The sequence below is a fragment of the Rhodococcus sp. 15-725-2-2b genome, assembly GCF_002259075.1.
Taxonomy (GTDB): domain Bacteria; phylum Actinomycetota; class Actinomycetes; order Mycobacteriales; family Mycobacteriaceae; genus Rhodococcoides.
Map to the genome: position 1 here is coordinate 114,778 of NZ_NPFL01000011.1, position 115,343 is coordinate 230,120.

General features: G+C 65.2%; 106 protein-coding genes (2 of these 106 only partly in view). 62 read left to right on the top strand and 44 right to left on the bottom strand.

The features are described 5' to 3' along the window. Together CH306_RS14430 and CH306_RS14435 are read left to right on the top strand one after the other, a co-directional pair. Nucleotides 1–15 carry the final stretch of a class F sortase gene (locus CH306_RS14430; RefSeq protein WP_256981166.1) on the top strand. It extends 663 nt beyond the left edge of the window, so only the last 15 of its 678 coding nucleotides appear in the window; the start codon falls outside the window, past its left edge; its stop codon occupies nt 13–15. Nucleotides 16–117: 102 nt separating this feature from the next. Continuing rightward, nucleotides 118–2,289, top strand: a complete 2,172-nt coding sequence (locus CH306_RS14435; protein WP_179281800.1) for an ArnT family glycosyltransferase — start codon at nt 118–120, stop codon at nt 2,287–2,289. Nucleotides 2,290–2,372: 83 nt separating this feature from the next. On the opposite strand, the gene CH306_RS14440 is transcribed toward CH306_RS14435, so the two are convergent. The 3 genes from CH306_RS14440 to CH306_RS14450 form a co-directional block, all read right to left on the bottom strand. Then, nucleotides 2,373–4,253: an HNH endonuclease signature motif containing protein gene (locus CH306_RS14440; protein ID WP_094647042.1), complete on the bottom strand. Its 1,881-nt coding sequence runs from the start codon at nt 4,251–4,253 to the stop codon at nt 2,373–2,375. Between the two features lie 180 nt (nt 4,254–4,433). Next, entirely contained in the window at nt 4,434–4,832 is a 399-nt protein-coding gene (locus CH306_RS14445; protein WP_094646942.1) for an ASCH domain-containing protein, read from the bottom strand. A gap of 7 nt (nt 4,833–4,839) precedes the next feature. Continuing rightward, entirely contained in the window at nt 4,840–5,892 is a 1,053-nt protein-coding gene (locus CH306_RS14450; protein ID WP_256981174.1) for an endonuclease/exonuclease/phosphatase family protein, read from the bottom strand. 100 nt (nt 5,893–5,992) lie between these two features. On the opposite strand from CH306_RS14450, the gene CH306_RS14455 reads away from it, so the two are divergent. The 16 genes from CH306_RS14455 to tuf all read left to right on the top strand — a co-directional run bounded on the left by CH306_RS14455 (nt 5,993) and on the right by tuf (nt 23,517). Next, nucleotides 5,993–6,805 carry a TIGR03084 family metal-binding protein gene (locus tag CH306_RS14455; RefSeq protein ID WP_094646943.1) on the top strand — a complete coding sequence of 271 codons (813 nt, stop codon included), beginning with the start codon at nt 5,993–5,995 and terminating at the stop codon, nt 6,803–6,805. Then, nucleotides 6,802–8,496 carry an acyclic terpene utilization AtuA family protein gene (locus tag CH306_RS14460; protein WP_094646944.1) on the top strand — a complete coding sequence of 565 codons (1,695 nt, stop codon included), beginning with the start codon at nt 6,802–6,804 and terminating at the stop codon, nt 8,494–8,496. Before CH306_RS14455 ends, CH306_RS14460 begins: the two co-directional genes overlap by 4 nt. Further along, nucleotides 8,493–9,641, top strand: coding sequence for an acyl-CoA dehydrogenase family protein (locus tag CH306_RS14465; RefSeq protein WP_094646945.1), 1,149 nt, complete (start codon nt 8,493–8,495; stop codon nt 9,639–9,641). The genes CH306_RS14460 and CH306_RS14465 overlap by 4 nt, the downstream gene beginning before the upstream one ends. Continuing rightward, nucleotides 9,638–11,236, top strand: coding sequence for an acyl-CoA carboxylase subunit beta (locus CH306_RS14470; RefSeq protein ID WP_094646946.1), 1,599 nt, complete (start codon nt 9,638–9,640; stop codon nt 11,234–11,236). Before CH306_RS14465 ends, CH306_RS14470 begins: the two co-directional genes overlap by 4 nt. A 4-nt stretch (nt 11,237–11,240) precedes the next feature. Next, nucleotides 11,241–13,211 (top strand): ATP-binding protein, encoded by a 1,971-nt coding sequence (locus tag CH306_RS14475; RefSeq protein WP_094646947.1) that lies wholly within the window; start codon nt 11,241–11,243, stop codon nt 13,209–13,211. Continuing rightward, entirely contained in the window at nt 13,208–14,368 is a 1,161-nt protein-coding gene (locus tag CH306_RS14480) for an acyl-CoA dehydrogenase family protein (RefSeq protein ID WP_032394005.1), read from the top strand. The genes CH306_RS14475 and CH306_RS14480 overlap by 4 nt, the downstream gene beginning before the upstream one ends. Then, nucleotides 14,368–15,120 carry an enoyl-CoA hydratase family protein gene (locus CH306_RS14485; RefSeq protein WP_094646948.1) on the top strand — a complete coding sequence of 251 codons (753 nt, stop codon included), beginning with the start codon at nt 14,368–14,370 and terminating at the stop codon, nt 15,118–15,120. The genes CH306_RS14480 and CH306_RS14485 overlap by 1 nt, the downstream gene beginning before the upstream one ends. A gap of 55 nt (nt 15,121–15,175) precedes the next feature. Further along, complete coding sequence (locus CH306_RS14490; RefSeq protein WP_094647044.1) at nt 15,176–15,799, top strand: TetR/AcrR family transcriptional regulator; 624 nt, start codon at nt 15,176–15,178, stop codon at nt 15,797–15,799. Nucleotides 15,800–15,846: 47 nt separating this feature from the next. Continuing rightward, entirely contained in the window at nt 15,847–17,265 is a 1,419-nt protein-coding gene (locus CH306_RS14495; RefSeq protein WP_256981167.1) for a guanine deaminase, read from the top strand. 42 nt (nt 17,266–17,307) lie between these two features. Continuing rightward, a complete protein-coding gene (locus tag CH306_RS14500) occupies nt 17,308–17,829 on the top strand; it encodes a hypothetical protein (protein WP_094646949.1) in 522 nt (173 codons plus the stop codon). A 14-nt stretch (nt 17,830–17,843) separates the two neighbouring features. After that, the gene (locus tag CH306_RS14505) at nt 17,844–18,362 is read left to right on the top strand and encodes a DUF3558 domain-containing protein (protein ID WP_094629689.1); all 519 of its coding nucleotides are present in this window, start codon (nt 17,844–17,846) and stop codon (nt 18,360–18,362) included. Further along, nucleotides 18,359–18,886: a DUF3558 domain-containing protein gene (locus CH306_RS14510; protein WP_094646950.1), complete on the top strand. Its 528-nt coding sequence runs from the start codon at nt 18,359–18,361 to the stop codon at nt 18,884–18,886. Before CH306_RS14505 ends, CH306_RS14510 begins: the two co-directional genes overlap by 4 nt. A gap of 293 nt (nt 18,887–19,179) precedes the next feature. Next, complete coding sequence (gene rpsL / locus CH306_RS14515) at nt 19,180–19,554, top strand: 30S ribosomal protein S12 (protein ID WP_008714048.1); 375 nt, start codon at nt 19,180–19,182, stop codon at nt 19,552–19,554. Nucleotide 19,555: 1 nt separating this feature from the next. Then, entirely contained in the window at nt 19,556–20,026 is a 471-nt protein-coding gene (rpsG, locus tag CH306_RS14520) for a 30S ribosomal protein S7 (protein ID WP_003941856.1), read from the top strand. A 95-nt stretch (nt 20,027–20,121) separates the two neighbouring features. Continuing rightward, entirely contained in the window at nt 20,122–22,224 is a 2,103-nt protein-coding gene (fusA, locus tag CH306_RS14525; protein WP_045199098.1) for an elongation factor G, read from the top strand. Nucleotides 22,225–22,326: 102 nt separating this feature from the next. Further along, the gene (gene tuf / locus CH306_RS14530) at nt 22,327–23,517 is read left to right on the top strand and encodes an elongation factor Tu (protein ID WP_008714056.1); all 1,191 of its coding nucleotides are present in this window, start codon (nt 22,327–22,329) and stop codon (nt 23,515–23,517) included. 542 nt (nt 23,518–24,059) lie between these two features. On the opposite strand, the gene CH306_RS14535 is transcribed toward tuf, so the two are convergent. From CH306_RS14535 to CH306_RS14545, 3 genes are read right to left on the bottom strand one after another with little or no spacing between them, the layout of a single operon-like run. Beyond that, nucleotides 24,060–24,434, bottom strand: coding sequence for a hypothetical protein (locus CH306_RS14535; RefSeq protein WP_143545392.1), 375 nt, complete (start codon nt 24,432–24,434; stop codon nt 24,060–24,062). 24 nt (nt 24,435–24,458) lie between these two features. Next, the gene (locus CH306_RS14540; RefSeq protein ID WP_094646952.1) at nt 24,459–25,010 is read right to left on the bottom strand and encodes a hypothetical protein; all 552 of its coding nucleotides are present in this window, start codon (nt 25,008–25,010) and stop codon (nt 24,459–24,461) included. Beyond that, nucleotides 25,010–25,942, bottom strand: a complete 933-nt coding sequence (locus CH306_RS14545) for a DUF6286 domain-containing Asp23/Gls24 family envelope stress response protein (RefSeq protein ID WP_094646953.1) — start codon at nt 25,940–25,942, stop codon at nt 25,010–25,012. Before CH306_RS14545 ends, CH306_RS14540 begins: the two co-directional genes overlap by 1 nt. A gap of 185 nt (nt 25,943–26,127) precedes the next feature. Between CH306_RS14545 and ilvA the strand changes: the two genes are divergently transcribed. Beyond that, a complete protein-coding gene (ilvA, locus tag CH306_RS14550) occupies nt 26,128–27,291 on the top strand; it encodes a threonine ammonia-lyase (protein WP_217901372.1) in 1,164 nt (387 codons plus the stop codon). Nucleotides 27,292–27,313: 22 nt separating this feature from the next. On the opposite strand, the gene CH306_RS14555 is transcribed toward ilvA, so the two are convergent. Continuing rightward, on the bottom strand, nt 27,314–28,450 hold the full coding sequence (locus CH306_RS14555; protein ID WP_256981168.1) for a hypothetical protein: 1,137 nt from the start codon (nt 28,448–28,450) through the stop codon (nt 27,314–27,316). 119 nt (nt 28,451–28,569) lie between these two features. Here CH306_RS14555 and CH306_RS14560 point away from each other — a divergent pair, with 119 nt between their 5' ends. From CH306_RS14560 to CH306_RS14570, 3 genes are read left to right on the top strand one after another with little or no spacing between them, the layout of a single operon-like run. Beyond that, entirely contained in the window at nt 28,570–31,701 is a 3,132-nt protein-coding gene (locus CH306_RS14560) for an arabinosyltransferase domain-containing protein (RefSeq protein ID WP_094646954.1), read from the top strand. Between the two features lie 55 nt (nt 31,702–31,756). After that, nucleotides 31,757–32,725, top strand: coding sequence for an ATP-binding cassette domain-containing protein (locus CH306_RS14565; protein ID WP_094646955.1), 969 nt, complete (start codon nt 31,757–31,759; stop codon nt 32,723–32,725). Continuing rightward, nucleotides 32,722–33,516 carry an ABC transporter permease gene (locus CH306_RS14570; RefSeq protein ID WP_032394017.1) on the top strand — a complete coding sequence of 265 codons (795 nt, stop codon included), beginning with the start codon at nt 32,722–32,724 and terminating at the stop codon, nt 33,514–33,516. Before CH306_RS14565 ends, CH306_RS14570 begins: the two co-directional genes overlap by 4 nt. Before the next feature lie 69 nt (nt 33,517–33,585). Here the strand turns inward: CH306_RS14570 and greA are convergent, their stop codons facing one another. Both greA and CH306_RS14580 read right to left on the bottom strand, forming a co-directional pair. Beyond that, nucleotides 33,586–34,080 carry a transcription elongation factor GreA gene (greA, locus tag CH306_RS14575; protein ID WP_032394210.1) on the bottom strand — a complete coding sequence of 165 codons (495 nt, stop codon included), beginning with the start codon at nt 34,078–34,080 and terminating at the stop codon, nt 33,586–33,588. A gap of 225 nt (nt 34,081–34,305) precedes the next feature. Then, the gene (locus tag CH306_RS14580; protein ID WP_045199113.1) at nt 34,306–34,746 is read right to left on the bottom strand and encodes a DUF4307 domain-containing protein; all 441 of its coding nucleotides are present in this window, start codon (nt 34,744–34,746) and stop codon (nt 34,306–34,308) included. A gap of 103 nt (nt 34,747–34,849) precedes the next feature. Here CH306_RS14580 and mca point away from each other — a divergent pair, with 103 nt between their 5' ends. From mca to CH306_RS14600, 4 genes are all read left to right on the top strand, one after another. Then, entirely contained in the window at nt 34,850–35,725 is an 876-nt protein-coding gene (mca, locus tag CH306_RS14585; RefSeq protein WP_176459393.1) for a mycothiol conjugate amidase Mca, read from the top strand. Then, entirely contained in the window at nt 35,722–35,994 is a 273-nt protein-coding gene (locus tag CH306_RS14590; protein WP_032394020.1) for a hypothetical protein, read from the top strand. Before mca ends, CH306_RS14590 begins: the two co-directional genes overlap by 4 nt. Next, nucleotides 35,994–38,003 (top strand): thioredoxin domain-containing protein, encoded by a 2,010-nt coding sequence (locus tag CH306_RS14595; protein WP_094646956.1) that lies wholly within the window; start codon nt 35,994–35,996, stop codon nt 38,001–38,003. Before CH306_RS14590 ends, CH306_RS14595 begins: the two co-directional genes overlap by 1 nt. 111 nt (nt 38,004–38,114) lie before the next feature. Beyond that, the gene (locus tag CH306_RS14600; RefSeq protein ID WP_179272887.1) at nt 38,115–39,035 is read left to right on the top strand and encodes a sensor domain-containing diguanylate cyclase; all 921 of its coding nucleotides are present in this window, start codon (nt 38,115–38,117) and stop codon (nt 39,033–39,035) included. Between the two features lie 7 nt (nt 39,036–39,042). On the opposite strand, the gene trhA is transcribed toward CH306_RS14600, so the two are convergent. Further along, nucleotides 39,043–39,708: a PAQR family membrane homeostasis protein TrhA gene (trhA, locus tag CH306_RS14605; RefSeq protein WP_094646958.1), complete on the bottom strand. Its 666-nt coding sequence runs from the start codon at nt 39,706–39,708 to the stop codon at nt 39,043–39,045. 133 nt (nt 39,709–39,841) lie between these two features. Here trhA and CH306_RS14610 point away from each other — a divergent pair, with 133 nt between their 5' ends. Then, a complete protein-coding gene (locus CH306_RS14610; protein ID WP_032394023.1) occupies nt 39,842–40,624 on the top strand; it encodes an isoprenyl transferase in 783 nt (260 codons plus the stop codon). Nucleotides 40,625–40,636: 12 nt separating this feature from the next. Here the strand turns inward: CH306_RS14610 and coaA are convergent, their stop codons facing one another. Continuing rightward, the gene (gene coaA / locus CH306_RS14615; RefSeq protein WP_037191653.1) at nt 40,637–41,560 is read right to left on the bottom strand and encodes a type I pantothenate kinase; all 924 of its coding nucleotides are present in this window, start codon (nt 41,558–41,560) and stop codon (nt 40,637–40,639) included. Between the two features lie 135 nt (nt 41,561–41,695). Here coaA and CH306_RS14620 point away from each other — a divergent pair, with 135 nt between their 5' ends. From CH306_RS14620 to CH306_RS14630, 3 genes are all read left to right on the top strand, one after another. After that, complete coding sequence (locus tag CH306_RS14620; protein WP_094646959.1) at nt 41,696–42,892, top strand: DUF885 domain-containing protein; 1,197 nt, start codon at nt 41,696–41,698, stop codon at nt 42,890–42,892. A 47-nt stretch (nt 42,893–42,939) separates the two neighbouring features. Then, the gene (gene glyA / locus CH306_RS14625) at nt 42,940–44,223 is read left to right on the top strand and encodes a serine hydroxymethyltransferase (protein ID WP_032394025.1); all 1,284 of its coding nucleotides are present in this window, start codon (nt 42,940–42,942) and stop codon (nt 44,221–44,223) included. A gap of 428 nt (nt 44,224–44,651) precedes the next feature. Next, nucleotides 44,652–45,977, top strand: coding sequence for a PhoH family protein (locus tag CH306_RS14630; protein ID WP_179272886.1), 1,326 nt, complete (start codon nt 44,652–44,654; stop codon nt 45,975–45,977). A gap of 117 nt (nt 45,978–46,094) precedes the next feature. Here the strand turns inward: CH306_RS14630 and CH306_RS14635 are convergent, their stop codons facing one another. Then, entirely contained in the window at nt 46,095–46,502 is a 408-nt protein-coding gene (locus tag CH306_RS14635) for a limonene-1,2-epoxide hydrolase family protein (protein ID WP_094646961.1), read from the bottom strand. Continuing rightward, nucleotides 46,499–48,091 carry a serine hydrolase gene (locus CH306_RS14640; RefSeq protein WP_094646962.1) on the bottom strand — a complete coding sequence of 531 codons (1,593 nt, stop codon included), beginning with the start codon at nt 48,089–48,091 and terminating at the stop codon, nt 46,499–46,501. The genes CH306_RS14635 and CH306_RS14640 overlap by 4 nt, the downstream gene beginning before the upstream one ends. 129 nt (nt 48,092–48,220) lie before the next feature. Between CH306_RS14640 and CH306_RS14645 the strand changes: the two genes are divergently transcribed. Then, nucleotides 48,221–49,078 (top strand): acyl-ACP desaturase, encoded by an 858-nt coding sequence (locus tag CH306_RS14645; protein WP_032394029.1) that lies wholly within the window; start codon nt 48,221–48,223, stop codon nt 49,076–49,078. A gap of 101 nt (nt 49,079–49,179) precedes the next feature. Here CH306_RS14645 and CH306_RS14650 read toward each other — a convergent pair whose 3' ends face one another. Together CH306_RS14650 and glpX are read right to left on the bottom strand one after the other, a co-directional pair. Continuing rightward, nucleotides 49,180–50,580, bottom strand: a complete 1,401-nt coding sequence (locus CH306_RS14650; RefSeq protein WP_032394030.1) for a class II fumarate hydratase — start codon at nt 50,578–50,580, stop codon at nt 49,180–49,182. Nucleotides 50,581–50,627: 47 nt separating this feature from the next. Beyond that, nucleotides 50,628–51,668 carry a class II fructose-bisphosphatase gene (glpX, locus tag CH306_RS14655; RefSeq protein WP_032394031.1) on the bottom strand — a complete coding sequence of 347 codons (1,041 nt, stop codon included), beginning with the start codon at nt 51,666–51,668 and terminating at the stop codon, nt 50,628–50,630. 135 nt (nt 51,669–51,803) lie between these two features. Between glpX and CH306_RS14660 the strand changes: the two genes are divergently transcribed. Then, nucleotides 51,804–52,376: a DUF4245 domain-containing protein gene (locus CH306_RS14660; RefSeq protein WP_094646963.1), complete on the top strand. Its 573-nt coding sequence runs from the start codon at nt 51,804–51,806 to the stop codon at nt 52,374–52,376. Here the strand turns inward: CH306_RS14660 and CH306_RS14665 are convergent. From CH306_RS14665 to CH306_RS14675, 3 genes are read right to left on the bottom strand one after another with little or no spacing between them, the layout of a single operon-like run. Then, a complete protein-coding gene (locus CH306_RS14665; RefSeq protein WP_032394033.1) occupies nt 52,373–52,594 on the bottom strand; it encodes an exodeoxyribonuclease VII small subunit in 222 nt (73 codons plus the stop codon). The two genes, CH306_RS14660 and CH306_RS14665, sit on opposite strands and share 4 nt — an antisense overlap. A gap of 14 nt (nt 52,595–52,608) precedes the next feature. Next, nucleotides 52,609–53,871, bottom strand: a complete 1,263-nt coding sequence (xseA, locus tag CH306_RS14670; protein WP_094646964.1) for an exodeoxyribonuclease VII large subunit — start codon at nt 53,869–53,871, stop codon at nt 52,609–52,611. Continuing rightward, on the bottom strand, nt 53,868–54,485 hold the full coding sequence (locus tag CH306_RS14675) for a lipid droplet-associated protein (RefSeq protein ID WP_094646965.1): 618 nt from the start codon (nt 54,483–54,485) through the stop codon (nt 53,868–53,870). The genes xseA and CH306_RS14675 overlap by 4 nt, the downstream gene beginning before the upstream one ends. A 122-nt stretch (nt 54,486–54,607) precedes the next feature. Between CH306_RS14675 and CH306_RS14680 the strand changes: the two genes are divergently transcribed. After that, on the top strand, nt 54,608–55,615 hold the full coding sequence (locus tag CH306_RS14680) for a 4-hydroxy-3-methylbut-2-enyl diphosphate reductase (RefSeq protein WP_045199125.1): 1,008 nt from the start codon (nt 54,608–54,610) through the stop codon (nt 55,613–55,615). 86 nt (nt 55,616–55,701) lie between these two features. Here the strand turns inward: CH306_RS14680 and CH306_RS14685 are convergent, their stop codons facing one another. Both CH306_RS14685 and CH306_RS14690 read right to left on the bottom strand, forming a co-directional pair. After that, nucleotides 55,702–56,817 (bottom strand): DUF6542 domain-containing protein, encoded by a 1,116-nt coding sequence (locus tag CH306_RS14685; RefSeq protein WP_179272885.1) that lies wholly within the window; start codon nt 56,815–56,817, stop codon nt 55,702–55,704. 20 nt (nt 56,818–56,837) lie between these two features. Beyond that, the gene (locus CH306_RS14690) at nt 56,838–58,004 is read right to left on the bottom strand and encodes a DNA recombination protein RmuC (protein ID WP_094646966.1); all 1,167 of its coding nucleotides are present in this window, start codon (nt 58,002–58,004) and stop codon (nt 56,838–56,840) included. Nucleotides 58,005–58,127: 123 nt separating this feature from the next. Between CH306_RS14690 and CH306_RS14695 the strand changes: the two genes are divergently transcribed. Next, on the top strand, nt 58,128–59,318 hold the full coding sequence (locus tag CH306_RS14695) for an exonuclease SbcCD subunit D (RefSeq protein ID WP_094646967.1): 1,191 nt from the start codon (nt 58,128–58,130) through the stop codon (nt 59,316–59,318). Beyond that, entirely contained in the window at nt 59,315–62,323 is a 3,009-nt protein-coding gene (locus CH306_RS14700) for an AAA family ATPase (protein ID WP_094646968.1), read from the top strand. The genes CH306_RS14695 and CH306_RS14700 overlap by 4 nt, the downstream gene beginning before the upstream one ends. Here the strand turns inward: CH306_RS14700 and CH306_RS14705 are convergent. The 6 genes from CH306_RS14705 to CH306_RS14730 all read right to left on the bottom strand — a co-directional run bounded on the left by CH306_RS14705 (nt 62,305) and on the right by CH306_RS14730 (nt 69,429). Then, nucleotides 62,305–63,591 (bottom strand): AI-2E family transporter, encoded by a 1,287-nt coding sequence (locus CH306_RS14705; protein WP_094646969.1) that lies wholly within the window; start codon nt 63,589–63,591, stop codon nt 62,305–62,307. The genes CH306_RS14700 and CH306_RS14705 overlap by 19 nt on opposite strands. A gap of 51 nt (nt 63,592–63,642) precedes the next feature. Next, entirely contained in the window at nt 63,643–64,140 is a 498-nt protein-coding gene (locus tag CH306_RS14710; RefSeq protein WP_094646970.1) for a methylated-DNA--[protein]-cysteine S-methyltransferase, read from the bottom strand. After that, nucleotides 64,137–65,603: an AlkA N-terminal domain-containing protein gene (locus CH306_RS14715; RefSeq protein ID WP_094646971.1), complete on the bottom strand. Its 1,467-nt coding sequence runs from the start codon at nt 65,601–65,603 to the stop codon at nt 64,137–64,139. Before CH306_RS14715 ends, CH306_RS14710 begins: the two co-directional genes overlap by 4 nt. A gap of 57 nt (nt 65,604–65,660) precedes the next feature. Further along, nucleotides 65,661–65,831 carry a YbdD/YjiX family protein gene (locus tag CH306_RS14720; RefSeq protein WP_072692145.1) on the bottom strand — a complete coding sequence of 57 codons (171 nt, stop codon included), beginning with the start codon at nt 65,829–65,831 and terminating at the stop codon, nt 65,661–65,663. Beyond that, nucleotides 65,832–68,105, bottom strand: coding sequence for a carbon starvation CstA family protein (locus CH306_RS14725; RefSeq protein ID WP_094647047.1), 2,274 nt, complete (start codon nt 68,103–68,105; stop codon nt 65,832–65,834). It lies immediately after the preceding gene. 142 nt (nt 68,106–68,247) lie between these two features. After that, nucleotides 68,248–69,429: an ROK family transcriptional regulator gene (locus CH306_RS14730; protein WP_094646972.1), complete on the bottom strand. Its 1,182-nt coding sequence runs from the start codon at nt 69,427–69,429 to the stop codon at nt 68,248–68,250. A gap of 142 nt (nt 69,430–69,571) precedes the next feature. On the opposite strand from CH306_RS14730, the gene edd reads away from it, so the two are divergent. Next, nucleotides 69,572–71,395 (top strand): phosphogluconate dehydratase, encoded by a 1,824-nt coding sequence (edd, locus tag CH306_RS14735; protein ID WP_094647048.1) that lies wholly within the window; start codon nt 69,572–69,574, stop codon nt 71,393–71,395. A gap of 32 nt (nt 71,396–71,427) precedes the next feature. Beyond that, entirely contained in the window at nt 71,428–72,057 is a 630-nt protein-coding gene (eda, locus tag CH306_RS14740) for a bifunctional 4-hydroxy-2-oxoglutarate aldolase/2-dehydro-3-deoxy-phosphogluconate aldolase (protein WP_032394043.1), read from the top strand. 19 nt (nt 72,058–72,076) lie between these two features. Here eda and CH306_RS14745 read toward each other — a convergent pair whose 3' ends face one another. After that, nucleotides 72,077–72,847, bottom strand: a complete 771-nt coding sequence (locus CH306_RS14745; protein ID WP_094646973.1) for an SDR family NAD(P)-dependent oxidoreductase — start codon at nt 72,845–72,847, stop codon at nt 72,077–72,079. A 102-nt stretch (nt 72,848–72,949) separates the two neighbouring features. Here CH306_RS14745 and CH306_RS14750 point away from each other — a divergent pair, with 102 nt between their 5' ends. The 5 genes from CH306_RS14750 (at nt 72,950) to CH306_RS14770 (ending at nt 77,118) form a co-directional block, all read left to right on the top strand. After that, on the top strand, nt 72,950–73,786 hold the full coding sequence (locus CH306_RS14750; protein WP_032394217.1) for a helix-turn-helix domain-containing protein: 837 nt from the start codon (nt 72,950–72,952) through the stop codon (nt 73,784–73,786). 34 nt (nt 73,787–73,820) lie between these two features. Beyond that, entirely contained in the window at nt 73,821–74,426 is a 606-nt protein-coding gene (locus CH306_RS14755; protein WP_094714342.1) for a hypothetical protein, read from the top strand. A gap of 201 nt (nt 74,427–74,627) precedes the next feature. Continuing rightward, on the top strand, nt 74,628–75,707 hold the full coding sequence (gene ychF, locus CH306_RS14760) for a redox-regulated ATPase YchF (RefSeq protein ID WP_032394046.1): 1,080 nt from the start codon (nt 74,628–74,630) through the stop codon (nt 75,705–75,707). 214 nt (nt 75,708–75,921) lie between these two features. Further along, entirely contained in the window at nt 75,922–76,275 is a 354-nt protein-coding gene (locus CH306_RS14765) for a DUF1801 domain-containing protein (RefSeq protein WP_032394047.1), read from the top strand. Nucleotides 76,276–76,500: 225 nt separating this feature from the next. After that, nucleotides 76,501–77,118: a class I SAM-dependent methyltransferase gene (locus CH306_RS14770; protein WP_094646974.1), complete on the top strand. Its 618-nt coding sequence runs from the start codon at nt 76,501–76,503 to the stop codon at nt 77,116–77,118. 28 nt (nt 77,119–77,146) lie between these two features. On the opposite strand, the gene CH306_RS14775 is transcribed toward CH306_RS14770, so the two are convergent. The 4 genes from CH306_RS14775 to CH306_RS14790 all read right to left on the bottom strand — a co-directional run bounded on the left by CH306_RS14775 (nt 77,147) and on the right by CH306_RS14790 (nt 81,061). Continuing rightward, a complete protein-coding gene (locus CH306_RS14775) occupies nt 77,147–78,151 on the bottom strand; it encodes a polysaccharide pyruvyl transferase family protein (RefSeq protein ID WP_094646975.1) in 1,005 nt (334 codons plus the stop codon). Further along, nucleotides 78,148–79,050, bottom strand: a complete 903-nt coding sequence (locus CH306_RS14780) for a glycosyltransferase (protein WP_094646976.1) — start codon at nt 79,048–79,050, stop codon at nt 78,148–78,150. The genes CH306_RS14775 and CH306_RS14780 overlap by 4 nt, the downstream gene beginning before the upstream one ends. Before the next feature lie 66 nt (nt 79,051–79,116). Next, a complete protein-coding gene (locus CH306_RS14785) occupies nt 79,117–80,289 on the bottom strand; it encodes a winged helix DNA-binding domain-containing protein (protein ID WP_094646977.1) in 1,173 nt (390 codons plus the stop codon). Between the two features lie 4 nt (nt 80,290–80,293). Further along, nucleotides 80,294–81,061: a metallophosphoesterase family protein gene (locus CH306_RS14790; protein ID WP_094647049.1), complete on the bottom strand. Its 768-nt coding sequence runs from the start codon at nt 81,059–81,061 to the stop codon at nt 80,294–80,296. Between the two features lie 171 nt (nt 81,062–81,232). Between CH306_RS14790 and CH306_RS14795 the strand changes: the two genes are divergently transcribed. Beyond that, nucleotides 81,233–82,576, top strand: coding sequence for an MFS transporter (locus CH306_RS14795; protein WP_094646978.1), 1,344 nt, complete (start codon nt 81,233–81,235; stop codon nt 82,574–82,576). A 433-nt stretch (nt 82,577–83,009) separates the two neighbouring features. Here the strand turns inward: CH306_RS14795 and CH306_RS14805 are convergent, their stop codons facing one another. Then, the gene (locus tag CH306_RS14805) at nt 83,010–83,570 is read right to left on the bottom strand and encodes a DUF2716 domain-containing protein (protein ID WP_045199162.1); all 561 of its coding nucleotides are present in this window, start codon (nt 83,568–83,570) and stop codon (nt 83,010–83,012) included. 413 nt (nt 83,571–83,983) lie between these two features. After that, complete coding sequence (locus tag CH306_RS14815; protein ID WP_094646981.1) at nt 83,984–85,357, bottom strand: FAD-binding oxidoreductase; 1,374 nt, start codon at nt 85,355–85,357, stop codon at nt 83,984–83,986. A 71-nt stretch (nt 85,358–85,428) separates the two neighbouring features. Here CH306_RS14815 and CH306_RS14820 point away from each other — a divergent pair, with 71 nt between their 5' ends. Then, nucleotides 85,429–87,177 (top strand): helix-turn-helix domain-containing protein, encoded by a 1,749-nt coding sequence (locus CH306_RS14820; RefSeq protein WP_094646982.1) that lies wholly within the window; start codon nt 85,429–85,431, stop codon nt 87,175–87,177. Here CH306_RS14820 and CH306_RS14825 read toward each other — a convergent pair. Continuing rightward, entirely contained in the window at nt 87,163–88,152 is a 990-nt protein-coding gene (locus CH306_RS14825) for an SDR family NAD(P)-dependent oxidoreductase (protein WP_094646983.1), read from the bottom strand. The genes CH306_RS14820 and CH306_RS14825 overlap by 15 nt on opposite strands. A 71-nt stretch (nt 88,153–88,223) precedes the next feature. Between CH306_RS14825 and CH306_RS14830 the strand changes: the two genes are divergently transcribed. The 4 genes from CH306_RS14830 to CH306_RS14845 all read left to right on the top strand — a co-directional run bounded on the left by CH306_RS14830 (nt 88,224) and on the right by CH306_RS14845 (nt 92,025). After that, nucleotides 88,224–90,137, top strand: a complete 1,914-nt coding sequence (locus CH306_RS14830) for an alpha-amylase family protein (protein ID WP_094646984.1) — start codon at nt 88,224–88,226, stop codon at nt 90,135–90,137. Nucleotides 90,138–90,211: 74 nt separating this feature from the next. Further along, a complete protein-coding gene (locus CH306_RS14835; protein ID WP_032394221.1) occupies nt 90,212–91,168 on the top strand; it encodes an alpha/beta hydrolase in 957 nt (318 codons plus the stop codon). 17 nt (nt 91,169–91,185) lie between these two features. Next, nucleotides 91,186–91,545, top strand: a complete 360-nt coding sequence (locus CH306_RS14840) for a VOC family protein (protein ID WP_032394056.1) — start codon at nt 91,186–91,188, stop codon at nt 91,543–91,545. Between the two features lie 6 nt (nt 91,546–91,551). Then, nucleotides 91,552–92,025 carry an SRPBCC family protein gene (locus tag CH306_RS14845; protein WP_094646985.1) on the top strand — a complete coding sequence of 158 codons (474 nt, stop codon included), beginning with the start codon at nt 91,552–91,554 and terminating at the stop codon, nt 92,023–92,025. On the opposite strand, the gene CH306_RS14850 is transcribed toward CH306_RS14845, so the two are convergent. After that, the gene (locus tag CH306_RS14850; protein WP_094646986.1) at nt 91,991–92,872 is read right to left on the bottom strand and encodes a PE-PPE domain-containing protein; all 882 of its coding nucleotides are present in this window, start codon (nt 92,870–92,872) and stop codon (nt 91,991–91,993) included. The two genes, CH306_RS14845 and CH306_RS14850, sit on opposite strands and share 35 nt — an antisense overlap. A gap of 75 nt (nt 92,873–92,947) precedes the next feature. After that, the gene (locus CH306_RS14855; protein ID WP_143545391.1) at nt 92,948–94,315 is read right to left on the bottom strand and encodes a WS/DGAT domain-containing protein; all 1,368 of its coding nucleotides are present in this window, start codon (nt 94,313–94,315) and stop codon (nt 92,948–92,950) included. Between the two features lie 181 nt (nt 94,316–94,496). On the opposite strand from CH306_RS14855, the gene CH306_RS14860 reads away from it, so the two are divergent. Beyond that, the gene (locus CH306_RS14860) at nt 94,497–95,861 is read left to right on the top strand and encodes a sialidase family protein (RefSeq protein WP_094646988.1); all 1,365 of its coding nucleotides are present in this window, start codon (nt 94,497–94,499) and stop codon (nt 95,859–95,861) included. Nucleotides 95,862–95,918: 57 nt separating this feature from the next. Here the strand turns inward: CH306_RS14860 and CH306_RS14865 are convergent, their stop codons facing one another. Both CH306_RS14865 and CH306_RS14870 read right to left on the bottom strand, forming a co-directional pair. Next, nucleotides 95,919–96,740, bottom strand: a complete 822-nt coding sequence (locus CH306_RS14865) for a hypothetical protein (RefSeq protein ID WP_045199181.1) — start codon at nt 96,738–96,740, stop codon at nt 95,919–95,921. A 132-nt stretch (nt 96,741–96,872) separates the two neighbouring features. Continuing rightward, nucleotides 96,873–97,451, bottom strand: coding sequence for a TerD family protein (locus tag CH306_RS14870; protein ID WP_032394223.1), 579 nt, complete (start codon nt 97,449–97,451; stop codon nt 96,873–96,875). Nucleotides 97,452–97,677: 226 nt separating this feature from the next. Here CH306_RS14870 and CH306_RS14875 point away from each other — a divergent pair, with 226 nt between their 5' ends. After that, on the top strand, nt 97,678–98,427 hold the full coding sequence (locus tag CH306_RS14875; protein ID WP_032394061.1) for a DUF1906 domain-containing protein: 750 nt from the start codon (nt 97,678–97,680) through the stop codon (nt 98,425–98,427). Nucleotides 98,428–98,563: 136 nt separating this feature from the next. On the opposite strand, the gene CH306_RS14880 is transcribed toward CH306_RS14875, so the two are convergent. Continuing rightward, nucleotides 98,564–99,424 carry an Rv1157c family protein gene (locus tag CH306_RS14880; RefSeq protein WP_179272899.1) on the bottom strand — a complete coding sequence of 287 codons (861 nt, stop codon included), beginning with the start codon at nt 99,422–99,424 and terminating at the stop codon, nt 98,564–98,566. A 303-nt stretch (nt 99,425–99,727) separates the two neighbouring features. On the opposite strand from CH306_RS14880, the gene CH306_RS14885 reads away from it, so the two are divergent. Further along, nucleotides 99,728–100,948 carry a mannosyltransferase gene (locus CH306_RS14885; RefSeq protein WP_052049269.1) on the top strand — a complete coding sequence of 407 codons (1,221 nt, stop codon included), beginning with the start codon at nt 99,728–99,730 and terminating at the stop codon, nt 100,946–100,948. Here the strand turns inward: CH306_RS14885 and CH306_RS14890 are convergent. Beyond that, nucleotides 100,890–101,174, bottom strand: coding sequence for a 4a-hydroxytetrahydrobiopterin dehydratase (locus tag CH306_RS14890; RefSeq protein ID WP_032394064.1), 285 nt, complete (start codon nt 101,172–101,174; stop codon nt 100,890–100,892). The two genes, CH306_RS14885 and CH306_RS14890, sit on opposite strands and share 59 nt — an antisense overlap. Nucleotides 101,175–101,188: 14 nt before the next feature. Between CH306_RS14890 and CH306_RS14895 the strand changes: the two genes are divergently transcribed. Continuing rightward, entirely contained in the window at nt 101,189–101,602 is a 414-nt protein-coding gene (locus CH306_RS14895) for a (deoxy)nucleoside triphosphate pyrophosphohydrolase (protein WP_094646990.1), read from the top strand. On the opposite strand, the gene CH306_RS29090 is transcribed toward CH306_RS14895, so the two are convergent. Then, entirely contained in the window at nt 101,580–101,756 is a 177-nt protein-coding gene (locus tag CH306_RS29090; RefSeq protein ID WP_094609726.1) for a hypothetical protein, read from the bottom strand. The two genes, CH306_RS14895 and CH306_RS29090, sit on opposite strands and share 23 nt — an antisense overlap. A 175-nt stretch (nt 101,757–101,931) precedes the next feature. Between CH306_RS29090 and typA the strand changes: the two genes are divergently transcribed. The 5 genes from typA to CH306_RS14920 all read left to right on the top strand — a co-directional run bounded on the left by typA (nt 101,932) and on the right by CH306_RS14920 (nt 107,441). Further along, on the top strand, nt 101,932–103,869 hold the full coding sequence (gene typA, locus CH306_RS14905; RefSeq protein ID WP_032394066.1) for a translational GTPase TypA: 1,938 nt from the start codon (nt 101,932–101,934) through the stop codon (nt 103,867–103,869). 105 nt (nt 103,870–103,974) lie between these two features. Further along, the gene (locus tag CH306_RS14910) at nt 103,975–105,756 is read left to right on the top strand and encodes an ABC transporter family substrate-binding protein (protein ID WP_094647050.1); all 1,782 of its coding nucleotides are present in this window, start codon (nt 103,975–103,977) and stop codon (nt 105,754–105,756) included. Between the two features lie 107 nt (nt 105,757–105,863). Continuing rightward, nucleotides 105,864–106,757 (top strand): N-acetyl-1-D-myo-inositol-2-amino-2-deoxy-alpha-D-glucopyranoside deacetylase, encoded by an 894-nt coding sequence (mshB, locus tag CH306_RS14915; RefSeq protein WP_094647051.1) that lies wholly within the window; start codon nt 105,864–105,866, stop codon nt 106,755–106,757. A gap of 27 nt (nt 106,758–106,784) precedes the next feature. After that, nucleotides 106,785–106,943: a hypothetical protein gene (locus tag CH306_RS29095; RefSeq protein ID WP_008714214.1), complete on the top strand. Its 159-nt coding sequence runs from the start codon at nt 106,785–106,787 to the stop codon at nt 106,941–106,943. Between the two features lie 45 nt (nt 106,944–106,988). Next, complete coding sequence (locus tag CH306_RS14920) at nt 106,989–107,441, top strand: hypothetical protein (RefSeq protein ID WP_094646991.1); 453 nt, start codon at nt 106,989–106,991, stop codon at nt 107,439–107,441. Here CH306_RS14920 and CH306_RS14925 read toward each other — a convergent pair. The 3 genes from CH306_RS14925 to CH306_RS14935 all read right to left on the bottom strand — a co-directional run bounded on the left by CH306_RS14925 (nt 107,368) and on the right by CH306_RS14935 (nt 110,070). After that, nucleotides 107,368–108,063 (bottom strand): uracil-DNA glycosylase, encoded by a 696-nt coding sequence (locus CH306_RS14925; protein ID WP_094646992.1) that lies wholly within the window; start codon nt 108,061–108,063, stop codon nt 107,368–107,370. The two genes, CH306_RS14920 and CH306_RS14925, sit on opposite strands and share 74 nt — an antisense overlap. Nucleotide 108,064: 1 nt before the next feature. After that, on the bottom strand, nt 108,065–109,513 hold the full coding sequence (locus tag CH306_RS14930) for a PH domain-containing protein (protein WP_094647052.1): 1,449 nt from the start codon (nt 109,511–109,513) through the stop codon (nt 108,065–108,067). Nucleotides 109,514–109,590: 77 nt separating this feature from the next. Continuing rightward, the gene (locus CH306_RS14935; protein ID WP_032394070.1) at nt 109,591–110,070 is read right to left on the bottom strand and encodes a PH domain-containing protein; all 480 of its coding nucleotides are present in this window, start codon (nt 110,068–110,070) and stop codon (nt 109,591–109,593) included. A gap of 71 nt (nt 110,071–110,141) precedes the next feature. Here CH306_RS14935 and CH306_RS14940 point away from each other — a divergent pair, with 71 nt between their 5' ends. From CH306_RS14940 to CH306_RS14960, 5 genes are all read left to right on the top strand, one after another. After that, nucleotides 110,142–112,733, top strand: a complete 2,592-nt coding sequence (locus CH306_RS14940; protein WP_373453487.1) for a bifunctional FO biosynthesis protein CofGH — start codon at nt 110,142–110,144, stop codon at nt 112,731–112,733. A gap of 38 nt (nt 112,734–112,771) precedes the next feature. Further along, nucleotides 112,772–113,530, top strand: a complete 759-nt coding sequence (locus CH306_RS14945; RefSeq protein WP_032394071.1) for a hypothetical protein — start codon at nt 112,772–112,774, stop codon at nt 113,528–113,530. 114 nt (nt 113,531–113,644) lie between these two features. Beyond that, nucleotides 113,645–113,968, top strand: a complete 324-nt coding sequence (gene fdxA / locus CH306_RS14950; protein WP_008714223.1) for a ferredoxin — start codon at nt 113,645–113,647, stop codon at nt 113,966–113,968. A 4-nt stretch (nt 113,969–113,972) separates the two neighbouring features. Continuing rightward, nucleotides 113,973–115,076 (top strand): succinyldiaminopimelate transaminase, encoded by a 1,104-nt coding sequence (gene dapC / locus CH306_RS14955; protein ID WP_094629579.1) that lies wholly within the window; start codon nt 113,973–113,975, stop codon nt 115,074–115,076. Nucleotides 115,077–115,194: 118 nt separating this feature from the next. Continuing rightward, nucleotides 115,195–115,343, top strand: the beginning of a protein-coding gene (locus CH306_RS14960) for a LysE family translocator (protein WP_032394073.1). It continues 469 nt past the right edge of the window; only the first 149 of its 618 coding nucleotides appear in the window; the start codon lies at nt 115,195–115,197; its stop codon lies off the right edge, out of view.

The following is a 115,343-nucleotide window of genomic DNA, read 5'->3' on the forward strand; positions in this document are numbered from 1 at the left end:
GCCGATCGCGTCTGAGCCAGCTCTCTCGCTCACAGCAAGTTCGCAGGCTGCTCCCAGCCCGGCCGACGGTCCGCCGCACATTCTCGTAGTCGACAACTTCGACGAACAGGATCTGCGATGACTGCCCAACTCGACCGACCGGCCGCGATGCCTCCGTCGCACGCCCGCCAGCCGTCCTGGCAGGACAGGTGGTGGTATCGCCGCCGGCACCTGCTCGGGCTGCTGGTTCTGCTCGCGGCCACGGCAACGCTGTACCTGTGGAACCTGACGGCAAGTGGCTACGCGAACACCTTCTACGCCGCTGCGGTGCAGGCAGGAACCAAGGACTGGACGGCGTGGTTCTTCGGATCGCTCGATTCCGAGAACTTCATCACCGTGGACAAGCCGCCGGCCGCACTGTGGGTGATGGGACTGTCGGCTCGGGTCTTCGGATTCTCGAGCTTCAGCCTGCTTCTTCCCCAGGCGCTGATGGGTGTTGCCTCGGTGGCGACGGTGTATGCCGCGGTCAAACGCGTCGCGAACCCCGCGGCCGGTTTGCTCGCCGGCTTCGCCTTGGCGTCTGTTCCTGCGGCGGCGTTGATGTTCGACTTCGACAATCCCGACGCGCTGCTCGTTCTTCTCATGACACTCGGCGGCTACTTCGTCGTGCGGTCTCTGCAGACTTCGGCCGGGCGTCGGGCAGCGATGTGGCTCGCGTTGGCCGGTGTGGCGCTCGGGTTCGCGTTCCTCACCAAGATGTTGCAGGGATTGTTGGTGCTGCCCGCGTTCGGGTTGACGTATCTCGTTGCGGGACAGGCGCAGTTGCGGGCCCGGTTGCTGCATCTCGTCGGCGCGTTCGCAGCGCTGATCGTCGCTGCGGGGTGGTGGGTGTTGACGGTTCAGTTGTGGCCGGAGAGTGCCCGACCGTACATCGGCGGATCCACCGACAACACCGTGATGGATCTGGTGCTCGGGTACAACGGGCTGGGCCGAATTTTCGGTAACACCGGCGGTGGCGGGATGGAGGCTCCGGCCGGAATGAGTGCCGGGGCAGCCGGGTCCAGCTTCGGCGGCTCGACCGGTCTGGACCGACTGTTCGGCAGCGAGATGGGAATCCAAATCTCCTGGCTCATCCCGGCGGCCCTGGTGGCGCTGGTCTTCGGGTTGATCGCTCGTGGCCGAGCGCCACGTACCGACCTTCTCCGTGCCTCGCTGATTCTGTGGGGCGGCTGGTTCCTGGTGACAGCGCTGATCTTCAGCTACATGTCCGGAACGATCCACCCGTACTACACCGTCGCGCTCGCCCCTGCACTCGCGGGCATGATCGGAACCGGCGGCTACGCGCTGTGGCTTCGACGCGAATCGATGTGGGGCAGAGCCGGTATGGCCACCATGATGGTTGCGGCCGGTGCCTGGAGCTGGGTGTTGTTGCACCGCAACGCGGACTGGCTGCCGGCACTGAAATGGATCCTGTTGGTGGGAACAATCGTCGCTGCTGTGATGATTCTGTTCGCGGGGCGGTACCGAAAGCTCACCGCCGCTGCGTTGATCCTCGGAGCCGTGGCCGGTCTCGGCGGCGGCGCGTCGTATGCCATCGCTACGACGACGAACGCGCACAGTGGTTCCATCCCCACTGCAGGTCCGACCGGTGCAGTCAGCGACGGAGGCCTGGGTGGAATGCCGGGCGGCGGTATGCCTGGTGGTGGGATGCCGGGCGGTGCCATGCCGAGTGGTGGAATGCCGACGGGAGCGATGCCGGGTGATGCTGCTCCGAATGATGCTGTGCCGAATGATGCTGTGCCGAATGATGCTGTGCCGAATGATGCTGTGCCGAATGATGCTGTGCTGGGCGGTGATGCGGCCATGCCTGCCGATGCGGCCGATCTTCCGGCCGGCTTCGCCACCGGTGACGTCGGCACAGGCGGCATGCCCAGCATGGGTGGCATGGGCGGCGAGACCGACGAGGAGTTGACGGCTCTGCTCGAATCCACGACCACGAGGTGGTCCGCTGCGGTGAACGGTTCGATGTCCGCAGCCGGATACGAGTTGTCGTCCGATACGGCCGTCATGGCCATCGGCGGGTGGAGTGGTGATCCTGCGCCGTCGCTCGACGAGTTCATCGAGTACGTCTCCAACCACGAGGTGACGTACTACGTGTCCGGAGGCATGGGTGGCGGGATGGCTCGTGGAGGAATGGGCGGCGACTCGGAGAGTACGTCCTCACAGATCCAGGAGTGGGTCGAGGCGAACTTCACGGCGACCACGGTCGGCAGCGCGACGGTGTACGACCTGAGTACCTACGCAGGCTGACACCCACGAACGACCACGCACAGGTGTTCCGCCGCAGACATACTCGACTGCGGCGGAACACCTGTGTGCACTCCCGGGCCCGGTCAGAAGGGCGGTGGCTCGTCCTCGGGTGCCCAGGCGGGCACCGGGGTCGGTTGTGGATCCGCTGGCTGTTGAGTCGACGAATCGCGCCGAGGTGCCGACCCTCTCGGCTTCGAGTGGATCCTCGGTAGGTGGCTGAAGTCCGCGAGTTGTGTCGTGCCGGGAACCGTGATCGCGGTGGTGCCGGCGTTCGAGAGCCAGAACTCGACACCGTCCGCGAGCATGACGGGAGTCCACACACCCATTGTCTTGAGGCTGTGGTGATAGCGGCACAGGCAGTGCAGGTTGGTATCGATGGTCCATCCTCCCGTCGAGGGGTCGCGATGGAGATACGGCACGATGTGGTCGATCTCGCATTGCTGGGCCGGGACATCGCAGCCCGGGTGTCGACAGGTGCGGTCGCGGTACCGAATACGTTCTGCGAGTGCAATAGTGGGCCGATAGTCGAGCGCTCCGGGTGGTGGCAGCACCAGGCCGCCGTGCCCGTCCGGGTGCAGCGCGACCCCGAGGGTGGGTTCTGCTGCGATTGCCGCTTCGAGTTCGGCAACGAACGTGTAGGTGCCGCGATACGGGGTTGCGACACAGCTGTTTCGCGGTGATTGTGCGGACTTCGGGGCTTGCGGGGGCCGAGGAACAGAACCGCCGACCCGACGACGACTGCGCCCCAGGGGATGGAACACCATATGCGACCTGCTGCCCTCGGGCCTGCTGCCCTCGGACCGGCTGTTCTTACGTGCCTTCGATCCTCGTGGCTTCGCACCTCTCGATCCGCCGTGGTTCTTTCCACCGCTGCCGCTGTCGGTCCTGTTGTCGACAGCCTTGTCTTCCTTACCTGCGTCATTCTCGGTGTCGGTGTCGGTGTCGGTGTCGGTGTCGGTGTCGGTCTCGAGATCGATGAGTGATTCCAGGTCGTCGCCGTAGCCGAGTTTGTCGGCGAGGTTGCGTGCCTCGGTGAGAAGAATCTGCCAGTGCGCGTTGTCGGCGAGTTCTCGGGCGTATTCGGCATCGATGGTGCCGTGCCCGGACAGGTGAGCCGGATTGGACAGCAGACCGGCGAGCGTGGCGAGGTCGACCGTGATCACGGTCAGCGGCGCACGCCGATTCGGGCGTGAGGTATCTGCCGTGCACGGATTGTCGTCGTCGGGCTCGCACAAGCATGCTATCGACGACTCCTGATGCAGCAGAGCAACATACGCGGCTGCGCGCTTCTGCCCTCTGTTTCGCGGATCGCGTCGGCAGACGGTAGCGGCCATCTCGTTGATGAGTTGCCAGGCCGCGGCGGCGTCCGCCGCGGTGAGGTCGGCCTTCAGCGTCGACAGCACATCTTTGTCGGTGTATGTGACGTTGGTGTGCCGTTCCAAGTCCTTGCGTAGAGCGGCAGCCTGTTCGGGTGCGATTCGAAACATGATCGACCAGATTTCCGTCGCCAGAGGACCGGGTGACAGGCGTCGGGCGGCGTACAGGACCTCGCTTTGGACGGCCGTCGCCGCGTCCTGAGTCAGGTTGTGGGTGCAGCGGTATATCGCGCGGACGCGGGGTAGGTCGAGTTCGCCGGCCTCGAATGCTGCGGCGACGGCGGGAAGCCGGAGTCGAAGGTCCATTCCGACCTCGGCGTATGTGTTCGCAACGGTCTTCGAGCAACCCAGGACGTGCGCAATTTCGGAAGCCGCGTAGTTGCCCGCGTCCTGAATGACATCACCGACGAGGACGTTCTGATGAATGCACGTGTCCCAGATGGCGGCGGCCAGAGCGACCTTGCGAGCGCACGCCTGATTTTCCAGAATCGCGACATCTCGAATCTCGGCCAACGAAGCAGGCTCGATGTACGGCTTCGCTTGCGGCCCGAGATAGGCCGCGAACCGACTGCGCGTCGATGTGGTCACTGTGTCATCGCCCCCCGGCAGATGGTCCAACAAAAGTAGAACGCGTGTTCGATAGTACGTCCCTGTAAAACGTTCGTCAACACCAATAGTGTTGCGGCGAAACAGAATCGAACTGTGAGTGCCTATACACCTACCCACCGACACGATGTATTGACCCGGACGCTGCGTCAGGGCGCGCGGTCACACGAGTGCGAACCGCTCCAGTACCACCTGGGTGTCGTCGTTCACGGTGAAGTGTGGATCGCCCAGTTCCTCGCGGACCTCCGCCGACTGCCAGAACTTCTCGTGCCCGCCTCGCCACTGCGCGACGTCGACGTATCCTTCGCCCTCGTCGAGCGCGTGCTGCAGTGAAACATCGCTCAGCGCAACGATATCGACGCCTGTCGTCTCGATGACTGCGACCACGACACCGGCCGAATCCACCACCGCGCCGCGTTCGCCGACTCTCGGCAGCTCCTCGTCGGCGTACTGCACCAACAGGCTTGCTGTACTGGTCTTCTCGCCGGAGAGAACGGCCGCGACCAGGGCATCCCGCAGGGGGCCGGGATACGCGAATTCGACAATCGGTAGATCGATCACGCACCCATCATATTTCGAGGTCGGCCCACACCAGTCGATGGTCCGAGGGATGCTCGGGCTGATTCGGCCAGTACACCTGCGAATCGATGACCGTCAGGTCGTCCGAGGGCAACACGTAGTCCACCCTCAGGTCACCCGGCGTAGGGTCAGCGAAATCTGCTGTGTCCGTGCCATGTTCGGCCGACGTGGGCGCCGGATCCTGAACCCGCGGAAGGTCGAGAACCTGCGCGATGGCACCGGCAACCGAATCACCGTCGACCGGATCGCTGTTCTGATCGCCCAGCATGACGAACGACGCACCGTCCTCGAGCCCACCGCGCACACCGTTGTCGTCGTAGAGGTAGTCCGCACCCGAGATGTAGTCGGCACTGAGCCTGATCTCGTCGTGGTTGCGCTTGCCGTTGCGGTCCTCGGGTCCGTCGAAGGACGGGGGAGTGGGGTGCGACGCCAGCACGTGCAGCGTCTTCCCGTTCACGTCGATCGGCACGTCCCAGTGCGATTTGCTGGACAGTCGAAGCCGGTCGGACACGTCCCCGTAATAGTCGCGCGGCAACAGCGAATCCGGCATGTCCTTCCACAAGAAATTCTGGAACGTGCGTACCGAATCGGTCGCGATCGGATATTTCGAGTACACGACCATCCCGTACTGGCCCGGGAACTGACCGAACCCCCATGCGTCGCCCGGTCCGCCGAGTTCGCCGTCCCGGTCCAGGTCGAGCCCCGAATCGACGCCGGTGTTCACGGGCGCAGTGAAGGAGTGCGGGTACTGCCCGTCGAGGTAGTTGTCGTTGAACAAGGCCACTGCGTCGTTGCCCGAATAGTCGAACTCGTTGACCAGCAACACATCCGGTGAGTTCGCGGCGATCACATCGGCTGCCGCGCGAGCCTGAGCGTTCTCGCCCTGCAGGTCGGTCATCAGCTGCCCGGCTGCGGATCGATTGAGGCTGGCGTTGAACGTCGCCACCCGGATGCTCGACGGTTCGTCGGTGGCGGTGTCCGCAGAGGAGCAACCGGCAGCCATGAAGGTCAGGGTAACGGCGACGGCCGCGAGTCTCGACATTTTCACGTTCCGCACCGTAGAGACGGCAAGCGAACGTAAGGTTACGAATTAACAAGCAAGCGTGCTTGCTTTTTTCAGGACCTCCTGTGAAGCTGGGCTCATGGCAGACCTCGACCCTCTCGTCGACGACCTACGCGCCGAGGGCAACGACCTCGACGCACTCGTGGCCGAACTGACCCCGGAGCAATGGGCGGCACCGACACCGGCCGCGGGCTGGACCGTCGCGCATCAGATCGCACATCTTTCCTGGACCGATCACGTCGCGGAGCGAACTACGTCCGCAGCGTCCGGCGATATCGAGGCCAAGGAGGAGTTCGCTCTCACCCTGAAGAAGGCATGGGAGAACCCCACCGGCTTCGTCGACGAGGCCGCCGAGGAAGAATCTCGTAACCCGAACCTCCTGAACGAATGGCGAACCCGACGCATCGCCATGGCGGACGCACTGATGCAGGTGCCGTCGGGGACCAAGATCGACTGGTTCGGACCCCCGATGAGCGCCGCGTCGATGGCCACAGCCCGGTTGATGGAGACCTGGGCGCACGGTCAGGATGTCGCCGACGCACTGGGCGTCACCCGCGTCGCCACCGACAGAATTCGCGGCGTCGCGCACATCGGCGTCCGGACAAGGGATTTCGCCTACGCCGTCAACGATCAGGCTCCGCCCACCGAACCGTTTCGCATCGAGCTCACCGCACCGTCGGGTGAGCTCTGGACGTGGGGGCCCGAGAACGCTGCCCAACGCGTGAGCGGACCGGCCCTCGACTTCTGCCTCCTCGTCACCCAGCGCGCCCACCGCGACGACCTCGACATCCGCGCCGAGGGAACCGACGCCGCGCACTGGATCACCATCGCCCAAGCCTTCGCAGGCCCTCCCGGGGCCGGACGGCCACAGTCAGGACGAGAGACAGCATGACCGTACGAATCGGCAACTGTTCGGGCTTCTACGGAGACCGGCTGTCCGCGATGCGCGAGATGCTCGAGGGCGGCGAACTCGATTACCTCACGGGCGACTACCTCGCCGAGCTGACGATGCTCATTCTCGGCCGCGATCGGATGAAGGACGCGACCCGGGGCTACGCCAAAACCTTTCTGCGCCAAGCAGAGGACTGCCTCGGATTGGCACTGGACAAGGGTGTCAAGATCGTTGCCAACGCAGGCGGACTCAACCCCCGCGGCCTGGCCGAGGCATTGGAGAAGCTGGACTCCGGCGCGAAGATCGCCTACGTCGACGGCGACGACCTCCTCGGCAGAGCGGCCGAACTCGGCCTCGGCAGCCCGCTGACCGCAAATGCCTACCTCGGCGCGTGGGGCATCGTGGAATGCCTGAACTCCGGGGCGGACGTCGTCGTCACCGGGCGCGTCACCGACGCCAGTGTCATCGTCGGACCTGCGGCGGCTCACTTCGGATGGACTACAACCGATTACGACGCATTGGCCGGGGCCGTCGTCGCCGGGCACGTCATCGAATGCGGAACACAGGCGACGGGCGGCAACTACTCCTTCTTCACCGAGATCGCCGACATGTCCCGTCCCGGCTTCCCCATCGCCGAGATCGAGTCCGACGGATCGTCCGTCATCACCAAGCACGAGGGCACCGGCGGTGCTGTCAGCGTCGGCACCGTGACTGCCCAGTTGCTGTACGAAATCACCGGCGGCCGCTATGCGAACCCTGACGTCACCGCACGGATCGACTCAGCGATCCTGACGCAGGAATCCAGCGATCGGGTGTCCATCACCGGTGTGACCGGCGAAGCGCCGCCGCCCACCTACAAGGTCTCGCTCAATGCGCTCGGCGGCTTCCGCAACGAATTCACCATGGTGCTCACCGGACTGGACATCGAAGCCAAAGCCGCACTGGCACAGCATCAGTTCGAGTCCTGGCTCACGGCGCGGCCGACCGAGCTGGACTGGACGCTCGTACGCACCGACAAGCCCGATGCCGAGACGGAGGAGACGGCCAGTGCTCTGCTGCGCTGCGTCGCCCGTGACAGCAACCCCGACGCCGTCGGACGTCAGTTCTCCGCGGTGGCAGTCGAACTCGCACTGGCGAGCTATCCGGGGTTCTCGGTCACCGCGCCACCCGGGAACGGAGCCCCGTACGGAGTCTTCACCGCAGGCTTCGTCGACGCAGCCGAGGTACCGCACGTCGCGCACCTGGCCGACGGCACCGAGCGCGCCGTCGCACCGTCGACCGAGACGCGGGCACTCGAGCCCCTCGCAGAACCGGCGCTACCGGCACCGCGAGCGGACGAGGCGACCATCCGGCTCCCACTCGGCACCGTCGCCGCGGCCCGAAGCGGAGACAAGGGCGGCAACGCCAACGTCGGAGTCTGGGTGCGCACCGACGACGAATTCGTCTGGCTCGTCCATGCATTGACGGTCGAAACCCTGAAGCAGATGCTTCCCGAGGCAGAACCGCTCACCGTCACCCGGCACGTACTGCCGAATCTGCGGGCCGTCAACTTCGTCATCGAGGGCATCCTCGGACAGGGCGTGGCATCGCAGGCCCGATTCGATCCACAGGCCAAGGGACTGGGCGAGTGGCTGCGGTCGCGGTACATCGACATCCCCGAAACCCTGGCATTCAAAGGAGACTTCACATGAGTATCTGGACGACGCCGGAGCGTCAGCAGCTTCGAAAGACCGTCCGCAGTTTCGTCGAGCAGGACATCGCTCCGCACATGAACCAGTGGGAGGCCGATGGCGAGATACCGCGTGAGCTGCACAAGAAGGCGGCCGCTCTGGGGTTGATCGGCGCAGGTTTCCCCGAGGAGGTCGGCGGCGACGGTGGAGATCTGGCCGACGCAGTCGTGATCTGCGAGGAGATGCATCAGGCCGGAGCGTCGGGTGGCCTGTTCGCGTCGTTGTTCACCAGCGGAATCGCGTTGCCGCACTTGGTTGCAGCGGGTGACGCCGACCAGATCGAGAAGTGGGTGCGGCCCACGCTGGCGGGGGAGAAGATCGGCTCGCTCGCGATCACCGAGCCGGGTGGCGGCTCCGACGTCGGCCACCTCAGGACGAGGGCGGTCAAGGACGGCGAGCACTACGTCGTCAACGGATCCAAGACCTACATCACCTCGGGGTGCCGAGCAGACTTCGTCGTCACCGCGGTCCGCACCGGAGGGGAGGGTGCAGCCGGTGTCTCGTTGCTAGTCATCGAGAAGGGCACACCCGGGTTCGAGGTAACCGGCAAGCTCGACAAGATGGGGTGGCGCGCATCGGACACCGCTGAGCTGTCGTTCGTCGACGCCCGTGTTCCCGTCGCCAACCTCGTCGGTGCCGAGAACAGTGGTTTCGCGCAGATCGCGCAGGCGTTTCTCACCGAGCGCATTGCGCTCGCGGCCCAGGCCTACGCCAGCGCGCAGCGGTGTCTCGATCTGACGCTGCAGTGGGTTCGTGATCGCGAGACCTTCGGAAAGCCGCTCATCGCACGGCAATCGGTGCAGAACACCGTCACCGAGATGGCGCGCAAGATCGACATCGCACGTGTCTACACCCGATCCCTCGTCGAGCGGTCCCTGCAGGAGAACCAGGACTTCATCGCCGAGGTGTGCTTCGCGAAGAACACCGCCGTCGAGTCGGGAGAGTGGGTCGCCAATCAGGCAGTGCAGCTTTTCGGAGGGTTGGGCTACATGCGCGAGAGCGAGGTCGAGCGGCAGTACCGCGACATGCGCATCCTCGGCATCGGCGGCGGCACCACCGAGATTCTCACCGGGCTGGCAGCAAAACGATTGGGGTATCAGGCATGAGCGTGCTGAAGTCCACGCTGGACACGGCCTCGGAGCAGTTCTCCGGGAATGTCGACGCGATGAACACCAAGCTCGACGAGATCGACGCCGAGCACTCGAAGGCTCTGCTCGGCGGCGGTGAGAAGTACATCGAGCGCCACAAGAAGCGTGGCAAGCTCCTCGCCCGCGAACGCATCGAGCTGCTGATCGACGAGGACTCGGCATTTCTCGAACTGTGCCCACTCGCGGCCTGGGGCAGCGACTTTCCCGTCGGAGCCAGCACCGTCATGGGCATCGGCGTCGTCTGCGGGGTCGAGTGCCTCATCGTCGCCAACGATCCGACGGTCCGCGGCGGAGCCAGCAACCCGTGGACGCTGAAGAAGGGTTTCCGCGGCAACGACATCGCCACGCAGAACCGGCTCCCGGTGATCTCGTTGGTCGAATCCGGTGGAGCCGATCTACCGACGCAGAAGGAGGTGTTCATCCCCGGCGGTCGCATGTTCCGTGATCTGACGCAGCTCTCGGCGGCGGGCATCCCCACGATCGCGTTGGTGTTCGGTAACTCCACCGCAGGCGGGGCGTACATCCCCGGTATGTCCGATCACGTCGTGATGGTCAAGGAACGTTCCAAGGTCTTCCTCGCCGGACCGCCGCTGGTGAAGATGGCCACCGGCGAGGACTCGGACGACGAGTCCCTCGGCGGGGCCGAGATGCACGCCCGAAAGTCCGGTCTCGCAGACTACTTCGCCGTCGACGAGCAGGACGCCATCCGCATCGGACGCAGCATCGTCTCCCGATTGAACTGGAAGAAGAAGGGCCCGGAGCCTCGCGTCGAGGTGATCGAGCCTTTGGCCGACCCCGAGGATCTGCTCGGCATCGTTCCCACGGATCTGAAGATCCCGTTCGACCCGCGCGAGGTCATCGCCCGCATCGTCGACGGTTCCGATTTCGACGAGTTCAAGCCCATGTACGGCGGATCGCTGGTCACCGGATGGGCCGAGCTGCACGGATACCCGATCGGCATTCTGGCCAACGCCCGCGGTGTGCTCTTCAGTGAAGAATCGCAGAAGGCGACGCAGTTCATCCAGCTCGCGAACCGGTCGAACACCCCACTGCTGTTCCTGCACAACACCACCGGCTACATGGTCGGTAAGGAGTACGAGGAGGGCGGGATGATCAAGCACGGAGCGATGATGATCAACGCCGTGTCCAACTCCACGGTGCCGCACATCTCCATTCTGCTCGGTGCGTCGTACGGTGCCGGTCACTACGGCATGTGCGGACGGGCATTCGATCCGCGGTTCCTGTTCGCGTGGCCGTCGAGCAAATCGGCCGTCATGGGCGGCGCGCAACTCGCAGGTGTCATCTCGATCGTCGGACGCGCCGCCGCCGAGGCTCGCGGACAGGCCTTCGACGCCGAAGCCGATGCCGGAATGCGCGCGATGATCGAAGGCCAGATCGAGGCCGAGTCGATGCCGATGTTCCTCTCCGGACGCCTCTACGACGACGGCGTCATCGACCCCCGTGATACCCGCACGGTGGTGGGAATGTGCCTGTCGGCCATCGCCACCGCCCCGATCGAAGGCACCGCCAACTTCGGTGTCTTCCGGATGTGAAGCCATGACCATAACGTCCGTTCTAGTAGCCAACCGCGGCGAAATCGCCCGACGCGTCTTCACCACCTGCCGCGCCGAGGGCATCGACACGGTCGCGGTCTTCTCCGACGCCGACGCGAATGCCCCGCACGTGCGGGAGGCCGATGCGGCCGTCCGTCTGCCCGGCAACAGTTCGGCCGAGACCTACCTGCGCGGCGAGCTCGTCATCGCCGCCGCGGTACACGCCGGAGCCGACGCGGTGCACCCGGGATACGGATTCCTCTCCGAGAACGCCGATTTCGCACAGCAGGTGCAGAACGCGGGCCTGACGTGGATCGGGCCGCCCGTCAAGGCGATCGAATTGATGGGTTCGAAGGTCGAGTCCAAGAAGATGATGGCCGACGCCGGAGTACCGGTGCTGACCCAGCTCGATCCCGAGTCGGTCACCGAGAACGAACTGCCCGTGCTGATCAAGGCCTCCGCAGGCGGAGGCGGGCGCGGCATGCGCATCGTGCGCGACCTCGAGAACCTGGACTCGGAGCTCGAAGCGGCCGGGCGCGAGGCACTCTCGGCATTCGGCGACGGAACGGTGTTCGTGGAGCGGTACATCGAGACCGGCCGACACATCGAAGTGCAGGTCATGGCGGACCGATTCGGCACGGTGTGGACGGTGGGCGAGCGTGAGTGCTCGATCCAACGCAGGCATCAGAAGGTCGTCGAGGAGGCACCGTCGCCGCTCGTCGAACGTATCGACGGCATGCGCGAGAAGCTGTTCCATGCGGCGACCTTGGCCACCGAGGCCATCGGCTACGAGGGTGCAGGCACCGTCGAATTCCTCGCCGACGAGAAGGGCAACTTCTTCTTCCTGGAGATGAACACGCGCCTGCAGGTGGAGCATCCGGTCACCGAGTGCACGACCGGACTCGACCTGGTGGCCTTGCAGATCGGGGTCGCCGCGGGGGAGCGGTTGCCCGCCGAGCAGCCGGAGACCCGCGGACACTCCATCGAAGTTCGCCTCTACGCGGAGGATCCGGCTCATGCCTGGCAGCCGCAGAGCGGTGCCGTGCACCGATTCGAGATCCCCGGTGCGCAGTTCGAGGTGCTGGACAAGTCCGGCATCAGAGTGGACTCCGGCGTCGAAACCGGCAGTGTGGTGGGAACTCACTACGACCCGATGCTCGCGAAGGTCATTTCGTTCGCGCCGACGCGGGATCAGGCAGCGAACTTACTGGCGAAAGCGTTGCAGAAGGCCACCGTTCACGGTCTGAAGACCAATCGCGATCTACTGGTCAACATCCTGCGACACCCGGCGTTCCTGGCCGGGGACACCGACACCGCGTTCTTCGACACGCACGGGCTCGATGTCCTGGCTTGGCCGATCGCACAGGGCCGCGCCCAGGAGTTGTCCGCACTCGCAGCGGCACTGGCCGATGCCGCGAGCAACGTCCGGAACGCCCTTGTGAATCGCGGATTGCCAGGTGGCTGGCGCAATCTCCGGTCCCAACCGCAGCGCAAGACGTACAACGACATCACCGTCGAATATTCGATCGGACGCAGCGGACTCACCTCCTCGGTGGGAGGCGTCGAACTCGATGGCGTCGAACTGGTCGAGTACACGCCGACCTCGGTGACGCTCGACGACAACGGAATCCGTCGCATCTTCAAGGTGAGCAGCTACGGATCGGACGTGTTCGTCGATTCCGCACTGGGCCCGGTCGGGTTGATCAAGGCCCCGCGGTTCACCGATCCGACCGACGAGGTCGCGGCGGGTTCCTTGCTCGCACCGATGCCGGGCAGTGTCATCAGAATCGCTGCTGCGCAGGGCGATACCGTCACGGCCGGGCAGCCGATCCTGTGGCTCGAGGCGATGAAGATGGAACACACGGTGACCGCACCCGCGGACGGTGTGCTCACCGAACTGAACGTCACAGAAGGTCAACAGGTCGAAGTCGGCGCAGTGCTGGCCGTGGTAACCGAAGGAGCAGAACAATCATGAGTTTCATCGAGACCGAAGAGCAGAAGGGACTGCGCAACGCAGTCTCGTCACTGGGCAAGCGCTACAACTACATCGACTACGTTCTGCCCAAGGCGCGCAAGGGTGAGCCGCTGACCGAACTGTGGAACGAGGCGGGCAAGCTCGGTTTCCTCGGCGTCAATCTGCCCGAGGAGTACGGCGGCGGTGGCGCAGGCATCTACGAACTCGCGCTCGTGCAGGAAGAACTGGCCGCGCACGGTGCCGGTCTGCTGCTGGTAGTAGTCAGCCCGGCCATCTGCGGCACCATCATCGGCAAGTACGGCACGCCCGATCAGAAGCAGGAGTGGCTCACCGCCCTCGCCGACGGGTCCAAAATCATGGTCTTCGGCATCACCGAACCCGACGCCGGATCCAACTCTCACCAGATCACCACCACGGCGCGTCGCGACGGCGACGAGTGGTTGTTGAGGGGCAACAAGATCTACATCTCCGGTGTCGATCAGGCCGACGCGGTCCTCATCGTCGCGCGCACCGAAGATTCCAAGACCGGCAAGCTCAAGCCGGCCCTGTTCATCGTGCCCACCGACGCTCCGGGGCTGCAGAAGACGCAGATGGAGATGGACATCGTCGAGCCCGATCATCAGTTCGTGCTGTTCCTCGACGACGTTCGGCTTCCCGCCGAGGCACTCGTCGGTGAGCCCGACGCCGCCCTGATGCAGTTGTTCGCGGGACTGAACCCCGAGCGCATTCTCGGTGCCGCGATGGCTGTCGGTATGGGTCGGTACGCAATCGACGCGGCAGTCAAGTACGCCAACGAGCGCACCGTCTGGAAGACGCCGATCGGAGCGCATCAGGGTCTCGCTCATCCGTTGGCGCAGTGCAAGATCGAACTCGAACTCGCCAAGCTGATGATGCAGAAGGCCGCGGTGCTCTACGACTCCGGCGACGACTTCGGCGCTGCCGAGGCGGCGAACATGGCGAAATACGCTGCGGCCGAGGCCAGTATCAAGGCGCTGGATCAGGCGATTCAGACCCACGGTGGCGCGGGCCTGAGCAGTGAGTACGGGTTGGCTGCGATGCTCGGGGCCGCCCGCATCGCCCGTGTCGCGCCAGTGAGTCGGGAGATGATCCTCAACTTCGTGAGCCAGCACTCGCTCGGACTGCCGAGAAGCTACTGATGGCCGTTCTCGTCGAATCGAGCAAGGACACGGCGTATTTGACGTTGGATTCGCCGCAGAATCGGAACGCGCTGTCGTCGGTGTTGGTCGAGGAGCTGACGGCGGGACTCATCGCTGCGGCGCACGACGACGACGTCAGAACGATCGTGCTCGGCCACACCGGCACCACGTTCTGCGCCGGGGCCGACCTCCGAGAGGCCGGCTCGTCGCCGGAACTGCGCACCAGGCAGATGCTGGACCTGATGCGGTTGATTATCGACACCCCGAAACCCGTCGTCGTGCAGATCGACGGACATGTGCGGGCCGGCGGGATGGGGCTGGTCGCGGCGTGCGATATCGCGGTGGCCGGACCCCAGAGTTCGTTCGCGCTGACGGAGGTTCGCCTCGGCCTGGCCGCATCGGTCATCTCGGTGGCCGTGCTGCCGCGACTGAGCTCCCGGGCAGCGAGTCGCTACTTTCTCACCGGGGAGACGTTCGACGGTGCCACCGCCGAGGCGATCGGTCTGGTCACCGTGGCCGACGCCGTTCCCGCGGCAGCGGTGGCCGACTACATGATCATGTTTCGGAAGTGTTCGCCGCAGGGCCTGGCCGAGTCGAAGCTCCTCACCACGGCCGCGATCCGGCGCGAGTTCGACGAACGCGGGTCGGCCGTCGCCGAGCAATCGGCCAGGTTGTTTGCGTCCGACGAGGCCCGAGAGGGGATGATGTCCTTTCTGGAGAAGAGGCCACCGTCCTGGGCGGCCGAAAAGTAGAGCGGTCGAGAAATAGGTCGGCCGAGCGTCGGTAGGAGGGAGTACGGCGATGGTGATGGCGCGCGAACCCAAGCAGGACCGCAGCAGGGTCACGCGTCAGCGACTGCTCGAGGCGACGATCGATTCGCTCGCGGAGCAGGGCTGGGGTGCAACGACGGTCGGCGTGGTCGCCGAACGGGCCGGCGTGTCCCGCGGCGCGACCCAACACCACTTCCCGACGCGTGAGGACCTGATCACCGGAGCACTCGAGTACATGTTCGACACTCGGATGGACAGTGCTCGCCGCGAGGCGCAGGAGATTCCGGCGGGCCCCGGCCGGACGAAACTGGTGGTGGAGCGGCTCGTGGAGTACTACACCGGACCGATGTTCAAAGCGGCACTTCAGGTCTGGACGGCGGCATCGGCCGACCCCGAGTTGCGCGATCGGATCGTCCCTCTCGAAGAGCGGTTCGGTCGCCGTGCCCACCAGATGGCCGTCGAGAACCTCGGTGTCGACGACAACGATCCCGTCTCGCACCGTCTCGTCCAGGCGACCCTCGACCTCGCGCGTGGACTGGGTCTGGCCGATGTCCTGACCGACGACGCACGACGACGAGCCGAGGTCGTGCGCTCGTGGGCAGAGGTATTGGATGCGTCGTTGAACGCTCGGATGTCCGCAGCTCCGGCGGGAGCGCTCTAGACCCACACGGTCTGCAGCACTGCGCAACCTGTGCTTGAGTCTGGCGGGTGACTTCCGAAATCGCACGCGTGTACCGCGGCCACATCTTCCACGTCGCAGGCTCGCCCACGGTGACGGACGCGGCAGCCGCGTTGGTGTCGATTCCCGACGGTGCGCTCGCGGTGTCGGATGAGGGAAATGTCGAGTTCTGTGGCGAGTTCGATTCTCTCCCAACCGGATTCGCGCAGGTCCCGGTGGTCGATCACCGTCCGGGGTTTCTGCTGCCCGGTTTCGTCGACACTCACATTCACTTTCCGCAGACCTACGCCGGAGATTCCTACGGCGGCGGGCAACTGCTCGAATGGTTGAACACCTGCATCTTCCCGTCGGAGTCCCGCTTCGCCGATCCGGAGTTCGCTGCCGCTGCGGCCCGAGACTTCTGCGCCGCGCGCATCCGAGCCGGAACGACGCAGGCGATGGTGTTCGGATCGGCGTTCCCGCACGCGCAGGATTCGCTGTTCGCCGAGACGCTCGAGCACGGACTGCGGATCGTCAGTGGACGCGGGGTCCAGACCACCGGACCGGCGTCGGCGCAGGCCTTGATCACCGGCGAGGACGAGGCCATCCGGCTGGTGTCCGAGGAGATCGAGAAATGGCACGCAGCCGACACCGGCGACGTCGACACGGCGATGCTGCACGTGGCCGTCGTACCGCGGTTCTCGCTGTCGGTGACGACGGAGACGCTGAAGAACCTCGGTGAGCTCTACGATTCCGTCCGCGCGCGCGGTGTCTACTTCCACACACATCTGAACGAGAACAACCGGCCGGGAACCGGAGAGATCGACGCCACCAAGAACGCCTACGGTGTGGCCACGTACCTCGATACCTACGACGGCAAGTTTCTGCCGGGCTCGCAGGTCGGCGGAAAGAGCTTCCTGGGTCGGCGCACCATCCTGGCCCACGCGGTGCACTGTCAGGACGTCGAACTCGCGCGAATGGCGGAGACAGGCACCTCCGTCGCGCACTGTCCTACCTCGCAACAGTTTCTGGGCTCGGGCACGATGCCGTGGCAGCGAACCGTCGCCGCCGGGGTGAACATCGCCATCGGTTCGGACTTCGGCGGTGGTGACGAGTGGCTGCTGCCGCAGGTTCTCGCCGATGCGTTCAAGGTGCACATCTCCGAGCCGGGCGACGCGGGTCTGTCGCTGCATCCGGCCGAACTGCTGTTCACCGGAACACTCGCCGGAGCCCGAGCGCTGGACATGGAGAACCGGATCGGCAATTTCGACGCGGGCAAGGAGGCCGACTTCGTCGTGGTCGATCCGTCCGCATGGCCGCAGCTCGCGGTGGCCGTCGACCACGGTGTCCGCGCCGACGATCCCGAGCTCGCCCGCGATCAGACCCTGTTCGCGTTGCTGATGGCGATGCGCGAACCCGCCATCGTCGGCGTCTACGTCCGGGGCCGGAAGCTCGCCGCTTCGCGGTAACGTATGGCGACTCGCGTCCACAGGATCAGGAGACACACAGGTATGGCTCGTCTGACTCGATTCGGTCTACTCGCAGCTGCATTCGCGGCTGTGAGCACCATGGCCCTCGCGCCGGTCGCACAGGCCCAACCGCCTGCCGATGCGCCGTCCGCACCCATCGAGAACGCGCCCCCGCCCGGACCGGTTTCGGTCCCCGTCCTGCAGATCCCCAACCTCGGCGTCACCGTCGGCGGACTCGTCGTTCCGGATCAGTGGATCGGCACGATCGAGGTCGCGAGCACCGACACGCCGGGACAGACCCACATCTGGGGCCGCGCCGCCGAGCCGCGGATCTGCGCGTCCTACCAGAACTTCGCCAGCCTGCAGGTGGACTTCGTCAACATCGCCAACGGACGCACCGGGTCGGTGAACGCACCGATCTGCCAGCAGGGAAACGGCGTGTTCGTGCCTTCGGGCCCGGTCGTCGCAGACACCGGTAGCGGACCGATTCTGTTCACCGCTCATGTTCTGGCCTCCGGCATTCTGTTCGACATTCCGGGCGTCGGCGGATTCTCGGCCCCGTAGATGTGAGCCACTGGATGACGAGACGGTTCGCGATGGTCGTGGCGGCAACAGCGGTGCTGATCGCCGGGTGCGGCGGGGCGGAAGACGACGCTGCGCCGCCGGAGGACACTGCCCCGACCACCGCGGCATACGAGCCCGGTCCCTTCTTCGGCGAATGCGGATCGATCACCGACGCCGAGGTGCAGTCCGCGTTCGGCGCGGGCCCGTTCGCTCAGATCACCCGTAATTCCGTCGGTTGCCAGTGGGAGACGGTCGGGTTCGGCGGACCGGGTGTCAGCTTCTCCTGGTATCGCGGCAGCCCCATCGGACGCGAACGCGCCGGTTCCGAGCTGATCGGCCGTCCGGCGAAGGACATCGAGATCGACGGCAACCCCGGCTTCGAGGCCGAGCAGGGTGCGTTGTGCGAGATCGGCGTGCAGTTCGGCGACGACTTCTTCCATTGGTCCATCACGTACTCCGACCAACCTGCGGCGCGCCCGCCGTGCGAGGTCGGAAACGAGCTGGCGACACTGACAGTGGAGCGCAAGCAATGAGAATCCGACGCGTCCTCGCCGCCGCAGCGACCCTGCTGCTCGTCGCAGGCTGTTCCCAGACCGTGCAGGGCACGCCGCGGCCGGCGAGTTTCGGTGGGTCCGGTGGCCGAGAATTCACCGACTTGTTGACCGAGTGCGACGCCGTCTCCGACGACCAGATCCGCGATACCACCGGTGCCGACGCCATCGCTCGCGGCTTCTTCGGGGCCATCTGCCGGTGGGATCTCGTCGGTTCCGCAGGCACGGTGAAGGTCACCTTCAACTGGTTCGAGTCCGGAACTCTGGCGGCCGAACGAGCCGCCGACGAGAAGATGATGTACACCGTCACCGACACAACAGTGCAGGGCCGCAAGGCAATCCAGGCCCAGCGTCCCGACGACTCAGCGGCGTGTGGCGTCTCGGCCGGGGCGGATCGGGACGGCATCTTCGGATGGTGGGTGCAGTACCGGCCGGACGCCGCCCATCCCGATCCGTGCCAGGCCGCCGCGAAGCTCGCCGATCTCACGCTGAACCTCAGTCGTTGATCGAGTACCCACGCGAGGGGTGTTTTGACCCGAGGTCACGCCGCCGGGTATCGTTATGGGTCGTGTCCGGCCTGCCCGGACCGTTTGTGTGCCTATGCGAGGTACAGCCGTGCGCACGTTCGCTCCAAGAGCGCGCAACCGGCTGGACGTGTGGGGGTATGCGACACACCCGACCGCGGGGTGCAAGAGACCCGCGGTAGCAGTACTGGAGCAGCAGCAGTACCGGGTGAGGAGCAGTGTTCTCTTGCTCCAACTGCTAGATCCCTGTTTATCGACACGAAGAAAGCCGGTTCATGCCAACGATCAACCAGCTGGTCCGTAAGGGACGCACCGACAAGGTTGCGAAACTGAAGACCGCTGCCCTCAAGGGCAGTCCCCAGCGCCGTGGTGTGTGCACTCGCGTGTACACCACCACCCCCAAGAAGCCGAACTCCGCTCTCCGTAAGGTCGCGCGTGTTCGCCTGACCTCCTCGGTCGAGGTCACCGCATACATCCCCGGTGAGGGTCACAACCTGCAGGAGCACTCGATGGTGCTCGTTCGCGGTGGTCGTGTGAAGGACCTCCCGGGTGTGCGTTACAAGATCATCCGCGGTTCGCTCGACACCCAGGGTGTCAAGAACCGCAAGCAGGCTCGCAGCCGCTACGGAGCCAAGAAGGAGAAGAGCTGATATGCCACGCAAGGGCCCAGCACCCAAGCGGCCGCTGATCAACGACCCGGTCTACGGATCGCCGTTGGTCACGCAGCTCGTCAACAAGATCCTCCTCGACGGCAAGAAGTCGACTGCAGAGCGCATCGTCTACCAGGCGCTCGAGCAGGCTCGCGAGAAGACCGGCACCGACCCCGTCGTCACGCTCAAGCGTGCACTCGACAACGTCAAGCCGGCCCTCGAGGTTCGCAGCCGTCGCGTCGGTGGCGCCACCTACCAGGTGCCCGTCGAGGTTCGTCCCGGCCGCTCCACCACGCTGGCACTGCGCTGGCTGGTCACGTTCTCGCGCGCTCGTCGCGAGAAGACCATGGTCGAGCGTCTGGCGAACGAGTTGCTCGACGCCAGCAACGGCCTCGGTGCCGCTGTGAAGCGCCGCGAAGACACTCACAAGATGGCCGAAGCCAACAAGGCGTTCGCCCACTACCGCTGGTGATCTCCTCGCTCGGGCGGCATCCGGAACTATCCGATGCCGCCGGAGCGTTGATCAGCTCAGGCAATACCTCTTCCAACACCAAGGCGGGTTAACTCGTGGCACAGGACGTGCTGACCGACCTCAACAAGGTCCGCAACATCGGCATCATGGCCCACATCGATGCCGGCAAGACCACCACTACCGAACGCATCCTCTTCTACACCGGTATCTCCTACAAGATCGGTGAAGTTCACGATGGCGCAGCCACCATGGACTGGATGGAGCAGGAGCAGGAGCGTGGCATCACGATCACCTCTGCTGCCACGACGTGCTTCTGGAACGACAACCAGATCAACATCATCGACACCCCCGGTCACGTCGACTTCACCGTCGAGGTGGAGCGCTCGCTCCGCGTCCTCGACGGCGCGGTCGCAGTGTTCGACGGCAAAGAGGGCGTCGAGCCGCAGTCCGAGCAGGTCTGGCGTCAGGCCGACAAGTACGACGTACCGCGCATCTGCTTCGTCAACAAGATGGACAAGCTCGGCGCGGACTTCTACTACACCGTGCAGACCATCATCGATCGTCTCGGTGCCAAGCCGCTGGTCATCCAGCTGCCCATCGGCGCAGAGAACGACTTCGAGGGCGTCATCGACCTCGTGCAGATGAAGGCTCTCGTGTGGAGTGGCGAGACCAAGCTCGGCGAGAAGTACGAGATCCAGGAGATCCCGGAACACCTCAAGGAGCGCGCGGACGAGTACCGCACCCAGCTGCTCGAGACCGTCGCCGAGTCCGACGAAGCGCTTCTGGAGAAGCACTTCGGTGGCGAAGAGCTCACGGTCGACGAGATCAAGGCTGCCATCCGCAAGATGACGGTCAACAGCGAGCTGTACCCGATCCTGTGTGGATCCGCGTTCAAGAACAAGGGCGTTCAGCCCATGCTCGACGCGGTCATCGACTACCTCCCGTCTCCCCTCGACGTTGCCGAGACCATCGGACACGCCGTCGGCGACGAGGAGAAGGAGATCACTCGCAAGCCGTCCGCAGACGAGCCGTTCGCAGCTCTCGCGTTCAAGATCGCGACCCACCCCTTCTTCGGCAAGCTGACCTACGTCCGGGTGTACTCGGGCAAGGTCGACTCCGGCGCTCAGGTCATCAACTCGACCAAGGGCAAGAAGGAGCGTCTGGGCAAGCTCTTCCAGATGCACTCCAACAAGGAGAACGCGATCGCGACCGCATCTGCCGGTCACATCTACGCCGTCATCGGCCTCAAGGACACCACGACGGGTGACACGCTCTGCGATCCGCAGAACCAGATCATCCTCGAGTCCATGAGCTTCCCGGACCCGGTCATCCAGGTCTCGATCGAGCCGAAGACCAAGTCCGACCAGGAGAAGCTGGGAACAGCGATCCAGAAGCTCGCCGAAGAGGATCCCACCTTCTCGGTGAAGCTGGACGAGGACACCGGCCAGACCGTCATCGGCGGAATGGGCGAGCTGCACCTCGACATCCTCGTCGACCGTATGCGTCGCGAGTTCAAGGTCGAGGCCAACGTCGGCAAGCCGCAGGTCGCGTACCGCGAGACCATCCGCAAGACGGTCGACAAGCACGACTACACCCACAAGAAGCAGACCGGTGGCTCCGGCCAGTTCGCGAAGGTCATCATCAAGCTCGAGCCTTTCGAGGGCGAAGACGGTGCGACCTACGAGTTCGAGAACAAGGTCTCCGGTGGTCGTGTGCCCAGGGAGTACATCCCCTCGGTCGACGCAGGTGCTCAGGACGCCATGCAGTACGGTGTTCTCGCCGGATACCCCCTGGTCAACGTCAAGGTCACACTGCTCGACGGTGCGTACCACGACGTCGACTCGTCGGAAATGGCCTTCAAGGTCGCCGGCTCACAAGCGTTCAAGGAAGCTGCTCGCAAGGCCAGCCCCGTCATCCTCGAACCCGTCATGGCCGTCGAGGTCATCACTCCCGAGGATTACATGGGTGAGGTCATCGGCGACCTGAACTCCCGCCGTGGTCAGATCCAGGCCATGGAGGAACGCAGCGGTGCCCGTATCGTCAAGGCATTGGTTCCGCTGTCGGAGATGTTCGGCTACATCGGAGACCTTCGGTCGAAGACGCAGGGCCGCGCTAACTACTCCATGGTCTTCGATTCCTACGCAGAAGTTCCTGCGAACGTCTCGAAGGAAATCATCGCGAAGGCGACCGGAGAGTAACTCTCTTCAGCTGCTGGACCACGCTCGACCTGTAATAAGTAACAACACATACGCGTGCTTGCCCCGTCGGGGCCGGCACAGATCAGTCCAGGAGGACACACAGTGGCGAAGGCGAAGTTCGATCGGACGAAGCCGCACGTCAACATCGGCACCATCGGTCACGTTGACCACGGTAAGACGACGCTGACGGCTGCAATCACCAAGGTTCTGCACGACAAGTTCCCGGACCTGAACGAGGCCTCGGCTTTCGATCAGATCGACAAGGCTCCGGAGGAGAAGGCTCGTGGTATCACGATCAACATCTCCCACGTCGAGTACCAGACCGAGAAGCGCCACTACGCGCACGTCGATGCACCGGGTCACGCCGACTACATCAAGAACATGATCACCGGCGCGGCACAGATGGACGGCGCAATCCTGGTCGTTGCAGCAACCGACGGCCCGATGCCGCAGACCCGCGAGCACGTGCTGCTCGCCCGCCAGGTCGGTGTCCCGTACATCCTGGTCGCACTGAACAAGGCCGACATGGTCGACGACGACGAGATCATCGAGCTCGTCGAGATGGAGGTCCGCGAGCTCCTCGCTTCGCAGGAGTTCGACGAGGACGCACCGGTCATCAAGGTCTCCGCACTCAAGGCACTCGAGGGTGACGAGAAGTGGGGCGAGTCGGTTCTGGAGCTCATGCAGGCCGTCGACGATTCCGTGCCGGACCCCGTCCGTGAGACCGACAAGCCGTTCCTCATGCCCGTCGAGGACGTCTTCACCATCACCGGTCGTGGCACCGTGGTCACCGGACGTATCGAGCGCGGCTCGGTCAACGTCAACGAAGAGGTCGAGATCGTCGGCATCCGCCCCGGCTCGACCAAGACCACCGTCACCGGAATCGAAATGTTCCGCAAGCTGCTCGACTCGGGTCAGGCAGGCGACAACGTCGGCCTCCTTGTTCGTGGCATCAAGCGCGAAGACGTCGAGCGTGGACAGGTCATCATCAAGCCGGGCACCACGACTCCCCACACGGAGTTCGAGGGCAACGCCTACATCCTCTCGAAGGACGAGGGCGGCCGCCACACGCCGTTCTTCAACAACTACCGCCCGCAGTTCTACTTCCGTACCACGGACGTTACGGGCGTCGTGACCCTTCCCGAGGGCACCGAGATGGTCATGCCCGGTGACAACACCGAGATGTCCGTCACGCTGATCCAGCCGGTCGCCATGGATGTCGGCCTGCGTTTCGCAATCCGTGAGGGCGGTCGTACCGTCGGAGCCGGTCGCGTCACGAAGATCATCAAGTGATCTAGTTCCACCAGCTGTACCGAAGCGGCACTCACCCGAAAGGGTGGGTGCCGCTTTTGCGTGCGCCCCCCGTTGGCGTCAATGGACCATTGTCGCGGTCAGACGTATGCAGTGGTTCATTCACGTGGTCCGAGGTGTGCCACCCACGGTGGGTGAATGGACCCTCGCACCGCTCAGACGTATGCAGTGGTCCATTGACGCGGTCCGAGGTGTGTCACCCTCCGTGCGTCAATGGACCCTTGTCGCGGTCAGACGTATGCAGTGGTTCATTCACCGCCGTGGTCTGCCGAAGCGGAGGGCGCCTGATCAAGACCGAGTACGCCGCGGTTTCGTGAGCGAATATCAGGGCCGAGGCTGCTGCAAGCCATGGTCGTCGAACCGACAGTGAACACTCCACGCGGAAAGATGCAGCCCGGCATCGAGATTCATGGCTGAAAGTTCCTGCGGCTGATCATTGCTGCCGATTACACCGATTAGGACCGACGGCACCGCGCAACCGAAACGTGGGACACAAGCAGTCGATGGCTATAGGCGAACAGGCACTAGAACGGACCGATACCTGCGCTGATCGGTGCCGCGATGGCTGCAACGATGGCTATGGACGCCCAGAACGTCGGTGAGCCCAGCAGCAGACCGCCTGCGAGACCGCACGCGGCGACGACGACGCCGCATCCCACCAGCAGACCCGACCCGACGGCAGCGTGTGTTGCGTCGACACGATGGGGATCACGGCGCGATCTGAGCCACACCATCGTTCCCGAGGTGGCGAAGGCGAGGGGAGCGAAGAAGAAGACCGAACTGCCACCGAGCTTCGATGACACTGTGGCGATCAGCAGTACGGTTCCGAATGCCACGGGCACGGCGAGTGGCATTCCGCCGGACCATCGCTCGAACCTACTGCGCGTCGTTGCAACCATGACGCAACCATACCGATCGGACCGTTACCGCCGCTTGTCGACGTGCAGTTGAATGCGGGTGGCGACGTGTGTACCGGCGAGTGATTCGGCCACGAAGGCGGCTCGTGATTCGGCTCGGTCGGTGAATGCAACGACATCGAAATCTGCTGCAGCATAGACGGATACAGCAACAGTGGGCATCCCGCGATCGTCGATCGCCGTACCTCGGGCGCGTCGAACACCGGGGAACTCGGCCAACTCCGCGGCGACGCCCGAGGCGATGGCGCTCAGATCCACGTGCGCCGAGAAATGAGGCTCCTCGATGACGCTTGCTGTTCCGGTCGTGCGTGGAGAGAAGTTGCCGATCAGCAGAAGCAGCGCCACGACCACTGCGATGCAGACAACCACAGCCAGCGTCGGCTCCCACCAGCCCTGTTCCGGTAGTTCCGAAATCTGTGCGCGGTCGAAGCGAGACAGCGTTTCTCGCGCCCACGGAACGTCGTAGTGCCAGGCAAGCGCGAATCCGCCACCCGCGATCAACCCCACTCCGGCCACGATCGCGAGCAGTCGATCGACACCGGCGACGAACGTCTTCATCACGACACCCTCGTCGGAGCTGCCAACGACTGCTTCACCGTCAGGCGTCGCCCGCCCGCAGCAACCGACAGTGTCGGAGCAAGTGCCTCGCGCACGTCGACGTCTACACGGTCGGCATCGTAAGCAGCATCCCGCTCGACTCGCACCTCGATTTTCTTACGCGTGACGACGGTGTGGGCGTCCACCACTCCGCGCGTGGACTGCGCTGCAGCACTGCACAATCGGGCGATATCCGTGGCTGTGGCCCAGACCGTCGACGCGCCCAGGCCGGAATGCGTCTTCGTGCGCGGCTTGACCCCGATGAACACGAGGATCAGCCCGGCGACGACGGCGGCGATCGCGGCGGCGACCATCCAACTCTGCCAGTGCAATCCGGCTGCCCAGGACACAGCGTCGGCGATCCATCGACGTCCGCCGAGGTGGCCGTGCGCGATCAGGAATTCCCTACCGGCGACGAAGGCGAGACCGAGAAGCGCGAATCCCAACAACAGTGCCACCGGCATCGCGGCGGGCCCGGCCGTGGGTGGACGAGGTGGAATCGCTTGCGATTCTTCGGTATCCGAGATCGACGAGGAACCGGTGTCCAGTGTGGCGTCCGATACCAGGACGTTCACTCGATGCACGTGCAGCCCCGTCATCGTCGCCAAGGCGGCCTCGACGGTGGCGTGCACCGACTCGGTCACCTCGGTGATCTGCGACGGCCAGGTCACACCGATGTAGAGGTTGACTGCAATCGTGTCCTCGCCGAGGGTGACGTCGGCGCGGGGGAGTTCTCGACCCGTCAGTCGCGAGAAGCCGCCGGTGGTGCGCGTGACCCGAGGATCCTTCAGTGCCGCCGCGATGGCGGTCCGAGAAATGGCCCGATCCTTGATCTCGACGCTGCCACGCATCTCGCGGCCGTCGTCGACCTCGTCGGGTCCAGCCTGCGTCATCACCGAGAATCCTTTGCGCCGGTCGCGGGTCGCTGTGGTGCGGCACGCGCTCCACAACTGTAGTGACGACCGTCTGCGGATGATGTCACGAGAGTAATTGTTCCTGGCATACTGCCACCGTGTCGGAAATTGTGCGGGTGACCGCGTCGGATATTGCGTCGGCCGAGGAGCTGCTGGAGCCGGTCATGCGCCGGACCCCCGTGGTGGCCTCGCGAATTCTGTCGGACCTCACCGGCCACGAGGTGCGCCTCAAGTGCGAGAACCTGCAGCGCACCGGATCGTTCAAGCCGCGCGGGGCGTACAACCGCATCGCCCGGCTCGACGCCGAGCAGCGTGCACGCGGGGTCGTCGCGGCCAGTGCCGGCAATCATGCGCAGGGCGTCGCCTGGGCGGCGTCGCAGGTGGGGATCGACTCGACCGTGTTCATGCCGGTCGGAGTGTCGCTACCCAAGCTCGTCGCCACCAAGGCCTACGGCGCAACGGTTCATCTGGTGGGCAACACGGTGGACGAGGCACTGAAGTCGGCGCGGGAGTTCGCCGAACGCACCGGTGCCACTCTCATTCATCCGTTCGACCATCTCGACATCGTCGCGGGGCAGGCGACGCTCGGTACCGAACTGCTCCAACAGATGCCGGACGTCGGCACCATCGTGATTCCCACCGGCGGTGGGGGACTGCTGGCCGGCGTCGCCGCGGCGGTCAAGCTGACCAAACCCGATATCAGGATCGTCGGGGTACAGGCCGAGGGTGCTGCCGCATGGCCGGCGTCGCTGAAGGCGGGCCATCCCATCGCGTTGACATCGATGTCGACGATGGCCGACGGCATCGCGATCGGCCTGCCCGGATCGGTGCCGTTCGATCACGTGCAGGGCTGGGTCGACGACGTGGTGACCGTGAGCGAGGATGCGCTCTCTCGCGCGTTGGTGCTGTGCATCGAGCGAGCGAAACTCATCGTGGAGCCGGCGGGTGCCGCGGCGGTGGCAGCGCTGATGACGCATTCCGCGGACGAACTCGGATTGACCGGCTCCGTGTGTGCCGTCCTCTCGGGCGGGAACATCGACCCGCTGCTGCTCACCCACGTGATCACCCACGGTCTCCGGGCGGGTGGACGTTATCTCGCTGTACGCGTGACCATTTCGGACAAGCCGGGCGGACTCACCGGCGTACTCGGAGTGGTGCGTGATGCCGGGGCCAGCGTCGTCGACGTCGTCCACTCCCGTACCGGCGGACGCCTGGGGCTCGAGGAGGTCGACGTGATGCTCACCGTCGAGACCCGCGGACCCGACCATCGAGGTTCGGTGCTCGATGCCTTGGGTGCGGCTGGCTACGCGGTGCATGTCGAGAACTGACCCGGTTATCGAGACGACCGATTCAACGACGCAGGCTTCGACGGATCACCTGGCCGACACGTGAACCTGCGCTACGCATGAAGAACAGGGCCGGGGTCCAGTAGCTTCGTCGAATCGCTGTGTGCACGGCCCGCTGCAGGTCGACGTCGGTGACACCGGACGCGTCCATCGCGGCGAGTGCGGTTCTCAGGTAGCCGCGATCGCGGCTTCTCAGATCCATTCGACGAACAGCGCGTACATCGATGATCTCGGGGAACGTCGTGCACTGTGCGCCTGCGGCCGCCAACCCGATCCGGGTGCGAACGCATTTGGCGCATCTGCCGCAGTTGAAGGCTCCGTCGAGGTTCTCCCAGCAGACCCGCAGATGGTTCATCGCGGTCCGGTTCTCGCCGATCCGACGAATCTTGCCCAGACGGTGCAGTTCGAGTTCGTGGTGCTCGAACTCGACTGTGCCACTCGACCACAAGGGGTCGAGGTCGGGATGAGAGCCCCACGGTGTGAGTTCCTCGCGGCAGTTCGACGACGGGATGATGACAGTGCTCAGGTGTTGCGACAACGCCAGACCGACGTGCGCCAATGCGGCACCGTGAAAGTCGTATCCCCAGTCGAGCGGTAGTCGGTCGCCGAAGGCCGACCTCATCGTGGTCTTGACCTCGATCAACGGTTTGTTCAACTCCGCCGCCGACTCCCTGGCTGCGGCCGAGGCTCTGGCCGCCAGGTTCTCGTCGTAGACATCGATGTCGAAACCGTGCACGAAGATCAGGTGAGTGATGCGATCCGATTCCGTGATCGCCGAGTAGAAGCTGTCGACGCCGCCGCTGAAGAAGCACCCCACTCCTGTCGCGCCGGTGGCGACTCGGCCGGGTTCGGCGGAGATCGACACTTCTCGAAAACGCTTGGGATACCAGTCGAGGAAGACCTTCTGAGCCCCGGATGCACCTCGAAGTGCGGTCGAATCCACGGGGCCGTCGAACGTGACGTCCCAACCCTTGCGCATTCCGGCCGTCAGGAGCGGCGGAAGCCAGGGGGTGGCGGAATGGTCGAGCGAATAATTGGACTCCGTCGTCACTCGAGTCTCGACACCCGACGGAGTCGTTATTCGCGCGGTGATGCGGTCGGCGTCGGTGCCTTCGACATGCACCGCCATCGGGCTGATCACGGTGGAGAGTGTGCCACAGGGAGAGTTGTCCAGACCGGATTCGTCTCGACGGGCCCCTTCAGGACCGGCTGGTAGCTTGAGCAGCGACTTGAACCAGGACATCGGTGGGAGATATTTGCATGGCTCGGCTCGTCGCGATCGTCTCCGCTGTCCTGGGAATCCTGTTGACGATCGCGATACCGCTGCTGCCGATCGAGCAACAGCAGTCCTCGCTGACCTGGCCGCAGGGCGAGACGATCGGCAGCGTCGAAGCTCCGCTCGTCGGCTACACCCCCATCGGCGTCGACGCGACGATTCCGTGTGCTGCCGTCGAACAGTTGCCCGGCGGCGGTCTGTTGTTGTCGACCTCGCCCAAGGGATCGCCCGACGCCTATCGCTACGGTCTCGTTGCCGAGGTGACGGGCGGTGAGGCATCGCGACTGAAGGTGACGTTGCGTGATTCGGTCCTCCTCGAGAAGCCGGTCTCCGAACTGACCGACTGCGCGTTGACGATCACCTCGAACGGTACGGCGACCACGGTCGGGCTGACCGACGCCGAGACCACCACTCGCGAGGGCGATGTTCGGCCGCAGCTGGTCGGAGTCTTCAGCGATCTTCGAGGCACCGTCGACGGCCTCACGCTGACAGCCCAGCTCGACAGTCGATTCTCGTCGACCCCGAGCGCGCTGAAGTGGTTCGCGATGATCGTCGGTGTGCTCGCCACGGGCATCTCGCTGGTGGCGCTGCACCGCCTCGACCTGTCCGACGGCAGGCGCGCCCGACGCTTCCTCCCTCGTCGATGGTGGACGTTCGGCGTGGCCGACGGCGTGGTGATCGGGACCCTGCTGGTGTGGCACCTCATCGGTGCGAACACCTCCGACGACGGTTACCAGCTGGGCATGGCGCGCACGGCCGATCACGCCGGATACATGGCCAACTACTTCCGCTACTTCGGCGTTCCCGAGACACCTTTCGGCACACCGCTGTACGACATGTTCACCCTCCTCTCGCACGTCTCCACGGCCAGCGTGTGGATGCGGTTGCCGACGCTGGTCTGCGCTGTCGTGGCATGGCTCGTCATCAGCCGCGAGGTGATCCCGCGGTTCGGTGCGGCCGCTCGCGCGTCGAAGACGGCGCTGTGGACCGGCGGTCTGGTGATGCTCGCGTTCTGGCTGCCGTACAACAACGGCTTGCGCCCTGAGCCGTTCGTGGCGCTCGGAGTGTTGCTGACGTGGTGCTCGGTGGAGCGCTCGATCGCCACCCGCAGGTTGCTGCCCGCAGCCGCGGCGATTCTGATCGCGGCGTTGACGGTCACGTGCGGACCCTCCGGATTCATCTGCTTCGCGCCGTTGATCGCCGGGGCTCGGCCGGTGTTGCAGATCGTCGTCGCCCGCGCGCGTGACTTGGGTTATCGAACACCGGGCAGCACGACACTGGGAGCGGTGACGCTGCTGGCCCCGCTGGTCGCGTCGGGCACGGTTGTATTGGTGTTCGCGTTCGGCAACCAGACCGTGGCGGGCATGCTCGAGATGCAGCGTGTGCACAACGCGGCCGGTCCGAGCCAGGCCTGGTTCGACGAGTACCTGCGCTACCAGTGGCTGATGAACCTGGACATCGACGGCTCGCTCGCGCGTCGCTTCGGGGTGTTCGTCATGATCGTCTCGCTGATCGCAGTGGTCGTGGCGATGCTGCGCAAGGGCGGCAAGATCCCCGGTACCGCAACGGGTCCGGCACGGCGGATCGTCGGCATCACCGTCGGCGCGATGGCCCTGATGATGATCACCCCCACCAAGTGGACCCACCACTTCGGTGTCTTCGCCGGACTCGCCGCATCGGTGGCAGTACTGGCAGCGGTGGCGACCGGTGCCGCGGTGCTGCGCTCGCGACGCAACCGACTCCTGTTCGCTGCTGCGGTCTCGTTTCTGCTGGCCGTCGCGTTCACCGGAACCAACGGCTACTGGTACGTATCGGCGTGGGGAGTTCCGTTCTGGGACAAGCCGATCCTCGTTGCCGGCCTGGGCATCTCGACCATGTTCCTCGGCCTGACCCTGCTGCTGTTGCTCGCAGCGGTCTGGTTCCATCTTCGTGCGCCCTATGTGCGCACCGACATTCCGATGGCACGTTGGTGGTCGGTGCCGCCGATCGCGGTGGCGGCCGCTCTGCTGGTGCTGCTGGCCGTGGCATCGATGGCCAAAGGCGCGGTGGCGCAATGGCCGTCGTACTCGATCGCGAAGTCGAACCTCTCCGCGCTGGCCGGGAACACGTGCGGTCTCGCCAACGACGTACTGCTCGAAACCGACCCCAATGCCGATGTGCTGCAACCGGTGAGCGGCGACGCATTCGCCGCGCTGGGTGCCGAGAACGACGGATTCACCCCGAACGGCGTTGCGGGTGATCTGACGGCCGACAAGGAGGCGTCGGCATCGGGTACCTCGAACACCGTCGACACCGAGGAGCAACAGCAGCCGGCGTCGACCACCGGTGCCGGAACCGGTGGCAGCGCACTGCCGTACGGCCTCGATCCGGAGTCCGTGCCGGTGCTCGGCTCGTTCGGGTCCGACACCCCCGCCACCCTGACGACCGGCTGGTACGCGTTGCCCGCCGATCCCGGCGACCTGATCTCCATCGCCGCTGCCGGCCGCATCCGCTCGGTGGACTCCGACGGCATCGTCACCTACGGGCAGAGCCTCGAACTCGAGTACGGAGTGGACGGGCAGGCGCAGGGGCGGGTGACGCCCATCGACATCGGTCCGACGCCGTCCTGGCGCAACCTGCGTGTACCCATGGATCGGATTCCGGCCGGCACCAACATGATTCGCCTGGTGCTCTCCGATACCGATCGCGATCCCGACCAGTGGTTGGCGATCACGCCGCCCCGAGTTCCGCGTACTCAGACGCTGAACGAGGTCGTCGGCCGTGACGCTCCGGTGATGCTCGACTGGGAGGTCGGGTTCAACTTCCCGTGCCAGCATCCGTTCGACCATCGTCTCGGGGTTGCCGAAATTCCGCAGTACCGGGTACTGCCGGACCGCAGCGGTGCCGTCATCACCAACGCATGGCAGGACCACTTCGGCGGCGGGCCGCTCGGGTGGATCGACATCGTTGCCTCCGCCCGCACCATCCCGTCGTATCTGTCCGGCGACTGGGACCGCGACTGGGGGTCGATCGAGCAGTACACCCCGTACGACGAGTCGGCGCAGGCGGCGCAGATCACAGCAGAAGAGGTGCAGCGTTCGGGTCTGTGGACGCCCGGTCCGATCAAGACCGGTTAATCTCTACGCGTTCGGAAGTCCTTACACCGACCAGGAGAGAAACGGGGATAGGGCAATGGCGAACGCTATAGAAGTAGAGGGCCTCGTACTTCGGTACGGCAAGAACGTCGCGCTCGACGGGATCGATTTCACCGTTCCGGAGGGCACGGTGCTCGGTGTGCTCGGCCCCAACGGCGCCGGAAAGACCACGGCGGTCCGTATTCTCGCCACCCTGCTGCAGGCGACATCGGGCTCGGCCAGAATCTTCGGACTCGACGTGCATTCGCAGGCGAACGAGGTGCGGAGCACGATCGGACTGACCGGCCAGTTCGCGGCCGTGGACGAGTACTTGACCGGGTACGAGAACCTCGAGATGGTCGGCCGACTGTTCGGCCTGCGCAAGGCCGAAGCCAGGAAGCGCGCCGACGAGTTGCTCGTGCGTTTCGATCTCGAGTACGCCCGTGACCGCACCGCCAAGCAGTACTCGGGAGGTATGCGTCGGCGACTCGACATCGCGGCCAGCCTGATCGGGCGACCACGAGTGGTGTTCCTCGACGAACCCACCACCGGACTCGATCCGCGCAGCCGGATCACCATGTGGGAGTTCATCGCAGATCTCGTCCGTGACGGAACCACCATTCTGTTGACCACCCAGTACCTCGAAGAGGCCGACCGGCTGGCCGATTCGATCATCGTGTTGAACAAGGGCAAGATCATCGCCCGCGGCACAGCGGACGAGCTCAAGGCGCAAACGGGTGGGGAGCGAGTCGAATTCGTACTCACCGATCGATCTCAGGCCGATCGCGCGATGCAGATCCTGGCCCCGATCGGCGTCGAGCCGCCCACCCTCGACGATCAGGTGGGCCGGATCGTCATGCCCGTCAACGGGGGATCGAAGGACCTGTCGACCGCACTGGTCGAGCTCGAAACGAACGGAATCGAGGTCGTCGACGTCGGTCTGCGACGGCCGAATCTCGACGATGTGTTCCTGAGTCTGACCGGTCAGACCACCGGCGAGCCCGAGACGGCGGAGGAAGAGAAATGAGCAACGTCCTTCTGGATTCCGCGATCATCACCAAGCGAAATCTGATCAAGCTCAAGCGAGTTCCCGATCTGCTGTTCTTCGCCACGCTCTCCCCGATCATGTTCGTCCTGCTGTTCGCCTATGTCTTCGGCAGCGCGATCGAGGTTCCCGGCATCGACTACAAGAGTTTCCTGATGGGCGGCATCTTCGTGCAGACGATGATCTTCGGTGCCTCCATCACCGGGTCCTCGCTGGCCGAGGATCTGCAGAAGGGCGTGATGGATCGGTTCCGGTCGTTGCCGATGGCACGTTCGGCCGTCGTCATCGGGCGCACCGCCGCCGATGTCGGAAACAACATCGTCACCATCACGATCATGTCGATCACCGGCCTGATCGTGGGTTGGCGAATCACGTCGTCGTTCTTCGACGCCCTGCTCGGGTACGTGCTGCTGCTGCTGTTCGCATACTCGATCTCGTGGGTGATGGCGCTGGTGGGCTTGATCGTGCGCTCGCCGGAGATCTTCAACAACGCGTCGTTCATCGTGATCTTTCCGTTGACGTTCATCGCCAACACCTTCGTCCCGATCGACAACTTCCCCAGCGTGCTCAAGACGATCGCCGAGTGGAATCCGATCTCGTCGGTGACGCTCGCGGTGCGAGAGCAGTTCGGCAACACAAACCCGATGGCGCCGCCGCCGGAGGTCTGGCCACTGCAGAACCCCGTGCTCTACACCCTCATCTGGGTGGTGTTGATGCTCGTGGTGTTCGTGCCGCTGTCGGTACGCAAGTACCAGAAGACGATGACCGCCTGACATCGACGCAGAAAAGCACCCCCGGTCGCTCGGCGACCGGGGGTGCTTCGATGTCTTCTGGGGAAAGGCTTACGTGTGGTACGGCTCCGCGCTGACGAGCGTGACCTTCATGGTCTTGCCGTTGGGCAGCGTGTACTCGCGGGTGTCGCCGACCTTGGCGTCGATGAGCGATCCGCCCAGCGGTGACGCGGGGGAGTACACCTCGAGCTTGTTGTCGCGGGCACCCTCTTCGCGAGTGGCGATCAGGAAAGTCTCCGTGTCGGACTCATCGCCGTCGTAGTAGACCTTGACGACGGACCCGGGCAGTGCGACACCGGACTGAGTGGGTGCCTCGCCGACCTTCGCGTTGTTGAGCAGCTCCTGCAGCTGGCGGATACGTGCTTCCTGCTGGCCCTGCTCCTCACGCGCAGCGTGGTAGCCGCCGTTCTCCTTCAGATCGCCCTCTTCGCGACGCTCGTTGATCTCGGCGGCGATGACGGGGCGATTGGAAATGAGCTGGTCGAGTTCGCTCTTGAGCCTGTCGTGTGATTCCTGGGTAAGCCAGGTCACCTGGGTCTCGGTCATCTCGATCACTCCCTCGTAGTCGGAATCTCGAGTTCGGATTCCGGTTTCTGAGCAGGTAGGGCACGCAACGAACAGGGGACTCCAATGGTTGGATCCCCTTGGTCGGCCCACATCCTGGAGCCGTCGTCGTCGTTCGCAGGTGAACCCTGCCCGCAATGCAGCAATACACGGCACCTACTGCGGTGGCCGTGTATGGGCCGAGCTTACCACGAACAGGCAGTTCGCCTATCGGGCTCGTAAATATTCGGGAACATCGAGGCTGCAGCCGTAGACGTCGCCGACGGCGGGTGCGGCCGACGTCGTCACCTCGGTGGTCATCTCCACGGTGGTCGACGCCGACTCCGGCGGGATGTACACCTCACGTCTACCGGTCTCGGAGCCGTCGCGCGATCGGGCGCGGACGATGCACACGGCCGGTTGCTCGGGATCCTGCCGGGTGACGCTGAACCTGATCGACATCGTCTGCTCGTCGACGATGTCGAACGAGAGCTGACTGCCCTCGATGGGTTTGACCGAGAACTTGCTGTACGCGTAGTAGGCCACACCCGTTCCGACCAGCAGGACCAACGCCACGAGTGCGATCTTCGTCGCACGTTTCGGGGCCTGCCGAACGCCGCTCGGACCGGAACCCGACGGGTATCTACCTGCGGGAAGTGCGTTGGTCATGTCAGCTCTCGGGGTCGATTCGGGGGTGCCGCTGGGTGCCTGTCGGCATCAGGTGGAACTATAGGTCAGGCAAGAACCAGGCGAATCCGAGGTGAGGAAGAACGTGTCCGGACTGCGGCTCATGGCAGTGCATGCCCATCCCGACGACGAGTCCAGCAAAGGTGCTGCGACAACGGCTCGCTACGCGGCCGAAGGGCACGAGGTTCTGGTCGTCACGCTCACCGGCGGCGAGCGGGGCGACATCCTCAATCCGGCGATGGACATTCCGGGTGTGCACGAGCGCATCCGGGACGTTCGACGCGAGGAGATGGCGGAGGCCGCCCGCATCCTGGGCGTCCGGCAGACGTGGCTCGGCTTCGAGGACTCCGGGTTGCCCGAGGGCGATCCTCTACCGCCTCTCCCCGAGGGCTGTTTCGCGCTGGTCCCGTTGGAGGTCTCCACCGAGGCGTTGGTGAAGGTGGTGCGCGAGTTCAAGCCGCACGTCATCACCACCTACGACGAGCGCGGCGGTTACCCGCATCCCGACCACATCCGCTGCCACGAGGTCTCGATGGCCGCATGGGAGGCCTCGGGCGATCCCGAACGCTTCCCCGACGCCGGTGAGCCCTGGACTCCGCTCAAGCTCTACTACTCGCACGGGTTCATCCGTAAGCGCATGCAGCTCTTCCACGATTGGTTCATCGATCGCGGCGAGGAGAGCCCGTTCGTCGACTGGCTCAAGCGTTGGGACGGCCAGCGGGACGAGATCATGGGTCGCATCACCACGCAGGTCACCGTCGGTGACTGGTTCGAGCAACGCGACGACGCACTGCGCGCACACGCGACGCAGATCGACCCCAATGGGTCGTTCTTCGCCGTGCCGCTGGACGTGCAGCGCAAGCTGTGGCCCACCGAGGAGTTCGAGTTGGCTCGCACTCGGGTCACGACGTCGCTGCCCGAGACGGACCTGTTCGCCGGAATAGAAGAGACCACCGAATGATCGTGTCGATCCTCGCCCAGCAGCCCACCGGTCCCGAGTTCGGTAAGTCATCGCCGATCGGCCTGGTGATCCTGGTTGCGCTGTTGGTCGGAACGGCACTGTTGATCTGGTCCATGAACAAGAAGATCAAGCGTCTGCCCGCCACGTTCGAGAAGGAGGATCCGACGTTGGATCAAGCCCTCGACGAAGGCACCGACCGCGGCGGGATCGCAGATCCGTCTCCGCCGGAACGGACTCGAACCGAACCCGCCGCCACCGACGAGCCCTGATGCTCGACGCCAATGCCCTCGGTGAGTCCACCAGCCCGTATCTGAGGCAGCACGCGGACAACCCGGTGCACTGGCAGCAATGGGGACCGCAGGCTCTGCAGTCCGCCCGTGATCGCGATGTTCCCATCCTGCTGTCGATCGGATACTCGGCGTGCCACTGGTGCCACGTCATGGCTCACGAGTCGTTCGAGGACGAGGCGACCGCGGCATCGATGAACGAGCATTTCGTGTGCATCAAGGTCGATCGCGAAGAACGACCCGACCTCGACTCGGTGTACATGAACGCCACCGTCGCGATGACCGGCCAAGGGGGGTGGCCGATGACGTGTTTCCTGACCCCCGACACCGAGCCGTTCTACTGCGGAACGTACTTCCCGCCGGCCCCGCGTCAGGGAATGCCGTCGTTCCAGCAGTTGCTCACCGCGATCGCCGACACCTGGTCGACGCGGCGACAGGAAGTGTTCGACGCCTCCGCCGACATCGTCACCGAACTGCGCAAACACAGCGCAGGCGTGCCCGCGGGCGGACGCCCGATCGACGCCGATGCTCTGGCGGCCTCGGTCTCGGCGATCTGCGCGGACGAGGACACCACGTACGGCGGCTTCGGCCGGGCACCGAAGTTCCCACCCGGCGCGCTGCTCGAGGGTCTGCTCCGGCACTACGAGCGCACCGGCGACACCGAGGTCCTCGGCGTCGTTCGCCGTACCGCGTCGGCCATGGCACGCGGTGGCATCTACGACCAGCTGGGCGGGGGATTCGCGCGCTACTCCGTCGATGCCGAGTGGGTCGTCCCGCACTTCGAGAAGATGCTCTACGACAACGCGCTGCTACTGCGGTTCTACGCGCACGCGGCCAGGGTCGACGACGATGCGCTCGCCCGGCGGGTGGCGTCGGACACTGCGGAGTTCATGCTCCGTGAACTACGCACGGACAATGGTTGTTTCGCGTCGGCCCTCGATGCCGACACCGAAGGCATAGAGGGTCTGACCTACGCGTGGACCCCGGAGCAACTGATCGAGACTCTCCGTTTCGAGGACGGCGTCTGGGCAGCGGGGTTGTTCGCGGTGAATTCGGCAGGCACGTTCGAGGCAGGTATGTCGGTACTGCAACTGCCCGCCGAACCCGAGGACTACGACCGGTTCGCCCGGGTGCGCGGAGCACTGTCGGCCGCTCGCGCGACTCGGCCGCAACCCGGCCGCGACGACAAGGTCGTCACCGCATGGAACGGGTTGGCGATCACCGCGCTGGTCGAGGCCGGAACCGGGCTGGGGCAGTCGCGTTGGGTCGACGCGGCAGTCGAGTGCGGCGAGCAGCTGTTCGCCGGCCACGTCGAGTCCGGGCGGGTCCGCCGTGCCTCTCTCGGCGGAGCGGTGGGTGAGGCCACCGGTGTGCTCGAGGACTACGCGTGTCTCGCGGTCGCCGCGGCGGCGCTGTTCCAGGCCACAGGAGATTCGGTCTGGTCCGAGCGCATGACGTCGATCATCGACGCCGCGGTCGAGCACTTCGCCGACCCCGACGACGTCGGCGGGTGGTTCGACACCGCCGACGATGCCGAGACTCTCGTGACCCGCCCTCGTGACCCGATCGACGGGGCCACCCCGTCGGGAGCATCCACGATGGCCGAGGCGCTGCTCACCGCAGCGGCATTGGTCGATCACAGCTCCTCTGCGCGTTACGCCGAACTGGCGGCTGCGTCGCTGGCACGATCGGCGTCGATTCTCGAACGAGCGCCCAGGTCCGGCGGGCACTGGTTGGCGGTCGCAGAAGCGTCCGTTCGTGGCCCGATTCAGATCGCGGTGTCGACGGCACCCGGCGGTGATCTGCTCTCGGCCGTGCGGGCGCTGGCTCCTGGCGGTTCGGTCGTGGTGGCAGGCGTGACGGATTCGTCGGCGCTGCTGACCGACCGTCCACCCGTCGACGGCCTCGAAACGGCGTACGTGTGTCGTGGCTTCGTGTGCGACCGTCCTGTGACGTCTGCCGAAGATTTGCCGTTCGCACTGCAGAGGTGACGACGCTCGTCGATGCTTCGACGGGAGAACAGTACTGTTGCCGGGAGTTTCCTCGGCCTGGGGTGGTCGAACGTCTGTTAACGGATCGACGGTGTCATGAGTGAAGGTGTCATGAATGAGGGTGTGATGCGTGCGGGCACCGTGTACGAGGCAGTGACCGACGAACAACGCGCTGCTGTCGCCGAGTTCGTGGCCGCGGTTCCGATGGCGGCCATGGTGCATTCGATGCAGTACGAGGTCGTCGGTGCCAACATCCTGTGCGAGGGTGTGCTCGGGTGCGCGGTGGACGACATGGTCGGTCGACCCGTTGCGGATTTCGTGCCGCTCGGCGATCGCGCGTCCGCGACGCGCATCGCGGTCGAACTCGAGCACCGGTATCCCGATGCGGGCTCCGCCGATCAGGGTCGACCGATCGGAGCGCTGCGTCGAGTGCGCCGCGGCGACGGGGAGGTCGTCTCCTGCTGGATGCATGTCGGAATCGCGAAGATCGCCGGGCGTCGGTTCATCGTCGCGCTGCTGGATCTGGTCAATCCGGTCGCGGACGACACCGTTCGTTGGCGCGATCGCGCCGAGCGCGACGAGTTGACCGGATTGCTGCGACGTGGGCCCTTGCTCGCCCACGTCGACGAATGGATCGCCGAGGATCTGCCGGTCGCTCTGGCATTCGTCGACGTCGACAGGCTGAAATCGATCAACGACGTGCACGGTCACGCTGCGGGCGACGCCATTCTGGAGGCAGCAGGACGTCGCCTGCACCAGTGGTCGCCGCGCGGGAGCGTCGTCGGTCGGTACGCGGGAGACGAGTTCGTGTTCGCCGTGTCGTTCGACGGGGCGAAGGGGACCGACAGCGCCCATATCGCGGATTCGGTGAGGTCGGCGATCTGCGGAGAGCCGGTGCCGTTCGGATCGAATCTGCTCGGGGTGTCGGTGAGTGTCGGCGTTGCCGTGCGTGAGCCGGGGGAGTCGAGAGATCGACTGATTCAGCGCGCCGACGCACTGATGTATCGAGACAAGGCAGCTCGAAGCACCTGAGGGCGGATCAGAACAGTACGAGCCACACGGCGACCAGGTGGCAGGTTGCCGCCAGGACCGTCGCGGCGTGGAAGAACTCGTGATGGCCGAAGGTGGTGGGCCAAGGATTCGGCCACTTGGTGGCGTACAGCACGGCCCCGACGCTGTAGAACACCCCGCCCACGAGCAGCAACAGAAACGGTGCAAAGCCGACGTGCTCGATCAGCGCGGGTGCGACCGGGACGATCGCCCAGCCGAGGAGTAGGTACAGCGGTACCCCGACCCATCGGGGAGCTGCGGGCCACAACATCTTCAGTGCCACCCCGGCGAGGGCCCCGACCCACACGACGACGAGCAGCACGCGTCCGGTCGAGGCGGGTAGACCCAGCACGGCAAACGGGGTGTAGCTACCTGCGATGAACAGGAAGATCATCGAATGATCGGCGCGCTTCATCCAGATCTGCGACGCCGCGGTCTTCCAGTGCACGCGATGGTAGGTGGCACTGACCCCGAACACGCCGCAGACGGTGACGGAATACACGCTCACGGCCACACCCGCACTGACCGAGACCATGCTGAACGCGAGGGTGACGAGGGTGATCGCGCACACCACCGCCACGCCGAACGCATACAGGTGAATCCAGCCGCGCATACGTGGTTTGACAGGAATCTCGTCCAGTCCGAACATCGTCATGAAAGATGACCTCTCCGTACCGCCGGCGAAACCTACGCCACCGTAGGTTCTGACGCTACTGTACCGGCGACCGGCTCGCAGACGTCGGCGTAAGGTGATCCTTCGTGGTGATGAGAGCAGCGGTGACGAAGCAGTGGTGATCATTCCGCAGAAGGTCCGCGGCGTTCTCTACAACGTGTACGAGCGGCGTCTGCTGAGCCAGCTCGAAGGGGTTCAGCACCCTCGGCACGTGGCGGTGATGTGCGACGGCAATCGCCGCTGGGCGCGCGAGAACGGATTCACCGACGTCGCGCACGGGCACCGGATGGGAGCCCTGAAGATCGCCGAGATGCTCGGCTGGTGTGACGCGGCCGGAATCGAGATGGCCACCATCTACCTGCTCTCCACCGAGAACCTGCGCCGAGACGCGGACGAATTGGATTCACTGCTCGACATCATCACCGACGTCGTCGAGGAGATCTGCGGACCCGAGATGAACTGGGGCGTCAAACTCGTCGGCACCCTCGATCTGCTCCCCGCGTCGACCGCGCGTCGGCTCAAGGAAGCAGCAGCGCTGACCGAGGGACGATCCGGAACGCACGTCAATGTCGCCGTCGGATACGGAGGGCGGCAGGAAATCGCCGACGCCGTGCAGTCCCTGGTCAGCGAGAAGATCGCCGAGGGCGTCAGCGGCGACGACCTGGTGGCGTCGATCAACGTCGACGAGATCGGCAGTCACCTCTACACCTCCGGCCAACCCGACCCGGATCTCGTCATCCGCACCTCGGGCGAACAGCGACTGTCCGGCTTCCTGCTGTGGCAGAGCGCGTACTCGGAAATCTGGTTCACCGAGGCCTACTGGCCCGAATTCCGTCGCGTCGACTTCCTGCGTGCGCTGCGCGACTTCGCGGCCAGACACCGCCGTTTCGGTATCTGATCGAGTTCGGCTCTACAGCTTACGAAGCCGCAGCCGGTTGATCGCGTGGTCGTTGTCCTTGCGCAGCACCATCGTCGCTCGCGGTCGCGTCGGCAGGATGTTCTCCACCAGATTGGGCAGGTTGATCGAATGCCACAGATCCTCGGCCGCGATCTGCGCGTGGTCGTCGGACAGGCCTGCGTAGTGGTGGAAGTGCGAGGACGGATCGGTGAAGGACGTCTTACGCAATGCGAGAAAGCGTTTGACGTACCAACTCTCGATGTCCTCGATCCGCGCGTCGACGTAAATCGAGAAGTCGAACAGATCCGAGACCATCAACCGTGGTCCGGTCTGTAAAACGTTGAGCCCCTCCACGATCAGGATGTCCGGCTGCCGGACCATGTGGTACTGGCCCTTGACGATGTCGTACGAGACGTGCGAATAAACCGGTGCGCCGACCTCTTCGGTACCGGACTTGACCTCGGTGACGAATCTGAGCAGTTTGCGCCTGTCGTAGCTCTCGGGAAATCCCTTGCGGTGCAGTATGCCTCGACGCATGAGCTCGGCCGTCGGATACAGGAATCCGTCTGTGGTGACCAGATCGACCCGCGGATGGTGGTCCCATCGAGCCAGGAGTGCCTGCAGCACACGGGCCGTCGTCGACTTGCCGACGGCGACACTGCCCGCGACACCGATGACGAACGGGACCTGACGGTCGGGGTGCTTCTCGCCGAGGAACGTCGCGGTCGCAGCGAAGAGTCGTTGCCGAGCCGCGACCTGGAGGTGAATCAATCGTGCCAGCGGCAGATAGACCTCCGCCACCTCGTCGAGATCGATCTGTTCACCCAGACCACGCAGACCGACGAGTTCTTCCTCGGTCAGCACCAACGGCGTGGATTGGCGCAGCGTGCGCCACTGCACACGGTCGAACTCGACGTACGGACTGGACTCGCTCACGCACCGCTCCAACAGGTCGGAGCAGCGGAGGGTTCGGCTGAGCTCCTGTCGAGCGCGAGTCGCATGGTTCCAGATTGTGCTCGGTGCCGGTCGATCGCGCACGGGCGGGGTCGTTCGCCGTACTAGGGTTCGGTTATGGATGCTGCTTCCCTCGTTCGTGAATACCTGCTGCTGGGCCTGAGTTTCGACCGGCTCGAAGACGGATTCGTCGACGCGTACACCGGCGATCCCGAGTTGCGTCGTATCACCGAGAACGCCCCCGCGCCCGAGCCGCGTGAGCTGATCCGTCGAGCACAGACACTGCGCGCCGAGCTCGGCAACGTCGATCTGACGCCCGAGCGCACGACGTTCCTGGACGTCCACCTGCGCGCACTCGAATGCTCGGCACGCAAGTTCGCAGGCGAGGACATCGGCTTCGTCGACGAGGTCTACGCCTACTTCGACGTCCGAATCTCCGCGGGCGATCAGGACCAGTACCTGCAGGCACACCGCATGATGGACGAGGTCCTCGCCGGTCCCGGGTCGCTGGGCGAACGGTTGATCGCGCATCGCCGAGCCGACGTGATTCCGGCCGACCGACTGCAGGACTGTGTCGAGGCGTTCTCGTCCGCACTGCGCGACCGCGTCCGCGCCGAGTACACATTGCCCGACACCGAGAAAGTGACCTACGAGGTCGTCGGCGACAAGCCGTGGTCGGGGTTCAACTACTACCTCGGTGACTACCGGTCGACCGTCGCGCTCAACTCCGACATCGAGCAGCAGATGGCCAATCTGCCGCACCTGATCGCACACGAGTCCTATCCCGGCCACCACACCGAGCACTGCCGCAAGGAGACCGGCCTGGTCGGTGCAGGCCAGCTGGAGCAGACGCTGTTCCTGGTCAACACCCCGCAGTGCCTGATGGCCGAGGGCCTGGCCGATCACGCCCTCGGGGCCATCGTGGGCGAGGGCTGGGGCCTGTGGGCGCAGGAGATCTACGCCGATCTGGGTCTGCGGTTCGACGGCGACAAGGCCGAGCGTCTCGCGGCCGCGTCGAGCCGGCTGCTGGGGGTGCGCCAGGACGCCGCGCTGCTCCTGCACGATCAGCACAAGAGCGAGGACGACGTAGCCGCCTACCTGGAGCGATGGTCGTTGGCATCGCCGCAGCGCGCCCGGCACAGCCTGCGGTTTCTGTCCTCCCCGCTGTGGCGGGCGTACATCAGCACCTACGTCGAGGGCTACAAGCTGCTGGCCGGCTGGCTCGACCGTGGCGAGACGGCGAGTGAGCGCGCACAGCTGTTCGGCAGGCTGCTCGACGAGCCACTGACACCCGGTGCAGTGCGCGTCTCGTAAACTGGCCGAGCCCCCTTCATTCTGCTGTCCCTTTGGAGACTCCTGTTATGACTGACGTCAACAACCTGTCACTGGCCGAACTCGATCCCGAGGTCGCCGAGGCGATGGCCGGTGAGCTGGGGCGTCAGCGCGACACTCTCGAGATGATCGCCTCGGAGAACTTCGTCCCCCGCGCGGTGTTGCAGGCCCAGGGCAGCGTCCTGACCAACAAGTACGCCGAGGGCTACCCAGGCCGCCGCTACTACGGCGGTTGCGAGCACGTCGACATCGTCGAGGATCTCGCGCGCAACCGCGCGAAGGAACTCTTCGGTGCCGAGTTCGCCAACGTGCAGCCGCATGCAGGTGCACAGGCCAATGCCGCCGTGCTGATGGCCCTGATCAACCCGGGCGACAAGATCATGGGCCTCGACCTGGCGCACGGCGGCCACCTCACGCACGGCATGAAGCTCAACTTCTCGGGCAAGCTCTACGAGGTCGAGTCGTACGGGGTGTCGAAGGAAGACCACCGGATCGACATGGACGAGGTGCGCAAGCAGGCCATCGCCGCCAAGCCGCAGGTGCTCATCGCCGGCTGGTCTGCCTACCCGCGCCACCAGGACTTCGCTGCGTTCCGCTCCATCGCCGACGAAGTGGGCGCACTGCTCTGGGTGGACATGGCGCACTTCGCCGGACTCGTCGCCGCAGGCGTGCACCCCTCGCCCGTGCCGTACGCGGACGTCGTCTCCTCGACCGTGCACAAGACCCTCGGTGGACCCCGCTCCGGCATCATCCTGGCCAAGAAGGAATGGGCCAAGAAGCTCAACTCCGCGGTGTTCCCCGGCCAGCAGGGCGGTCCGCTGATGCACGCCATCGCCGCCAAGGCCGTCGCCTTCAAGATCGCTGCGACGCCCGAGTTCAAGGAACGCCAGGAACGCACCCTCCTCGGGGCGTCGCTGCTCGCCGATCGCCTCACCGGTGCCGACGTGGCAGACAAGGGCATCTCCGTCCTCACCGGCGGCACCGACGTGCACCTCGCGCTCGTCGACCTGCGCAACTCCGAGCTCGACGGCCAACAGGCCGAGGACCTCCTGCACGAGGTCGGCATCACCGTCAACCGCAACGCAGTGCCCTTCGACCCGCGCCCGCCGATGGTCACCTCCGGCCTGCGCATCGGCACCGGCGCACTGGCAACCCGCGGATTCGGCGAGGCCGAGTTCACCGAGGTGGCCGACATCATCGGCACCGCCCTGGCCACCGGCGAGGCCAGCGATTCCCTCAAGGACCGCGTCGTGAAGTTGGCACAGAGCAAGCCACTGTACGAGGGCCTCGAAGACTGGGGACTGCTGGGCTGACCCAGCACTCTCGCCCACCCGGTCCGCGTCAATGGACCATTGCAGCGCCCAGACGTATGCAGTGGTCCATTCACGCAGAACCCTGGTCTGGGTCAATGGACCATTGCCGCGCCCAGACGTGTGCAATGGTCCATTGACGCATCCGGGGAGGGCACTCTCGGCACCGCTCGATTGCCGACCTGGGTCGATTCGGCCGTAACGCGTTGTTCACCGACACGCCAGACTTCCAACGAGCCGAACCTCGATTTCGGCGGTACCGTCGGCAGTAACAGGCAGCGGGGAAGCTACCTGTGCGGGAGGTTCTGATACGTGACTGAGCTAGTGAGCGCGAGAGGGCCGGTACCCGGTCCTCGTGTCACCTGACACATCGGACCCGACCGGCCGAGCGACAGAGTTTGCGCGGTACCGCGCAGACGTAGGAGCCCCACGTGACCACTTCACGCTCCGTTTCCGCCCCTCTTCGGACATTCGTGCTCGATACCTCGGTTCTGCTCTCGGATCCGTGGGCAGTCATCCGGTTCGCCGAGCACAATGTGGTACTTCCGCTGGTCGTCATCAGCGAGTTGGAGGGCAAACGCCACCATCACGAATTGGGATGGTTCGCGCGGGAATCCTTGCGCATGCTCGACGACCTGCGCGTCGAGTTCGGTCGACTCGACCAGCCGGTTCCCATCGGAACATCGGGCGGCACACTGCAAGTCGAGCTCAATCACACCGATCCCTCGGTACTTCCCGTCGGATTCCGCACCGACTCCAACGATTCTCGAATCCTCGCCTGTGCCCTCAATCTGAAGGCAGAGGGCAAGGACGTCGTGCTCGTCAGCAAGGACATTCCGTTGCGCGTCAAGGCCGGTGCCGTCGGTCTCCCCGCCGACGAATACCACGCACACGACGTGGTGCCGTCCGGTTGGACCGGAATGACCGAACTCGAAGTACCGTCCGACGCAGTCGACACGCTGTTCAACGACGGCGTCATCGACCTCGTGGAAGCGCGAGACCTGCCGTGTCACACGGGAGTTCGACTGCTTGCCGGACGGCAGAGTGCACTGGGTCGCGTCACGCCGGACAAGCAGATCCAACTCGTGCGCGGTGAGCGTGAGGCGTTCGGCCTGCACGGCCGTTCGGCGGAACAGCGAGTGGCGCTGGATCTTCTGCTCGACGAGAGCATCGGCATCGTCTCGCTCGGCGGAAAAGCAGGCACCGGTAAGTCCGCTCTGGCGCTGACCGCCGGACTGGAGGCCGTTCTCGAACGTCGCTCGCACCGCAAAGTCGTTGTCTTCCGGCCTCTCTACGCCGTCGGTGGCCAGGAGCTCGGCTACCTCCCCGGTAGCGAGAGCGAAAAGATGGGTCCCTGGGGTCAGGCGGTCTTCGACACCCTCGAAGGGCTCGCGAGCCCGGAGGTGATGGAGGAGGTCATCGCCCGCGGAATGCTGGAAGTGTTGCCACTGACACACATTCGCGGCCGATCGCTGCACGATTCCTTCGTGATCGTCGACGAGGCGCAGTCACTCGAACGCAACGTGCTGCTGACGGTTCTGTCCCGGCTCGGTTCGGGCTCACGCGTCGTACTCACCCACGACGTCGCTCAGCGAGACAACCTGCGCGTCGGACGACACGACGGCGTCGCTGCAGTGATCGAAAAGCTCAAGGGTCACCCACTTTTCGCGCACATCACCCTCACCCGCAGCGAGCGTTCACCGATCGCGGCACTGGTGACGGAAATGCTCGAAGAGTTCGGGCCTTCGGGAGCCTGATCCCCCTGGGAGCGTGGAGCCTGCGGGTCGTTCCGCAGGCTCCACTCCTGCCTTCAGGGTCGTTTCGCAGGCTCCACTCCTGCCTCGTACCCCACTACGAAGTTCCGCTCACAGGGGTCACCGGCCGAGCACGGCCCGGAATGCTCCTCGCACAAACCCTTTCAGGAAGTCGACGTTGTCGAAGTAGTCCCGCCACACGGCTACTCTGCCGTCGCGCAGCTCGAAGGTTCCGCACACCCAGAACTCGATTCGGAGTCGTCGCCAGATCAGCACATCGGTGCGCTCGGTGAGCACGACGTCTCCGTCTGCAGCGATGTTGTGCACGATCACGTCGAAGCCGAACGCAGGCTTGGCGAGCGTCGCCATGAACCTGCCCACGTTCGAGTGGCCGCGAACCTTCGGTAAGCCGACGTTGTGCCACACGACGCGTTCGTCGAGGAGCGACATGGCGCGCTCGGTGTCTCGACTTCTCAAAGCGTCGAACAGATCTACTACGGTTTCGGTTGCCTGCTGTGTGTCAGTCACTTGGTGAATCGTCCCAATCCATCGCCGTCGAAGAACTCCAGGGTCAGCGTGTTCCCGTCGAACGTCGCCTCGGAAACGGTTCCGTCGGGTGCATTCTCACCGGTCGGCTCGAACGTGAACGTATCACCGTCCCAGGGCGACAACTCGTAGGAGGTTCCGTTCGGCCCGATGGCCAACACCAGTTTCCCGTTGACCTCCGTTATCGTCGCAGGCCCCCAATAGCTGTTCTGGTACACCCCTGTGTACGACGTGAGAGGTTGTGGTGCAGCAGCATTCGTGGGCGGGGTCTTGCCTGCGAGCTCGCCCTCCGGTTCGCTCATGCCGGCAAAGGCGTTCTTGTACAGCGTTCGCCAGTCCTCCCGCACCTCGCCGAACTGGACGAGGTCAGCGAACTCGGCGGTCACCGTTTCGGCGATGCCGATGGGTGCGGCATTGGTCAGTACGACGATGGCCACGTCGAGGGATGGAATCCAGACGAAGTTGGTGCCCGCTCCGAGCGCGAATGCTCCCGAATGGCTCACCGTCGTGCGACCGGCGGCACTGGTGGAGACGTTGAATCCGTAGCCGTAGTAGCCGGCGCGTGAATCCGGTGTCTCCGACGGGCTCGAGACGATCTGCGCGCTGATCGCGGGCAGGAGGGCTTCGGGGTCCACGAGCTGTCGTCCGTCGTGGTTTCCGTCGGCGATCAGCATCGTCAGCCACTTCGCGAGGTCGTTCACCGAGGAACTGACGCCGCCGGCCGGGGTCTGTGGATCGGGTTCCCGCTGGTACTTCGCCTGGTATTCGCCGTCGACGAGTACGTGGGGTACGGCCCGGTCGGCCCGCGCGATGTAGTCCGCGAACGACGAGCTGGTCGAGGTCATGCCGAGCGGGCCGTAGATCGTGTCCTGGCTGAGGGTGTCCCAGTCCTTGCCCGACGCCGCAGCGACGGCCTCGGCCGCAGCCGTGATGCCGAAGTTGGTGTAGTGGTACGTGGAGCGGAACGGGTCGAGGGGGACCTCGCGCAGGCGTTCGAGAATCTGCCTGCGGTCGTAACCGAGGTCCTCGAGCAGATCGCCTTCGTGCTCGGGCAGCCCGCTTCGATGTGCATAGAAGTCGCCGACCGTGACGTTCTGGGTCACCCATGGATCGTCGAGCGCGAACCATGGCAACTGCGAGACCACCGGCGTCGACCAGTCGACCACGCCCGCTCCCACCTGGGACGCGATGACCGTCGCACCCACCGATTTGGACAGCGACGCCAACTGGAACACGGAGTCCCCGTCGACCGGGTCGTCCGTGCCCACTTCGCGAACGCCGAACCCCTTCGAGTAGACGACGTCGGATCCGTGCACGACGGCTATGGCCATCCCGGGAATGTTCGACGACGCCATCAGCTCCTCGACGATGCCGTCGAGCTTGCCGACCGCGTCGTCGACGCGGCCGTCGGGAACGTCGACTCCTGCGACCTGACCAGGCGAGAGATCGCTGGTCGGTGCAGGCTCGGAGGTGGGTGGACTGTCTGCGGTCGGGGCGTCGTTCGAGCATCCGACCAGCACGATCATGGAGCATGCAACAGCAAGACACAGAAAATTTCGACCCGACCGCATCACGAGGAGTCCTCACTTCGATGACTGGATGCACCTGAGAATAGACCCGCAACGACCTGGCGTTAGGAGAATTCACAATGGTCAGGGGCGCGACGTCGGGCGCTCGGGTGTAGGCGCTACGGTTACCGCATGTCTACGAACCTGTCCGACGGTGATCTGCTGGTCCGTTTGGAGCCCGCGGTCGAAGAGAATCTACGACGCCACATCGAGGCAGCGAGCGATTGGCACCCCCATGACCTCGCGCCGTTCGACGACGGCAAGAATTTCGCGTTCCTCGGTGGCGAGGACTGGTCGCCCGAGCAGTCGCATCTCAGCGATGTCGAAATCCTGTCCGCCACGGTCGGCGTGCTGGTGGCCGACAACCTGCCTGCGTACCACCGCGAACTGGCCCACGCGCTCACCGGCCTCGGTGCCTGGTGGAAGTGGACCGGCCGATGGACGTCGGAGGAGAACCGGCAGTCGATAGTGTTGCGCAACTTCCTGGTGCTCACCCGCGCAGTCGATCCGGTCGCCCTGGAGCGGGTACGGATGGAGCACATGACGCTCGGATACGATGCGCCCAGTCAGCATCTGCTCGACATCCTGGCGCATTTCGCCATCGAGGAGGCCGCTGCCGCCCTGCGTAACCGCAACACCATCGCTCTCGGCAAGGATCCGGTGTTGGCCACCATCCTCGGCAAGATCGCCGACGACGACGCCCTGCAGTCGACGTTCTACGCCAATATTCTGAACGAGGCCTTCGCCGTGGTTCCCGATCAGGCCGCCCGCGCCATCGCAGACCGGATCAACGGATTCAAGATTCCCGAGGTCGACCTGCCGGACCGCGGCAGCAGCACCGCCGCTCTCGCCGAAGCCGGAATCTACGACGCCGATCAGGAACGCGAGAAGGTGTTCAAGCCGCTGCTCGCGGGCTGGAAGATCTTCGATCGCACCGATCTGGGCGAGGACGGCCTGAAGGCACGCGAGGAACTCGCTCACCTCGCCTGATTGTTCGGCCCCTTTCGAAAGCGTGAATGGTCCATTGCACACGTCTCGGCGGTGCAATGGACCATTCACGCGTTCAGGGGTTCGGCGGGCGAACGGGAAAGCTAGTCCTTGACCTTCGCCATGGCGAGGACGTCGAGGCGCTTGTCGAGTTCGGCTTCGCTGAGCTTGTCGCCGATCAGTCCGCGGTCGATGACCGTCTGACGGATCGTCTTCTTCTCCTTCAGTGCCTGCTTGGCGACTGCGGCGGCTTCCTCGTAGCCGATCGCGGAGTTCAGCGGCGTCACGATGGACGGCGAGGACTCGGCGAGGGTCTTGAGGTGCTCGACGTTGGCTTCGAGGCCGACGACGCACTTGTCGGCGAACAGTACCGAGACGTTGGCGAGCAGCTTGAACGACTCGAGGACGTTGCGCGCCATCATCGGGATGTAGACGTTGAGCTCGAATGCGCCCGACGCGCCACCGAATGCGACTGCGGCGTCGTTGCCGATGACCTGAGCCGCGACCTGCGTAACAGCTTCGGGCAGAACGGGATTGACCTTGCCGGGCATGATGGAGCTGCCGGGCTGCAGGTCGGGGAGGGCGATCTCGCCGAGTCCGGTGAGCGGTCCCGATCCCATCCAGCGAATGTCGTTGGCAATCTTGGTCAGTGAGACCGCGATGGTGCGCAGTGCGCCCGAGGCCTCGACGAGTCCGTCACGTGCGGCCTGCGCCTCGAACGAATCCTTGGCGGCGGTCAGTGCGTCGATGCCGGTCGACTCGACCAGTGCTGCAACGACTTTCGGGCCGAAGCCGTCGGGTGCGTTGAGTCCGGTGCCGACGGCGGTGCCGCCGATGGGCAGTTCACCGAGCCGCGGCAGGGTGGCCTCGACGCGTTCGATGCCGGCTTCGATCTGACGGGCGTAACCGCCGAATTCCTGACCGAGGGTGACCGGAACGGCGTCCATGAGGTGGGTGCGGCCGGATTTGACGACGTGCTTCCACTCCGTTGCCTTGGTCACGAGAGCCTCGTGGAGGTGACGCAGCGCGGGCACGAGCGACGTCACGGCTGCCTCGGTGGCGGCGACGTGAGTGGCCGTCGGGAACGTGTCGTTGGAGGACTGCGACATGTTCACGTGGTCGTTGGGGTGCACCTCGACGCCTGCCGCCTTGGCGATCGACGCGATGACCTCGTTGGCGTTCATGTTCGAGCTGGTGCCCGAGCCGGTCTGGAAGACGTCGATCGGGAACTGGTCGTCGTGCTTGCCGTCGGCGATCTCGGTGGCGGCGGCGATGATCGCGTCGGCCAGCGTGCCGTCGAGCAGACCGAGGTCTTTGTTGACCTGCGCGCAGGCTGCTTTGAGCAGGCCCATCGCGCGAATCTGAGTGCGCTCGAGCGGACGGCCCGAGATGGGGAAGTTCTCCACGGCACGCTGTGTCTGGGCACGCCAGAGCGCATCGATGGGAACGCGAACCTCTCCCATCGTGTCGTGCTCGATCCGGAACTGCTGTTCGTTCTCTGTCATTGACCTCTTGCCTCGGTAGGGGAGCGGAAACTTCGTCGAGCGGACGGTCAGAAGGACGGGATGGCGCCGGAGGTGTCGCCGTCGAAGTCGATGGTCGAGTACTCCTTGAGCTTGTTGAGCTGGTGGTACGCGTCGATCATGCGGACGGTGCCGGACTTCGAGCGCATCACGATGGACTGCGTGTGTGCACCGCCGCCCGAGTATCGGACGCCCTGGAGCAGGTCGCCGTCGGTGACGCCGGTCGCGGTGAAGAAGACGTTCTCGCCCGAGACCAGGTCTTCGGTGGACAGGACGCGATCGAGATCGTGTCCGGCGTCGATCGCCTTCTGGCGTTCGTCGTCGTCGGTCGGAGCCAGCATGCCCTGGTGGACGCCGCCCATGCAGCGCATCGCGGCCGCCGCGATGATGCCTTCGGGAGTTCCGCCGGTGCCCATGAGGATGTCGATGGGGGAGGTGGGTCGGGCGGCGGCGATGGCACCCGCGACGTCGCCGTCGGAGATCAGACGAATGCGAGCGCCGGTGTCGCGCACCTGCTGGATCAGTTCGGCGTGCCGGGGTCGGTCGAGGATGCACACCGTGACGTCGGAGGAGGATCCCTTCTTGATCTTGGCGACGCGGGCGATGTTCTCCGCGACCGGTGCGGTGATGTCGATGACGTCGGCGAAGTCGGGTCCGACGGCGATCTTCTTCATGTAGAAGACGGCGGACGGATCGAACATGGCACCGCGCTCGGCGACCGCGAGAACGGAGATGGCGTTGGGCATGCCCTTGGCCATCAGCGTTGTGCCGTCGACGGGATCGACGGCGAAGTCGACCTCGGGGCCGTTGCCGTTGCCGACCTGTTCGCCGTTGTAGAGCATCGGCGCTTCGTCCTTCTCGCCCTCGCCGATGACGACGACGCCGCGCATCGAGACCGAGCTGACCAACTGACGCATGGCGTCGACTGCTGCTCCGTCGCCACCTTCCTTGTCGCCGCGACCGACCCAGCGACCCGAGGCGAGCGCACCGGCCTCGGTGACGCGTACGAGTTCGAGTGCGAGGTTGCGATCTGGCGCCATGGCGCGAGTGGACTCGGTGCTGGCCGTCATCGGTTTGTAGCCTCCTGGTTGGTGGGGTGTTACCCAGGCGCGATTATCTCACTTCTGTGATGCCCGCGGTGGGGTCGGGTCGTCTGTGAGGCACGCGCCGACCGAGCACTGCTGCGCAGAGGGGATACTGGTGAGGTGGCGAACAGCAAACCCCGGATTCTCAACAACAGCCGCGACATGGTGTGGTCGCTCATACCGCTGGTCATCGCATGTTTGCTGATCGCCGGTATCGCCAGTCAGTGCTCGCTGAGCCCCGGTGGGCCCAAGCAGGGCCCCATCCCCAACTTCGACATCGACACCGCGCTGCAGTACGACGCGTCCGAAATCGGCTTTCCGGTGCGCAATCCGGCTGTTCCCGAGGATTGGACCCCCAACTCGGGCAGTCGTCCGACGATCGCAGGCGACAACGGCGGACCGGTGTCGACTGTCGGATACATCACCGGATCGGGTGCGTATCTGCAGCTGACCCAGACCAGCGCCGTCGAGGAAGTGTTGGTTCCCTTCGTCGCCGGCGAGGAGACGGTGTACGCGTCGGGCACGCAGAACGTGTCGGGTCGGGACTGGGTCGTCTACGGCGAGGAGGGCTCGCGAAAGTACTGGGTCTCGGACTTCGGTGACGTGCGAATCCTGCTGGGCGGTACTGCAGGCACCGAGGACTTCACCACGCTGGCCGAGTCCCTCGAGGTGACCGAACCGCTCACGCCCTAGCTGTGCTTCTCGGTACTCGCGAGCGCGGTCTCGATTCGCTTGCGGGCACCGGCGAGCTGCTCCTCGCAGCGAGTGGCCAGCTGCTCTCCCCGCTCCCACAGGGCCAGGGAGGCATCGAGATCGAGCCCGCCCTGCTCGAGGATCTTCACCACGCCCACCAATTCGTCGCGGGCCTCTTCGTAGCCCAGTTCCGATACCGGCTTGTCGTTCTCGCTCATGCGTACTCCTTCTGTCATTTGACTCGCCCCATGACTGCGGCGGTGACGGCACCGTCGGCCACGCGCACTCTGATCTGTGTACCCGGTGGCGCGTCCTCGACCGAACGCAGAACCTCGGGATCCGAACCCGCGACCACCCGCTGTACGACGGCATAGCCTCGAGCAAGTGTGGCAGCAGGCCCCAGCGTCGACAGCCTGGCCCGCAGATGTTCGACGAGCGTGTCCTGTGTGGTGAGTTCGCGCTGTACGTCGCGTCGGGCCGCATCGAGCAGCCGCCGAATCTCCTCGCGACGCTGCTCGAGTGCGGCCAGTGGGTCCGCCAGCACCGGTCGGTGTCGAAGCATGTCCAGGCCGCGTGCCTCGCGCTCGACCCAATTGCGCAGCGCTGCAGCACTTCTCGACTTCAATTCCGAGACGAGAGCTTGTTCGGCGACGGCGTCGGGCACCACGAGTTTGGCGGCATCGGTAGGGGTTGCGGCCCGCAGGTCGGCCACGTGATCGCTGAGCGGGCTGTCGGGCTCGTGGCCGATCGCACTGACGATCGGCGTGGTGGCGCGAGAGATGGCGCGGCACAGGGCCTCGTCGGAGAACGGCAGCAGATCCTCGACGCTACCGCCGCCTCGGGCGAGGATGATGACGTCGACGGCGGGGTCGTCGTTCAGCTCCTTCAGGGCGTTCAGAATCGCCGGCACCGATTGCGGACCCTGAACAGGTGTGTTGCGAACCTCGAATCGGACCGCGGGCCAACGCCTCTGCGCGACGGTGAGCACGTCCTTCTCGGCTGCGCTGGCGCGTGCGGTGATCAGGCCGATGGTGCCCGGCAGGAACGGCAGCGGACGTTTCAGGCGCGGGTCGAACAATCCTTCCGCGGCGAGCAGGGCTCTGAGTCGTTCGATGCGAGCCAGCAGTTCGCCGACGCCCACCGCGCGAATGTCCGTGGCGCGCAGCGAGATCGTTCCCCTGCCGGTGAAGAACGACAGCTTGCCGTAGAGGATGACGCGGGCACCCTCGGTCAGCGGAACGGGTGAACGATCGAGCAACTGCGGCGAACACGTCACCGACAGCGACATGTCGGCCGACGGATCGCGCAGTGTCAGAAAGGCCGTTCTGGTGCCGGGGCGAGCGTTGATCTGGGTGAGCTGCCCCTCCACCCAGATGGAGCCGAGCTTGTCGATCCAGCCGGCGACCTTCATGGCGACGGTACGCACCGGCCATGGCTGTTCGGCGGTGCTCGCGCCTGGTTGGGTGGGACCGGACTGAGTAGGGGGAGTGCTCACTTGGCCTTGGCGGTGGTGATGCGGTTGGCGAGCATCGTCTGGAACGGTGCGCGGGAGAGCGTGTCGTTCTCGTACTCGAGGAGAGTTTCGAGGTCCTCGATCGAGAGTGTGCGCAGGCGCGCGCGCAGCTGCGCCAGGGCGAGGGTGTCGAAGTCGATCATCTCGACGATCTCGGGCTTGTCGGCGGAGGGAGCGCGCTTGGCCGAGGTGTCCTGGACCGGCTCGTCCAGCGGAGGCGTCGAGTACAGAGCGAAGCGGCCGTTCGCAGCGACGGGCTCGGTCACGGGGGCGTCGGGCACATCGACGTCGTCGGTGATGACAGCGGCGTCGAATCTCGACTCGGTGTCGAAGGTCTCGTCTCCGTCGTCGTCGAAGCTGGCCCAGGCGGGCTGCTCCTCGGTCGGGGTCCCGATGACCGGCAGGGTCGCGATGATCAGATCGCCCTTGATGGCCAGCGCCGTCACCTGCTGCTGGAATCGCATGCCACGCGCCAGTGCCTCGCTGACGACCGTCATCGGCAGCATCAGGGCGGAACCGGGAAGCTTGCGAGCCTCTTCCACGACGGTCACGGCGACGCCTGCAGCCACGCGCGCTGCAAAGGGGACTCGAGTCATGTGCACCAGACTGCCCGAAACCGTGAACTTTGGGTAGCCGACAGGCGGTACGACCCACTCCAGCCGGGGCTCGAGGTCACGGAAACGAGGTAGCCGCGCTCGGTGCACGTATCCTGGTAGGTATGTCTTCGGCTGTTCCACTGAATCTTGGTATTGCACAGTCCGCCGGTACGGGTGCGTCCTCGTACGCCGGGGGTAAGCGAGTGCTGCTCGCGGAGCCGCGGGGCTACTGCGCGGGTGTCGATCGTGCGGTCGAGACCGTCGAGAAGGCGCTCGAACAGCACGGTGCGCCGGTGTACGTGCGCAAGGAGATCGTGCACAACCGGCATGTGGTCGAGACGCTGTCCGATCGCGGCGCGGTGTTCGTGGAGGAAACCGACGAGGTTCCCGAGGGATCGCTGCTGGTGTTCTCCGCGCACGGTGTCTCACCTGCCGTACACACCTCTGCGGCCGAGCGAAACCTGCGCACGATCGACGCCACCTGCCCGTTGGTGACCAAGGTGCACCAGGAAGCCAAGCGCTTCGCCCGAGACGACTACGACATCCTGCTCATCGGCCACGAAGGTCACGAGGAGGTCGAGGGCACCGCAGGTGAGGCTCCCGAGCACATTCAGCTGGTCGACGGGCCCGAATCGGTCGACAACGTCACCGTTCGAGACGAGAACAAGGTCATCTGGCTGTCCCAGACCACGCTGAGTGTCGACGAGACGATGCTGACGGTCGCGAAACTGCGTGAGCGCTTCCCGACGCTGCAGGACCCGCCCAGCGACGACATCTGCTACGCCACACAGAACCGTCAGGTCGCCGTGAAAGCGATGGCACCGGAATGCGATCTGGTGATCGTCGTCGGCTCCAAGAACTCCTCCAACTCGGTGCGTTTGGTCGAGGTCGCGCTCGGTGCGGGTGCGCGAGCGAGCTACCTCGTCGACTACGCCAAGGAAATCGACCTGGCCTGGCTCGACGGGGTCGAGACGATCGGTATCACCTCGGGTGCGTCCGTACCGGAGATCCTGGTGCAGGGCGTCATCGAACTGTTCGCCGAGCACGGCTATGCAGACGTGCAGCCGGTCACCACCGCGAACGAGACCCTGGTGTTCTCTCTGCCCCGAGAGTTGCGTCCCGCTCGCTAGAAGCGACGTCAGCGAAAAGTCGACGCCTCGTATCGGAAACCTGCGCAGGAGCAGGAACCGATACGGGGCGTTCGTTCGTGTTCGGGCTAGTCGCTGTGGCGGTCGCGGTAGCGAACCCGCGGCACCGGATGCGGGGGAATGTCGTCCCGGTGCGGGGTGGGTAGAGCGTGATTGCCCTGGCCGTCCTCTGCGGGCGAACCGGGTGCCGAGGAAGCGTTCGTCCGAGGAGTCACGACGGGCCTGGCTCCGGTGCTGTACGGATCGGCGACCTCGCGAGGAGCGTGAACCCGGGCCGAGCGCTCGCGACGAGGTTCGGTCGAATAGCGGGGCTCTGCCGAGAAACGAGGCTCGGACGGTTGCGGTCGCTGTGCCTCGCGGGACTGTCCCTGCGGATACTGCGTTCGCGGGTACTCGGGCTTCTGGTATTCGGGCTTGTAGTCCTGCCGGGGTGAGTCGGTGGCGGCGTATCGAGTCTGTGGTGCCGACGCGGCCGATCGTCGTGGGCTCGAACTCGAGCGAGGTTCGGTGTCGGGTCGCGGGCGGGAATCGGTGTTTCTGCGACCGACGTACGGCCCGGGCACGATGTCGGTGGCCTCGGCCGCGGAGTCGGTGCTGCGATCGGCTGCAGCTGCGCGCCTGCGGGACCGTTCCGGGCGCTCGTCCTGTACCCGGCGCTGGGCTCTGGTCGCCTTGTCGTCACCGGGCTTGCGGCTGCGTCGAACAGTGCCCTCGGTCTTCTGGCTTCGTCGAAGGGTGGGGGCATGCGTGTTCTGGCGTTTGAGCACGATGCGCAGGACTCCGAGTCCGACGGCGACCACGGTGCCGAGCAGCATCAGCGGAAACCGGTTGACCAGCGGAATGGCAACGTTGAGGTTGATGTCCTTGAGGCTGGTGCCTGCGTTGTCGGTGAAGTACTGGTACGACAGCGGCACGGCCACGAACAGGATCAGTGGGGCTTGCACCATCGCCGTGAACAGTCCGCGGAAGCGGACCAGAAGGACGCCGGCGATGCAGCCGAGGATGTACATGAACGCGAACGCACCGGTCAGCTCGGTACCGCGTGCGGCATCGATCAGAAATCCGAGAAAAGTCAGTCCCGCGGCGATCGCGACGGCACCCCATGCGGGAACGCCGGGCAGGGTCGCGAGGATGGATCGGTGATCCAGCGGTACCCCGGAGCGGGCACGTTGGGAGGTAGACACCCCCCGAGGTTAGCCGTTGTTCAGCCGACTGCATCGCTGACATGACCGAAGTCGTGCCGGTAGCGGGACGAATCGGACAGTTTGGGACGCTCGTCCACTCGGGCGATGTCCACCGGCTCGGCGTCGAACAGTTCGAGCTCGTGCAGCTTTCTCGCCGTCACGCTCACCCTGGTGTCGACCGACCCGACGGTGGAGTTGAAGGACTCGACGGCCTTGCCGAGGTGGGCACCGAGCTTGTCCAGGTGCGTCGAGACGACACCGATCCGCGTGTACAGCTCGCGTCCCAACTGCTGGATGCGTGCGGCGTCCTCGGCCAGTGACTCCTGCTTCCACGTGTAGGCGACGGTGCGCAGCAGCGCGACCAGGGTGGTCGGGGTGGCCAGGATCACGTTCCGGCCGAAGGCGTACTCGAGCAGACCGGTGTCCGATGTCAGGGCCGCGTCGAGAAACGGGTCGCCGGGAACGAACAGCACGACGAACTCCGGGGTCGGCTCGAACGCCTGCCAGTACGCCTTGTCGGCCAACTGGTCGATGTGGGTTCGCAGTTGCTTGGCGTGGCGTCGCAGATTCTTCTCCCGCGCGCCGGGATCCTCGTCCTGGGCGGCGTCGAGATACGCCGCGAACGGCACCTTGGCGTCGACGACGATCTGGCGTCCGCCGGCGAGACGAACGATCATGTCGGGTCTGATGCCGTCCTTGCTGACCTGAGTGTCGAAATCGCAGTGCTTGAGCATGCCTGCCAGCTCGACGACTCGCTCGAGTTGGATCTCGCCCCACCGGCCCCGGATCTGCGGTGCGCGCAGGGCGGTGACCAGCTGACCGGTCTGGGTGGACAGATGCATCGATGCACGGTGCATACCGGTGACCTGCTCCGACAGTCCCGCGTACGCCCGGATGCGATTGTGCTCGACCTGCCGGACGTGCTCGGAGAGCGCATCGACGGCGTCGTGCAACGGCTCGACCAGGTGCGAGACCTGTTGGCCGATCACGGTCGAATTGCGTCGAGCCGAGTCCTCGTTGACCGCACTCAGTGACTGCCGAAGCATGCTCTCGTGCTCGCGCAGCGCGGCCAAATGGGCCTCGGCTCGTACGGCGCGATCGCCCATCCGCGAGGCGTGCAACAACCAGCCGACGACCGCGCCGATACCGAGTGCGACGAGCAGTCCGAACGCGGTGAGAATGTTCATGGGGCAGATGATGCAGGACGGTACCGACAACTTCGGTTCTCGATGGCTGTGGACCGCAGCTCACGTCCGACAGGCCGACGAGCCTCGAATAGTTTGTCGGTGCTTGCCGATAGCGTCGAACGCATGAGAATTCTGCACACCTCGGACTGGCACATCGGTCGCACCTTTCACGGTGTCGACCTGTTGGCCGATCAGGGCGCTGTGCTGAGGTCCATCGCGGAACTGGTTGCGGCACAATCGATCGATGTGGTGGTGGTGCCGGGCGACATCTACGACCGCGCTGTTCCCAGTGCCGATGCCGTCCTGGTCTGCAACCGCGGACTGGAGGCCATCCGCGCGGCCGGTGCCGTGATCGTCGCGACGTCGGGAAATCACGATTCACCCGCTCGACTGGGCGCAGGCGCGGCCTTCGCGTCGGCAGGAGGGCTGCATCTGATGACGCGGGTGGGCGATGTCGCGACCCCGGTCGTCATCGACGACGAGCACGGGTGCGTTGCGTTCTACGGCATTCCGTATCTCGAGCCCGAAACCACTCGCCTCGAACTCGACGTTCCCACTGCGCGTACTCATGCCGACGTTCTCGGTGCCGCGATGGATCGGGTGCGCGGCGACCTCGCGGCGAGAAGCGAGGCAGGGCAACGTGTTCGCTCGGTCGTGCTCGCCCACGCTTTCATCGTCGGCGGTGAAGCGACCGGATCGGAGCGGTCGATCTCCTCCGGCGGTATCGAGACCGCGCCTGCGTCGGCGTTCGACGGAGTCGACTACGTGGCGCTCGGACATCTACATTCGCCCCAGACCCTCACCGACCGGGTGCGGTACTCCGGTTCGCCGCTGCCCTATTCGTTCGGCGAGCGGTCGCACCACAAGGCGGTATGGATCGTCGATCTCGATGCCGACGGGCTCGGCACTGTCGAGCGAGTGGATCTGCCGGTGGTCCGCGGCCTCGCCCGCATCGAAGGAACGCTCGAGGAATTGACCACGGACGCAGCGTATTGCGAGTTCGAGGATCACTACGTCTCCGCCGTGCTCACCGACGAGGTTCGACCGGTCGACGCAATGCGCTTGTTGCAGCAGCGTTTCCCGCACGCGATCCACCTGGAATGGCGTCGGCCGGAGGGATCCGGCGAGCTTCGCTACCGCGACCGTGTGCGCGGCCGCAGCGATCTCGACGTCGCCACCTCCTTCGTGACGGACATGCGCAGTGTGCCGACGGCCGCGGAATCCGCGCTCCTGTCCCGCGCTCTGGCCTCCGTGCAACGGGAGACCGAGGCCACCCGCGGGTCGGCCACCACGGCCGACCGCGGTGCTGCATGAGGCTGCATTCACTCGAGATCACCGCCTTCGGCCCCTTCGCGGGCACGGAGACGGTGGACTTCGATGCGCTGGGGGCCGACGGGCTGTTTCTGTTGCACGGTCACACCGGAGCCGGCAAGACGACGGTTCTCGACGCCGTGGCGTTCGCGCTGTACGGAACGGTGCCCGGAGCTCGTCGCGAGGGCAAGCGGCTGCTGTCCGATCACGCGGCCAAGGGTGCGGTGCCACAGGTCACGTTGGAAGCGACACTCGGTGGGCGTCGGATCAGAATTGTGCGCAGTCCGGAATTCCTGCGGCCCAAGCTGCGAAGTACGGGTACCACCAAGCAGCACGCCAAGGCCAGTCTCACCTGGCTCGACGGCCGCGGGCAGAACCTCACCCGGCTCAGCGAGATCGGTGACGCCGTCAACGCGCTGCTCGGGATGAGTGCCGACCAGTTCTTTCAGGTGGTGCTGCTGCCGCAGGGTGAGTTCGCGCGGTTCCTTCGAGCCGACAGCGACGAACGCGGGAACCTGCTCGAAAGACTCTTCGACACAGGCAGATTCGGTGATGTCGAGGAGTGGTTCGCGCAGCGCCGCCGGGAGCTCGCCGCCGAACTCGCCGAAGCTCACCACGCCATCGACATCATGCTCGGCCGGGTGTCGCAGGCATCGGGTGTGCCCGAGCCCGCAGGCGAGGACGGCGAACAGCCGGACCCCCTCGAATGGGCGGCCGACGTCCTCGACGAAGCCCGGCAGAATCGGACCCTCGCGCAAGGTCGAGCGGTGCTGATCGATGCGGCTGCTCGGCGTGCGTCGGCAGCGCTGACGAAGGCCACCGCCGTTGTAGATCTGCAGCGTCGACGCGCTCTGGCCGAGGGGCAACTCGTGCAGTATCGGGAGGGCGAGACGGTGCGAGCAGCGCGCAGAATCGAGCTCGCCGATTCCGCGGCCGCCGGGCCGATCGCGGACACTGCTGCAGACCTCCGTCTCGCACGACTGGCGACTGACGCCGCAACGTCCGCACTCGCGGCGGCGGAGCATGCCCTCCCGTCGACGGCGGAGGGCCGACGCTTCCACGCTGCACTGCACTGGCCACCGGCACCGGCGGATCCGTCGGCCGAGCGCACGGTCGTCGCACAGTTCGTGCGTGACTGGACCACCGATGTCGCGCGGTTGCAGTCGCTGCTCGGTCTGGCCCGAGAAGCCGACCGACTCGACGGCACCCTCGCCGACTGTCGTGCGCAGCAACGCACCACCGCAGCGGCGATCGAACGCACCGTGCAGTCGCAGGCGTCGATGCCAGAGAAGATCGGAGCGGTCGAATCTCGGGTGGCACGAGCATCCTCGGCGGAGGCAGAGTTGCCGGGTCTCGAGGAGCGATGCGATCGTGCCCGCGCGGCGGCCGTGTCCGCCCTCGCCCTGGTGCGCACACGCGCGACTCTGGCCGAGGCGGAGCGGGCGCGCGACAGCGCCAGAGCAGCGCACAACACGGCCTGGGCGCACCTGCTCGATCTCCGTGAGCGACGCATCGACGGGATGGCGGCCGAGCTGGCGGCTCGTCTGGAGGCGGGGGAGCCGTGCGTCGTGTGCGGATCGGAGGTGCACCCGCATCCCGCTGCCGCGTCGACGTCGACGGTGACCAAGGCGCAGGAAGACAAGGCCGCCGCCGCGGAACGCAAGGCTGCTGCTGCGCTCGAAAAGGCGGTCGCGGTCGTCGCAGAAGCGCAACGCGGCGTGGACCTGCTGCACGATCGCACCGGAGGGGAGTCCGCTGCGGAACTGACCCGGATTCTCGATGCCGCGACCACCGCAGTGCAGGACGCTCGTGCGCGTGCGGCCGATGTCGAACCCGCAACCGCGGAACTGCATCGGCTGCGGAGCGAGTCGGACGCGCTGACGGTCAGGCACCACGACCTCGTCGCCTCGCGCAGTGCCGTCGACGAACGCATCTCGGCCACCGAGAAATCGCTGACGCAGATGCGAGCGTCGGTCGCCGAGGAAGTGAACGAGGGCGCGTCGCTGGTGGACCGAATCGCGGAGCGGGAAGCCTTGATCGACGGTGCCCGGCGAATTCAGGAGGCGCGTATCGCCTGGCTCGACGCCACTGCGCGGGCCGATGAGCTGGCAGCCGAACTGGACCGGCGAGTGCAGGCGTCGAGCTTCGAGTCCGTCGACGCGGCAGCCGGGGCAGTGTTGGCCGCGGACCGCGTCGAGCAGATCGAGACCGAACTGCGCACCGCCGAGGAGGCGCGCGCACATGCCGAGCACGTGTTGCGCGAGCCCGCCATCGTGGACGTGGCCGGCCGGCCGCCGGTGGATCTGGAACCGCTGGCACATGCGTGTTCCGAGCTGGACGAGAAGGTCAGGGCCGCTGCTGCCGAAGTGGCCGAATGCCGAAGGCGCGCAGACGATCTGGAACGACTGATCACCGAACTGTTCACCGCCGCCCAGGCCATCGCGCCACAACGCGCCGAGTTCGACGAACTGGCGAACCTGGCGGACGTCGTGGCAGGCCGGGGGCAGAATGCTCGCAAGATGTCGTTGCGCTCGTACGTCCTCGCGTCCCGACTCGAGGACGTCGCCGAGTCCGCATCCGCGAGGCTGCGTCGAATGTCCTCGGGGCGTTACGAATTCGTGCACTCCGACGAGGCAGGCGTCCGTGGCAAACGGGGCGGTCTCGGACTGGACATCAGGGACGACTACACCGGCGTCGTGCGCTCGGCCAAGACCCTCTCGGGCGGTGAGGCATTCCTCGCGTCGCTCTCGCTCGCCTTGGGCCTGGCCGATGTGGTGGCCGCCGAATCCGGAGGTGTCGTCCTCGACACGATGTTCATCGACGAAGGATTCGGCACGCTCGACGCCGACACCCTCGAATCGGTGATGTCGGTTCTCGACGAACTACGTGCGGGCGGACGCGTCGTCGGCGTGGTCAGCCACGTCGACGAGATGCGTCAACGCATTCCCAGCCGCCTCTACGTCAAGCGGGAGCGCACCGGATCGACACTTCAGGTCGTCGCGTCCTGACCTGACGAAGGTTTGTCGGACTTCGACTCGTCCTCGTCGTCCAGACCGGCCTGCTCGTCGGTCAACCCCTCGGGCGGCGGGATCTCGTCCTCGAGTTCGTCCTGGTCCGGTTCGTTCGAGCGGGCGTCGATCTGCTCGGACAGGTACCTGATCAGCACGGCAGCCACCGCGGCAGCCGGGACGGCGAGGAACGCGCCGATGATGCCGAACAGTGAGCTACCGCCGGTCACGGCCAGCAGCACTATCGCCGGGTGCAGGTTCATGCTGCGACTCTGCAGGATCGGTTGCAGCACATTGCCTTCCAGCTGCTGTACCGCGACGATGATGGCGAGCACGATCAGTGCAGTGGTCAGCCCGTTCGCAACCAGGGCCACCAGAACGGCGAGAGCGCCCGCCACGAACGCACCGACGATCGGGATGAAGCCACCGATGAACGTCAGGGTCGCCAGTACCAGGGCCAGTGGAACGCCGAGGATGACCAGTCCGAGACCGATGAAGAATGCATCGATGAAACTGACGATGGCCTGAGTTCGGATGAATCCGCCGAGGGTCCCCCACATCCGTGAGAGCACCTCGCCCAGATGGGTTCCGGCGCGGCCGCCGGAGAACCCGTGCAGCCACGGCAGGAACTTCGGTCCGTCCTTGACGAAGAAGAACGTCAGCACCAACACCAGCGCCAGGGTGACCAGCAGCGAGCCTGCGGCGGATACGCCGGTGAACACGCCGGTGGCGATGACCTCGCCGCTGTCCTGTAGACGCGACACGATCGCCGACACGGCCGAGTCGATCTGGTCGTCGCCGATGTTCAGCGGCGGCCCCTTCAACCAGTCCTGTACCTGCGCGATACCGCCCGATGCCTGGTCGACCAACTCCGGTGCCTGCTCGGCGACGGACGGAACGATCAAGGTGATGATGCCGCCGATGACGACGAAGAACACCACGAGCGATACCGACGCGGCCAGGGCGGGCGGAGATCCCAGACGCATCATCAGCTTCGCCGGCGGCCACAGCACCGTCGCGACGATCACGGCGAGCAGGACCGGCAGCAGGATCACCCAGAGGTGCCCGATCAGCCAGCCCAACACCCACGCCCCGGCTGCGATCGAGATGAGGATCAGCGACCACTTGGCCAGCCACAGGCCGCCGACCCCGATGAGGTCACCACGATCACTGCCGGACGTCTTGGACTTCGACGTACTACCGGGCACTGCCGATTCGGTCACTGTGGCTTCCTCACATTCGGCGGATGGCGGATCGTGAAGAACCATAACGTCTCGGCCTGCCCAGCTGTGTGCCACCGCCGTCCAAGGCGAGGCCGGTCAGGCCGCCTCGTGGGCCAACAGCCATTCCTTGACGGGCAGTCCCCAGCGGAAACCGCCGAGAGCCCCGCCGATTCGAACCACCCGGTGGCACGGCACGAACAGCGCGGCAGCGTTGCGAGCGCATGCCGACGCAGCACCACGGATTGCTGCCGGTCTGCCGGACAGTTCTGCGAACTGGGAGTAGGTCACCGGCGCACCGGGTTCGACGGTGCGCAGGACGCCCCAGGCATGCATGAGGAATTCGCCGGATCGTTGCGCGACGGCAACGGAGTCGATGACGGTCAGCTCACCGCGGTGATAGTTCTCGACGGCGCGCGTCACATCGCCGAGATCGGCCGCGGTGCGCACGCTGTCGGGTCGCATCGTCGGGTGGATCAGGACGCGGAGTTCGTCGACGTCGGCGGTCCAGCCGGACGCGAGCACGCGCTGATCGGCGTCCACGATGGTGCTGAACGGCCCGATCGGGGTGTCCTGGGTGGCGGCGGTGGCTGTCATGGCTGTCTTCTTTCCAGTGCGGTGACCCACAGGTGCATCGAGACGTACGAACGCCACGGAGCCCAGCGGGCGGAATCGTTCAACGAGATGCCGAGTGCCTGAGCACCTTGGCGGACGACGAGATCGGTATCGAGCAGAACATCGGGATCACCGAGCAGTCGCATCACGACGTACCGGGCGGTCCAGGGTCCGATCCCTTTGAGCGCGAGCAGCTCTCGCTCCAGTTCGGGCCCTTCTCGCGCGGGATGCAGCACGACGGTTCCCGCCGCGATGGCGTCGGCGACGCGGATGACGGTCTGCACCCGGGCGGCAGGTCCGGTGAGAACTTCGTGGCCCCGTTCGGCGATGACGGCAGGCTCGGGAAACAACCTGGTGACGGTTCCGTTGCCGAGATCGAGTGGCGCACCGAGAGCATCGACGAGCCGGGCGGTGTGGGTGGCCGCAGCCTTGAGCGAGATCTGTTGTCCGATCACGGTGCGCAGCAACATCTCTGCGCCGTCGACCACTCCGAGGGCACGGATGCCCGGGTGGGCGTCGACGCTCGGTGCCAGCTGCGGATCCGTGCGCAGGGCGTCGTCGACGGCGAGTGGATCGGCGTCGAGATCGAGCAGGTGGCGAATCCGAGCGACGGCCGGGGCAAGATCGCGCATGTCCTGCAATGTCACTGCGGCGCTGACGAATCCGTCCATCACACGCAACGCCACGAGCCCGGCGGCATGCGGCAGGCGCAGCGATCGCACGTATTCGCCGTCCTCGGAGAAGGATTCGATGCCCTCGACCACGTGGCCCCGCAGGAACCACTCGATCCAGCCGCGATCCAGCGGCGGGCGGTACGGCAAGCGCAGGGTGACCGTTCCACCCGCGGTCGCAACGGCCGTGCGGTGTGCTTCTCTGCGCAGTGTCGACGGATCGACGGCGAAGACTTCTTTGATGGTGTCGTTGAATTGCCGAACGCTGGAGAAGCCGGCCGCGAAGGCGACGTCGGCCATCGACATGTCGGTGGTCTGAATCAGGGTGCGGGCGGTGTGGGCGCGGTGCGCGCGGGCCAATGCCAGCGGTCCTGCACCGACTTCGGCCGTCAGCACGCGCGTCAACTGACGGGTCGAGTAACCGAGGGTGCTGGCGAGGCCGTCGACGCCACCACGTTCGACGGCTCCGTCGGAGATCAGTCGCATGGCACGAGAACTGAGGTCCGAGTGGATGTTCCAGCGTGGGGAACCGGGGGTGGCGTCGGGCTGGCAGCGGCGGCAGGCTCGGTAGCCGGATTGTTGCGCCGCCGCTGCGGTGGCCATGAACGAGACATTGCCGGGCTTGGGTGTGCGGGCCGGGCAGGAGGGTCGGCAGTAGATGCCGGTGGTGGAGACGGCGGTGAAGAACTGGCCGTCGAACCGTGCGTCACGCGAGGAGACCGCGCGATAACACCGATCGAAGTCCAGTTCTTGCACCTGCCGTTCGCTGCTCATGCACCTACTGTGTCAGCGTGGACGCGTCGGTGCTAGCGGAAATCGGACATCACCGTGTCAGCAGCAGCGTGCCCCCGGGTTTCGGTCCGCCTCCGCGTGCCGATCCTTCCAGTACTGCCGCACGGTCGGCGGTTCCTGGCCGGGGTGGTGGCGGGCCAGATGGGCGACGTACCGGTCGTAATCGTGGTCGCCCATCACCGAGGTGATCCACCACCACAGCCCGCGCATCTAGTGCGCCGATCCGGGGCGACGGACGGTGCCCGCGTCGATCAGCTCGTCCCATTCGGCCTGGATCTTCTTCTCGGCCGGGGTGAGGACGAACCCGGTGGGACCGAAGATCTTCGACGGCACCTCGGGCTCCTCGTTGTCGGGCAGGTTGTCTCCCCGCACTGCCTTGATGCAGACCCACACTCCGGCGAACACGACCACCAGGACGAGTGCCGCGAAGATGATCGACAGCGTGCCCTGAATGAAGGTGTTGCGGATGACGGCGTCGATGGCCTCGGGTGTCTTGGCGCTACCGAACTCGCTCAGGCCCTGCGCCTTGGCGTCGCGGAACTGCGAGTGCTGCGTCCAGTAGCCGATGGCCGGGATGGAGGAGAAGATCTTCTGGTACGACGCCGTCATGGTGACGATGAGGTCCCAGGCGAGTGGAACTCCGGGGATCCAGGCCCACTTGTAGAGGCCACGCTTGACCACGATGACGAGTACCACCGTCAGTGCGATGGCGGCCAGCAGTTGGTTCGCGATACCGAACAGCGGGAACAGAGTGTTGATTCCGCCCAGTGGATCGGTGACGCCCATGAGAAGGATTGCGCCCCAGGCTGCGACGACGATCAGCGAGCAGATCCAGGCACCGGGACGCCACGACGGATCCTTGAACTTCTTGGCCGATGCGCCGGGCAGGTTGCCGATGCTGTCGGAGAGCATGAAGCGTGCGACGCGGGTGCCTGCATCGACCGTGGTGAGGATGAACAGTGCCTCGAACATGATCGCGAAGTGGTACCAGAACGACTTGAGCCCCGGCCCGCCGAACACCTGGTGCAGTACCTCGGACATGCCGAACGCGAGTGTCGGTGCGCCGCCGGTGCGGGAGATGATCGTCTCCTCGCCCACATCGGCTGCGGCCTGGCTCAATTCGGCAGGCGTGATGTCTCCGCCGCTCAGTCCCAATCCGTTGACGTAGGGAGCTGCAGCCTCGGGAGTGCCACCGGTCAATGTCGCCGGGGCATTGAGCGCGAAGTAGATGTGCTGATCGAGGACGCACGCCGTGATCAGAGCCATGATGGCGACGAACGACTCGGTGAGCATGCCGCCGTAGCCGATCATGCGCATCTGCTTTTCCTTCTCCAGCAGCTTCGGCGTGGTGCCGGAGGAGATCAGAGCGTGGAAGCCGGACAGTGCGCCGCAGGCGATGGTGATGAACAGGAACGGGAACAGGGACCCTGCGAATGCCGGCCCGTTGCCCTCGGTGGCGAAGCTGGTCATCGCGGGCATCTGGATCTCGGGACGCGCGATGAGGATGCCGACGGCCAGTAGGGCGATGGTGCCGACCTTCATGAACGTCGACAGGTAGTCGCGCGGGGCGAGCAGCAGCCATACCGGCAGGATGCAGGCGAGCAGACCGTAGCCGATCAGCAGCCAGGCGACGGTCACCTTGGAGAGGGTGAACCAGTCGGTGCCCCAATCGGTTTCGGCAACCCAACCGCCGGCCACGATGGCGAGCAGCAACAGGACGACGCCGATGAGCGAGACCTCGGTGACGTTGCCCGGCCGCAGGAAGCGTAGGTAGACACCCATGAACAGTGCGATCGGAATGGTCAGCGCGATGGAGAAGACACCCCACGGGCTTTCGGCGAGTGCGTTGACGACGACCAGGGCGAGCACCGCGATGAGAATGATCATGATGACGAACACCGCGACCAGGGCGGCGGTGCCGCCCACTACTCCGAGTTCGTCGCGGGCCATCTGGCCGAGGCTGCGGCCGTGGCGTCGCGTCGAGATCCACAGCACCAGGAAATCCTGTACGGCACCGGCGAACACGACGCCGATGATGATCCACATGGTGCCCGGGAGGTAACCCATCTGAGCGGCGAGGACGGGTCCGACGAGCGGGCCTGCTCCGGCGATCGCGGCGAAGTGGTGGCCGAACAGCACCCGACGGTCCGTCGGCATGTAGTCCTTGCCGTTCTCCAGAATCTCGGCGGGGGTGGCGCGGTCGTCGCGTGGGAAGACGATCTTGCGTTCGATCAGCCTGGCGTAGAAGCGAAAGGCGAAGATGTAGGTACACACCGCGGCGATGACGAACCAGACGGCGTTGGGATTCTCTCCGCGGACGATCGCGATGATCGTCCACGCAACACCGCCGAGAAGGCCGATGGCGACGAGCATGAGGCGCTTGATCGGGGTCATCGGATGTGACTCGACGACGCCGACGGGCGGCAGATCGGGATCTGTCTTCAGCAATTCGACGTGTGGTTCGTCGGCCGCTTTCAGTGACATGTGTGGGGTCTCCAGGCTCGCAGGTGTGACTGCGATCACCCTATGTCCGGCACGGGCGCACGTCCTCGAATCGACGCATCGCCGTGCGCCCGGCGGTCGCTGGAGTGCGACGAGCGGCAACCGTGCCGATGGCGAGTGACGATCAGCCGCCGAGGGCGTCGTCGACGGCTCTGGCGCTGAGCACCTGATCCAATACCAGCGCGGCGCTACCGATGACTCCGGAGAGGTCGCCATGGGTGGTGGCCTGGATGGTGAGGGCCTTGGTGGCCAGTGCGGTGGCGTTGCCGTAGACGGTTTCACGCAGCCCGGCGACGAAGATGTCGTAGGCGTTCGCCATGTCGCCGCCGATGATGAGTACCTCGGGGTTGAGCAGGTTCACGGCCCCGGCCAGAGTTTCGCCGATGTGGCGACCGCTGTCGCGGATGAGTCTGCGTGCCTCGGGGTCGCCGCTCACTGCGAGGTCGACGACGCCGCGGACGTGGCCGACTTCGCGGCCCTGTTCGTTGAGTGCGCGCACCAGTGCCCAGCCGCCTGCGATGGCTTCGAGGCAGCCGCTGTCGCCGCACCGGCAGGCGACACCTGCTGCAGCTGCGGTCTTGGTGTGGCCGAATTCTCCTGCAGCCCCGAGTGATCCGCGTTGCAGCGCACCGCCTGCCACGATCCCGGCTCCGAGACCCGTCGAGGCCTTGACCAACAGGGCGTTCTGGAAGCGATCTCTGTTGTCGCGACGTTCGGCGAGAACCATCGCGTTGGCGTCGTTGTCGAGAAACACCGGAGCCGACGTCGTATCGGCGAAGAACGGGGCCAGCGGCACCCCGTCCCAGCCGTGCATGATCGGCGAGTCCAGGCTGCACCCTCGGTCGGTGTCGGCGGTGCCGGGGATGGACAGCCCGACCCCGAGGATGCGGTGGCCGGTTCGGTGCGATTCGTCGAGCAGTGCCTGCAGTCGCTTGGTGATCTGCGGCATCAGTTCGTCCGGGCCGACGCCGATCTCCTGGTCGACGGTGTCGCTCGCGAGCAACTCGCCGCCGAGGGTGAAGACGCCCAGCTGGGAGCGGCTGCGTCCGATCGCGGCGGCGAGCACGACTCCGGCGTCGATGTCGAACGACAGTCTCGCCGGAGGCCTGCCGCCGGTCGAGTGCGTGTCCTCGGTTTCGATGACCAGGCCGAGGCCGGTGAGCGCGGCGACGCGGGACGCGACGGCAGACCGTGACAGTCCGGTGATCCGGCCGAGCTCGGCCCGGGTATCAGCTTCTCCATCGCGGACCAGAGCGAAAACCTCGCCTGCCGTCGCAGGTGGAGCGCTCGGGCGCGGCATCGACATAGACGCCATTCAACCAACTGGCAACTTCTACGGCAACAACCCAAGAAGTGCCACTTATAACTTCGAAAAGCATAAGTTGGGTTGTCGATCGACCTAAGCGGACTTAAGGTGAGTGATGAGATACCGAACATCGGAGATACTCATGGACACACTTCATCCGGTCCTGCGGCAGGTCACCGACCGCATCGCAGACCGTAGCCAGTCCGCTCGCGCCGCCTACCTCGCTCGAATCGACGCCGCAGGAGATCGAGGCCCCGCCCGTGGCCGCCTCGCCTGCGCAAACATCGCCCACGGTTTCGCCGCCTCCGGCAAGGCCGACAAACAAGCACTGCGCGGCATGGTCAAGCCCAACATCGCCATCGTCTCGGCGTACAACGACATGCTCTCGGCGCACAAGCCGTTCGAGACCTACCCCGCCGTGCTGAAGAAGTCGGTCATCGACGCCGGCGGCATCGCACAGTTCGCCGGTGGAGTTCCCGCCATGTGCGACGGCATCACGCAGGGCCGTGACGGCATGCAGCTCTCGCTGTTCAGCCGCGACATCATCGCGATGTCGACCGCAATCGCGTTGTCCCACGACATGTTCGACGCCACCCTGATGCTCGGGGTGTGCGACAAGATCGTCCCCGGAATGCTCATCGGCGCACTGAGTTTCGGTCATCTGCCTGCGGTGTTCGTGCCCGCTGGGCCGATGACGTCCGGACTCCCCAACGGGGAGAAGGCAAAAGCGCGCCAGCTCTACGCCGAGGGCAAGGTGGGGCGCGAGGCCCTGCTCGACGCGGAGGCCGCGTCGTATCACGGCAGTGGCACCTGCACGTTCTTCGGAACGGCCAATTCCAATCAGTTGCTCATGGAGGTCATGGGCCTGCACCTGCCGGGATCGTCGTTCGTCAACCCCGGAACCGCGATGCGCGACGCGTTGACCCGCGAGGCGGCGCACGTCGTCACCGGTCTGACGTCGTTGGGCGACAACTACACTCCGGTGGGGGAGGTCGTCGACGTCAAGTCGATCGTCAACGGCTGCGTCGCGTTGCTCGCCACCGGTGGTTCGACCAATCACACGATGCACCTCGTCGCCATCGCCAAAGCCGCCGGAATCACGCTGACCTGGCAGGACCTGTCGGATCTGTCGGCCGTCGTGCCGCTGATGGCCCGGATCTACCCGAACGGCAAGGCCGACGTGAATCACTTCCACGCGGCCGGTGGACTCGGGTTCGTCATCGGGTCTCTGCTCGACGCCGGGTTGATGCACGAGGACGTGAAAACCGTTGCTGGGCAGGGCCTGCGACGCTACACCCAAGAGCCGAAGCTCGACGGCGACGGAGTGATGTGGCAGGACGGAACTCGAATCAGTCATGACGCCACCGTGTTACGCGGTGCAACCGAGCCGTTCAGTGCCGACGGAGGGCTGAAGATGTTGACCGGTCCGATCGGCAAAAGCGTCATCAAGACCTCTGCGGTGGCACCGGAACATCGTGTGGTCAGCGGTCCGGCTCGGGTGTTCGACGACCAAGCCGACTTCCTGGCGGCGTTCGATGCAGGACTGCTCGACACCGATTTCGTTGCGGTGCTGCGGTACCAGGGACCGCAGGCCAACGGCATGCCAGAACTCCACAAGCTCACCCCCGCGTTGGGTATCCTGCAGGACCGCGGCCGGTCCGTCGCGCTGATCACCGACGGCCGGATGTCCGGAGCTTCCGGAAAAGTGCCTGCGGCAATTCATCTCACACCCGAGGCGGCGAGCGGTGGACCGATAGCGAAGATCCTCGACGGTGACGTGATCACCGTGGACTCTCTCGGTGGCACATTGTCGATCGACGTTCCGCTCGACGAGTTCGAAGCCCGACCGGTCACCGGTCGAGTGTTGGACGCAGACGAGTGGTCGAGCACCGGCCGTGACCTGTTCTCCGGGATGCGTGCTCTCGTCGGTCCGGCAGACGAGGGTGCGATGTTCGTGATGCGTTGACCCGAGAACCCGATTCGAGAGAAAGTAAGACCGTGACTGCATCCTTGCTCGACCGTGTACCCGTCATTCCTGTCGTCGTCATCGACGATCTCGACCATGCCGTTCCGATCGCTCGCGCTCTGGTGGCGGGCGGAGTGCCCGTCATCGAGTTGACTCTGCGGACACCGGTGGCGCTCGATGCCATCGAGCGCATCGCCGCCGAGGTTCCCGACATCCTCATCGGTGCCGGCACGATCATCACTCCCGGCCAGGCCAAGCAGGCCGCCGACGCGGGCGCACAGTTCCTGGTCTCGCCCGGCTGTACGCCTTCCCTGACGAAGGCCATGCGAGACACCGGACTACCCCACTTGCCCGGTGCCGCAACGGTGTCCGAGGTGCTCACTCTGCTCGAGGCCGGTTACACCGAGCTCAAGTTCTTCCCGGCCGAAGCATCCGGTGGCGCGAATTTCTTGAAGTCGATCCACTCGCCGATCCCGGCCGCACGCTTCTGCCCGACGGGTGGCATCTCGACCTCCAATGCATCGAGCTACCTGGCGCTGCCGAACGTCGGCTGTGTGGGCGGATCGTGGCTCACTCCGGCTTCGGCCGTCGCGCAGGAGGATTGGGACGCCGTCACTCGGTTGGCCGAGGCCACCTCGACGCTGAAGGCAACAGCCCAGTAGCGGTCAGCACCACGAGTGTTCATCCGCGGGTGACCGAGATACCGCCGTCCACGTACAGCGTTGTCCCGTGCACCATCGCGGCGTCGTCGGAGACCAGAAACAGCACTCCGTTCGCAATGTCCTGTGGCTCGAGCACTGTGCCTGCAGGCGTTCCGGCCGTCATGGCGTCCAACACCTCTCGCGCATCCTCGTTGCCCGGCGTGAGCGTCGCGCCGGGTGCGAGGGCGTTGACCCGCACGCCGCGTGGGCCGAACTCGGCAGCCCAACTGCGAGTGAGTTGTTCGTCGGCGGCCTTGGTAGCGGAGTACATCGCGGCGAAGGGGCTGCCCATCATGGCCATCCACGACCCGATGTTCACGATGACGCCACTGCCGCGCTCGGCCATGGCGGGAGCCAGTTCGCCGACGAGCACATGCGGAGCTCGAACGTTGACGGCGAGCATCGCGTCGAGCTGGTCGTCGGGCAGGTCTGCGGTGGCGGTGGCCGGATAGATGCCGGCGTTGTTGACGAGAATGTCGACACGGCCGCCGAGAGCGTCGGTGGCGCGGGCCGCGAATTCGCGGAGCTCCTGGTAGCTGCCCGAGAGATCGACGGCGACGAAGGCCGCAGTGCCGCCTGTCTCGGAAATGCTGTGCGCCAGGGCCTTGCCGCGCTCGGCGTCGCGGCCGCTGACGACCACCGATGCCCCCTGGGCGGCGAGGGTCAGCGCGATGGCAGCACCGATCCCACTGGTCGATCCGGTGACGACGGCTGTGCGTCCGAGGAGCTGCGGAGAAGTGGAAGAAGTCATGACGCTATGTCTACGGTCGGTCGAGGCAGGCAACCAGGCGTCGTTCTGCCTAGGTCTGTCATGACCAGGTTGCCGATCGCCCATGTCGCTACTGTGGGATTCGTGAACAAAGACAGGTCCGCCCTCAGCGCATTTCTGCGTGATCGGCGCGACCGCATGACCCCGATCGAGGCGGGGATTCGTACGTATCCCGGTGCCCGACGGGTGCCGGGGCTGCGGCGCGAAGAGCTGGCGGCTCTGGCCGGAGTGAGTCCGGATTACTACAGCAAACTCGAACAGGGTCGGCAGGCCAACGTGTCGAACGAGGTGCTGCTGGCAATCGCCGGTGCGTTGAAGCTCGACGATGTCGAGTCCGCGCATCTACTCGATCTCGCGTCCCCGGCGACGCCCACCGAGGATGCTGCGCAGGTACCGAATCCAGGGCTGCTCCAGGTCATGAAGGCGCTCGACCATGTGCCGGTGATCCTGCTCGGGCGCAGCGGGGCCGTCCTGGCCAGCAACTCGCTGGTCCGATCGGTACTGAGTCTGCAACCGTCCGCCGACCAGTCGTTGTTCCACTATCTTTTTCGCAACCCCATCGCCCGGGAGCGAATCGTCAATTGGTCGCAGTTCGCGGCAGCATCGGTCGCGGGGTTGCGCCGTGACCTCGCTCGTCGACCGGGGGATCGCGCGCTCATCGCCTTGATCGCCGAATTGCGTTCCGCAGAGCCATGTTTCGAGCAGTGGTGGAGCGACCACGAGGTTCGCGAATTCGAGCGCGCAACCAAGATCATCCAGCATCCGGCGGCGGGAACCCTCGAATTCGGTATCGAGTTTCTGACCTCGCCCAGCGAGCCGGATCAGAGTCTCATCGTCTACACGGTCGAGGACGGGTCGAGCACTGCCGAGATTCTGCCGATCTTGGCGAGTTGGGACCCGAGTTCGGCGATCCGCACTTGACCTCGATATAACTCGAGGTTTTAGCGTCGCCTGCATGGACACACTCGGTCTCGGCAGACTCGGCATTTCCATCGACGTATCGCCGTCGTACCTCGACGACGCACACGAGTTGGAATCACTCGGATTCACCTCGGTCTGGTTGCCGGGTGGACAGCTGGATCGGCTCGGCAGGTTGGCCGATCTGGTCCACGCGACCGAGAAGGCGACCATCGTTCCGGGGATCGTGCCGGTCGATGTGTACTCACCTGCACAGACCGGTGAGCTGTTCGACGGGCTCTCGGGCACCGGTCGATTCGTTGTCGGCCTCGGTGGGCCGCAGAGTGCTCGGCCTTTGGCCGGGTTGAGGAAGTACCTCGATGAGCTCGAGGTGCCCGCCGATCACCTTCTGCTCGCGGCGCTCGGTCCGAAGAAGTTGGAGATGGCGCGGGACCGCGCTGCCGGCGCAATCGCGTTGCTGGTGACGCCGGAGTGGACGGCGCAGGCGCGCGGTGCACTCGGTGGGTCGACGTTGGTGGTCGACCAGTTAGTCGTGGTCGAGTCCGACCCGGATCGGGCGCGTGCTGCAGCTCGGCAGCCGCTGAGCTTTCTCGCCACTGTTCCCGGCTATCGGCAGAACTTTCTGCGGATGGGCTTCTCCTAGGCCGACGTCGACCAGCTCAGCGACCGATTCATCGACAGCCTGGTGATGTGGGGGAGCATCGGGACGATCGCTTCGCGGGTTGCGGAGCACCACGAGGCGGGAGCGGATCACGTCGTTCTTGCACCCCTCGGCGCTTCCAGTATCGACGCTGGCCGGGCACTGTCCGAGCTGGTGGTGTCGTCAAAGTAGACTCCATAGACCGTGAGCCTCACCCTCGGAATCGTCGGACTGCCCAACGTCGGCAAGTCCACCCTCTTCAATGCACTGACCAACAACGATGTGCTGGCCGCGAACTATCCGTTCGCCACCATCGAGCCCAACGTCGGAGTGGTCGCGCTGCCGGATCCCCGGCTCGAGAAGCTGGCCGAGGTGTTCGGTTCGGAGAAGCTCGTGCCTGCGCTGGTGTCGTTCGTCGACATCGCCGGCATCGTCAAGGGTGCGTCCGAGGGCGCAGGCCTGGGCAACAAGTTCCTCGCCAACATTCGTGAGGCCGACGCCATCTGCCAGGTCGTTCGTGTCTTCGCCGACGACGACGTGGTGCACGTCGACGGTCGCGTCGACCCGACCGCCGATATCGAGGTCATCGAAACCGAACTCGCGATCGCCGATCTGCAGACCCTCGAGAAGGCCATTCCGCGCCTCGAGAAAGAGGTGCGGATCAAGAAGGATCGCAAGCCCGCACTCGATGCGGCGCTGGCCGCGCAGGCTGTGCTGAACGACGGCAAGACGCTGTTCTCGGCCAAGGCGAAGTTGGACTTCGAGCTGCTCGGTGAGTTTCAGTTGCTCACCACCAAGCCCTTCCTGTACGTCTTCAACGCCGACGAGTCGGTGCTGACCGACGACGCGAAGATCGGCGAACTCGCGCGCCTCGTCGCGCCCGCCGATGCGGTGTTCCTCGATGCGAAGATCGAATCCGAGTTGCTCGAACTCGACAAGGAATCGGCAGCCGAACTGCTCGAATCGGTCGGACAGACCGAGCCGGGTCTCGATGCATTGGCACGTGCAGGCTTCCACACTCTCGGCCTGCAGACCTACCTCACCGCAGGCCCGAAAGAGGCCCGCGCGTGGACGATTCATCGGGGTGACACCGCACCCCAGGCTGCGGGCGTCATTCACACCGACTTCGAGCGCGGCTTCATCAAGGCCGAAATCGTCTCCTACGAAGACCTCATCGCCGCGGGTTCCATGGCCTCGGCCAAGGCCGCAGGCAAGGTACGCATCGAAGGCAAGGACTACGTCATGGCCGACGGCGATGTGGTGGAGTTCCGCTTCAACGTCTAGTCGCCGAATTGCAGAATCGGCGGCGCTTTACCGCCAAGTGTCAGATATTGTTACCGCGGTGGTACGCGCCACCGACTGCGCTTCCACGTGGCAACCACGTGAATCATCGAGGAGAGGCCTGACCAGTTCAGGACATGTCCGGATGGGGTGCGGCGCAGAAATGCGCCTCCTTCATTGTGCCGATGCCCGACATCGGTTGGCGAAAGGACATGACATGTCGTCGAAGGACGAAAAGAACCTCGCTCAGGTGATCGAGAAGATCTCGAAGATGGACGAACCACGGCGTTCGGTCATGCAGCGTGTGCACGACATCATCGTGTCCGCGGCACCCACTTTGAAGCCGCGAATCTGGTACGGAATGCCCGCCTATGCGAAGTCGGCGAGCACACCGGCGCTGGTGACGCTGCGCAACGACGATCGACTGAATCTGGCCATCACCGAGAAGGCGGTGTTCCGCGCTGCCGGTGGCGCAGACGGAGAGTTGATGCCTGCGGCGTGGTTCTTCGAGACCGTGGACGAGGGCACGGCGCAGCGCATCGCCGAGATCGTCCGTTCGGTCGTCGACTGAGCACGTTCGGTCGACCGCGGGTCCGGTCGTTGCCCGACGTGAGTTCATCCGTGACCCCTCGTCCACCAAATCTACGACACCCGAGTTGTGGTGCGAGTGATCGCAATTGCTCATCGCAGGGACGCCTATCGGTGATCATTGCGGCACGTTCTGCGAGTGGGCGTCGTCGTCTGCGCCGCCCAATGATGTTGACTACGCTTCGAATCGGACGATAGGAGAACGTGAATGGGTCTGCAGGAACTCGAAGCACTGGTGCACCGAACGGCCACTGCTGGGGAACCTTTCGAGCGTGGAGCCGATGAGGCGGAGCAGACATACTTGTCTTCGCTTGCGGCACGGGAGAGTACGAAGCTGATCTGTGAGGTCGGGTTCAATGCCGGCTTCTCGAGTTGGGCGTTCCTCGACGCATCGCCCGATACGACCGTCGTCTCCTTCGACCTGGCCGCCTATGCCTACAGCGACGCCGCGAAAGCACATATCGACGAACACTTTCCGGGCCGGCACACCCTGATCCGGGGCGACTCGCACATCACCATCGCGGCCTATGCGAAGGAACATCCGGACGTACGGTTCGACGTCATCTTCATCGACGGCGACCATTCGGTGGAAGGTGCTCGCGCAGACCTCGACGACCTCCGTCCACTCGCCACCGCGGACTCGATCGTGATCATGGACGACATCACCCCGTGGCTCTGGTTCGGCGAAGGTCCCACCCAGGCATGGCAGGAAGCCGTCGATGCGGGCCGGATTCTGCACACGCAGTACTTCCGCGACGGCGAACCGGTCGATGGGGTGACACCTCCGGCTGCCCGCGCCTGGGCCGAGGGGCGCTACCCCTTCTGAACCTCCGCGCGGGGTAGAGCAGCGTTTCTCACCGACAGTCGGACACGGCCTGCCGTACCAACTCGGCGGCCTCGTCGGTGGTCGACGCGAAGTGGACGTTGTCGAAGCGGTGCAGGTAGGCGTCGTAGATACCGGACACCTTCCTGTTCGCGTTGTCCATCGCCACGACACGCTTGCCCATCATCGCCGCCAGTACCGCGGCGTGCAGTCGATCGGTGAGGACGACGGGTGCGAGGTTCAGAATGCGTTGGGCCACACGAAGGTTGAGCTTCGCCGTTTGCTCGTACGAGCGGAGAAGGGCGGGGTAGAGCAGACGATTTGTTCTGGGGAAACGTTGCGCAATCAGAGTCGGCAGCATCACCGCCGTCGAGATCGCCAGATCCGTTCCGTGCAGGCCCCAATCGTATTGGACGGATGAAGCGTCGATGTTCACCGATGCATGACCGAGGCTTTCCGAATCGGCGCGCAGGAGCTTCACGACCTCCACTGCAGAGCCTTCGGCGCTGCGCGCGATCTCGGCACCGAAAGCCATGTCCGGACAGTACTCGACGCGATTGCTCGGGAAATGCTCGAGCGCCAATTGGTACGAACGTTGTTCACGGAGCATGAGGGTGAGATCCGGGTGCTGCGCGTACAGGGCTGCGGTCCTCGTAAGGGCTCCGGCATCGGCAAAGTCGATGCTCTGGGGGAGGCACACTATTTTGTTGCGAGGAAACCGCGCAACGATTGCTTCACGAAACCTCTGGTCGATCGGCCACCGGTCGCCGAAATTTCCCCCGCCTTGCAAGAACAGGGTCCCGTCGCCGATTCGTTCTTCGAGTAGAGCATCGTTGTGGGTGAACGGATCGGACACGTAGTCGACGTGCACGTTCAACCGCTTCAGGTACTCGACCTCACCGGCGTGGATGAGCGAGTCACCGGCATTGTAGTGATTCGGAAAGTCCAGGTGCGCCACACGATCTCCCGGTTCCGCGTGAGGCCGCAGGACGCCGAGAGTCTCTTCGCGTAGCGCATCGACGGTCTCGTGCGTCATCGGACGCTCGGTCTCTGTCGTCGGCCGAGCGAGGTCACTCGTGTTCGCAGAGCGCCGTAGTGAATCCCGATGTAGTGAGCCCACAAACCACTCGGTAGCGGTCTCAGTATCTTCGGCAGCCACGGATTACGAACTGTCGCAAGATAAAGTATCGACACCGCGTGTACGGGAATCCTGACCAAGGACGAGGGGTGTGGGCAGCCCGATGCGCGGTGCTTCGTCGACAGTTGATAAGACGTCCGGCCGTACGCCCGACCTTGCTCGAACGATCGACGGACAGTCGTTCTGACGCGGTAGGCGACCACTGCATCCGCGGCATGTCCGAGTGTCGATCCCGCCTGCTGAATTCTCCACGAGTAGTCGACGTCCTCGGCACCGCCGACGAAGTCTTCGTCGAAGTCTCCGACCTTCTCGAACACCCTCCGCCACATGGCGAAATTGCTCCCCGGTGCGTACGGCAGATAGGCGGAGCGGAACAGAGCGCCGGGCGGCGGGACGGTTCGCCACGCCGCCACCTCCGGGGAATTGAGGGATTCGACTTCGAGTGCGCCGCCCACCGCGTCGAAACTGTCGAGTGCATGTACCAGAGCAGTCAGCCAAGTCTTATGAGCGACGTCGTCGTGGTCGACGAAGGTAACTATGTCGCCGTGCGCAGCTTTCACGCCGACGTTTCTGGCGTACGAGACTCCACGCTTGGCGGAGGCGTCGACCATGCGGATCGTCATAGGCAGAGAGAGATTCTCGAGGTGTGCGCGCAGGCCGTCGGTCGAGCCGTTGTCGCTGACTATCAGCTCGACGTCGCCCGTGTAGTCCTGTGCGGCGACGGCCTCGAGCTGCTCATCCAGATCGGGCAACCCGTTGTACACGGGGAGGACGATGGAAACGAGACTGATCGGCACGGTCCGACCCTATCGCGAATTCGGGCACCGTTCGGCCGCGTGCCCCGCTGCCCAGGCAGATATCGGCTACTTCTTTCCCCGCAACTTCTTCTCCAGCGGCGTCGGGAAGGACGGGACCACCGGGGTGCCGTCGAGCAGGGTGGTTATTCTTTCTGCCTCGGCTGCAACGGCTTTCGACACCGGAGACCCGACGTCCTCCAGGAATTCGGTCACCACTTCTCCGGAACCGGTGACCGCCCAACCGCCGACGATACGACCACCGGACCAGATGGTCGGGCCGATGTTGCCGAAGGTGTCGAACAGCGGGGCCTTGTGCTCACCCAGATACCAGGCTCGGTGCTTCCACCCCATCGGGGTGGGATCGAGTGCAGGCAGCAACATAGTTCCTGCGTGAGAGGGCTTTTCGAAGGTGTTGCTGCGCAACATGATTCCGTCGCCCTCGGTCAGTTCGACCGTAACGGTGTTCAGTCCGGACACCGCCTGACGAGTCTGTGTCTTGTTCCAGCCCGTCCACCACTGCAGATCGTCGAGGGTCTCAGGGCCGAACACCTCGAGCCAACGTCGGGCAAGATCGGCACGTGCCTCGGTCTCGTCGAGATCGGGAATCCCGTCCGGCCACCAGTGATCGATCGGTGCCCACGCGTGGCGTCGCGATGTCCACGCGCCCCGCGGTTCGACGCGCACCAGCCTTCCCTCGGCGGCCATCATCACCAGTACCTCCGAGGTGACGTACCGCTTGACGTCGTACACCTTGTCGGTGGTCGGCAGCAGCGCGGTCTTGAGGCCGGGCACGACGGCAGACAGCTCGGCCCCGGTCGCGGTCCCCATCGATCGCAACGCCGACTCGGTCTCGGCTTCGGTTGCGGCGAGCCATGATTCGACATCGGCGATTACCGGTTCGGTGGGCAACGTGGAGACCTGCTTGATCAGGCGTGCCCGCATGGTGCGCGCAACTCCCAGGCTCGCCGCAGCGTGAATCATCGGAACGTCGTCGTGAGCGACGACGAACATCGTGCGCCGCATCGCCATCAACCGCACCAGGCTCCGGCGCTCGTACATCGCATCACGAACATCCGAGAGTTCCAGTGTTCGAGCGCGGGCGAGCACCGACAGATACACCGTCGCCGGATCGGTGGCATGCAACGCGAGGAGTGACGACACCACAGCTTCGGTGGTCGATGCACGGGCGAAGTGCTGCGCGACGAGCCGGTGTCGGCGCTGAGCGTCGGTGATCTTCACGCGATCAGTGTGACGGCATTTGCGGCGCAGGGCCGACGAATCCGGTGAGAAGTGCGTCGGCGATGTCGCTCATCCCGTGTGCGCGGGCATCGGCGGCGGCACCGACGTGGTCGTACTCGACCAGCTCGAACGAGACTGTCCAGCTGCCACGGTCGTGGTCGTCGAGTACCGCGTAGCGCGCATGCGGAGAGCCGGATTCCATGACGTGCGGGTAGGGCTGATCGTCGTCGTAAGCGGGCGCGCCGACGCTCCCTGGATTGACCACGAGTGTGCCGCTGGGGAGAGTCCATTGTCGCTGCAGGTGGGTGTGGCCGCAGGCGATGACGGAGTGGTTCGTGAAACCTGCTGCCCTGTCCAGTATCTCGGCCTCGGTTGCCTCGCGAGAGCCGTTGTCGTCCACCGAGTGCAGGAAATATTGCTCATCATCGGTGGGTGTTCCGTGCACTGCGAGGATTCCGCCATCGAACTCCAATGAGAACGGCAGCGAGGCCAGCCACTGTCGATGCTCGTCGTCGAGTCGATCATGGGCGTGCCGATCCCAACTGCCCATGGACTCCCGGTCCTGCTCGAGCAGATAGCGGTCGTGATTTCCCGCGACAGTGGGAAAACCGAGTGCCATCAGCCGGTCCGCAGTTCGACGCGGATGCAGGCCGCCGGACAACAGATCGCCGAGATTGATCACCGAGTCGACGCGATGGCGTTCGATGTCGTCGACGACGGCGTCGAGCGCCGCGATGTTGCCGTGAATATCGGCAATGAGAGCTACCCGCACAACCACAGGATCGCAGCGTGGGCAGTCGACTGCAACACGGCAGCCCGGAGGCGAGTGCTGGAGACTTCACCCTCACACACCCGCCGTCGATGGGTGGTTTCTCCATAGACCTTCGCTCGAGTCGCCCATAACGTGGTCCAGGTCACTTTCGATCTAGGGAAGGCCGAGCCCATGCCTGCAGTCACGTCGAAGCCCGAGATCGAATCAAGGGTGGTCAAGAAGGTCGCTCGACGCATCATCCCGTTCCTCGGATTGGCTTACTTCGTCAACTATCTCGATCGCACCAACATCGGTCTCGCCAAGCTGACCATGAGCGACGAATTGGGCCTCACCGAGACGATGTTCGGCCTCGCGTCGGGACTGTTCTTCATCGGGTATCTGCTGTTCGAGGTGCCCAGTAATCTGGCGCTGCACAAATTCGGTGCCCGACGGTGGATCGCCCGCATCATGGTGTCGTGGGGAATCGTGGCCGCCGCCATGGCTTTCGTGCCGACGGCAGGGTGGCTGTACGGTCTACGCATCCTTCTCGGCATCGCCGAGGCCGGCTTCTTTCCCGGCGTACTGCTGTACATGACGATGTGGTTTCCGCGCGCCTACCGTGTGCGGTTGATGGGCCTGTTCTTGCTGGCTCTGCCTGTGTCATCGGCGCTCGGTGCGCCCCTGTCGAGTGCGATCATTCAGTACCTGGACGGTCTGTTCGGACTGTCGGGTTGGCGGGTTATGTTCCTCCTCGAAGGCATTCCGGCGATTCTGCTCGGCGTGATCACCTGGTTCTATCTCACGGATCGACCGTCTCAGGCGAAGTGGCTCACCGTTGACGAGAAGGAATGGCTCACTGCGGAATTGGAGTCCGAGGACGCAGTGAAAGGCGGGCACGTCAGCGGCTCGGTCAAGCATGCGCTCGGTGACGTACGAGTATGGATGCTCGGCCTGATCTACTTCGGCATCACCTACGGCCTCTACTCCCTGAGTTTTTTTCTGCCCAGCATCGTCGCGGGATTCAAGCAGACGTTCGATACCGACTTCTCGCTCGTGACCACGGGACTCATCGTGGCCGTGCCGTTCGCAGTGGGCGCGGTAGCGATGGTGCTCTGGAGTCGGCATTCGGACCGGACCGGCGAGCGAACGTGGCATGTAGCGATACCGACTCTGATCGGTGCGATCTCCATTCCGTTTGCGCTGTACATGGATTCACCGTTCACCACCATGATTGCGGTGACCGTCAACGCCGTCGGCGTGTTCTGCGCTCTACCTGTTTTCTGGTACCTGCCCAGCACCTTCCTCACCGGAGCCGGCGCAGCGGCTGGAATCGCGATCATCAACTCGGTCGGCAACACCTCGGGCTTCGGTGCCCCATACGTGACGGGGTGGCTGCTCGACGCCACTGGCAACGCCAAGGCGGGCCTGTGGGTGGTCGGCGGTGTCATGCTCATGGCGGTGGTGTTGGTGATCGCTCTGCGCAGCCGAATGGGAGTCCGCTCCGAGAGCAATACAAATGTGCCGGTGGCGCACTGACGAACGGCTGCGCACGAAGCTGAGTATGTGCACGGAACCGGATTCGGCTCTTGCGGCGAACACCGGACATACTCGACGGATGACGAGTCGCGGGCGGGTCCGGAGCTGGGAGATTCTCGGCATGGAGGGCGTCATCGATTCCGAGGACACTCCGGGCGAAGCTGGTCATTCTTCAGCGCGCTGCATCCCGATGGGGTCATCGACTCTCGATCGGGAACAGGGTTCGACATCGGTGGAGGTGTCTCCGAGCTCGCAGTAGGCGAGCAGGTCGACTTCGAGTGGGAGCCTGCTGTCGATCAGGACGGTTATCGGTTTCGCGCGATCAGGGTCCGACCGCGTCGCGAGACTCCGCCCTGGCGGATCCAGCGATTCGATGGCTGACGCATTCGAATCGAAATCCACGGTGCTCTGACCTCCCGGCGGCCTCCGACGGTTATCGAGCCGCCGCTCGCAGGCCGTCGACGCGGATCGTGGGAAGCCATGTTGCCAAGGTGTGACCGAGCGTGGCGACCATACGCGGTCCGAAGACACACAAGGTGCGTTCCCACGGATGGCCGAAGGTCCCTTCGGTGAATCCGTCTCGGGCGAAGATGTAGTAGTCGCCGTTCGGGTGGACGGGGACGCGCCACTCACCGTTCTCGGCCGCGTCGGCGTGCGCTTCCGCGTCGAAGCTGTAGCCGGGGTGTTGCCAGTCCAGGACGACGAAGGTGGGGTTGTCCGAAAACTCGGTGACGAAGCAGCGCAACGCTTCCGCGTTGATCGCGTCGGCTCGGGCAGACCACGACGCTGTCGTGCGGACGGAATGGGCGGCGAGGTCGAATGTCATCGAGGGGGCAGGCTCGGAAATGGCCGGCCACGAGTCAGGCTTTGTCCCGGGTCGAAACCCGAACTTACTTGTGAACACCGACCAGTGCTCCGCTTCCGCATTGCGGTCGAGTTCGGTCCACCCGATGGGAAGCGCAGATCCGAAGTTCATCGTCAGCTTGGTCGTCATCGGCCTATCGTCTCAGAGGGTGAGAAACTAGGCTGACAGGGACTGATCGGGAAGCGGGTGACAGTCACATGGTGCTTGCGTTGTGTGCCATGACGTTTGCTGTACTGCTTCACGTCGTGGCAGCTCGAATCGCAGCCCGTGAGAACTATGGCCGTACGTTGCCCACAGTGAACGGCTCGTATCCGGTCAGGCCTGCCCAGCGTGCCCGACGTGCCCAGGCGGCTGGATGGATACTGAGTATCGTCGGTGCGCTACAGCTCGGCAATCATTTCTGGCTGACTGAGCCGTGGCTGGCCGTGGGTCTAGTGATTGCGGTTCTCGTCCTGATCAACGGCCTCCCGAGTCTGCTGGTTACCTTGCTGCACAACGGCAGTCTGCGAACACAACCATAGGACCGTGCGAACCAAGCGCTGTCAGGGTGTGAACACTTTGCCCGGGTTCAGGATTCCATGGGGATCCAGTGCCTTTTTCACAGCTCGGTGCATTTCCAACACCACCGGGTCGAGTTCCTGTACCAGGCCGTCCATCTTGAGCAGTCCGACTCCGTGTTCGCCGGTCACGGTGCCGCCGAGTTCCAGTGCAGCGTCGATGATCTCGGCGAAGGCGGCCTGAGCGCGTTCGCGAGCCGGAAGGTCGTCGTGCGGAGTGATGAGCAGCGGGTGGAGGTTTCCGTCACCGGCGTGTGCGATGTTGGCGATGGTCGTCTCGTAGCGAAGGCCGATCTGCTCGATGCGCGAAAGCATCTCGGGTACATGCTTCTTCGGCACACACACGTCCTCGGTCAACACCGGACCCAGACGTTCCATCGCGGGATACGCCAATCGTCGGGCCGCAAACAGAGCGTCGGCCTCTTCCTGATCGGTCGAGACCGCAGACCAGGTCGCTCCGGCCTCGTCGAAGCACGAGAGCATCTTCTCGGCTTCCTGGTCTCCGATGAGACCCGGATCGTCGATACGTCCGAGCAACACCACATTGGCCTCGACCGACAGGCCCATGTTCTTCCACGCGTCGACGGCGATGAGGCACTGCCTGTCGATCAATTCCAGTGCGGACGGCGTCAAGCCGGCGGCGGCCACCGCGGCGACGGCACGTCCGGCGTCGACGATCGAATCGAAGTAGCCGGCGACGGTCCGCTGCGGATCCTGGAGCGGGCGTAGTTTCAGGGTCACCTCGGTGATGATGCCGAGGGTGCCCTCCGATCCGACCATCAAGCCTGCAAGGTCGTAGCCGGCAACGCCTTTGGCGGTCTTGCGGCCGAGTCGAACCAGTTCTCCGGTTCCGGTGACGACCTGCATGCCCATCACGTAGTCGCGTGTGACGCCGTACTTGACGCAGCACAATCCGCCGGCATTGGTGGCGACGTTGCCGCCGATGGTCGACCACGGCGCACTGGCCGGATCCGGGGGATACCACAGACCCTGCTCGGCAACGGTTGCGCGCAGGTGATCGTTGACGACTCCAGGCTCGACGACGGCGTAGCGCTCGAGTGGGTCGATCTCCTTGATCGTGTCCATGCCGTCGAGCGCGAGAACGACGCATCCCTCGGTGGCGTTCGCGCCGCCGGACAGTCCGGTGCCCGCCCCACGGGTGACGATGGGTGCGCCATGGGCCAGGCATGCACGAACGACAGCTTGGACTTCTTCGGCGCTGCGGGGTCGCACGACGGCGACCGGCGTCGAATACGGTGCCCATTCGGCCTCGTCGTGCTGGTAGGAGGCGACGACGTCCGGGTCAACCACGATCCGATCCGCGGGCAGGACCTCGGACAACTGTTCCACGAGCGACATGTGTTCGACTTTAGCTGTGACGCGGGTCTCGGCCAATGTAGGTTTTCTCCATGTCGCCCGCGAAGTCATGGATGGAAATGCTGCTCGACGACGCGTCCGTCGATGAATTGGAAGCCCATCGACGGGATCGTCCCGGAGCCGAGGCACATGCGGCACTCCGGCTGCGCACTCTGCTCGATCAACGCAAACAGCGCAGCACCGAACTCTCGGCGCTCAACGACATCGCGGTGCGCCTGACGACTGTGCGTGACAATCGCATTCTGCTGCAGGAAGTGGTGGACCAAGCGCGCAGGCTGCTCGGCGTGGACCTGGCCTACATGGGTTCGGTGTACGGCGACGAGTTCGTCATCGAGGTCACCAGTGGTGCCCTTACCCCGCAACTGGTGGGCATCAGGCTCACGCTGGACGAGGGGCTCGTCGGGCTGATCGTGCGCGGTGCCTCGCCGTCGTGGACACCCGACTATCAGAGCGAACCTGCATTTCGGCACATCACGGGAGCCGACAGTGCTGCGCGGTCGGAGAACATGCGCGGTCTGCTGGGCGTACCGCTTCGGGTCGGCGACCGCGTGATCGGCGCACTGTTCGCGTGCAAGCGGCAGGAGCGGGATTTCGCAGACAGTGAGATCGCTCTGCTGTCCGCACTGGCCGCGCACGCGGCCATCGCCATCGAGAACGTGCGAGCGATCGACACGCTCGAAACCCTCAACGCCGAATTATCGCTCCGCACCACCGAATTGGAGCAGACTCTGCAATGGGACCGCACGTTGACACAGGTCGTACTCCGAGGAGGCGGTGTGCGGAGTCTGGTTCGGGAGGTGGCGTCGGCCACCGAACGTCCGGCGTATTTCGTGGGCGATGGCGCGTCCGTACCGGCTGCCCTGGAGGACAGAGCGGTCCAGGTCGAAGCCTTGGTCGAACGTTGCAGGGCGGGTGCCGATACTGCCGTCGGCAACGAGATCACTGCGCGCCGGGTGGTGGCTGCCGGTCGCTTCTTGGGGGTGTTGATCTCCGTCGGATCGGACGACGACCAGACCCGCCTACTTCTCGATCGAGCTGTGCCGGCCATCGCGCTGTCGCTGGCCGAGGAGCGCGCGGCCGCGGAATCCGCACGCCGGGCGCAGGACGCATTCCTGCTCGATCTACTCCTCCATCCGACGTCGACGCCCGAGGACGAACGCAGGCAGTTCCACCGTGCCGGACTGACTCCGGACGTGACGTATTGTGTGGCGGTCGCCCAGGGTAACGCGTCGAGAGCCGAGTTGGAAGCTCTCGCACTGCCCCCGGGATCGGTTGTAGCGGAGCAGGGTTCGAGAATCCTGTTGGTCGTTCCCGCTCGCGAGTCCGCTGCCGTTCGTCGCATTATCGTCACCCGGGCCACCGTGGGAATCGCCGAACCCGCGCGAGGAGCCGACGCGCTGGCGACGGCGTTCCGAGAAGCGCAACAGACCGCTGACGTGCTGACGACTCTCGGCAGAGACGGAGAAGTGTCCTCGGCGCGCGGCCTGGGAATCTATCGAATCCTGCTGAGCCACCTGGCCCGTGAGCACCTGGACGAGCTCACCGAGGACAAGCTCGGGCCGTTGCTAGCCGAGCAGGACAAGCGCGGGGTCCCGCTGATGGAGACCCTGTCGACGTATCTGGCTCACGGTCGCCACCATTCGGCCACCGCGTCGAGCTTGGGAGTGCACGTCAACACGCTCTACCAACGGCTCGAAGCCATCGACCGGCTGATCGGTACGCAGTGGCGTGACCCCGACGATGCTCTCGACCTTCAGGTGTTGATGCGCCTGCGCAGATCGGCCGATCTACTCGGTCTGTGAGCCACCGGCCGCGGGTTCGGTCTCGATCCCCGTCGCCTCGACCACGCTCGCCCACAGTGCATCTCGCACGCGAGGTGAATCTCCGCGCCAGGAAGGGTAATGAGTCGGACGCGGGGCCCGGTCGTGCCAGAACGTGCCGGTACTGGTCAAGGCCTGGTCGGACGCGACGAGCCAGACGATGGTGTCGGCCCCGTCGTGTGCGTTGCGCAGAATCGGCTTCATCACCGAACCGAACATCGGCATCGATCCGGTGACGCCGGGAGTGGCCGCCCAGCCCGGGTGCATGCTGTGCACCACCGGGTCGTCTTCGAGCGAAAAGCGTTCGGCCAGTTGCTCGGCCACCACCACCTGCATTCGCTTCGTGCGAGCGTAGGCGGTCATACCGGAGTACTTGCCGTTCTCGTACTCGAAGTCCGAGTTCTGCAGCGGCACCGCATACATGCCGCCGCTCGAGACGAACACGACCCGCGATCCGGCGTCGAACAGCTCTCGCAGTCCCACGGTCAATGCGACCGGCCCGAGAACGTGGGTGGCGAAAGCGGATTCGTGCCCCTGCGCCGAGAGTTGCCGCTCGTCCGGCATGACCCCGGCGCAGTGCACCAATGCGTGCACCGACGTCAGCTCGGATGCGAGAGCCGCGCTCAAGGCCGCCACGGAATCGAGATCGCTGATGTCACTCTCGCGGACCACGAGGGAGGCGTCGGGCACCTCGGCTCGAATGGCCGCGGCCGCGGACTCCAGCCGATCGGCCGACCTGCCGACCAGGTGCACCCGTGCCCCCAACCTGGCCAGTTCCTTCGCGGTGGCTGCGCCCAATCCGGACGACGCGCCGGTCACCACCATGTCGATGGGGGCGGGGAACGGCGTCGGATCCGCGGCCCAGAATCGTCGACGCACCGTGGCACCGATGCGGGAGTATCCGGGAACGACTGCTCTGTCGAGGATCGTGTCCAATGTGCGGGTCAGCAATGACATGGCGCTGTGATACCCCGCGGTAACCGGATGTATGCGCGTCCCCACGCCGGGGTCGATGCCAGAATGAGCCCATGGTTCACCCCGCCGTCTCCGACGTCACCCGAGAGATCCTCGCCGAGCTTCCCGCCCACCGACGTGAGACCTTCGAGTTGCGTCTCGAGCAGTGGTTTCCCGATCTGCACGACGCGGTCACGGCCGTCTATCCCGATCCCGACGCGGTGGCGGCCACCCTGGTGGAGATCGCTGCCAGCGCCTACGCGTCCCGCCCCGAGGATCTGCACCGGCTCGATCAGCGTCGGCTGCTCGAACCGGATTGGTTCCAGCAGCCGGACATGTTCGGCTACGCCTGTTACGTCGATCGGTACGGACAGACGCTGCGTGGGGTGGGCGAGCGGCTCGACCATCTGACCGATCTGGGTGTCACCTACCTGCATCTGATGCCGCTGCTGCAGCCGCGGCCCGGTGACAACGACGGCGGATACGCGGTGATGGACTACCGCGCGGTTCGCGAGGACCTCGGCACCAACGAGGACCTGCGGGCGCTCGCGGAAACGCTGCGCGGACGCGGCATCAGTCTCGTTGTCGATCTGGTGCTCAATCACGTTGCCCGCGAGCACGAATGGGCCGAGAGGGCGCGCTCGGGCGATCCGAAGTATCGAGACTACTTTCTGATCTATCCCGATCGCACCACCCCGGACTCGTACGAGCGCACACTCCCCGAGGTGTTTCCGGACTTCGCGCCCGGCAGCTTCACCTTCGACGACACACTCGGCGAGTGGGTGTGGACGACGTTCAACGAATGGCAGTGGGATCTGAACTGGGCCAATCCTGCTGTGCTGCAGGAGTTCGCAAGCATCGTGCTGCACCTGGCCAATCTCGGGGTCGAAGTGCTGCGCCTCGACGCGATCGCATTTCTGTGGAAGCGACTCGGCACCAACTGCCAGAACCAGCCCGAGGTGCATGCGGTCACGCAGGCCCTGCGAGCCACCGCCCGACTGGCGGCTCCGGCCACGCTGTTCAAGGCCGAGGCCATTGTCGGGCCCCGCGATCTGCTGCCGTACCTGGGTCAGGGCCGGCATACCGGACGGGTCTCGGACATCGCGTACCACAACTCGCTGATGGTCCAGGTGTGGTCGATGTTGGCAACGGGCAGTACGGCATTGGCGCGGCATGCCCTTGCATCGTTGCCGCCCACACCACCCAGCGGCACCTGGGTGACGTACGTTCGCTGCCACGACGACATCGGTTGGGCCGTCGACGACGGCGACGCGGCGTCCCTGGGACTCTCGGGCGCAGGGCATCGGCACTTTCTGGCCGACTGGTACTCGGGCGAATTCGACGGCTCCTGGGCCGAAGGGCTGGTGTTCCAGTACAACCCGGACACCGGTGACCGTCGGATCAGCGGCACCGCAGCCGCGCTGACCGGACTGGGGGAGTCCCGCCTGGATCCCGACGGCGCGTTCGGTCGAATCTTTCTCGCACACGCCATCATTGCTGGATGGGGCGGAATCCCGGTCGTGTGGAGCGGCGACGAGCTCGGCTCCCCGGGAGATCCGAACTGGGCCGACGAACCGGCCCATGCCGAGGACAACAGGTGGGTGCATCGGCCGCGCGTGACCGATGCCGATCGGGCCGGCCGATTCCAGCGGGGGAGTGACGCACAACGGGTGTTCGACGGAATCGCTCGCATCGCGAAGGTGCGCGCCGGCCTGCCGATGTTGCACGCCGAAGCGCCGGTGGACGTGCAGAGCGAGTCGGACGACGGTCTGCTCGTGGTGCGCAGGCGGCATCCGAGCGGCACCCTCGTCGCCCTCTACAACGTCACCGCCGAACACCGCTCGTTTCCGCACGCGCAGCTGATCGAACTCGGAATTCCGGCCCCGGTCGAGGTTCTCTCGCAGCACGATCTGCAGGTCGACGACACCGGCGCGGTGTGGTTGCCGCCCTATGCGGCGTGGTGGATCGTCGACAACCCGCTGCGTTAGAGGAGGCGGTGCCGTGACCGGCCTGTTACCCTGCCCCGGGACGGTCGGTAGATACGAACAAGGGGACAATGTCGATGCTGCATGCTCGGATACGAAGTCTGGTGCTCGCTGTGGTGGCCGTGTTGGTGGCCACGATGGCAACGGTGCTGATGGGGACCGGTGTGGCGAAGGCCGATTCCGAGCTCGTCTACGTCTATTCGCCGTCGATGGACAAGAACATTCCGATCAAGGTGCTCAAAGCCGCCGGTGGGGGACCCGCGCCGACGCTCTATCTGCTCGACGGGCTGCGCGCACCCGAGGACAACAGCGGCTGGCTCATCGAGACCGACGTCGAGAGCTTCTTCGCCGACAAGCACGTCAATGTGGTCATCCCGTTCGGCGGCGGCGGCACCTTCTACTCCGACTGGCAGCGCGACGATCCCAAGCTCGGGCGGGTGAAGTGGGAAACCTTCCTCACCCAGGAGCTGCCGCCGTTCATGGCGGATCGGTTCGGTAGTGACAACGTGAACAACGCCGTGGCCGGACTGTCGATGAGCGGAACCTCGGCGCTGAACCTGGCCGCGCACCATCCCGACTTCTACAAGGCGGTCGCGTCGTTCAGCGGCTACCCGACCGCCAGCAGTCCCGGATTCGCCCAGGGGATCGCCGTCGCCGTCGGCGAGATGGGCGGCAACGCGCGCAACATGTGGGGCACCTGGCCGTCCGCGGAGTGGATCCGCAACGACCCGTCCCTCAACGTCGGTGCTCTGCGCAACACGGCAGTCTTCGTCTCCTCGGGTAGTGGGTCGCCGGCCACGGACCCGGTCTTCAACCCGGCCAGCAGCAGCTTCGACCCCGTCAGGTTCGCGCAGATGGTGCCGCTCGAAACGGCTGCAGGGATGAGCAGCCGGGCATTCGTTCCGTTGTTGCAGGCCGCGGGCGGGCGACCCAACGTCAAGATCACCGGTACCGGTGTGCACTGGTGGAACCACTGGGAGCAGCATCTGCACGAGGCGTGGTTCGAGACGATCGCCCCTGCCGTCGGCGGCTGAGCGTTAGTCTGTTCGCCATGACACCACCGAGGATCACCGTCGACTACACGGTGCTCGACTGCCCGGACCCGGCTGCGCTCGGCCGGTTCTACAGCACCATCCTCGGCTGGGAACAGTCTCGCGACGACGGCGATTGGGTGGTGATCGACGGTCCGGGTGATCTGCGGTTGGCATTTCAGAAGGCACCGGACTTCGTCCCCATCGACTGGCCCAGCGAGGGCATCAAGATTCACCTCGATCTGGTGGTGGACGACATGGAGCAGGCCAGGGACTTCGTCGTCGACGCCGGGGCCGAACTCATCGACCACGCGCAACCCTCGTTCTGGGTGTTCCGCGATCCGGCCGGGCACATCTTCTGCCTGTGCAAGAGGGACTGACCCGCAATGACCGGTGAAGCCGTACCCGTCCTGGTCGAGCGCTCCGCCGTGGTTCGGGCCGACGCCGCAACCGTGCACGCACTGATCGACGACTTTCATCAGTGGGTGAAATGGTCGCCCTACGAGGGAGTCGATCCGGACCTGAAGCGCACCTACAGCGGTCCCGACGCCGGAGTGGGCGCTTCGTACTCGTGGTCGGGTAACCGCAAGGCAGGCGCGGGGACGATGACCATCACCGAGTCGATTCCCGAAGAACGAATCGTGCTCGACCTCGCGTTCACCAAGCCGTTCAAAAGTCGGAACGTCACGGCGTTCCTGCTCGAGCCCGTCGCCGACGGAACCCGAGTGACCTGGCGAATGTCAGGGAAGCAGAACAAGCTGTTCGCTCTGATCGGAAAAGTGTTCTCGATGGACAAGCTCGTCGGGCCGGACTTCGAGAAGGGTCTCAGGCAGCTCGCCGCTGTGGCAGAGAAGTCCTGAGCAGCTCCTCGCGCCGATCCGCTTGCCCGCCCAACCAGCGCGCGAGAACCTGACATCCTGTCGAGTCGCCCTCGTACGGCTCGCGTGCGTACGCGATGTGTCGCCCGCCGCCGGGATTGGCCCATTCGAATCGGTGCCAGCGCAACGACTGCGGTAGATAACCGGACACCTCGACGGCCGCGGTGCGGAGGCGTCGAACATCCTTCGCCCACTGCGAGGGTCGAAGGCGGGTTCGGGTCGCGTTCTGAAAGCTGTTGCTGCGCAACAGACTCCACAGCTCGCGAAGCCAGATTTTCGGGGTCCGGAACGACATCCATCGGGTGAGGTCCGCTATGTCACGGATCAGGCTGTCGTCGCTGGCGTTGCAGATCATGTCGGACTTCAGACCGATCCACTCGACCGGAATCGACTCGGGCAGAGCCGGACCCGCACCGGCGACGCCACGTCCGGTGCATCCGTCGACGGCACCTACCGGCTGCTGAGGATCCGATATCAGACCAGCGGCAACGATGCGGCTGCCGTCGATCGTTCCGGCGTGCACCAGACCGAGCACCTCGCGTACGACGGTCGCGCCCTGGGAGTACCCGATCAGGGCGATCGGTCCGCTGGTGCCCTCGATGGCGCGGCGCAGGCGTCTGACGCCGATGTCTGCGCTGTGTCGAAAACACAGTCCGCCGAATGCGACCGGACCGTACGACGCCGGATAGCCGACCCACCGGCCGACGAACCGGTCGTCGAGCTCACCGACGACGCAGGCCAGCAGGCCCGTCACCCGCGTTCGGTGGTCGGACGGATGTGATTCTCCGGTACCTCCGACGGCGAGTACGGTGACCTTCTGCTGGCTCATGACTGTCAGTCTGGTGGGAGAACCTGAGCTCGACGCCCGACAAATGCTGAGAACTGTCTGGCAGTTCGGTCCCGGTCAGGCCAGAGCCGTGCGTACGTCCGCGAGAGCGTCGCGAAGGAGTGCCTCGTAGAGATCCGGGTCGGGTACGGCCGCGCTGTTGGAGGTGATGCCGACGGTGACGGTATCGCCGATGCCGTGCACTCCGTGGGTCAGGCTCATGGCCGGGGACAGGGCCGGGAAACCGGCGGTGAATCGGACGGAGCCGCCGCCGAACGTGAGGTCTGCGGCACCGCGCGAGACGCTGGAGACGACGGTGTTCCCGGTGACGGACGGAGGGACTGCGGTCGGATCGAACTGCGCGACGCCCCATTCGGCAAGAAATGCAGGCACGTGTGCTTCGACGGCGTCCTGTGACGCGCGGGCGGCCTCCGACAATGGATGGTTCGCGCGAGCCCGACGCGCGGCCAGATCGGCCGATACGAGTCGACTGCGAGTGCGGATGTCGGGCTCGTCGGTGAACAGTCCGACACCGACGTTGCCGAAATTGTTTCGCGCGTCGGCTCGTGTGTCCCTCGCCAGCGTGACCTCGGCGGCCAGGTCCGGACCATCGCCGAGAAGCCGTTGCAGTGCAACCGACACTGCGGTCAGTACGAAAGTGGTGACGGTGGTGCCGGCGGACTGCAGGTCGGATTTCGGAAGCACGATGGTGCGCACCGCCGTCCGGCCGGCGGGCGGCACGTCCAAGGCGGTCGGAGCGCGCGAGTGTGCGGGCGGAGGGATCTCACCGGAGTCGGTGCCTCGTCCGAGGCTCAGCGCGTCGCGTCGGGCACGGACGCCGCCGTGAACCATCTGTGCCAGTCGAAGCGGGACGGTCGCAGCGGCAACGATGGTGGATGCCTGCACGAACACCGCGGGAGGCTCCGCCCGCGCGGAGGCCGGTGGAAGTGGGTGCGTACCGAACAGGTCGCGGGCAGTGCGAGCGGCCAGTGTTCCGTCGGCTGCCGCGTGCGAAAGCTGGAGCACGGCAACGACGGCCGCGCCGCCGGGAGCGTCGGCGATGTTCGGATACAGGTGCAGGTGCCACACGGACACTCGGGGATCGACCTGACGGGCGAACGATGCCGCGATCGCGTCGAGGCACTCCGGCCAGGTGCGCGGCGTTCGGTGGACGGAGATCGTGTCGGGGCGCGGGCCCGCCTCGGTCCAGCGGGGATAGTCGAGACCGAATGCGACGTCGGTGATGCGTCGACGCAGAACCTCGATGCGCCCGCTGCGCTCGTGCAGTCGTGGCATTTCGGCGTCGAGGCCCTCGGATCCGTTGTCGAAGCAGTACAGCAGAAACTGGTCGCTCGGAATTTTCGACGCCATCCAGTACGCGCGCGCATCGGCCGGATGCAGGCGCGTCGATCGGGGGCGGCGGCTGTCGGCTCGAGCGCGGGGCACACGATGAGCCTATGCGGCACACTGCGAACCGAGATTTTACGTACTGATCGGTCCCGTTCTGTGATCTGTCACCAGGACGGGCCGAGGACTTCTTCGGTTGCCTGGAGGTCTACCGGGGCCATCGGCGCTAGCCTGGTCCAATGCATCGACCAGCACTGTGGCCGCGACACCGTGGCACCCCATGGCGGGTGTCGTGACGCCCAGAGTTGCTTCGGGTTATCGGGCAGGACTGCGTTCCTCGACCAACGCCGCCGCATCGGCCGACTTCGTCACCGACATCTCCTACACCGAGTACGGCTCTGCGGCCTGCACCCTCGGGGTGGCGGCGGACAACACCGTCTTCGTCGCGCCCGCATTCACCGTCGACGGTGTCGGTGTACTGCGCTCGTCCGACTTCGGAAAGTCGTGGCGCGCATCGGTTCCCGAGGGGGTGCAGCAGAGTCGGAACCGACCCTATCTGTACTTCGACGACATCGACGAGCGGCTGTTTCTGCACGCCGGCCGTTTCGACGCGGTGCCGCCCCACCCGCTGCGAACGGGCTTCACCCTCGGAGTCAGCGACGACCGGGGCGAAACCTGGCGCACCCGGAAAGTGGCATCGAAAGCGAGGATGGACGCCAAAGTATTTGCCGGACCGAGCAATTCACGGTCAGGGAGAGTTACGTATCTCTCCGCGCCCACGCCGTTCGCAGTACGGGTGCGGCCACTGATCAACGTCACCCGGCAGGTCATCTGGCGGTCCTTCGACGGCGGGGTGAAGTGGGAGGTGGCCGGTGGTTTCGACATCGATTCGAAGAAGATCCCCGGGTTGCCGAGTCGGGAGTACGTCGCGTTCGGCAAGGGCGTCGTCGCCCCGGACGGCACGGTCTACATCGGTGGCCGTTACGGCCGACGGTTCGCGGTGGCGGTCAGTCGCGACGAGGGCCTGACGTGGGACGTTCGGATGGTCCCCGGTTCGGCGCTGGCGAAATACCACAATGCAGTGCATTTTCTGCTGCTCGGATCGCGTTATCTGCTGCCGGAGTCGATGGCCGTCGACGACGACGGAAATGTGTACGCGGTGTGGCCGGACCGCGACGGGTTGCTGCATGCGGCCTGGTCCTCGGACGGTGCGGTGACGTGGTCGAGGCCGGTGGTGGTGTCGGCACCAGGGGTGCGCGACGCTCGCTTCGGCGCGATCACCGCCACCGGGTCCGGGCGAGTGGGCATCGCCTACTACGGACGTGAGAGGGGTCGTGCGTTCCACGGCTTCATCGCGCAGTGCCGCGACTTTCGTACCAGCGGCCCGGTGTTCGTCGGTGGAAAGTACAACGAACCCGACGCGCCGCTCTTTCCCTACGGGTTCTGCAGTGTCGTACCGGGTTTCGGCTCGAGGCGCTCACTCAACGAGATCGTTCGTGTGCATTTCGCCCCCAACGGTGACCTCGTGACCGGGGCGGCGATGCAGATGCGGGGAAGGAACAGGCAACGGCCGTGGGCGGCGCGATCGGAACACACCGAGATGCAGGCCGTCCTGGGCCGGTTGGGCCGAATCGTCAGCGCGTAGCAGCCGAAAGGCCCTGCAGCAGTGCGCTGCAGGGCCTTTCGTGATCGAGCGGAAACTCTAGGCGACGTTGATCATGCCGACGGTGGGGAAGAAGAAGCAGCTCTTGTCCGAACCGTCGAGGGCCTTGTGGTTCACGGTGCCGAACACCGCGGCGAGAACGGTTCCCGATCCGGTTTCGACGGGTACGGCGCGGGCACCGGCGGCAGGCAGCGAGTCGATCGCGCCGATGACGAACGGCCGAACGATGTCCTTCGCGGCGTCGGGTACGCCGGAGTTGGCGAGGATCGAGTCGGCGAGAGTGGTTGCCAAGCCGCCGAAGTCGGCGAATCCGCCCTTCAGGGTGTTGACGTTGAACCAGGCGACCTGCATCCCGGTCTTGTCTGCGGAATCGTTCACGATTCCGGCCGGGACGAACGCGAACATCGTCTCGCCCTTGTCGACGGCATTGAGCTCGGGAATCTCGATGGACGGCAGGAACGGCAAGGTGGGGATGGCCGGCGCGGTCAGCTGAGGCCACGGTCCGGCCGCTCCGCCTGCGACACCCGGAACGATGCCGAGGGGCGAGCCCGCCGTAGCGGCGCAGTTGATCGCTGCCGTGGGGTAGAAGAACGGCGTGATGCCGAAGTCGGTGAGGGCCTTGTTGGCCGCGTTCAGTGCGGCGAACGGATCGACGCTCGCGTCCTCGGCGACCGGGGTGCGTGAGTCGGCGATTGCGGTCGCGGCGTCGAGTGAGGCACCACCCTGTCCCTGCAGTGCGGCGATCGCCTGCGCCAGCGGATCGGCCGGTGCCGGCTCCGCTGCAGCAGTGGCGGGGACAGCGAGCAATGCCGCGCAGGAGAGCGCGAGCGCGCCGGCCAAACGGCTGAGGCGACGAGACATGTGTGACTCCTGTGACTGATGAGGCTTATGTTGCGTGTGCGCTGATACCACCACACATCATCTGGACGTCACAAGCTCAGCCGGAATCCGTTGTTCAATCGAGACGGTCCGAGCGACACAGTGCGCCGGCAGCTAGCCCACGTCGATGCCGAAGTCGCGCACGATCCCCTCGAGGCCCGAGGCGTAGCCCTGGCCGATGGCACGGAACTTCCATTCGGCCCCGCGGCGGTACAGCTCGCCGAACACCATTGCCGTCTCGGTCGAGGCGTCTTCGGTGAGGTCGAAGCGGGCGAGTTCGCGCCCGTCGGACTTGTCCACCACGCGGATGAACGCGTTGACGACCTGGCCGAAGTTCTGGCCAAGGGCATCGGCGTTGTGAATGGACACCGGGAAGACGATGGAGTCGACGTCAGGGGTCAGGGCCGCCAGGTCGACATCGATGCTCTCGTCGTCGCCCTCACCTTCGCCGGTCCGGTTGTCTCCGGTGTGCTCGATGGCACCGTCGGGGGAGCGGAGGTTGTTGTAGAAGACGAAGTAGCTGTCGCTCAGCGCCTTCTTCGTCGTGCCGAGTCCGATAGCACTGGCGTCGAGGTCGAAGTCGCCGCCGGTGGTGGCACGGACATCCCAGCCGAGACCCACGCTGACGGCGGTCAGGTTCGGTGCTTCTTTGGTCAGCGAGACATTTCCACCCTTGGCAAGCGTTACGCCCATGTCCATCCACTCCTCAGCGCGTTGGTCCGTGCATCGTCCACTCCACCATATTCATGTTCGAGATCTCGGTGCTCGAGGTGCACGTGTGAAGCCGGAGGGGAACGTGGTGGGTGTGAGCAGTGGGGCTGGCGGTACCGATGGGATTGTGGTGGGATACGACAAACGGTGAAAGATAGCAGTGGTTGTGCGATTTCTCGGGTAGGCGCGCCGCAGCGATCGAACGACGATGGAGATTTCTGTGCAGGTTTCGCGACGTGAGTTGTTCAAGTACGCCGCCGCGGGGTCCGCGGCCGCCGTCGGATTGGTTGCGTTGGGAACGGCGACCGCGCACGCCGACGCCGGGCTCGGCACCCTCGTCGACTACTCGGGTGGGGTGCCGTCGGCAGCGGCCATCAAGGCGGCCGGTCACCTCGGGGCCGTTCGGTACGTCTCCGATCGGCGACCGGATGCGAACTGGATGATCGGTAAGCCGATGCGCAAGTCCGAGGCCGACTCGCTGACGTCCGCAGGGCTGGAAGTGGTCTCGAACTATCAGTTCGGCAAGGGGGCCACGTCCGATTGGCGTGGCGGGTATGCGGCGGGTGTCAAGCATGCAGAGCGGGGACTCGAACTCCACCTCGCCGCCGGTGGTCCGACGGACCGCCCGATCTACGCGTCGATCGACGACAACCCCACCGCCGTGGAGTTCGCAACTCTGATCGCGCCGTACATCCTGGGCTGGCAATCGGTGATCGGAGCCGAGAACACGGGGATCTACGCCAACTCACCGACCATCGAATTGGCCTCGGTCGCCGGACTCGGCCAGTGGTATTGGCAGCACAATTGGGGAACACCCAAGGGCTTCGTTCACCCCGACGCTCACATTCATCAGATTCGAATCGACAAGGATTTCGTGGGCGGCGTCAAGGTCGACATCAACAACATTCTGAAAGCCGACTACGGGCAGTGGTCGAAATCCGAGGCGAACATTCTCTGAAATAACATCGATGTAATTCATTCCGGCAATTCTCGAATGCAACGCATCGTTGTTTTCGGAATTCGCCTGAATCGACAATTTCGCCCCCGGCTTCCGATGAAGCCGGGGGCGAAACTGTCGGTGGAGCAGATACGAGCTACGGAACGTAGACCGTACCGATGGTGGGCAGGAAGGTGCAGCTGCGTGGAGCTGCGGCCGGATCTTCCTTCGACTGCGTGGTGATCGAACCGGAGATCACCGAGAGGACGCGTCCGGGGCCGGTGTCGGCGATCGCGGACAGCGTTGCCGGACCGTCGGTGTTGATCATGGCCGCGCCGGTCAGGTCCTGCGTTCCCGAGCGACGGTTGTCGATGTTGAGCCACGTCACCGTCAGCGGAGCTGCCTGCTGCGCAGCGACGGGCGCAGTGCCGAGGGCGGTGAAGACGAAGCCGGCCTGTCCTGCGCCGGGTCCGGGAGGCGGCAGGGTGGCCGGTCCCGGTACGGCGAGGGCGGTTCCGACGGAATCGGCGGTGTCGGAAATGCATCCCTTGCCGAGCGTCGGGTAGAGGAACTGGGCGATGACGGGTCCGTCCGACGGCAGTTCGGGTCCGCCGCCGCCGGAGCCGTCCAGGAAGGTGATGACCCGTTCGAGCAGTGCCTTGACCTGGTCCGGGAGCTGTGCGGTTTCCAGCAGGGTGCGGGCCTGACCGAGCAGGTCCGCCGCCGGAGCAGCTCCCACGTCGGCAGGTCCGGCTGCGGCACCGAGAATGGCCGGTGCGAACGAGGCGAGTGCTTCGACGTCGGACAGGTTCGGCATCGGCTCACCGGGGGCGGGGAGGAACTGAGCGATCAGAGCAGCGGGATCGGCCGGTGCTGCGGGCAGATCTGCCGGTGCCATCGGCACCAACGGCTGTGCGGATGCGCTGGTCGGCACGACGAGTGCGGCGGCTGCGGCTACGGCCAAGGCTGTAACTACGCGACGCGTTCCGCGGGTACGAAGCACGGTGATATTCCCCATTCTGATCATGACGCGGGCCCACGGCGACAGCCGGTGCTCGAGGGGTCACTCTATGTAGCGCAATCCCCGATGTACAGCTGTTGTCGGTGGAGCCCTCCCCCGTCGCATCTTTGCCAGGGCAGTCTATTGGTCACACGCTGCGAATTCTCCGCAGACGCACACGATAACCTGTTACTGAAGTTATCAGTGTGAAAGGTGATGCAAATGTTACTCCGGTGCGCAGGCGGTTGGGGCGCATGAGCGGAGCCCTATAAGCTCGACGACCGATACACCGCATCGATACCGAACGGAACCGCACGCACAGTGAACCGACTTGTTCGGCTGGCCCCCGTTCTGCTCGCGGTCTCGGTGCTGAGCCGCTTCGTCTGGGCCTTCGCGACGCCCAACGGAATGAACCTCGTGGACCTCCACGTCTACGTCGACGGCTCCGCGGCACTGCTCGGCGGCAATCTGTACGACTACACGTATTCGGTACAGACCCCGGACTTCCCGCTCCCGTTCACGTACCCGCCGTTCGCCGCGCTGGTGTTCTTCCCGCTGCACTATCTGCCGTTCACGGTGATCGGTGTCCTGTGGCAAGCCGCGACCATGATCGCGCTGTTCGCCGTGGCGAGGCTGACGCTGTCGATGGTCCTCGGCGACGAGCGCGCCGCCGAGGCGCGCTGGGTGCGTATCGCCATGCTGTGGACCGCGCTGGGGCTGTGGTCCGAACCCGTACGGACGACACTCGACTACGGCCAGGTCAACGTATTCCTGGTGCTGCTGGCGATTCTCGCGGTACGCAGCAGCAGGTGGTGGGTGGCAGGCGGACTGGTCGGCTTCGCGGCCGGAATCAAGCTGACCCCGGCCATCACCGGTCTGTACTTCCTGGCCACCCGGCGATGGAAGGCCGCAGCGTTCTCGGCTGTGGCCTTCGCCCTTTCAGTCGCGGTCAGTTACGCGGCACTCGGACATCAGGCGGCCACGTACTTCACCACGCTTCTCGGCGATGCCGACCGCATCGGCCCCGTCGGCTCGGTCTGGAATCAGTCTCTGCGTGGTGCGCTCAGTCGGATCGCGGGGGAGGACGTCGGGCAGGGACCACTGTGGATCGTTGCCGCCGTCGTCGCGACAGGGCTTGCGATCGCGGCATGGCGTGCGATCGGACGCGAAGACCATCTGGGCACGCTGGTGATCGTGCAACTGTTCGGCCTGCTGATCTCACCGATCTCGTGGTCGCATCACTGGATCTGGGTGATCCCGATGGTGATCTGGCTGGTGCACGGCCCCCTGCGTGACGTCGCCGGGGCGAAGATCGTCGCGGGATACTGGTTGGTGACGGTGACCGTTGGGGTGCCGTGGCTGCTCAGCTTCTTCCAGGAATCGATCTGGACCATCCCTCGTCCCGCACTGGAAGCATGGGCAGGTGCCGTGGACGTCGTCGGAGCAGCGCTGTTCCTCGGCTGGGTGGTCTACGCCGGGCGAGTCAGGAAGGCGCGGTCAGTGCATCGATCCGACGCGCCAGATCCACATCCTTCTGTGTGAGCCCGCCGGCACTGTGCGTCGACAGGGTGAACGTGAGCGTGCGCCATCTGATGTCGATGTCCGGGTGATGGTCCGCTTCCTCCGCGGCCTCGGCCACGCGGTTCACCGCCTCGATGGCAGCCGGAAACGACGCCAGTTCGACGGTGCGCGTCAGGGATTTCCCGACCACGGTCCATTCGTCGAGCCGGGCGTCCTCGATGTCGCGATCGGTCAGCAGTTCGGTCATAGAAAGATGGTGGCATGTCCGGTACCCCCACCGCTGTGGTTGTCGCAGCCGCGTTGACGCACGACGGCAGGCTGCTGCTCGCGCAACGAACCCGTCCGCCCGAGCTGGCGGGTCTGTGGGAACTGCCCGGCGGCAAGGTCGAGCCCGGCGAGTCCGAGGACGCGGCCCTGGTGCGCGAGTTGCGGGAGGAACTGGGAGTCGAGTGCTCGGTCGGAGCGACGCTGAGCGGCGACGTCGATCTTGCGGGCGGGCTGGTGCTGCGCGCCTACCGGGCCTCGCTCGTCTCGGGAATGCCTGCAGCGCTGGAACATTCGGCCCTGCGGTGGGTGGATGCGGAGACGCTGCCGACGATGGATCTCGTCGATGCGGACCGGCTCTGGCTGCCCGAACTGCTGGAGATCCTGCTCACTTCGCCCGGGCGGTCTTGAGGCCCTTCTTGAGGTCCTTCTTGGTTGCGCCCGCCGATTCGAGTTTCTTCATTCGCATGATGACCACGGGGCATTTGATGCACCGAACCTTCTTGCGACAGCATTTTTTCTTGGGCTTCATCCCCGAGACATCTGCTGCCTTTATCTTGCCCATGAGCACCAAGACTAATGGGTGGCGCAGGTCACAGACCTGAGGGTGGCGCGGGGTACCGTCGGACTACGGGTAAACTCGATCAGTCGCGAGAACCTCGCGGTGCAGCGCGCTTCTCTAGCGACATAAGCCCGCTAGCGAACAAGAGCCCGCATTCGACTCCAGGAGAATTTTTCGCGTGAGCGCCCCAAGCAGTGCAGACAACATCGACAGCACCACCACTTTTCGCAACGTAGCCATCGTTGCACACGTCGACCACGGCAAGACCACCCTGGTCGACGCCATGCTCCGGCAGTCAGGCGCGTTCGAGGAACGTGCCGAAGCGATCGACCGCGTCATGGACTCGGGTGACCTCGAAAAAGAAAAAGGCATCACGATCCTGGCCAAGAACACGGCCGTTCACAAGCGCAACGCCGACGGCACGATCACCGTCATCAACGTGATCGACACCCCCGGCCACGCCGACTTCGGCGGCGAGGTCGAACGAGGCCTGTCCATGGTCGACGGCGTCGTCCTTCTCGTCGACGCTTCCGAGGGCCCGCTCCCGCAGACCCGCTTCGTCCTGCGCAAGGCGCTCGCCGCCTCGCTCCCGGTGATCCTGGTCGTGAACAAGACCGACCGTCCCGACGCGCGCATCGAAGAGGTCGTCTCGGAGAGCCACGATCTGCTCCTCGACCTCGCGTCCGACCTCGACGACGAAGCGTCCGAGGCCGCCGAGCTCGCACTCGATCTCCCCGTTCTGTACGCCTCCGGCCGTGAGGGCAAGGCGTCGCGTGTTCAGCCCGAGAACGGCCACGCGCCCGACGCCGAGAACCTCGACGAGCTGTTCGAGGTACTCCTCAACTACGTCCCCGCGCCCAAGGGCAACGTCGACGCACCGCTGCAGGCCCACGTCACCAACCTCGACGCGTCGGCCTTCCTCGGCCGCCTCGCCCTGGTGCGTATCCACAACGGCCAGCTCTCCAAGGGCCAGACCGTGAGCTGGATGCGCGAGGTCGACGGCGAACCCGTCGTCCAGAAGGCCAAGATCACCGAGCTGCTCAACACCATCGGCGTCGAGCGCGTCCCCGGTGAGCGCGGCGTCGCAGGCGACATCGTCGCCGTCGCGGGCTTCCCGGACATCATGATCGGCGACACCCTCGCAGATCTGGAGGATCCGGTCGCGCTGCCTCGCATCACCGTCGACCAGCCGGCCATCTCCGTCACCATCGGCACCAACACGAGCCCGCTCGTCGGTCGCGTCAGCGGCCACAAGCTCACCTCGCGCATGGTCAAGAGCCGTCTGGACCAGGAGCTCATCGGTAACGTCTCGCTCAAGGTTCTCGACATCGGTCGCCCCGATGCCTGGGAGGTCCAGGGTCGTGGCGAGCTGGCGCTGGCCATCCTCGTCGAGCAGATGCGTCGCGAAGGCTTCGAGCTCACCGTCGGCAAGCCCCAGGTGGTCACCAAGCAGGTCGACGGCAAGCTGCACGAGCCCTTCGAAGAGCTCACCGTCGACACACCGGAGGAGTACCTCGGCGCGGTCACTCAGTTGCTCGCAGCTCGCAAGGGCAAGATGGTGCAGATGACGAACCACGGCGCAGGCTGGGTTCGCATGGAGTTCATCGTTCCCTCGCGTGGCCTGATCGGTTTCCGCACCGATTTCCTCACCGAGACTCGCGGCACCGGTATCGCCAACGCCGTCTTCCACGGATACGCACCGTGGGCAGGCGAGATCCGCGCCCGCCACACCGGCTCGCTCGTCTCGGACCGTAACGGCACCGTCACTCCGTTCGCGATGATCCAGCTGGCCGACCGCGGCACGTTCTTCGTCGAGCCGGGTGCGGACACCTACGAGGGCATGGTCGTGGGCATCAATCCGCGTCAGGAAGACCTCGACATCAACGTCACCCGCGAGAAGAAGCTGACCAACATGCGTCAGTCCTCCGCAGACGTCATGGAGACCCTGGCCAAGCCCAAGAAGCTCGACCTGGAAATGGCGATGGAGTTCTGTGCAGGCGACGAGTGCGTCGAGGTGACCCCCGAGGTCGTCCGCGTCCGCAAGGTGCACCTCGATTCCAACGAGCGCGCCCGCGAGCGTTCGCGTAGCAAGACTCGCGACAAGGCTGCTCTGTAAGACTCACTTCGTGCGGCAGAAGCGACGTGTCACCCTCGTGGGGCGCGTCGCTTCTGTCGCAGAAGTAGCCGACTACCAAGGAGATCCTCGTTGCGCAAGGTGCTGATGCCGACGGTTCTGGTTTCTGCCATCGCTCTGGCTCTCACCGCGTGCACTGCGGATCCGCCGCCCCCCATCGAGAGTGTCGAGACTCCGGTCAGCACGACGATGGTTCCGGCCGAGACCGGTGATCCGGTCGTCGTCGCCATCGACGACGTCGGTATCGGGTTCAATCCACATCTACTGGCGGATCAGTCGCCTGCGACGGCCGCGGTGAGTTCACTGGTTCTGCCCAGCCCGTTCCGCCCGGTCAAGAACCCCGACACCGGGGTGACCACCTGGGAGCCGGACCTGTCCTTGCTGCTCTCGGCCGAGGTGACGTCGCAATCGCCGTTCACCATCCGCTACCAGCTGCGCAACGAGGCCCAGTGGTCCGACAGCGCGCCGATCGCCGCCGAGGATTTCCGCTACCTGTGGCAGCAGATGATCACCCAGCCCGGTGTCGTCGATCCGGCGGGGTACGCCCTGATCAGCGACGTTGCGTCCTCGGGCGGTGGCAAAACGGTCGACGTGACGCTCTCGTCGCCGTATCCGGCCTGGCAGCGACTGTTCGCCGATCTGGTGCCCTCGCACCTGCTCAAGGACTCACCGGGCGGTTTCCAGGGGGGCCTGACGGACAACGTGCCGGTCTCCGGTTCGCGGTTCAACATCAAGACCGTCGACCGGGGGCGCGACGAGATCCTGCTCGAACGCAACGATCGATTCTGGGACCGACCCGCATCACCGGACCAGATCCTCATCCGCCGCGGAGGAACCTCTGCGCAGCTGGCCGATTCGCTGCGGTCCAGTGACGCTCAGATCGCTCAGGTTCGCGGGGGCTCGGCGCTGCGGGCGCAGCTCTCCGCAATTCCCGGAGTGCGAACCGACACCGTCAGGCAGTCACGTGTGCTGTCGATGACGATCAACGGTCGAGCTCCTAACATGTCCGATTCTGCTGTGCGGCAAGGGATATTCGGTCTGCTCGATCCGAACCTGCTGGCCACGGTCGGAGCAGGCGGCGGCGCGACCGATCGCCGGGCGGCTGCGCAGCTGTCCTCGCCGTCCGACCCCGGCTACTCCGCGACCGCGCCCGCCCCCATCGGCAAGACCGCTGCCCTCGATCTACTCGGTCGGGCCGGGTTCGTGCCGACACCCGATGCCGTGGTGACCTCGACACCGAATCCGAGCGCACCGACCACCGCGGCTCCGACGACGAGTCCCGCCCCGAGTGCGACGGGCGCTCCTCGGTCGCCCGTCACCCGCCTTGCCGACGCGACCGGCACCGCGTTGCGGTTCGTGATCGGTGCGGTCGAGAACGACGACATCGCGCTCGCGGTCGCCGGGACCGCCGCCGACGAACTCGTCGGCGCGGGCATCGACGCCACCGTCACCCCACTGCCTGCCGACGAACTGTATTCGACGGCGTTGACCGACGGGACCGTCGACGCGGTCGTGGGATGGACCAGCGCCGGGGTCGACCCCGCCACGGCCCTCGCCTCACGATTCGGCTGCATCGACGCAGCGGCCGACGGCAGTGGCGACGGCGTCGAGGTGCTGCGCAACCTGTCCGGCCTGTGCGTTCCGGAACTGCAACCGACGATCGACAGGGCACTGGTGAGCGGTCTCGACCCCACCGTGGCCAGGAACGAGGTCGAGCCCGAACTGTGGTCGCTGGCGTCGACCCTGCCGATCATGCAGGACTCGTCCGTGGTGGCCGCCGTTCCCGGCATCACCGGCGTCTCGTTGACCGGCCCGGTGGAGGTCGGGATCTTCGCCGACGCGTCGCAGTGGATACGGACACCCCGATGACCGAACCCGGCGAGACCGACGACAACGACACAGCGAGCGACACAGCGATGACGAACGATTCGACGAGCGAACAGACGATGCCGGAGCCTTCCATACCGGAGCCTTCGATGACGGAGCCGCAGCGGTTGCTCCTGGTGCATGCACACCCGGACGACGAGACGATCACCACCGGCGGCACCATCGCTCACTACGTCCGTGCCGGAGCGGACGTCACGGTGCTCACCTGCTCGCTCGGCGAGGAGGGAGAAGTGATCGGCGAGACGTGGGCAGATCTGGTCGTCGACCGTGCGGATCAGCTCGGCGGCTACCGAATTCTGGAACTGCACCGCGCTCTCGCGGCGCTGGGGTGCAACCCACCTCGATTTCTCGGCGGTGCCGGACGGTGGCGAGATTCGGGAATGGCCGGGACGTCGGCGGCCCGCAAACCGCGCGCGTTCGTCAACGCCGATCGCACCGAGGCTCTCGGAGCGCTCGTCGCGGTGATGCGCGAGCTCCGACCGCAGGTGGTCGTCGGGTACGACCCCGAGGGCGGATACGGCCACCCCGACCATCAGCAGGTGCACTCGCTGGTGACCGAGGCCGTCGAGGTCTGCGGTACGGAGTCGTTTCCCGGCGTCGGATCGCCCTGGGAGGTGGCGAAGTTCTACTGGACGGTCACCGGACACGATCAGTTGCAGGCGGGACTGGCCGCCATCGAGGAGATTCCCGCGCACTGGCGAATGCCGGAGGTCGGCGAGCTGCCGAGTGTTTCCGAGAGCGTCATCACCACGAGTGTCGACATTCGCGGCGTGCTCGATGCCAAGAGGAATGCGCTCCGGGCCCACGCGACTCAGGTGACCGTCGCACCGTCCGGCAGCGAGTACGCACTGTCCAACGACATCGCCCAACCGATTCTGCTCGACGAGCAGTACGTGCTCGTCCGCGGTGAACTCGACCCCGATGAGACGGGCAGGGAGAACGACCTGTTCGCCGGCGTACTAGGCTGTGGCTCGAATCACTGATCTCGATACAGCAGGGGCGGAACACACATGTACAACTGGGTAGTGCAGGACGCGATCGTCGCGTTCGTCGATTCTCTCAAGCCGCAGTTCGGCGCGCAGGCAGATCTGTACCAGTACGTATTGGGACAGATCGCCATGGGTGCGAGCAACTTGCTGACCTCACTGGGATACCCGCCGGTTTCCTGAGTGCCGGTGCACTGAATCGACCCGGGTCAAGGCAGTATTGGGCGCATGATCTCGAAGGCCGCATCCAATACTGTCGCCCTGGTGTCCTGGGCGACTGTCGCAGTACTGGTGTTCGACGGCTTCCTGTCCGGAATTCTGTCGGTCTTCTTCCTACCGACCTACCTCGGTTCGGTGCAGTTCCCCATCAGCGCTGTGCTCGGCGGGATCGCGAACGTCGCGCTGATTCTGGCCGCACGCAAAGTCGCAGATCGACCGATCTGGGTGGCGTCGCCCCTGTTCGGTTGGTTTGCCGCGGTGGTGCTGTGCATGCTCGGCGGTCCGGGAGGCGACGTTCTCCTACTCGCCGATTGGCGCACCATGCTGCTCATCGTGGCCGGTGCGGGCCCCGCCGGAGTGCTGCTGTTCATGTTCCGGATGAAGGCGATCACAGCAAGCGTGCATGCCGACCCGCATCCCGCAGCACGTCCTCGATCATCGTCGGAGTCAACAGTCCGGTGAAGGTGTTTCGCTGGCTCACGTGATAGCTGGCGAACACGGTGATCGAGCCGAGGTCGAGCCGAGCCCCATGGCCGAATTTCGGTGCGGGCCTCGGCACATCCCACCCGTTCGCGGCCAGTGTCGGCAGCAGAGACTGCCAGCCGAAAGCTCCGAGAACGAGGACGGACCTCAGGGTCGGACGCAGCAATCGCAATTCGTCGTCGAGCCAGGGTCTGCACCGGTCACGTTCGGCGGGAGTCGGTTTGTTCTGCGGCGGAGCGCAATGCACCGGAGCAGCGATGCGAACCCCGTTGAGCGTCAATCCGTCTCCGATATGGGTGGCAGTGGGTTGGCTGGCCAGGCCGACCGCATGCATCGCTCGATAGAGAACGTCACCGCTTCGATCACCGGTGAACATCCGACCGGTGCGGTTCGCGCCGTGTGCCGCGGGTGCCAGACCCACGATCAGCATCGATGCATCGGCCGGGCCGAAACTGGGAACGGCTTTGCCCCAATACGTTTCGTTCGCGAACGCGGCCCGCTTCTCGGTAGCGACCTGCTCACGCCACTGCACCAAGCGTGGACAGGCGCGGCATTCGGCCACCGCGAAGTCGAGCTCGTCGATGCTCTGCGGCCGCGTCATGTCAGGTCCGGTGCAGCCAGACGTCCCCGGCTCCAGGGGTGACGGCGTCGATCATCGCCCACGCGTTCTCGATGGGGATGTCGACCACCTCGTAGTGTCCGACGCCTGCGGGAGTTGCGGCGACGACGGTCGCGACCCCGGCGCGACGCTGAAAGAACGTCTGCCGCACCGTCCAGCCGATGATGCCTGCCGCTTCGAGGCTGTGTCGAGTCCTGTCGAGCGAACCGTGCTGGGTGATGAGCCAACCGGGCAGCACCGTGTGGCCGAGGCCGCGGAAGCGATCGTGAGCGAGTCCGAATGCAGCAACGAACAACACCCCGACCGCGATCCACGCCAGCACCGGGATCGGTGCGCCGACGTACTGTGCGATGCCCAGTGCTGCACCGAGAACCAGCACGGGCAGCACAGCGCGGGTGTAGCGGCGTCGACGCGCTGCGGGTCCGTGTTGCAGCAGAGGCCGGTCCGGACTTCCGTGCAGACCGGCCTCGCCGAGCACCGTGGTCATCATCCGCAGCGCCTCGGCGCGTGGGGCCTGGGGGAGCAGCAGAGACGATTCCTTCTTCTCGGCGCTGACGCCCGTCATGATGGCGTCCAGCCTTGCTCCGCCGGCCGCACGAAGCAGCAGTGGTTCGGACAACGAGGTGCCACGAAGTCGCTTGCGATCGAGTGTCGACTGACGGGTGCGCAGCAGTCCGTGGCTGACGTGCATGGTGCGTCCCTGGTCGGTCACGGTCAGGTTGGCGTAGGCCAGCAGGTAGCGGACGCATGCGAAGATGCTCGACACGACGAGCAGCGCCATCAGCGCCACGACGACGAACACCGCGATGCCCAATCGCTCGGCGGAGTCGATGCTGTTGGAGACCACCGACGATTCGGCCAGTGTCTGCCCGAGCCCGTATTGGAACAACACGCCGACGGCCGCAGCGATGGTGACGATGCCGGTGATGGAGAACGGCGCGAACCGCACCCACGAGAACTGCCAGTGCGCAATCTCCACACCGGAATCCTCTGCTGCGGTGGGTGTTCCGTCGGTCGCCGGGACCTGCCCCGAGACTCGCTGCAACAGATCTCCGCGGAGTGCCGGTACCAGCGAGGTGTCGAGGGCATTGAGCTCGAAGGCCTCACCCTTGCCTGCCTGTTGCCCGGTGCCGATGCGCAGGATGGACAGGCCGAGTACGCGGTGCAGGACGTTCGCTTCCACGTCGACCGACCGAATCCTGTTGCGCGGGATGGACAGGACCTTCTTCTGCAACACTCCGGTGCGCAGTTGCACGTGTACCGGACCGATTCGGTAGCTGGTGGTGAACCACCGCAGAATTGCGAACACCACCACGACGGCGAGGATGCCGAGACTCCAATAGTGGTTACCGCTCTGACTGCCGACGAAGAACGAGATCAGCAGCACCGGCAGGATCTTGATGCCCTCGTTCACCGGATGTACCAACAGCATTCGCTTGTCCAGGCGCAGCCAGGGCTGTTCCTCCTCGACGGCGAGGAGTTCCGCCTGATCCTGCGGGCTGCCGGCGGTCACGTGGCATCTCCGACGGTACGGCCGGCGATATCGGTCAGGCGCGCGACCGTCTTGTCCGCGACGTCCTGATCGAGCGCTGTGATCTTCACCGCGCCCGCGGACGACGCCGTGGTGACGGTGACGGTGGCCAAGCCCAACAGACGGTCGAGTGGTCCGCGCTCGGTGTCGACGGTCTGTACTCGCGAGATCGGTGCGATCCGCCGCTCCTGGCTCAACCAGCCGGTGCGGGTGTAGACCGCGGTGTCGCTGATCTCCCAGCGATGCACGCGGTACCGCCACTGCGGCACGACCGCGACGTGCAGGGCCGCGAGGACGATCGAGGCGACGAGGACGGTGACGTGTGGCCAGGTGGTCCAGTTCGAGTCGACGACGGCCCAGACGATCTGGGCGACGAAGATCGGTACCCACAGCAGACCGGCACTCAGCGCCCAGAGCAGACGCGCACGCGGAGAGGGTTGCCACTGCGGATCGGTCATCGTTGTCACGGCTACAAACCTAGGGGTGTCGTTCGGTAACCACCACCCCCGGAGCCTGCGGAACGACCCGAATGGGGGAGGGGTGGGTGGCACGTGCGTACCAGGAAGCGCATGATCGACTGGTGACTTCGCTGCCTGATACCGCTCCAGCCGCTTCTGCCATGCGCCGCGTTCTGCGTCGCGCCCGGGACGGAGTCTCGTTGAACGTCGACGAGGCGACGGTTCTGCTGCATGCGCGTGGGGACGATCTGGTGGATCTGATGGCGTCGGCGGCGCGAGTTCGTGATGCGGGTCTGGAGTCGGCCGGGCGTCCGAAGACGGTCTCGTATTCGCGAAAGGTCTTTGTACCCATCACGCGGTTGTGCCGCGACAAGTGCCATTACTGCACGTTCGTCACGGTGCCCGGCAAGCTCAATGCGGCCGGGCACGGGATGTTCATGGATCCCGACGAGATCATCGACGTCGCTCGCAAGGGTGCCGCGCTCGGGTGCAAGGAAGCGCTGTTCACCCTCGGCGACCGACCGGAGGAGCGGTGGCCCGAGGCCAAGGCGTGGCTCGATTCCCGCGGCTACGATTCGACCCTGGATTACGTGCGCGCCATGTCGATCCGGGTGCTCGAGGAGACCGGCCTGCTGCCGCACCTCAATCCGGGAGTGATGTCGTGGCAGGAGCTGTCGCGACTCAAGCCGGTCGCCCCGTCGATGGGGATGATGCTCGAGACCACCTCGCGTCGGTTGTTCGAGGAGAAGGGGCAGGCGCACTACGGCAGCCCCGACAAGGATCCCGAGGTTCGGCTGCGGACGTTGACCGACGCGGGTCGCCTGAACATTCCGTTCACGACCGGAATTCTGGTGGGAATCGGCGAGACACTGCGCGATCGCGCCGAGTCGATCATGGCAATTCGTAAGGTGCACAAGTCTTTCGGGCACGTTCAGGAAATCATCGTGCAGAACTTCCTGGCCAAGTCCGACACCGCGATGCGGTCCGTTCCCGATGCGGGGCTCGAAGAATTCCTGGCGACCATCGCGGTGACGCGCATCGTGGTAGGCCCGTCGATGCGGATTCAGGCTCCGCCGAATCTGGTCGAGCCGGAGGAGACCGCAGCGCTGCTCGGTGCAGGCGTCGACGATTGGGGCGGGGTCTCGCCGCTGACCCCCGATCACGTCAACCCGGAGCGGCCGTGGCCGAACCTCGACACCCTTGCCGAGTTGTCCGACAAGGCGGGCTACCGCTTGGTGGAACGTGTTGCAGCGCAACCGCAGTACGTTCTGGCCGGCGCTCCGTGGATCGATCCGCGGATCTCGGCGCACGTGCGGGCGCTCGCCGATCCCGAGACCGGCATGGCGCGTGAGAACGTCAACCCGACGGGTCTGCCGTGGCAGGAGCCGGACGAGGAGTGGGAGTCCTCGGGACGCGTCGACCTGAACACCGAGATCGACACTCAGGGACGCAATACCGAGACGCGCTCGGATCTGGCGAATGCGTTCGGCGACTGGGACTCCATTCGCGAGCAGGTGCGCGATCTCGCCGGGCTCGAGCGGGTCGATCGCGACTTGGTGTCGGCATTGACGGCAGCGGAGAAGGATCCGGCCGGGCTGACCGACGAGCAGTACCTCGCACTCGCCACGGCCGAGGGTCCGGGCATGGACGCCGTCGCGGCCCTGGCGGACGATCTGCGCAAGCAGGTCAACGGAGACACCGTCACCTACGTGGTGAACCGGAACATCAACTTCACCAACATCTGCTACACCGGGTGCCGCTTCTGTGCGTTCGCGCAGCGCAAGGGTGACGCCGATGCGTTCACCCTGTCCACCGCCGAGGTCGCCGATCGTGCGTGGGAAGCGCACGTCGTCGGTGCCACCGAGGTCTGCATGCAGGGTGGAATCGACCCCGAACTACCGGTGACGGGCTACGCCGACCTGGTGCGTGCGGTCAAGGCTCGGGTTCCGTCCATGCACGTGCACGCGTTCTCACCGATGGAGATCGTCAACGGGGCCTCCCGCGGCGGTCAGTCGATTCGCGAGTGGCTCACCGAACTCCGGGCCGCAGGGCTGGACTCGATACCGGGTACGGCCGCGGAGATCCTCGACGACGAGGTCCGCTGGGTGCTCACCAAGGGCAAGCTGCCCGCTGCCGAGTGGATCGAAGTAATCACCACCGCGCACGAGGTGGGCCTGCGGTCGAGCTCGACGATGATGTACGGGCACGTCGACAATCCGTCGCACTGGGTCGGTCACCTGAACGTGCTCAAGAAGATCCAGGACGAGACCGGTGGGTTCACCGAATTCGTGCCGCTGCCGTTCGTGCACCAGTCCTCGCCGCTGTATCTGGCCGGAGCGTCCCGACCCGGGCCGACCAACCGCGACAACCGTGCGGTGCACGCCCTGGCTCGCATCATGCTGCACGGCCGAATCGACAACATCCAGACATCGTGGGTGAAATTGGGAATCACGGGTACACAGGCGATGCTGAACGGAGGCGCGAACGATCTGGGAGGGACCCTGATGGAGGAGACGATCTCGCGTATGGCGGGTTCGCAGAACGGTTCGGAGAAGACCGTCGCGGAACTGCACGAGATCGCCGACGGCATCGGACGACCGGTTCGTCAGCGCACCACCACGTACGGCCCGGCTCCGGCGGTATCGGTTGCCGGCTTGATCTGACCCTCGGGTCCCCTTTTTCGAAATGGAGCTTGTCTGACATGGACGACCGTCGAGTCGCCGCGGTTCTGAGCAGTGCCGTCGCCATCATTCATCCCGTGCTCGACATCCTGGCGACACGGGATCCGATCGGGCTCAAGGGGCGCACGTTCCGTGAGTCCTCCGCGGATGACTCGACGCTCGACAACGTGATCGATTTTCTCGCGAAGGCCTTCGACACCACCGACTTCCCCGGTACCGCGGGCTGGGAGAAGCTCGACAGCGACGCTCGTTCGCAGTGGTGGGTCAATCGGATCGGCGCACTCAACACCGTGGCCGTGGCGTTCCCCGGTGTGTTCGGCATTCTGGTCAACCGCCTGCCGATCCAGGATCTGCTCGGGTTCGCCAACCAGGCGATGGTGCTCGTGGCCGTGGCGCGCGAGTCGGGGGTCACCGACCGCGAGACGCACGTCGCGCTGCTCGGATCGGTGCTGTGCAAGCGCGATCTGACGTCCCTGGCCGACAGTGCTCCGGCGCAGAAGGAGCAGTCACCCAAGTCGGGTCCGTTCGCACTGCTGCGCGGAATGTGGCAGATCGCGAACGTACTGCGGGACGTGGCAGGCGAACTGGAGAAGCGTCCGCACCCCCGCGGCTTCTACCGCGTGCTCGGCGCCATCCCGCTCGTCGGTGGCGTCGCCGGATATCTCGGTGAGCGCGGCGCTCTCTCGCGTGCCGCCAAGCAGGGGCGCAAGTGGCTCGCGGCCCACAAGAAGGCATCGGCACTCGGTGCCGACTCGCCCGCGAAGCAGTTGCGTCGATAGCCGAGCGGGGCAGGTGAGGCGACCCTGAGTCGGTCGCCCTCGAGTTCGGACGGCGATACTAGGATGCTCAGGGCGCGCGAGCGCCCACGATCGATACAGGAGGGGAGAGCAGCAGTGACCTACTCGATTGCAGAACCGTGCGTAGATGTACTGGACAAAGCGTGCATCGAAGAGTGCCCGGTGGATTGCATCTACGAGGGTAACCGAATGCTGTACATCCACCCCGACGAATGCGTCGACTGCGGAGCCTGCGAGCCCGTGTGCCCCGTCGAGGCCATTTTCTACGAGGACGACGTGCCCGAGCAGTGGAGCGCATACGTCGGTGCCAACGTCGATTTCTTCGACGACCTGGGATCTCCCGGTGGCGCAGCCAAGCTCGGCAAGACGGACTACGACCCGCCGTTCATCAAGGCTCTGCCTCCCATGGGCGAGAACTGACGCCTTGGCACGCAGAGCGGTGGCAGCGACGCTGCCCGATTTCCCATGGGACTCGTTGACCGCTGCCAAGGAGACGGCGTCGGCGCACCCGGACGGCATCGTCAATCTGTCGGTCGGGACACCGGTGGATCCGGTTGCCGAGGTGATCCGCACCGCACTGAATTCGGTTGCGGACGAACCCGGATACCCGACGACCGTCGGTACCGTTGCGCTGCGGGAGGCCGCGGTGGCTGCGCTCGAGCGCCGCTACTCGATCACCGGCATCGGGGTCGACGCCGTGCTGCCTGCCATCGGCACCAAGGAAATGATCGCGTGGTTGCCGACATTGCTGGGCCTCGGAGCCGAGGACCTGGTCGTCATCCCCGAATTGGCCTATCCCACTTACGAAGTGGGTGCTCTGCTTGCCGGCGCTCGTATTCTGCGGGCAGACGGTCTCGCGCGTCTCGGACCGGAGCGGGCGTCATTGATATTCGTCAATTCGCCGTCCAACCCGACGGGCAAGGTGCTCGGTGTCGAGCACCTGCGCAAGGTCGTCGACTGGGCCCGCGAACGTGACGCGATCGTCGTCTCCGACGAGTGCTACCTGGGTCTGACCTGGGATGCCGAGGCCGTGTCGGTTCTCGACCCCCGCGTGTGCGACGGAGATCACACCAATCTCCTTGCGGTGCACTCACTCTCGAAGACCTCGAACCTGGCCAGCTATCGCGCCGGCTTCGTCACCGGAGATGCCTCCCTCGTCGCCGAGTTGCTCGAGGTGCGCAAGCATGCCGGCATGATGGTGCCGTTGCCGATCCAAGCTGCCATGACCGCCGCACTGGCCGACGACGAGCACGAGAACATCCAGCGCGAGCGATACCGAGCCCGGCGAACGACTCTCAAATCCGCCGTCGAGGCAGCGGGCTTCACCGTCGACCACTCCGAAGCCGGGCTCTACCTCTGGGCCACGCGGGGTGAGAAGTGCCGCGACACCGTCGACTGGCTCGCCCAGCGCGGCATCCTCGCCGCACCGGGGGAGTTCTACGGTCCCGACGGTGCCCATCACGTGCGGATCGCATTGACGGCCACGGACGAACGCATCGAGGCTGCGGCGGCTCGCCTGCGCGGATAGTGCGTGGTGCACTGACTGTCCACGATTCGGCCCGGCCAACGGAATTCCGTTTCTCGATGCGAATTGTGGGCAGAAAAGTCGGTTGGCTTCGGCTCGGCCCGGGTGTTCTCATGTACCCATGACTCTCAGCCTGCTGCTCAGCTTCGCCGGTGTGTGTTTTCTGCTGGCGATCCTGCCCGGGCCCGATTCGTTTCTGGTCCTCCGCTACAGCATCGGCGGCCTCAAGCCGGGCATCGCGGCGGCGATGGGCGTCGCGATCGGCGGACT

Bases quoted from the DNA above. Each gene is read 5' to 3' on its own strand.
- CH306_RS14435 (WP_179281800.1), top strand. From the start codon at position 118: ATGACTGCCCAACTCGACCGACCGGCCGCGATGCCTCCGTCGCACGCC.
- CH306_RS14450 (WP_256981174.1), bottom strand. From the start codon at position 5,892: ATGTCGAGACTCGCGGCCGTCGCCGTTACCCTGACCTTCATGGCTGCC.
- CH306_RS14455 (WP_094646943.1), top strand. From the start codon at position 5,993: ATGGCAGACCTCGACCCTCTCGTCGACGACCTACGCGCCGAGGGCAAC.
- CH306_RS14460 (WP_094646944.1), top strand. From the start codon at position 6,802: ATGACCGTACGAATCGGCAACTGTTCGGGCTTCTACGGAGACCGGCTG.
- CH306_RS14465 (WP_094646945.1), top strand. From the start codon at position 8,493: ATGAGTATCTGGACGACGCCGGAGCGTCAGCAGCTTCGAAAGACCGTC.
- CH306_RS14470 (WP_094646946.1), top strand. From the start codon at position 9,638: ATGAGCGTGCTGAAGTCCACGCTGGACACGGCCTCGGAGCAGTTCTCC.
- CH306_RS14475 (WP_094646947.1), top strand. From the start codon at position 11,241: ATGACCATAACGTCCGTTCTAGTAGCCAACCGCGGCGAAATCGCCCGA.
- CH306_RS14480 (WP_032394005.1), top strand. From the start codon at position 13,208: ATGAGTTTCATCGAGACCGAAGAGCAGAAGGGACTGCGCAACGCAGTC.
- CH306_RS14485 (WP_094646948.1), top strand. From the start codon at position 14,368: ATGGCCGTTCTCGTCGAATCGAGCAAGGACACGGCGTATTTGACGTTG.
- CH306_RS14490 (WP_094647044.1), top strand. From the start codon at position 15,176: ATGGCGCGCGAACCCAAGCAGGACCGCAGCAGGGTCACGCGTCAGCGA.
- CH306_RS14500 (WP_094646949.1), top strand. From the start codon at position 17,308: ATGGCTCGTCTGACTCGATTCGGTCTACTCGCAGCTGCATTCGCGGCT.
- CH306_RS14505 (WP_094629689.1), top strand. From the start codon at position 17,844: ATGACGAGACGGTTCGCGATGGTCGTGGCGGCAACAGCGGTGCTGATC.
- CH306_RS14510 (WP_094646950.1), top strand. From the start codon at position 18,359: ATGAGAATCCGACGCGTCCTCGCCGCCGCAGCGACCCTGCTGCTCGTC.
- rpsL (WP_008714048.1), top strand. From the start codon at position 19,180: ATGCCAACGATCAACCAGCTGGTCCGTAAGGGACGCACCGACAAGGTT.
- rpsG (WP_003941856.1), top strand. From the start codon at position 19,556: ATGCCACGCAAGGGCCCAGCACCCAAGCGGCCGCTGATCAACGACCCG.
- CH306_RS14535 (WP_143545392.1), bottom strand. From the start codon at position 24,434: ATGGTTGCAACGACGCGCAGTAGGTTCGAGCGATGGTCCGGCGGAATG.
- CH306_RS14540 (WP_094646952.1), bottom strand. From the start codon at position 25,010: ATGAAGACGTTCGTCGCCGGTGTCGATCGACTGCTCGCGATCGTGGCC.
- CH306_RS14545 (WP_094646953.1), bottom strand. From the start codon at position 25,942: ATGACGCAGGCTGGACCCGACGAGGTCGACGACGGCCGCGAGATGCGT.
- ilvA (WP_217901372.1), top strand. From the start codon at position 26,128: ATGCGCCGGACCCCCGTGGTGGCCTCGCGAATTCTGTCGGACCTCACC.
- CH306_RS14560 (WP_094646954.1), top strand. From the start codon at position 28,570: ATGGCTCGGCTCGTCGCGATCGTCTCCGCTGTCCTGGGAATCCTGTTG.
- CH306_RS14565 (WP_094646955.1), top strand. From the start codon at position 31,757: ATGGCGAACGCTATAGAAGTAGAGGGCCTCGTACTTCGGTACGGCAAG.
- CH306_RS14570 (WP_032394017.1), top strand. From the start codon at position 32,722: ATGAGCAACGTCCTTCTGGATTCCGCGATCATCACCAAGCGAAATCTG.
- greA (WP_032394210.1), bottom strand. From the start codon at position 34,080: ATGACCGAGACCCAGGTGACCTGGCTTACCCAGGAATCACACGACAGG.
- CH306_RS14580 (WP_045199113.1), bottom strand. From the start codon at position 34,746: ATGACCAACGCACTTCCCGCAGGTAGATACCCGTCGGGTTCCGGTCCG.
- CH306_RS14590 (WP_032394020.1), top strand. From the start codon at position 35,722: ATGATCGTGTCGATCCTCGCCCAGCAGCCCACCGGTCCCGAGTTCGGT.
- CH306_RS14595 (WP_094646956.1), top strand. From the start codon at position 35,994: ATGCTCGACGCCAATGCCCTCGGTGAGTCCACCAGCCCGTATCTGAGG.
- CH306_RS14600 (WP_179272887.1), top strand. From the start codon at position 38,115: ATGAATGAGGGTGTGATGCGTGCGGGCACCGTGTACGAGGCAGTGACC.
- trhA (WP_094646958.1), bottom strand. From the start codon at position 39,708: ATGACGATGTTCGGACTGGACGAGATTCCTGTCAAACCACGTATGCGC.
- CH306_RS14620 (WP_094646959.1), top strand. From the start codon at position 41,696: ATGGATGCTGCTTCCCTCGTTCGTGAATACCTGCTGCTGGGCCTGAGT.
- glyA (WP_032394025.1), top strand. From the start codon at position 42,940: ATGACTGACGTCAACAACCTGTCACTGGCCGAACTCGATCCCGAGGTC.
- CH306_RS14640 (WP_094646962.1), bottom strand. From the start codon at position 48,091: ATGCGGTCGGGTCGAAATTTTCTGTGTCTTGCTGTTGCATGCTCCATG.
- CH306_RS14645 (WP_032394029.1), top strand. From the start codon at position 48,221: ATGTCTACGAACCTGTCCGACGGTGATCTGCTGGTCCGTTTGGAGCCC.
- CH306_RS14650 (WP_032394030.1), bottom strand. From the start codon at position 50,580: ATGACAGAGAACGAACAGCAGTTCCGGATCGAGCACGACACGATGGGA.
- glpX (WP_032394031.1), bottom strand. From the start codon at position 51,668: ATGACGGCCAGCACCGAGTCCACTCGCGCCATGGCGCCAGATCGCAAC.
- CH306_RS14665 (WP_032394033.1), bottom strand. From the start codon at position 52,594: ATGAGCGAGAACGACAAGCCGGTATCGGAACTGGGCTACGAAGAGGCC.
- CH306_RS14675 (WP_094646965.1), bottom strand. From the start codon at position 54,485: ATGACTCGAGTCCCCTTTGCAGCGCGCGTGGCTGCAGGCGTCGCCGTG.
- CH306_RS14680 (WP_045199125.1), top strand. From the start codon at position 54,608: ATGTCTTCGGCTGTTCCACTGAATCTTGGTATTGCACAGTCCGCCGGT.
- CH306_RS14690 (WP_094646966.1), bottom strand. From the start codon at position 58,004: ATGAACATTCTCACCGCGTTCGGACTGCTCGTCGCACTCGGTATCGGC.
- CH306_RS14695 (WP_094646967.1), top strand. From the start codon at position 58,128: ATGAGAATTCTGCACACCTCGGACTGGCACATCGGTCGCACCTTTCAC.
- CH306_RS14700 (WP_094646968.1), top strand. From the start codon at position 59,315: ATGAGGCTGCATTCACTCGAGATCACCGCCTTCGGCCCCTTCGCGGGC.
- CH306_RS14705 (WP_094646969.1), bottom strand. From the start codon at position 63,591: ATGGTTCTTCACGATCCGCCATCCGCCGAATGTGAGGAAGCCACAGTG.
- CH306_RS14710 (WP_094646970.1), bottom strand. From the start codon at position 64,140: ATGACAGCCACCGCCGCCACCCAGGACACCCCGATCGGGCCGTTCAGC.
- CH306_RS14715 (WP_094646971.1), bottom strand. From the start codon at position 65,603: ATGAGCAGCGAACGGCAGGTGCAAGAACTGGACTTCGATCGGTGTTAT.
- CH306_RS14720 (WP_072692145.1), bottom strand. From the start codon at position 65,831: ATGCGCGGGCTGTGGTGGTGGATCACCTCGGTGATGGGCGACCACGAT.
- CH306_RS14725 (WP_094647047.1), bottom strand. From the start codon at position 68,105: ATGTCACTGAAAGCGGCCGACGAACCACACGTCGAATTGCTGAAGACA.
- CH306_RS14730 (WP_094646972.1), bottom strand. From the start codon at position 69,429: ATGTCGATGCCGCGCCCGAGCGCTCCACCTGCGACGGCAGGCGAGGTT.
- edd (WP_094647048.1), top strand. From the start codon at position 69,572: ATGGACACACTTCATCCGGTCCTGCGGCAGGTCACCGACCGCATCGCA.
- CH306_RS14745 (WP_094646973.1), bottom strand. From the start codon at position 72,847: ATGACTTCTTCCACTTCTCCGCAGCTCCTCGGACGCACAGCCGTCGTC.
- CH306_RS14755 (WP_094714342.1), top strand. From the start codon at position 73,821: ATGGACACACTCGGTCTCGGCAGACTCGGCATTTCCATCGACGTATCG.
- CH306_RS14765 (WP_032394047.1), top strand. From the start codon at position 75,922: ATGTCGTCGAAGGACGAAAAGAACCTCGCTCAGGTGATCGAGAAGATC.
- CH306_RS14770 (WP_094646974.1), top strand. From the start codon at position 76,501: ATGGGTCTGCAGGAACTCGAAGCACTGGTGCACCGAACGGCCACTGCT.
- CH306_RS14775 (WP_094646975.1), bottom strand. From the start codon at position 78,151: ATGACGCACGAGACCGTCGATGCGCTACGCGAAGAGACTCTCGGCGTC.
- CH306_RS14795 (WP_094646978.1), top strand. From the start codon at position 81,233: ATGCCTGCAGTCACGTCGAAGCCCGAGATCGAATCAAGGGTGGTCAAG.
- CH306_RS14805 (WP_045199162.1), bottom strand. From the start codon at position 83,570: ATGACGACCAAGCTGACGATGAACTTCGGATCTGCGCTTCCCATCGGG.
- CH306_RS14815 (WP_094646981.1), bottom strand. From the start codon at position 85,357: ATGTCGCTCGTGGAACAGTTGTCCGAGGTCCTGCCCGCGGATCGGATC.
- CH306_RS14820 (WP_094646982.1), top strand. From the start codon at position 85,429: ATGGAAATGCTGCTCGACGACGCGTCCGTCGATGAATTGGAAGCCCAT.
- CH306_RS14825 (WP_094646983.1), bottom strand. From the start codon at position 88,152: ATGTCATTGCTGACCCGCACATTGGACACGATCCTCGACAGAGCAGTC.
- CH306_RS14830 (WP_094646984.1), top strand. From the start codon at position 88,224: ATGGTTCACCCCGCCGTCTCCGACGTCACCCGAGAGATCCTCGCCGAG.
- CH306_RS14835 (WP_032394221.1), top strand. From the start codon at position 90,212: ATGCTGCATGCTCGGATACGAAGTCTGGTGCTCGCTGTGGTGGCCGTG.
- CH306_RS14840 (WP_032394056.1), top strand. From the start codon at position 91,186: ATGACACCACCGAGGATCACCGTCGACTACACGGTGCTCGACTGCCCG.
- CH306_RS14845 (WP_094646985.1), top strand. From the start codon at position 91,552: ATGACCGGTGAAGCCGTACCCGTCCTGGTCGAGCGCTCCGCCGTGGTT.
- CH306_RS14850 (WP_094646986.1), bottom strand. From the start codon at position 92,872: ATGAGCCAGCAGAAGGTCACCGTACTCGCCGTCGGAGGTACCGGAGAA.
- CH306_RS14860 (WP_094646988.1), top strand. From the start codon at position 94,497: ATGGCGGGTGTCGTGACGCCCAGAGTTGCTTCGGGTTATCGGGCAGGA.
- CH306_RS14865 (WP_045199181.1), bottom strand. From the start codon at position 96,740: ATGTCTCGTCGCCTCAGCCGTTTGGCCGGCGCGCTCGCGCTCTCCTGC.
- CH306_RS14870 (WP_032394223.1), bottom strand. From the start codon at position 97,451: ATGGGCGTAACGCTTGCCAAGGGTGGAAATGTCTCGCTGACCAAAGAA.
- CH306_RS14875 (WP_032394061.1), top strand. From the start codon at position 97,678: ATGGAGATTTCTGTGCAGGTTTCGCGACGTGAGTTGTTCAAGTACGCC.
- CH306_RS14880 (WP_179272899.1), bottom strand. From the start codon at position 99,424: ATGGGGAATATCACCGTGCTTCGTACCCGCGGAACGCGTCGCGTAGTT.
- CH306_RS14890 (WP_032394064.1), bottom strand. From the start codon at position 101,174: ATGACCGAACTGCTGACCGATCGCGACATCGAGGACGCCCGGCTCGAC.
- CH306_RS14895 (WP_094646990.1), top strand. From the start codon at position 101,189: ATGTCCGGTACCCCCACCGCTGTGGTTGTCGCAGCCGCGTTGACGCAC.
- CH306_RS29090 (WP_094609726.1), bottom strand. From the start codon at position 101,756: ATGGGCAAGATAAAGGCAGCAGATGTCTCGGGGATGAAGCCCAAGAAA.
- CH306_RS14910 (WP_094647050.1), top strand. From the start codon at position 103,975: ATGCCGACGGTTCTGGTTTCTGCCATCGCTCTGGCTCTCACCGCGTGC.
- mshB (WP_094647051.1), top strand. From the start codon at position 105,864: ATGACGGAGCCGCAGCGGTTGCTCCTGGTGCATGCACACCCGGACGAC.
- CH306_RS29095 (WP_008714214.1), top strand. From the start codon at position 106,785: ATGTACAACTGGGTAGTGCAGGACGCGATCGTCGCGTTCGTCGATTCT.
- CH306_RS14920 (WP_094646991.1), top strand. From the start codon at position 106,989: ATGATCTCGAAGGCCGCATCCAATACTGTCGCCCTGGTGTCCTGGGCG.
- CH306_RS14925 (WP_094646992.1), bottom strand. From the start codon at position 108,063: ATGACGCGGCCGCAGAGCATCGACGAGCTCGACTTCGCGGTGGCCGAA.
- CH306_RS14930 (WP_094647052.1), bottom strand. From the start codon at position 109,513: ATGCTGTTGGTACATCCGGTGAACGAGGGCATCAAGATCCTGCCGGTG.
- CH306_RS14935 (WP_032394070.1), bottom strand. From the start codon at position 110,070: ATGACCGATCCGCAGTGGCAACCCTCTCCGCGTGCGCGTCTGCTCTGG.
- CH306_RS14940 (WP_373453487.1), top strand. From the start codon at position 110,142: ATGGGGGAGGGGTGGGTGGCACGTGCGTACCAGGAAGCGCATGATCGA.
- CH306_RS14945 (WP_032394071.1), top strand. From the start codon at position 112,772: ATGGACGACCGTCGAGTCGCCGCGGTTCTGAGCAGTGCCGTCGCCATC.